At 61.8% G+C, this 113,902-nt stretch carries 98 protein-coding genes and 2 pseudogenes (2 of these 100 running past the window's edge); 60 read left to right on the top strand and 40 right to left on the bottom strand.

Annotated features, from left to right (window positions below; translation table 11 throughout):
* From ureG to ACZ5RT_RS06635, 12 genes and pseudogenes are all read right to left on the bottom strand, one after another.
* A protein-coding gene (ureG, locus tag ACZ5RT_RS06580) for an urease accessory protein UreG (RefSeq protein ID WP_422171048.1) crosses the window boundary here: on the bottom strand, nt 1-265 show its 5' portion. The gene continues 407 nt to the left of window position 1, outside the view; only the first 265 of its 672 coding nucleotides appear in the window; its start codon is at nt 263-265; its stop codon lies off the left edge, out of view.
* Nucleotides 262-953, bottom strand: a pseudogene (locus tag ACZ5RT_RS06585) (urease accessory protein UreF). The gene ureG and the pseudogene ACZ5RT_RS06585 overlap by 4 nt, the downstream one beginning before the upstream one ends.
* A complete protein-coding gene (gene ureE, locus ACZ5RT_RS06590; protein ID WP_464453939.1) occupies nt 943-1,632 on the bottom strand; it encodes an urease accessory protein UreE in 690 nt (229 codons plus the stop codon). The pseudogene ACZ5RT_RS06585 and the gene ureE overlap by 11 nt, the downstream one beginning before the upstream one ends.
* Before the next feature lie 190 nt (nt 1,633-1,822).
* A pseudogene (locus ACZ5RT_RS06595) lies at nt 1,823-2,029 on the bottom strand (urease accessory protein UreD); the annotation flags it as partial.
* Between the two features lie 54 nt (nt 2,030-2,083).
* Nucleotides 2,084-2,851: an ABC transporter permease gene (locus ACZ5RT_RS06600; RefSeq protein WP_464453940.1), complete on the bottom strand. Its 768-nt coding sequence runs from the start codon at nt 2,849-2,851 to the stop codon at nt 2,084-2,086.
* Nucleotides 2,852-2,865: 14 nt separating this feature from the next.
* Complete coding sequence (locus tag ACZ5RT_RS06605) at nt 2,866-3,684, bottom strand: ABC transporter ATP-binding protein (RefSeq protein ID WP_422171030.1); 819 nt, start codon at nt 3,682-3,684, stop codon at nt 2,866-2,868.
* Nucleotides 3,685-3,839: 155 nt separating this feature from the next.
* Nucleotides 3,840-4,874 (bottom strand): ABC transporter substrate-binding protein, encoded by a 1,035-nt coding sequence (locus ACZ5RT_RS06610; RefSeq protein ID WP_464453941.1) that lies wholly within the window; start codon nt 4,872-4,874, stop codon nt 3,840-3,842.
* A gap of 249 nt (nt 4,875-5,123) precedes the next feature.
* A complete protein-coding gene (locus ACZ5RT_RS06615; RefSeq protein ID WP_464453942.1) occupies nt 5,124-7,424 on the bottom strand; it encodes an NADP-dependent malic enzyme in 2,301 nt (766 codons plus the stop codon).
* A 263-nt stretch (nt 7,425-7,687) separates the two neighbouring features.
* A complete protein-coding gene (locus ACZ5RT_RS06620) occupies nt 7,688-9,169 on the bottom strand; it encodes a nucleobase:cation symporter-2 family protein (RefSeq protein ID WP_422171027.1) in 1,482 nt (493 codons plus the stop codon).
* Nucleotides 9,170-9,490: 321 nt separating this feature from the next.
* Nucleotides 9,491-10,945 (bottom strand): ATP-binding protein, encoded by a 1,455-nt coding sequence (locus ACZ5RT_RS06625; RefSeq protein ID WP_464453943.1) that lies wholly within the window; start codon nt 10,943-10,945, stop codon nt 9,491-9,493.
* 135 nt (nt 10,946-11,080) lie between these two features.
* Nucleotides 11,081-11,923 carry a phytanoyl-CoA dioxygenase family protein gene (locus ACZ5RT_RS06630; RefSeq protein ID WP_464453944.1) on the bottom strand — a complete coding sequence of 281 codons (843 nt, stop codon included), beginning with the start codon at nt 11,921-11,923 and terminating at the stop codon, nt 11,081-11,083.
* Complete coding sequence (locus ACZ5RT_RS06635; protein WP_464453945.1) at nt 11,920-12,165, bottom strand: hypothetical protein; 246 nt, start codon at nt 12,163-12,165, stop codon at nt 11,920-11,922. Before ACZ5RT_RS06635 ends, ACZ5RT_RS06630 begins: the two co-directional genes overlap by 4 nt.
* Before the next feature lie 130 nt (nt 12,166-12,295).
* Here ACZ5RT_RS06635 and ACZ5RT_RS06640 point away from each other — a divergent pair, with 130 nt between their 5' ends.
* Genes ACZ5RT_RS06640 through ACZ5RT_RS06660 form a run of 5 tightly spaced genes read left to right on the top strand, consistent with a single transcriptional unit; the run spans nt 12,296 to nt 21,232 of the window.
* Nucleotides 12,296-14,812 (top strand): type I restriction-modification system subunit M, encoded by a 2,517-nt coding sequence (locus ACZ5RT_RS06640; RefSeq protein WP_464453946.1) that lies wholly within the window; start codon nt 12,296-12,298, stop codon nt 14,810-14,812.
* Nucleotides 14,805-16,094, top strand: coding sequence for a restriction endonuclease subunit S (locus ACZ5RT_RS06645; RefSeq protein ID WP_464453947.1), 1,290 nt, complete (start codon nt 14,805-14,807; stop codon nt 16,092-16,094). The genes ACZ5RT_RS06640 and ACZ5RT_RS06645 overlap by 8 nt, the downstream gene beginning before the upstream one ends.
* The gene (locus ACZ5RT_RS06650; RefSeq protein WP_464453948.1) at nt 16,091-17,158 is read left to right on the top strand and encodes a PDDEXK nuclease domain-containing protein; all 1,068 of its coding nucleotides are present in this window, start codon (nt 16,091-16,093) and stop codon (nt 17,156-17,158) included. Before ACZ5RT_RS06645 ends, ACZ5RT_RS06650 begins: the two co-directional genes overlap by 4 nt.
* Entirely contained in the window at nt 17,158-20,475 is a 3,318-nt protein-coding gene (locus ACZ5RT_RS06655) for a type I restriction endonuclease subunit R (protein WP_464453949.1), read from the top strand. Before ACZ5RT_RS06650 ends, ACZ5RT_RS06655 begins: the two co-directional genes overlap by 1 nt.
* 16 nt (nt 20,476-20,491) lie before the next feature.
* The gene (locus ACZ5RT_RS06660) at nt 20,492-21,232 is read left to right on the top strand and encodes a M48 family metallopeptidase (RefSeq protein WP_464453950.1); all 741 of its coding nucleotides are present in this window, start codon (nt 20,492-20,494) and stop codon (nt 21,230-21,232) included.
* Nucleotides 21,233-21,417: 185 nt separating this feature from the next.
* Here ACZ5RT_RS06660 and ACZ5RT_RS06665 read toward each other — a convergent pair whose 3' ends face one another.
* From ACZ5RT_RS06665 to ACZ5RT_RS06680, 4 genes are all read right to left on the bottom strand, one after another.
* On the bottom strand, nt 21,418-22,683 hold the full coding sequence (locus ACZ5RT_RS06665; protein ID WP_464453951.1) for a M20 family metallopeptidase: 1,266 nt from the start codon (nt 22,681-22,683) through the stop codon (nt 21,418-21,420).
* On the bottom strand, nt 22,680-24,455 hold the full coding sequence (uraD, locus tag ACZ5RT_RS06670; RefSeq protein WP_464453952.1) for a 2-oxo-4-hydroxy-4-carboxy-5-ureidoimidazoline decarboxylase: 1,776 nt from the start codon (nt 24,453-24,455) through the stop codon (nt 22,680-22,682). The genes ACZ5RT_RS06665 and uraD overlap by 4 nt, the downstream gene beginning before the upstream one ends.
* A gap of 122 nt (nt 24,456-24,577) precedes the next feature.
* Entirely contained in the window at nt 24,578-25,528 is a 951-nt protein-coding gene (gene puuE, locus ACZ5RT_RS06675) for an allantoinase PuuE (protein ID WP_464453953.1), read from the bottom strand.
* Nucleotides 25,529-25,543: 15 nt separating this feature from the next.
* Entirely contained in the window at nt 25,544-26,209 is a 666-nt protein-coding gene (locus ACZ5RT_RS06680) for a GntR family transcriptional regulator (protein WP_108428333.1), read from the bottom strand.
* A 170-nt stretch (nt 26,210-26,379) separates the two neighbouring features.
* Here ACZ5RT_RS06680 and uraH point away from each other — a divergent pair, with 170 nt between their 5' ends.
* The 8 genes from uraH (at nt 26,380) to ACZ5RT_RS06720 (ending at nt 34,397) form a co-directional block, all read left to right on the top strand.
* The gene (uraH, locus tag ACZ5RT_RS06685) at nt 26,380-26,733 is read left to right on the top strand and encodes a hydroxyisourate hydrolase (protein ID WP_108428332.1); all 354 of its coding nucleotides are present in this window, start codon (nt 26,380-26,382) and stop codon (nt 26,731-26,733) included.
* Between the two features lie 132 nt (nt 26,734-26,865).
* Nucleotides 26,866-27,105, top strand: coding sequence for a DUF4160 domain-containing protein (locus ACZ5RT_RS06690; protein WP_464453954.1), 240 nt, complete (start codon nt 26,866-26,868; stop codon nt 27,103-27,105).
* Entirely contained in the window at nt 27,077-27,328 is a 252-nt protein-coding gene (locus ACZ5RT_RS06695; RefSeq protein WP_464453955.1) for a DUF2442 domain-containing protein, read from the top strand. The genes ACZ5RT_RS06690 and ACZ5RT_RS06695 overlap by 29 nt, the downstream gene beginning before the upstream one ends.
* A gap of 285 nt (nt 27,329-27,613) precedes the next feature.
* Nucleotides 27,614-29,086, top strand: coding sequence for a xanthine dehydrogenase small subunit (gene xdhA / locus ACZ5RT_RS06700; protein ID WP_464453956.1), 1,473 nt, complete (start codon nt 27,614-27,616; stop codon nt 29,084-29,086).
* On the top strand, nt 29,087-31,447 hold the full coding sequence (xdhB, locus tag ACZ5RT_RS06705) for a xanthine dehydrogenase molybdopterin binding subunit (RefSeq protein WP_464453957.1): 2,361 nt from the start codon (nt 29,087-29,089) through the stop codon (nt 31,445-31,447).
* A gap of 75 nt (nt 31,448-31,522) precedes the next feature.
* Nucleotides 31,523-31,708 carry a hypothetical protein gene (locus ACZ5RT_RS06710; RefSeq protein ID WP_291925145.1) on the top strand — a complete coding sequence of 62 codons (186 nt, stop codon included), beginning with the start codon at nt 31,523-31,525 and terminating at the stop codon, nt 31,706-31,708.
* 71 nt (nt 31,709-31,779) lie between these two features.
* Nucleotides 31,780-33,051 (top strand): MFS transporter, encoded by a 1,272-nt coding sequence (locus ACZ5RT_RS06715; RefSeq protein ID WP_464453958.1) that lies wholly within the window; start codon nt 31,780-31,782, stop codon nt 33,049-33,051.
* 119 nt (nt 33,052-33,170) lie between these two features.
* Entirely contained in the window at nt 33,171-34,397 is a 1,227-nt protein-coding gene (locus ACZ5RT_RS06720) for an MFS transporter (RefSeq protein ID WP_464453959.1), read from the top strand.
* Nucleotides 34,398-34,418: 21 nt separating this feature from the next.
* On the opposite strand, the gene ACZ5RT_RS06725 is transcribed toward ACZ5RT_RS06720, so the two are convergent.
* Nucleotides 34,419-34,937, bottom strand: a complete 519-nt coding sequence (locus tag ACZ5RT_RS06725) for a hypothetical protein (RefSeq protein WP_464453960.1) — start codon at nt 34,935-34,937, stop codon at nt 34,419-34,421.
* 107 nt (nt 34,938-35,044) lie between these two features.
* On the opposite strand from ACZ5RT_RS06725, the gene xdhC reads away from it, so the two are divergent.
* The 5 genes from xdhC to ACZ5RT_RS06750 all read left to right on the top strand — a co-directional run bounded on the left by xdhC (nt 35,045) and on the right by ACZ5RT_RS06750 (nt 40,414).
* Nucleotides 35,045-35,842: a xanthine dehydrogenase accessory protein XdhC gene (gene xdhC / locus ACZ5RT_RS06730; protein WP_291928341.1), complete on the top strand. Its 798-nt coding sequence runs from the start codon at nt 35,045-35,047 to the stop codon at nt 35,840-35,842.
* Nucleotides 35,843-36,043: 201 nt separating this feature from the next.
* Nucleotides 36,044-37,255 (top strand): urate hydroxylase PuuD, encoded by a 1,212-nt coding sequence (locus tag ACZ5RT_RS06735; protein WP_464453961.1) that lies wholly within the window; start codon nt 36,044-36,046, stop codon nt 37,253-37,255.
* 137 nt (nt 37,256-37,392) lie between these two features.
* Complete coding sequence (locus tag ACZ5RT_RS06740; RefSeq protein ID WP_108428324.1) at nt 37,393-38,376, top strand: tripartite tricarboxylate transporter substrate binding protein; 984 nt, start codon at nt 37,393-37,395, stop codon at nt 38,374-38,376.
* A gap of 8 nt (nt 38,377-38,384) precedes the next feature.
* On the top strand, nt 38,385-38,858 hold the full coding sequence (locus tag ACZ5RT_RS06745; RefSeq protein WP_291928349.1) for a tripartite tricarboxylate transporter TctB family protein: 474 nt from the start codon (nt 38,385-38,387) through the stop codon (nt 38,856-38,858).
* Nucleotides 38,859-38,920: 62 nt separating this feature from the next.
* Nucleotides 38,921-40,414 carry a tripartite tricarboxylate transporter permease gene (locus ACZ5RT_RS06750; protein WP_291928352.1) on the top strand — a complete coding sequence of 498 codons (1,494 nt, stop codon included), beginning with the start codon at nt 38,921-38,923 and terminating at the stop codon, nt 40,412-40,414.
* A gap of 61 nt (nt 40,415-40,475) precedes the next feature.
* Here ACZ5RT_RS06750 and ACZ5RT_RS06755 read toward each other — a convergent pair whose 3' ends face one another.
* The 5 genes from ACZ5RT_RS06755 to ACZ5RT_RS06775 form a co-directional block, all read right to left on the bottom strand.
* On the bottom strand, nt 40,476-41,522 hold the full coding sequence (locus ACZ5RT_RS06755; RefSeq protein ID WP_291928356.1) for an Ldh family oxidoreductase: 1,047 nt from the start codon (nt 41,520-41,522) through the stop codon (nt 40,476-40,478).
* A 67-nt stretch (nt 41,523-41,589) separates the two neighbouring features.
* Nucleotides 41,590-42,318 carry an LrgB family protein gene (locus ACZ5RT_RS06760; protein WP_291928358.1) on the bottom strand — a complete coding sequence of 243 codons (729 nt, stop codon included), beginning with the start codon at nt 42,316-42,318 and terminating at the stop codon, nt 41,590-41,592.
* A complete protein-coding gene (locus ACZ5RT_RS06765) occupies nt 42,315-42,662 on the bottom strand; it encodes a CidA/LrgA family protein (protein ID WP_291928361.1) in 348 nt (115 codons plus the stop codon). The genes ACZ5RT_RS06760 and ACZ5RT_RS06765 overlap by 4 nt, the downstream gene beginning before the upstream one ends.
* Before the next feature lie 57 nt (nt 42,663-42,719).
* Nucleotides 42,720-44,492 carry an aldehyde dehydrogenase family protein gene (locus ACZ5RT_RS06770; RefSeq protein WP_464453962.1) on the bottom strand — a complete coding sequence of 591 codons (1,773 nt, stop codon included), beginning with the start codon at nt 44,490-44,492 and terminating at the stop codon, nt 42,720-42,722.
* A 10-nt stretch (nt 44,493-44,502) separates the two neighbouring features.
* Nucleotides 44,503-46,104: a GMC family oxidoreductase gene (locus tag ACZ5RT_RS06775; RefSeq protein WP_464453963.1), complete on the bottom strand. Its 1,602-nt coding sequence runs from the start codon at nt 46,102-46,104 to the stop codon at nt 44,503-44,505.
* Between the two features lie 162 nt (nt 46,105-46,266).
* Here ACZ5RT_RS06775 and ACZ5RT_RS06780 point away from each other — a divergent pair, with 162 nt between their 5' ends.
* Nucleotides 46,267-47,214, top strand: a complete 948-nt coding sequence (locus ACZ5RT_RS06780; RefSeq protein WP_464453964.1) for a helix-turn-helix transcriptional regulator — start codon at nt 46,267-46,269, stop codon at nt 47,212-47,214.
* Between the two features lie 6 nt (nt 47,215-47,220).
* Here the strand turns inward: ACZ5RT_RS06780 and ACZ5RT_RS06785 are convergent, their stop codons facing one another.
* Together ACZ5RT_RS06785 and ACZ5RT_RS06790 are read right to left on the bottom strand one after the other, a co-directional pair.
* Nucleotides 47,221-47,535 (bottom strand): CcdB family protein, encoded by a 315-nt coding sequence (locus tag ACZ5RT_RS06785; RefSeq protein WP_464453965.1) that lies wholly within the window; start codon nt 47,533-47,535, stop codon nt 47,221-47,223.
* Between the two features lie 6 nt (nt 47,536-47,541).
* A complete protein-coding gene (locus ACZ5RT_RS06790; RefSeq protein WP_464453966.1) occupies nt 47,542-47,811 on the bottom strand; it encodes a prevent-host-death protein in 270 nt (89 codons plus the stop codon).
* A 202-nt stretch (nt 47,812-48,013) separates the two neighbouring features.
* On the opposite strand from ACZ5RT_RS06790, the gene ACZ5RT_RS06795 reads away from it, so the two are divergent.
* Together ACZ5RT_RS06795 and ACZ5RT_RS06800 are read left to right on the top strand one after the other, a co-directional pair.
* On the top strand, nt 48,014-48,853 hold the full coding sequence (locus ACZ5RT_RS06795) for an oxidoreductase (RefSeq protein ID WP_464453967.1): 840 nt from the start codon (nt 48,014-48,016) through the stop codon (nt 48,851-48,853).
* A 37-nt stretch (nt 48,854-48,890) separates the two neighbouring features.
* Nucleotides 48,891-49,901: an AraC family transcriptional regulator gene (locus ACZ5RT_RS06800; RefSeq protein WP_464453968.1), complete on the top strand. Its 1,011-nt coding sequence runs from the start codon at nt 48,891-48,893 to the stop codon at nt 49,899-49,901.
* A gap of 147 nt (nt 49,902-50,048) precedes the next feature.
* On the opposite strand, the gene ACZ5RT_RS06805 is transcribed toward ACZ5RT_RS06800, so the two are convergent.
* Entirely contained in the window at nt 50,049-51,452 is a 1,404-nt protein-coding gene (locus ACZ5RT_RS06805; protein WP_464453969.1) for an 8-oxoguanine deaminase, read from the bottom strand.
* 37 nt (nt 51,453-51,489) lie between these two features.
* Between ACZ5RT_RS06805 and ACZ5RT_RS06810 the strand changes: the two genes are divergently transcribed.
* From ACZ5RT_RS06810 to ACZ5RT_RS06825, 4 genes are all read left to right on the top strand, one after another.
* Nucleotides 51,490-52,821 (top strand): glycerate kinase type-2 family protein, encoded by a 1,332-nt coding sequence (locus ACZ5RT_RS06810; protein WP_464453970.1) that lies wholly within the window; start codon nt 51,490-51,492, stop codon nt 52,819-52,821.
* Between the two features lie 138 nt (nt 52,822-52,959).
* Nucleotides 52,960-53,595 (top strand): Crp/Fnr family transcriptional regulator, encoded by a 636-nt coding sequence (locus ACZ5RT_RS06815; RefSeq protein WP_464453971.1) that lies wholly within the window; start codon nt 52,960-52,962, stop codon nt 53,593-53,595.
* Nucleotides 53,588-53,911: a thioredoxin family protein gene (locus tag ACZ5RT_RS06820; RefSeq protein WP_422170983.1), complete on the top strand. Its 324-nt coding sequence runs from the start codon at nt 53,588-53,590 to the stop codon at nt 53,909-53,911. Before ACZ5RT_RS06815 ends, ACZ5RT_RS06820 begins: the two co-directional genes overlap by 8 nt.
* A gap of 67 nt (nt 53,912-53,978) precedes the next feature.
* Nucleotides 53,979-55,061 carry a PA0069 family radical SAM protein gene (locus ACZ5RT_RS06825; protein ID WP_464453972.1) on the top strand — a complete coding sequence of 361 codons (1,083 nt, stop codon included), beginning with the start codon at nt 53,979-53,981 and terminating at the stop codon, nt 55,059-55,061.
* Nucleotides 55,062-55,137: 76 nt separating this feature from the next.
* On the opposite strand, the gene ACZ5RT_RS06830 is transcribed toward ACZ5RT_RS06825, so the two are convergent.
* From ACZ5RT_RS06830 to xdhA (ACZ5RT_RS06845), 4 genes are all read right to left on the bottom strand, one after another.
* A complete protein-coding gene (locus ACZ5RT_RS06830; protein ID WP_464453973.1) occupies nt 55,138-55,371 on the bottom strand; it encodes an oxidoreductase-like domain-containing protein in 234 nt (77 codons plus the stop codon).
* 99 nt (nt 55,372-55,470) lie between these two features.
* Entirely contained in the window at nt 55,471-56,802 is a 1,332-nt protein-coding gene (guaD, locus tag ACZ5RT_RS06835) for a guanine deaminase (protein WP_464453974.1), read from the bottom strand.
* Nucleotides 56,799-59,099: a xanthine dehydrogenase molybdopterin binding subunit gene (gene xdhB / locus ACZ5RT_RS06840; protein WP_464453975.1), complete on the bottom strand. Its 2,301-nt coding sequence runs from the start codon at nt 59,097-59,099 to the stop codon at nt 56,799-56,801. The genes guaD and xdhB (ACZ5RT_RS06840) overlap by 4 nt, the downstream gene beginning before the upstream one ends.
* A complete protein-coding gene (xdhA, locus tag ACZ5RT_RS06845) occupies nt 59,096-60,505 on the bottom strand; it encodes a xanthine dehydrogenase small subunit (RefSeq protein ID WP_464453976.1) in 1,410 nt (469 codons plus the stop codon). The genes xdhB (ACZ5RT_RS06840) and xdhA (ACZ5RT_RS06845) overlap by 4 nt, the downstream gene beginning before the upstream one ends.
* A 172-nt stretch (nt 60,506-60,677) precedes the next feature.
* On the opposite strand from xdhA (ACZ5RT_RS06845), the gene ACZ5RT_RS06850 reads away from it, so the two are divergent.
* Genes ACZ5RT_RS06850 through ACZ5RT_RS06870 form a run of 5 tightly spaced genes read left to right on the top strand, consistent with a single transcriptional unit; the run spans nt 60,678 to nt 66,360 of the window.
* Nucleotides 60,678-61,640, top strand: coding sequence for a LysR family transcriptional regulator (locus ACZ5RT_RS06850; protein ID WP_464453977.1), 963 nt, complete (start codon nt 60,678-60,680; stop codon nt 61,638-61,640).
* Nucleotides 61,637-63,196, top strand: coding sequence for an ABC transporter ATP-binding protein (locus ACZ5RT_RS06855; protein WP_464453978.1), 1,560 nt, complete (start codon nt 61,637-61,639; stop codon nt 63,194-63,196). The genes ACZ5RT_RS06850 and ACZ5RT_RS06855 overlap by 4 nt, the downstream gene beginning before the upstream one ends.
* On the top strand, nt 63,183-64,256 hold the full coding sequence (locus ACZ5RT_RS06860) for an ABC transporter permease (RefSeq protein WP_464453979.1): 1,074 nt from the start codon (nt 63,183-63,185) through the stop codon (nt 64,254-64,256). The genes ACZ5RT_RS06855 and ACZ5RT_RS06860 overlap by 14 nt, the downstream gene beginning before the upstream one ends.
* Nucleotides 64,256-65,176 carry an ABC transporter permease gene (locus ACZ5RT_RS06865; RefSeq protein ID WP_422171874.1) on the top strand — a complete coding sequence of 307 codons (921 nt, stop codon included), beginning with the start codon at nt 64,256-64,258 and terminating at the stop codon, nt 65,174-65,176. The genes ACZ5RT_RS06860 and ACZ5RT_RS06865 overlap by 1 nt, the downstream gene beginning before the upstream one ends.
* 50 nt (nt 65,177-65,226) lie before the next feature.
* A complete protein-coding gene (locus tag ACZ5RT_RS06870) occupies nt 65,227-66,360 on the top strand; it encodes a BMP family ABC transporter substrate-binding protein (RefSeq protein WP_464453980.1) in 1,134 nt (377 codons plus the stop codon).
* Between the two features lie 94 nt (nt 66,361-66,454).
* Here ACZ5RT_RS06870 and ACZ5RT_RS06875 read toward each other — a convergent pair whose 3' ends face one another.
* Entirely contained in the window at nt 66,455-66,841 is a 387-nt protein-coding gene (locus ACZ5RT_RS06875; protein WP_464453981.1) for a RidA family protein, read from the bottom strand.
* Between the two features lie 152 nt (nt 66,842-66,993).
* Here ACZ5RT_RS06875 and ACZ5RT_RS06880 point away from each other — a divergent pair, with 152 nt between their 5' ends.
* The 19 genes from ACZ5RT_RS06880 (at nt 66,994) to ACZ5RT_RS06970 (ending at nt 88,430) form a co-directional block, all read left to right on the top strand.
* Complete coding sequence (locus ACZ5RT_RS06880) at nt 66,994-68,529, top strand: ABC transporter substrate-binding protein (RefSeq protein ID WP_291925170.1); 1,536 nt, start codon at nt 66,994-66,996, stop codon at nt 68,527-68,529.
* Nucleotides 68,530-68,546: 17 nt separating this feature from the next.
* Nucleotides 68,547-69,515 carry an ABC transporter permease gene (locus tag ACZ5RT_RS06885; protein ID WP_291925168.1) on the top strand — a complete coding sequence of 323 codons (969 nt, stop codon included), beginning with the start codon at nt 68,547-68,549 and terminating at the stop codon, nt 69,513-69,515.
* On the top strand, nt 69,508-70,350 hold the full coding sequence (locus tag ACZ5RT_RS06890; protein WP_464453982.1) for an ABC transporter permease: 843 nt from the start codon (nt 69,508-69,510) through the stop codon (nt 70,348-70,350). Before ACZ5RT_RS06885 ends, ACZ5RT_RS06890 begins: the two co-directional genes overlap by 8 nt.
* Nucleotides 70,347-71,375 (top strand): ABC transporter ATP-binding protein, encoded by a 1,029-nt coding sequence (locus ACZ5RT_RS06895; RefSeq protein WP_464453983.1) that lies wholly within the window; start codon nt 70,347-70,349, stop codon nt 71,373-71,375. The genes ACZ5RT_RS06890 and ACZ5RT_RS06895 overlap by 4 nt, the downstream gene beginning before the upstream one ends.
* Complete coding sequence (locus ACZ5RT_RS06900) at nt 71,372-72,319, top strand: ABC transporter ATP-binding protein (RefSeq protein WP_291925162.1); 948 nt, start codon at nt 71,372-71,374, stop codon at nt 72,317-72,319. The genes ACZ5RT_RS06895 and ACZ5RT_RS06900 overlap by 4 nt, the downstream gene beginning before the upstream one ends.
* A gap of 3 nt (nt 72,320-72,322) precedes the next feature.
* A complete protein-coding gene (locus ACZ5RT_RS06905; protein WP_291925160.1) occupies nt 72,323-73,588 on the top strand; it encodes an amino acid deaminase in 1,266 nt (421 codons plus the stop codon).
* A 12-nt stretch (nt 73,589-73,600) separates the two neighbouring features.
* The gene (locus ACZ5RT_RS06910; RefSeq protein ID WP_291925158.1) at nt 73,601-74,515 is read left to right on the top strand and encodes a MurR/RpiR family transcriptional regulator; all 915 of its coding nucleotides are present in this window, start codon (nt 73,601-73,603) and stop codon (nt 74,513-74,515) included.
* Complete coding sequence (locus ACZ5RT_RS06915) at nt 74,512-75,939, top strand: N-acyl-D-amino-acid deacylase family protein (protein ID WP_291925156.1); 1,428 nt, start codon at nt 74,512-74,514, stop codon at nt 75,937-75,939. Before ACZ5RT_RS06910 ends, ACZ5RT_RS06915 begins: the two co-directional genes overlap by 4 nt.
* 48 nt (nt 75,940-75,987) lie before the next feature.
* Nucleotides 75,988-77,229, top strand: coding sequence for a benzoate/H(+) symporter BenE family transporter (locus ACZ5RT_RS06920; protein WP_291925154.1), 1,242 nt, complete (start codon nt 75,988-75,990; stop codon nt 77,227-77,229).
* A 97-nt stretch (nt 77,230-77,326) separates the two neighbouring features.
* On the top strand, nt 77,327-78,610 hold the full coding sequence (locus ACZ5RT_RS06925) for a malonyl-CoA decarboxylase (protein ID WP_464453984.1): 1,284 nt from the start codon (nt 77,327-77,329) through the stop codon (nt 78,608-78,610).
* Nucleotides 78,611-78,612: 2 nt separating this feature from the next.
* Nucleotides 78,613-78,846 carry a hypothetical protein gene (locus tag ACZ5RT_RS06930; RefSeq protein ID WP_464453985.1) on the top strand — a complete coding sequence of 78 codons (234 nt, stop codon included), beginning with the start codon at nt 78,613-78,615 and terminating at the stop codon, nt 78,844-78,846.
* 2 nt (nt 78,847-78,848) lie between these two features.
* Nucleotides 78,849-79,898 (top strand): adenosine deaminase, encoded by a 1,050-nt coding sequence (locus ACZ5RT_RS06935; RefSeq protein ID WP_464453986.1) that lies wholly within the window; start codon nt 78,849-78,851, stop codon nt 79,896-79,898.
* Nucleotides 79,899-79,923: 25 nt separating this feature from the next.
* Nucleotides 79,924-81,342 (top strand): Fic family protein, encoded by a 1,419-nt coding sequence (locus tag ACZ5RT_RS06940; protein ID WP_464453987.1) that lies wholly within the window; start codon nt 79,924-79,926, stop codon nt 81,340-81,342.
* A gap of 203 nt (nt 81,343-81,545) precedes the next feature.
* Nucleotides 81,546-81,839, top strand: coding sequence for a YciI family protein (locus tag ACZ5RT_RS06945; RefSeq protein WP_464453988.1), 294 nt, complete (start codon nt 81,546-81,548; stop codon nt 81,837-81,839).
* Between the two features lie 159 nt (nt 81,840-81,998).
* The gene (locus tag ACZ5RT_RS06950) at nt 81,999-83,084 is read left to right on the top strand and encodes a BMP family ABC transporter substrate-binding protein (protein WP_464453989.1); all 1,086 of its coding nucleotides are present in this window, start codon (nt 81,999-82,001) and stop codon (nt 83,082-83,084) included.
* A gap of 66 nt (nt 83,085-83,150) precedes the next feature.
* Nucleotides 83,151-83,720: a dCTP deaminase gene (gene dcd / locus ACZ5RT_RS06955; RefSeq protein WP_090138747.1), complete on the top strand. Its 570-nt coding sequence runs from the start codon at nt 83,151-83,153 to the stop codon at nt 83,718-83,720.
* Nucleotides 83,721-83,788: 68 nt separating this feature from the next.
* Complete coding sequence (locus tag ACZ5RT_RS06960; protein WP_108428299.1) at nt 83,789-85,240, top strand: DEAD/DEAH box helicase; 1,452 nt, start codon at nt 83,789-83,791, stop codon at nt 85,238-85,240.
* 68 nt (nt 85,241-85,308) lie between these two features.
* Nucleotides 85,309-87,528: a TonB-dependent receptor plug domain-containing protein gene (locus ACZ5RT_RS06965; protein ID WP_464453990.1), complete on the top strand. Its 2,220-nt coding sequence runs from the start codon at nt 85,309-85,311 to the stop codon at nt 87,526-87,528.
* A 26-nt stretch (nt 87,529-87,554) separates the two neighbouring features.
* Nucleotides 87,555-88,430: an alpha/beta hydrolase gene (locus ACZ5RT_RS06970; RefSeq protein WP_464453991.1), complete on the top strand. Its 876-nt coding sequence runs from the start codon at nt 87,555-87,557 to the stop codon at nt 88,428-88,430.
* Between the two features lie 75 nt (nt 88,431-88,505).
* Here ACZ5RT_RS06970 and ACZ5RT_RS06975 read toward each other — a convergent pair whose 3' ends face one another.
* Entirely contained in the window at nt 88,506-89,711 is a 1,206-nt protein-coding gene (locus tag ACZ5RT_RS06975; RefSeq protein ID WP_464453992.1) for a M20 aminoacylase family protein, read from the bottom strand.
* A gap of 27 nt (nt 89,712-89,738) precedes the next feature.
* Nucleotides 89,739-90,731: a Bug family tripartite tricarboxylate transporter substrate binding protein gene (locus tag ACZ5RT_RS06980; RefSeq protein WP_464453993.1), complete on the bottom strand. Its 993-nt coding sequence runs from the start codon at nt 90,729-90,731 to the stop codon at nt 89,739-89,741.
* Between the two features lie 114 nt (nt 90,732-90,845).
* Here ACZ5RT_RS06980 and ACZ5RT_RS06985 point away from each other — a divergent pair, with 114 nt between their 5' ends.
* Nucleotides 90,846-91,751 (top strand): LysR family transcriptional regulator, encoded by a 906-nt coding sequence (locus tag ACZ5RT_RS06985; RefSeq protein WP_416560566.1) that lies wholly within the window; start codon nt 90,846-90,848, stop codon nt 91,749-91,751.
* Between the two features lie 18 nt (nt 91,752-91,769).
* Nucleotides 91,770-92,501, top strand: a complete 732-nt coding sequence (locus tag ACZ5RT_RS06990; RefSeq protein WP_464453994.1) for a sulfite exporter TauE/SafE family protein — start codon at nt 91,770-91,772, stop codon at nt 92,499-92,501.
* A gap of 251 nt (nt 92,502-92,752) precedes the next feature.
* Here the strand turns inward: ACZ5RT_RS06990 and ACZ5RT_RS06995 are convergent, their stop codons facing one another.
* The gene (locus ACZ5RT_RS06995; protein WP_108428291.1) at nt 92,753-93,730 is read right to left on the bottom strand and encodes a GMP reductase; all 978 of its coding nucleotides are present in this window, start codon (nt 93,728-93,730) and stop codon (nt 92,753-92,755) included.
* Between the two features lie 213 nt (nt 93,731-93,943).
* Between ACZ5RT_RS06995 and ACZ5RT_RS07000 the strand changes: the two genes are divergently transcribed.
* Both ACZ5RT_RS07000 and ACZ5RT_RS07005 read left to right on the top strand, forming a co-directional pair.
* Nucleotides 93,944-96,349: a UvrD-helicase domain-containing protein gene (locus tag ACZ5RT_RS07000; RefSeq protein WP_464453995.1), complete on the top strand. Its 2,406-nt coding sequence runs from the start codon at nt 93,944-93,946 to the stop codon at nt 96,347-96,349.
* Between the two features lie 26 nt (nt 96,350-96,375).
* On the top strand, nt 96,376-96,852 hold the full coding sequence (locus tag ACZ5RT_RS07005; protein ID WP_108428289.1) for an FKBP-type peptidyl-prolyl cis-trans isomerase: 477 nt from the start codon (nt 96,376-96,378) through the stop codon (nt 96,850-96,852).
* Nucleotides 96,853-96,884: 32 nt separating this feature from the next.
* Here the strand turns inward: ACZ5RT_RS07005 and ACZ5RT_RS07010 are convergent, their stop codons facing one another.
* Entirely contained in the window at nt 96,885-97,661 is a 777-nt protein-coding gene (locus ACZ5RT_RS07010; RefSeq protein ID WP_464453996.1) for a BPSS1780 family membrane protein, read from the bottom strand.
* A gap of 4 nt (nt 97,662-97,665) precedes the next feature.
* Complete coding sequence (locus ACZ5RT_RS07015) at nt 97,666-98,628, bottom strand: homoserine kinase (RefSeq protein ID WP_291929767.1); 963 nt, start codon at nt 98,626-98,628, stop codon at nt 97,666-97,668.
* Nucleotides 98,629-98,961: 333 nt separating this feature from the next.
* Here ACZ5RT_RS07015 and polA point away from each other — a divergent pair, with 333 nt between their 5' ends.
* Nucleotides 98,962-101,808 carry a DNA polymerase I gene (polA, locus tag ACZ5RT_RS07020; RefSeq protein WP_464453997.1) on the top strand — a complete coding sequence of 949 codons (2,847 nt, stop codon included), beginning with the start codon at nt 98,962-98,964 and terminating at the stop codon, nt 101,806-101,808.
* Nucleotides 101,809-102,154: 346 nt separating this feature from the next.
* On the opposite strand, the gene ACZ5RT_RS07025 is transcribed toward polA, so the two are convergent.
* Nucleotides 102,155-102,802: a glutathione S-transferase N-terminal domain-containing protein gene (locus tag ACZ5RT_RS07025; protein WP_464453998.1), complete on the bottom strand. Its 648-nt coding sequence runs from the start codon at nt 102,800-102,802 to the stop codon at nt 102,155-102,157.
* A gap of 89 nt (nt 102,803-102,891) precedes the next feature.
* On the opposite strand from ACZ5RT_RS07025, the gene ACZ5RT_RS07030 reads away from it, so the two are divergent.
* Nucleotides 102,892-103,788, top strand: a complete 897-nt coding sequence (locus ACZ5RT_RS07030; protein WP_464453999.1) for a dienelactone hydrolase family protein — start codon at nt 102,892-102,894, stop codon at nt 103,786-103,788.
* Between the two features lie 96 nt (nt 103,789-103,884).
* On the top strand, nt 103,885-104,730 hold the full coding sequence (locus ACZ5RT_RS07035; RefSeq protein ID WP_291929774.1) for a ZIP family metal transporter: 846 nt from the start codon (nt 103,885-103,887) through the stop codon (nt 104,728-104,730).
* A gap of 12 nt (nt 104,731-104,742) precedes the next feature.
* Here ACZ5RT_RS07035 and ACZ5RT_RS07040 read toward each other — a convergent pair whose 3' ends face one another.
* From ACZ5RT_RS07040 to ACZ5RT_RS07050, 3 genes are read right to left on the bottom strand one after another with little or no spacing between them, the layout of a single operon-like run.
* Nucleotides 104,743-105,603: a sulfurtransferase gene (locus ACZ5RT_RS07040; RefSeq protein ID WP_464454000.1), complete on the bottom strand. Its 861-nt coding sequence runs from the start codon at nt 105,601-105,603 to the stop codon at nt 104,743-104,745.
* A 15-nt stretch (nt 105,604-105,618) separates the two neighbouring features.
* Entirely contained in the window at nt 105,619-106,506 is an 888-nt protein-coding gene (locus ACZ5RT_RS07045; protein WP_291929778.1) for a DMT family transporter, read from the bottom strand.
* An 11-nt stretch (nt 106,507-106,517) separates the two neighbouring features.
* The gene (locus tag ACZ5RT_RS07050; protein ID WP_464454001.1) at nt 106,518-107,645 is read right to left on the bottom strand and encodes an aromatic ring-hydroxylating oxygenase subunit alpha; all 1,128 of its coding nucleotides are present in this window, start codon (nt 107,643-107,645) and stop codon (nt 106,518-106,520) included.
* 257 nt (nt 107,646-107,902) lie between these two features.
* On the opposite strand from ACZ5RT_RS07050, the gene ACZ5RT_RS07055 reads away from it, so the two are divergent.
* The 4 genes from ACZ5RT_RS07055 (at nt 107,903) to ACZ5RT_RS07070 (ending at nt 112,174) form a co-directional block, all read left to right on the top strand.
* Entirely contained in the window at nt 107,903-108,157 is a 255-nt protein-coding gene (locus ACZ5RT_RS07055) for an exodeoxyribonuclease VII small subunit (RefSeq protein WP_422172039.1), read from the top strand.
* A complete protein-coding gene (locus ACZ5RT_RS07060; protein WP_464454002.1) occupies nt 108,154-109,056 on the top strand; it encodes a polyprenyl synthetase family protein in 903 nt (300 codons plus the stop codon). Before ACZ5RT_RS07055 ends, ACZ5RT_RS07060 begins: the two co-directional genes overlap by 4 nt.
* Before the next feature lies 1 nt (nt 109,057).
* On the top strand, nt 109,058-110,908 hold the full coding sequence (gene dxs / locus ACZ5RT_RS07065) for a 1-deoxy-D-xylulose-5-phosphate synthase (RefSeq protein WP_464454003.1): 1,851 nt from the start codon (nt 109,058-109,060) through the stop codon (nt 110,906-110,908).
* 186 nt (nt 110,909-111,094) lie between these two features.
* Entirely contained in the window at nt 111,095-112,174 is a 1,080-nt protein-coding gene (locus ACZ5RT_RS07070) for a TRAP transporter substrate-binding protein (protein WP_464454004.1), read from the top strand.
* Nucleotides 112,175-112,353: 179 nt separating this feature from the next.
* On the opposite strand, the gene ACZ5RT_RS07075 is transcribed toward ACZ5RT_RS07070, so the two are convergent.
* Nucleotides 112,354-113,902, bottom strand: partial view of a TRAP transporter large permease gene (locus ACZ5RT_RS07075; protein ID WP_464454005.1) — the 3' portion only. The gene runs 251 nt beyond the window's last position; the window shows 1,549 of its 1,800 coding nt (coding positions 252-1,800); its start codon lies beyond the right edge, outside the window; it ends in the stop codon at nt 112,354-112,356.

Here is a 113,902-nt window from a genome sequence, read left to right on the forward strand (position 1 = left end):
TGTGCGGGCAGCCGCCGGTTTCCACGCCCATGATGCGCTCGGCTGGCAGGGCGCCGCTGACGGTGAGCAGGCGCTGGTCTTCCTTGGTGTAGATGTCGTTGGTGATGGCGATCAGGTCCCAGCGCTCGCGCATGTTTTTGCACAGCATCTCGAGCAGTGTGGTTTTGCCGGAGCCGACCGGCCCGCCAATGCCCACGCGCAAGGGCGGCAGTTTTTTGGTGCGCTTGGGGATGTGGTGGAGTGCAGAAGAGGATGTGCTGTTCATGATCGGAAGATGCGTGAATATTGGGTTTCGTGGCGGGCGGACAGGATGGCCAGCATGGGGTTGAAGGCCTGGCGGTCCTCGTCGCTCAGGTGCATGGCGGTTTGCACAGCCAAGGGGATTTCCCGGGCCAGGCGCGCCAGCATGCGTTGGCCTGCGCTTTGGCCCAGCGGCACGGCCTTGAGGGCGGCTTGGGTCATGTTTTCGGCCCAGCCAAAAGCACAGGCTTGCAAAGCTTGGTCTGGTGGAGCCTGCGCCAGTGACAAAGCCAGCGCCATGGCCAGCGGGTAGGTGGGTGGCAGTTGGGCGCAGCAGCTCAGTTGTGCTTCGCTGGCTTGCTGCAGGTTGCGCAGCCAGTCGAGCAATGATCTGCCCATCTGTTCGGTTTGCAGGCGCATCTCGGCGGTTTCGCGGGTGGCCATGACCCAGTTGTTCAAGGTTTGCAGGCGGGCCGTGTCGTGCTGCTGCCAAGCGGGGATGGCTTGTGCCAGCACCGCCATGTCGCCACGCGACTGCGTCAGGTGCAGCTGGTCCACCACCCAGTCGGTGGCGCTGAGTTCGTCGTGCACCAGGCCTTGCTCGATGGGGCGGCTTCGAGGCCCTCCGATTACGAGAAGCCGCCGATCGGCAACGCAGGTGATGCGAGCCAGATCAGTTGCAGCAGGCCCGAAGGTGCGGTGTCAGTGCCCATGGGTGCAGTCGGGGCCGTGCACATGCGGTTCAGCAGGGGCCGCACGGAGGGGGATGGCGATGCGTTGGCCTGCCGGCGGCTTGGCTGCAGGCGCTGCGTGTTCGTGTTGACAATCGGGCCCATGCACATGGGGCTCGGCTTGGGCTGTGTGCGCATGACCCGCATGGCCATGATCGTGGCTGTGCCCATGCCCATGCCCATGTGAGGACGCGCCATGGTCACCATACGCACCGCTCTCGGGCTCAAAGGCTTCGGACACGGCCACCACCGTCATGTGCATGGCGCGCAGCATGTCGGCCAGCACATGGTCGGGCTCGATCTTCAGGTGGTCGGGTTGCAACTCGATGGGCACATGCCGGTTGCCCAAGTGGTAGGCGGCACGGGTCAGGTCAAAGGGCGAGCCATGCTCGGTGCAGGCGGTGATGCGCAGCACGGCTTGTGGTGCTGCTAACACGCGCACGAGGGAGCCGTCTTCGGCCACCAGCACATCGCCGCCGCGCACCACGGTGCCACGCGGCAAGAACACACCCAGTTGGCGGCCTGCGCTGTCGGTCGCGTCAAAGCGGCTTTTCTGGCGGGTGTCCCAGTCGAGGGTGATGGTGCTGGCGCGTTGGATCAGCACACGGGCCAGGCCACGGCCTTGGGGCATGAGTTTGGAGCAATGGATGAGCGAGGTCATGGGTTTGGGTTGTGTAGGAGCCCACCCCTGTGGGCGATGGTTTGAAGGGCGTGTGCCACGGCCATCACCCACGGGGCGGGCTCCTGCGAGGAGGGTTGCCAAAACAAAAAGTAGCGTTGGGTCATGGGCAGACTGGTGGCCGGTTCGCACACCAATAACAGCCCGTCAGCCCGCACCGCATAGGTCTGGGGGCGCCAGAGCCCACGGTGACACGCATGTCCAGCGTGTCGCCGCCCACCAGGCCGCCGGGTGGGTGCACCAGCACGTTGTGGCAGACCGCATCGCTTTCGGGGTAGAGGCTTTGCAGGATGCGCAGTGGCCCGTTGTGCAGGTAGCGGGCCGCGCTGCGCCCGGATTCTTGTGTGTAGTCCAAATCCAGGCGGGCCAGCCAAGTCATGTGTTTAGACCTCTGGGTGTGGCCCACGGCATCAAGTTGCGCACAGTCTGTGCTTCATTCGCCTTGCGAGCCGCGGTGTGCCCAAGCGGTGGTGTGTTTTTCGATGGCGCTGAACAGTTCGTACATGATCATGGCCATCGCACCCAGCACGACCAGACCGGAAAACGCCAGACCCATTTGCATGGCCGAACCGGCCGAGATCAGCAGGTAGCCGATGCCCTCGTTAGAGGCCGTCATCTCCGACACGGTGGTGCCCACAAAGGCCAGTGTGATCGCGACTTTGAGCGAGCCATAAAAGTAAGGCATGGAGCGGGGCAGGCCGACCTTGACCAGCACGTCCCAGCGCTTGGCGCCCAGCACGCGCAGCACGTCTTCCAGCTCGGGCTCCAGCGTGGCCAGGCCGGTGGCGATGTTGACCATGATGGGGAAGAAGCTGATGAGGAAGGCCGTGAGGATGGCGGGGCCGATGCCGATGCCAAACCACACCACCAGGATCGGCACAAAGGCCGCTTTGGGCAGGGCGTTGAAGGCGGTCATGAGCGGGTACACGGCGGCATAGGCCAGGCGCGAGCTGCCGATGATGAAGCCCAGCAGCACGCCCACCACAATCGCAATGCCAAAGCCCACCATGGTCACCCAGAAGGTGCGCCAGGCGTGACCGGCGATCACGTCCTTGAATTCGATGGTTTGCTGCGCGATGCGCGAGGGGCTGGGGAAGACGAATTCCGACACGTTGAAGGCGCGGCACAGCCCCTCCCAGATCAGGATGCTCAGCACCAGCAGGGCCCAGGGTGCCCAGCGTTCGAGGGTTTTGTTGTTCATGAATGGGCTCCCGTTCATTGGTTGATCGCTGCACCGGTCTTGCGCATGGCACCGATGTGGCCGCGCAACTCGTGCACGATGTTGGTGAATTCGGGGGTGTAGGTGATCTCCAGGTCACGCGGGCGCGGCAGGTCGATCTCGCGCTTGACCACAAAGCGGCCGGGGCTCTTGCTCATCACGTACACCGTGTCGGCCAAAAACACCGATTCGCGCAGGTCGTGCGTGACCAAAATCACGTTGAACTTTTGCTCGGTCCACAGGTCGCGCAAGATGCACCAGAGTTCTTCACGCGTGAAGGCGTCCAGCGCGCCGAAGGGCTCATCCAGCAAGAGCATTTTGGGTTCATGGATCAGGGCGCGGCAGATGCTGGCGCGTTGCTGCATGCCGCCCGACAGTTGCCAGGGGAATTTGTCTTCGTAACCGCCCAGGCCCACCGTGTTCAGCAGCTTGCGGGCGCGTTCCACGTATTCGGCTTTTTTTTGTTTGAAGTTGGAGCGGTAGGGCTCCACGATTTCCAGCGGCAGCAGAACGTTGTCGAGCGTGGTGCGCCACGGCAAGAGCGAAGAGGCCTGAAACGCCATGCCACTGATCTTGAGCGGGCCGGTCACAGGCTGGCCATCGACCAGGATGCGGCCTTTGCTGGGCATCTTCAGGCCCGTGGTCAGCTTCATGAAGGTGGATTTGCCGCAGCCCGAAGGGCCCACGATGGCGATGAATTCGCCTTGCCTGACTTGCAGGTTGATGTCTTCCACCGCGAAGTGGTTTTGCGCCAGCAACTCGTCGTTGTAGGCCAGCCAGACATTCTGGAAATCAACGAATGCGTCTTGGGACATGGTGTGACTTTGAAATGGTGTTCGAGCGTGTATACACGTGCGGCTTGGCAAAAGCCCACTGACGCGTTGCACACCCCAGTGGGCTCACAGCGCCGAGTGAGTAACGCTCAGCGCCGAAAGCTTCCGGCCGCGCAGGGCCGCCGGAAGCTGTGGCCTTACTTCTTGGGCTTGGGCAGGATGTCCAGCTCTTTGGCCGAGGGCAAGAACGAGCCGTTCCAGATGTCTTCGGCCTTGACGCGGGTCTTGGTGTTGAAGGCGTCCGACACTTGCGAAGCCATCAGCGTCATGCGGGGGCCGTTGATCTGGCCAAAGCCTTCGGCGCGGGCCGAGGGGCTGTTGATCACGGTGTCGATGGCCAGCTGCAGGCGGCGGGTTTCGAGTGCCACGTTGATGATGCCGTCGCGGGCCTTGACCGATTCAATGGCTTTGGCCGGGTCAGCGATGACTTCTTTGGCGCCCTTGGTGAAAGCGCTCAGGAAGGCTTTCACGGCGGCGGGGTTTTCCTTCAGGATCTTGGGCGAGGCGATGATGGCGTTGCCATACAGCTTGACGCCAAAGTCGGGGTACTGCATGACCACCACGTCTTCGGCCTTCACGCCGCGCGCTTCGATGTTGAGCAGCGAGGTGAAGGTGAAGCCGGTGATGGCATCCACGTCACCGCGCACCAGCATGGTCTCGCGCAGAGGTGGGTCCATGGCGGTCCATGTCACGTTGCCGATGCTGTTGGCTTTCTGGAAGATGGGGAAAGCGCGGCGGCCTGCGTCAAACACGGGCGCGCCCATTTTTTTGCCAGCGAGGTCGGCAGGGGTCTTGATGCCCGACTTCTTCAGCGCCATGACCGAGGCGGGCGTGTTGTTGTAGACCATCATGATGGCCACCGGCTTGTTGGGCGCATCGGGGTTGTTGGCGTGAAACTCCATCAGGGCGGCCAGGTCGGCAAAGCCCAGGTCGTAAGTGCCCGAAGCCACGCGGGTGACCGCGCCACCCGAGCCGTTGCCCGAGTCCACAGTCACGTCGAGTTTGGCGTCCTTGAAATAGCCCTTGGCCGCAGGCAGCAAGAAGAAAGCCGAAGGGCCCTCAAAGCGCCAGTCGAGTTGGAACTTGATGGGGGTGCTTTGGGCTTGTGCCAAACCAAAAGAGGCAGCAGCGGCCAATGCGGCCGTGGCCTTGAGTAAGAAACGCTTGTTCATGGGTGGGCTCCAGGGTCAATAAACGGTGAATCTTGTCTAGCAAAATCGGTGCCATTATCGACCAAGGTGCTGACGGGCCGTGTCAGGTCCATCCCCTAGAAATCCCCACTTTGGGTGCCAGTCCGACCGGCTGAATGCACCAAAATGAGGCCTTTTGTTGGGGCTGAAGCCATTTGCGCACAAAGCCACCCCAGTGGGGTGGCCCAGCGGCGCGGCAAGCTGTGCTTTTGAAAGGCTTGGGCAGAGGCGTCAGCGGTGCGCTTGCGCCACCGCCAAGGCGGTCATGTTGAGCACGCGCCGCACAGTGGCCGCAGGCGTCAGGATGTGCGCCGTGGCAGCCGTGCCCATCAGGATCGGGCCCACCGTGACGCCGCCGCTGGTGGTGGTCTTCATCACGTTGTAGAGGATGTTGGCCGCGTCCAGGTTGGGGCAGACCAGCAGGTTGGCCGAGCCGGTGAGGCTGCTGTCTTCCAGGTAGGCGCTGCGGATCTCGGGCTGCAAAGCCGCATCGCCGTGCAGCTCGCCGTCGCACTCGATGTCGGGGTGCTGCGCCACGAACAGGTCACGCGCCAGGCGCATCTTGCGGGCGGAGGCCCGCTTGGACGAGCCGTAGCTCGAATGCGAGAGGAAAGCCACCTTGGGCACGATGCCAAAGCGCTGAATCTCCTTGACCGCCATGGCCGCGATCTCGGCCAGTTGCTCGGCGCTGGGGTCTTCATTGACATAGGTGTCGGTGACGAACAGCGGACCCTGGTTGGTCATGAGCGCGTTCACGGCGGCGTAGTTGCCCACGCCCGCCCGCTTGCCCAGAATGGAGTCGATGCGCTCCAGATGCGTCATGTAGGTGCCGGCCAGGCCGCAAATCATGGCGTCGGCATCGCCCAGCGAGACCATCAGCGAGCCGATGATGGTGTTGGAGCGGCGCACCGCTGCCTTGGCCACGGCAGGTGTGGCGCCGTTGCGCTTCATCAGCTGGTGGTAGTGCTCCCAGTACTGGCGGAAACGTGGATCGTCTTCGGGGTTCACGTTGTCCACGTCCACGCCCAGGCGCATGCGCAGACCGGCTTTTTCGATGCGGGCGGCGATCACACCGGGGCGGCCGATCAGGATCGGGTGGGCCAGCTTGTCGTCGATGGCCATCTGGGCGGCGCGCAGGGCGCGTTCGTCTTCACCGTCGGCATAGGCCACGCGCTTGGCGCCTTGGGGCACGGCCTTGGCGGCGTTGAAGATGGGGCGCATCAGGATGCCGGTTTGCGTTACAAAGCTTTGCAGTTGCTGGCGGTAGGCGTCCATGTCGGTGATCGGGCGCGTGGCCACACCCGAGTCAAAGGCGGCCTGGGCCACGGCGGGGGCGATGCGCAGGATCAGGCGCGAGTCAAAGGGCGTGGGGATCAGGTAGTCGCGGCCAAAAGACAGCTCTTTGCCTGCGTAGGCGCTGGCCACTTCTTCGCTGATGTCGGCCTTGGCCAGGTCGGCGATCTGGCGCACGCAGGCGAGCTTCATGGCCTCGGTGATCTTGGTCGCGCCGCAGTCCAGGGCCCCCCGGAAGATGTAGGGGAAGCACAGCACGTTGTTGACCTGGTTGGGGTAGTCCGAGCGGCCGGTGGCGATGATGCAGTCCGGGCGGGCGGCCTTGGCCAGCTCGGGGCGGATTTCGGGTTCGGGGTTGGCCAGGGCCAGGATCACCGGGTCACGGGCCATGGTCTTGAGCATGTCCACCGTCATCACGCCGGGGGCCGAGCAGCCCAGGAACACGTCGGCCCCGTTGACCGCATCGGCCAGGCTGCGGGCCTCGGTCTTTTGCGCGTAGCGGGCTTTGGACTCGTCGTAACCACCAGGGCGGCCTTCGTAGATCACCCCTTTGGAGTCGCACACGTAAATGTTCTCGGTCTTCACGCCCAGGCCCACCATCACGTCCAGACACGCGATGGCGGCTGCGCCCGCGCCCGAGACGGCCAGCTTGATGCTGCCGATGTCCTTGCCCACCAGCTCCAGGCCGTTGAGCATGGCGGCCGAGGCGATGATGGCCGTGCCGTGCTGGTCGTCGTGGAAGACCGGGATGTTCATGCGCTCGCGCAGCTTCTTCTCGATGTAGAAGCACTCGGGCGCCTTGATGTCTTCGAGGTTGATGCCGCCCAGTGTGGGCTCCATGGCGGCGATGATCTCCACCAGCTTGTCCGGGTCGCGCTCGGCCAGCTCGATGTCGAACACGTCAATGCCCGCGAACTTCTTGAACAGGCAACCCTTGCCCTCCATCACGGGCTTGGCCGCCAGCGGGCCGATGTCGCCCAGGCCCAGCACAGCGGTGCCGTTGGTGATCACCGCCACCAGGTTGCCGCGAGAGGTGAACTCGGCCGCCTTGGACGGGTCGGCTTCGATGTCCAGGCAGGGATAAGCCACGCCAGGCGAATAGGCCAGCGACAGGTCGCGCTGGTTGGACAGGGGTTTGGTCGGGTTGACCGAGACCTTGCCGCGTGTGGGAAAGCGGTGGTAGTCGCGCGCAGCGTCGCGCAAGGCTTCTTCGGCGGGGGAGAGTTGTTTTTGGCTCATTGTTCTTGTCTCGGTAGATCAAATGAAAAGAGGGTTGTCGTGAAAGCGTAACCTATTTGAGCGCGGTTTCAGGCTGTGGATTACCTGCATAAAAAGCAAAAAGCCAAGCACCGGGCTTGGCTTTTGCGAGACAAATGTCTGTCATGCCCGGCATGACCGGGTATCCATCTGCACCGAAGGCATGGACCCCCGATCAAGTCGGGGGTGACAATTGCGCGTCATACCCGGCATGACCGGGTATCCATGTCTTCAGGCGATCGTCTTCAATGCGAGTCGGCGTGTTTGGCCGCTTCGATGGCCTCGCTGCTGTCGCCCTTGGAGCCGTTGAAGTACAGGTTCAACAACACAGCGCTGATGGAGGCCAGCAAGATGCCCGACTCGATCAGCGGGTGGATGCTGTGCGGCATCCACTGCAGGTAGCGTGGCGCGATCAGCGGGATCATGCCAAAGCCGATCGAAATCGCCACGATGAACAGGTTGTTGCGGTTGCCCTTGTAGTCCACGGTGGACAGAATCCGGATGCCGGTGGCCGCCACCATGCCGAACATCACCAGGCCCGCACCGCCGAGCACAAAGGTGGGCAGCGACTCGACCAAGGCCGCCATCTTGGGCAACAGCCCCAGCACGATCAGGATCACGCCGCCTGCGACGCAGACAAAGCGGCTCTTCACGCCCGTCACGCCCACCAGACCCACGTTTTGCGAGAAGCTGGTGTAGGGGAAGGTGTTGAAAATGCCGCCGATCAGCGTGCCCAGACCGTCGGTGCGCAGACCAGCCGTCAGCATTTTCTGATCGACTTTTTTGCCGGTCAGATCGCCCAAGGCGAGGAACATGCCGGTCGACTCGATCATCACCACGATCATCACCAGGGTCATGGTCAGGATCAGGATGGGGTCAAAAATGGGCGTCGCAATTTCAAAGGGCAGCACCAGGTCAAACCAGCCTGCTTTGCCCACTTTGTCGAAGCTCATGAGGCCAGCAGCCGTGGCCACCACGCCGCCGACCACGATGCCCAGCAGCACCGAAATATTGGCCAAAAAGCCACGGGCGTACTTGGCAATCAGCAAGATGGACACCAACACAATGGCGGCGATGCCGATGTGCGAGAGCTGCGCGTACTTGGGGTTGGGCACCGAGCCCACGATGTTCATGCCCGCTGGCACCGGGGGCACCGCGCCCGTGCTGGCCGCTTGTTTGGCGGCTTCCAGCCAGGCCAGGTGTTCCGGGTTGGGGATGCTTGGGGCTGTCGGGCCGAAGGGGTTGCCAAAAATCCAGTTGATGCCCACGCGCATCAAGCTGATGCCGATGACCGCAATGATGGTGCCGGTGACGACAGGCGGGAAGAACCGCAGCATGCGGCTCACAATCGGCGCAATCAAAATGGAGATCACCCCCGCGCCAATGATGGCGCCGAAGATCAGCCCGGCGCCTTGAACGCCCGGGTTGTTGTTGGCCATGGCAACCATGGGGGCCACAGAAGCAAAGGTCACGCCCATCATCACGGGCAGCTTGATGCCAAACCACTGCGTGGCACCCAGCGACTGAATCAGGGTAACCAGGCCGCAGCAAAACAGGTCGGCCGAGATCAGCATCGCCACTTGCTCGGGGCTCAGCTTGAGGGCGCGGCCCACGATCAGGGGCACCGCCACCGCGCCGGCATACATCACCAGCACATGTTGCAGGCCCAATGCGGCGAGCTTGCCATTGGGCAATTTCTCGTCCACGGGGTGGATGGTTGAACTCATGGAGAGGTCTCCTGGAAAGTAAACAGAGGGGAAATCCGCAAAGAAACTAGATGTGTGCTTCTTTGTGTTCTAAACTGTATACAAAATAAGAGGCGGTGTGATGCGTGAAAACCCTGTCTTTGTTCAGGTCCCGTCCCGTGCCCCCGATCCTCTTTTCGGGGAAAGTCGCCGAAAAGATTTCAGCCAGGGGGCCTCAAACCGCCATCAAAGGAAACAGCGCATGGTCCATCGGCACCCCGGCGGGCAGTTCCTGGTCCAGCCCGGGGAAGGGCGGCGAGGTCACCCAAGGCCGTGGGGCGTGGTGCAGCTGTGCATTCAGGGTCAAACGACAACGGACCGCGAATTCAATCTGTGAACCAGATTGACCCCGACCGTGTACGCATAAACGCTGGACGGGCAGAACTCGAAGTTCATGCCTTTGTAGGACACCAAGGGATCCGAGACCGTTCTACTGGTCACCAGCATAGGGCTGCTGATGTTGGGGTGCTTTTGCGCAAACTCCACACAGTTGTCCAGTTCGCCACGCGATTGATAAGGGCGGTCGCTCCATTTGACTTCCACCGCCCAATTGGGTTTCAGGTCGCTACCTGCCATGTGGACGATGTCCACTTCGCCGCTGTTCCAGCGGGCATAAAACAGCTCGGCTTGTTGGTTGTGTTGCCACTGGCTGTAAATGGCGGTTTCCGTCAGCGCCCCCATGGCAGGTGATTCGGCAGTGATGGAGCCAAACAAGGCAGCCCGCATGGACGGGTTGTTCAGATAGACCTTGAAGGCCGATGCACGTTTGAAGCGCTTGGCGTTCTGATCGATGCGCTCGACCCGTCGAATCAGAAAAGCGGCTTCGAGGTACTCCATGTAGCGGTTGATCGTGTTTTTGGCCACGCCCGATGTTTTGGACAGGTCATTGAGACTGACTTCGTTGCCGCTGTTGTAGGCCAGGGTGGTGAAGAGTCGGTTCAATTCCTGAATGTCGCTGATGCCGTAGAGGCTGGGCAGGTCGCGCAGCAGGACTTTGTCAATGATGTCGCTCTTGATGTATTGACTCGGGTCTGTTCGCACAGTCGGTGAAAACACCGCTTCAGGGTAGCCGCCGTAATTCAGGTAATTGACAAACTCAGCATTGAGTTCATCGATGTTTTTGGCTTTGAAGTTGATTCTTCCTTGTGTGAGTTCGTCTTCCTCAATTTTTTCTATAAGCTTTGTGTCCTGCCCAATGAAGTGCAGGTATTCGGCAAAAGTGAGGGGGGGAAGGACGTAGTCAGTGAAGCGGCCAGCACCGGATTCCTGGCTCTTGAGCCGCAGGGCCGCAGCAGCCGAACCGGTAGCGATGAAACGGTAGCTGGGGTATGAGTCCACCAGCGATTTGAGGTGAATTTCCCAGCTTGGCAGGTACTGCACTTCGTCAAAGTACACATACAGTTCAGCGTCACGGCCATGGTCAAATTTTTCCTGGAAATGACTCAGCAGTTTTTCCAGTGGCAGTCCGGTGTAAATGGGGGTTTCGAGTGAAACGTAAAAAATGTTTTGGGCGTTGACACCCGCATCCAGCAATGTCTTGATGCTTTGGTAAACCATGACGGTTTTTCCCACCCGTCGAGGCCCCATGAGTACCACAGCGCGGCGCAAGCTGGTGTCGGTCAGGATGTCTTGAAAAGATGCAAAGTAGCCACGGCGCGGCTGATCCTCAAAAGGGATTTTTCTTTTGGAATTCGTTTCCCACCAAGGGTTGTCAAACACCAAGCGGGCAACGATGTCTTCTTTGGCAATTTCAAGCATATTTAATTAAGATCAATTGATTGAGCTTAACTGGATCATACTTGAAATTAAGATCAGACGGCTGATCTTAATTTTCTCTCCCGTGATGACCTTTGAAGCTGTGTTCCTCAACGGGCCATTTCACAAAGACAAGCCTCAAACCGCCATCAACGGAAACAACGCATGGTCCATCGGCACCCCGGCGGGCAGTTCCTGGTCCAGCCCAGGGAAGGGCGGCGAGGTCACCCAAGGCCGTGGGGCGTGGGTCATGTCGTCGCCCAAAAAGCGCACCGAGTACACGCGCCTGCGCTGGGTGCCGTCCACCCCTGCTGAGGCATGCAGGCTGAGCATGTGAAAACACACCAGATCGCCCGGCTGCAGCGCCCAGCCGAGGATCGGGAAGTCTTCGCGGTGGTTGTCGATGTCGGGCAACTCGGCCAGCGAGCCTTCGGGGAACCACTTGGCCTGGTTGGTCATGAAGGTGCGCGGCATGAGCCAGGGGCCACGGTGTGAGCCCGCGATGAACTCCAGCGTGGAAGCGCGGGGCACCGGGTCCACCGGAATCCAGAAACTGATGTTTTGCAGGCCGTCCACGTTGTAATACGGCTGATCTTGGTGCCAGGGCGTGCGCTGGCGCGTTCCGGGCTCCTTGACCAGCAGGTGGTCGTGGTACAGGCGCACCGTCTGGCTTTGCATCAGGCGCTGGGCCAGTGATGCCAGGGGCGTGTCGAAGATGAAGCGTTTGAACTGGGGGATGTCCTGCCAGTTGCAAAAGTCTTCAAAAAAGCGCCCCGGGTCGTCCGGCCGACTGGCCACCATGCCGCGTGGGCTGGGCTGGGCCAGGTTGGCCTCAATGCCGTCCCGCAGCAGGGCCACTTCTTCGGGCGTGAACAAATTGCGGATGCACACCGCGCCATCGCGCTGGTAGTCGGCCACGTCTTGCTCGGTGGTGCAGGCCTGCACGCGCTGGCGCTGAGTGGTGAGGGTTTGTGTAGTCATGTCGTTCGAGGCTTCTGCTGGGTATTTATCAAAAATATCACTGCCGCGTTGGGGTCAGCCAAGCTGGCCAGGCTGATGTTGAACGCCCGTGCCATGTACATCTGGGCTTGCTGCAAACCAGACGGAATCAAGGCAATCTCATCGTCCCACCAGCTGGGCAGAGATTTGCGGGCAACAGGCGTGGAAATCCCCACCTCGTTAAGCCGAGCAAACAAGTTTTGTATGGGGTTGACGGTAGCCACGATGTGCTCCTTGCGATCGAAAATGCCTTCTTGCTACAGAGAGCAACAGCCCTCGATTCTAAGGAAATCCTCATTACACTCAGGTACTAAATCAGTCAATCTGTTGGCCTTCCACACCCTCAAATCACGTATGCCCATTACCCTGCCTCAGCTGGAACGCCACCTCTTCAAAGCCGCCGACATCCTGCGCGGCAAGATGGATGCCTCGGAGTTCAAGGAATACATCTTTGGCATGCTGTTCCTCAAGCGCTGCTCTGATGTGTTCGAGCAGCGCCGCGCTGAAGTGATCCAGCTCGAAATCGATGCAGGCAAGACCACCGCCGAAGCGGAGGCCTCGGCCGAGAACAAGCGTTGGTACAAAAAAGACGGCTACTTCTGGGTGCCCAAAGAGTCGCGCTACAGCTACCTGGTCGACAACTCCCGTCAGGCCAACGTCGGCAATCTGCTGAGCAAGGCACTGGCAGGCATTGAAAGTGACAACGTCAGCCTGTACGACGTGCTGGAGCACATCGACTTCACCCGCAAGATCGGCCAGAGCAAGATCCCCGACATCAAGCTGCAGCAGCTCATCACCCATTTCAGCCTGCACCGCCTGCGCAATGAGGACTTTGAGTTCCCTGACCTGCTCGGTGCCGCCTACGAATACCTGATTGGCGAGTTTGCCGACTCGGCGGGCAAAAAAGGCGGCGAGTTCTACACCCCGCGCTCGGTGGTGCGCATGATGGTGCGGCTCATCAAGCCTGAGCTCAAACACGACATTTACGACCCTTGTTGTGGGTCTGGCGGCATGCTGATCGCCGCCAAGGAATACATCGACGAACACGGTGAAGACGGGCGCAAGGCCAACCTGTTTGGCCAAGAGTTCAACGGCACGGTGTGGTCGATTGCCAAGATGAACATGCTGCTGCACGGCATCAGCACCGCCAACCTGCAAAACGAAGACACCCTGGCCGAGCCACAGCACGTTGAAGGTGGCGAGCTGATGCACTTTGACCGCATCCTCACCAATCCGCCGTTCTCGATCCAATGGGGCAATACCGAGAAGGATGCCGACGGCAATGCCGCCTGGAAACCTAAATTTGAAGCCGAGCGCTTCCCTTATGGCCAGGTGCCGCTGGGTGCCAAAAAAGCCGACCTGATGTTCCTGCAGCACATGCTGGCCGTCACCCGCGACGGTGGCATGGTGGCCACCGTGTTGCCCCATGGTGTGCTGTTTCGGGGTGGTGAAGAAAAAACCATCCGCGCTGGCATCATTGAAGACGATCTGCTCGAAGCCGTCATCGGCGTGGCACCCAATTTGTTTTATGGGACGGGCATCCCGGCCTGCATTTTGGTGCTGCGCCAGCGGGTGCAAAACGGTGCAAACCGTGTCAGCGGCAAGCCTGCCGAACGCCAAGGCAAAGTACTCTTCATCAACGCAGACCGCGAGTTCTTTGAAGGCCGCGCGCAAAACCACCTGCTGCCCGAGCACATCGAGAAAATCGTCACCACCTTCGACGAGTTTCGTGCCATCGATGGCTTCTCGGCCATCGTCGACAACGCCACGCTCAAAGACAACGCCTACAACCTCAACATCCGCCGCTATGCCGACAACGCGCCACCGCCCGAGCCGCACGATGTGCGTGCCCATCTGGTGGGTGGCATCCCCAAAGCTGAGGTGGCCGATAAAGCCAGTTTGTTCAGCGCCCACGGCCTGAACCCGATGGACCTGCTGGTGGAAAGGGATGCCAAGTATTGGGACTTTGCACCCGCCCTCGACAAGCGGCAGGCCCTCAAACCTGCCATTGAAAACAATGCCGGACTGCTGGCCAAGGAAGCCGCCATTCGCGATGCGTTTGAGAAATGGTGGCGCGACCACAGTGCGCGCATTTCCGCACTTTCTGGCCAGATGCAAGATGGACAAGACAGCGCCGCCAGCCTGGTGGCCCTGCGCAGCGACCTGTTGGCCAGCTTTAGCCAAAGCCTCGAAGCCATTGGCCTGCTCGACCCCTTTCAGGTGCGCGGCATCGTGGCCGGGTTTTGGTACCAAACCAAATACGAATTCCTCACCCTGCAGGCACGCGGGGCCAAGGGCGTGGCCGATGCCTGGCGCACCAGCATCGTCACCGCGCTGGAAGACAAAGCCAGCAAAGAAAGCCCGCTGGAGCACAAGCTGGTGAAGTTCTTGATGAGCGACTTCGTTGAGGCCATCACCGAGTTGGAAGCCAAGAAAGCGGAGCTGGACAGCAAGATCAAAGCGGCCAGCCCGAAAGAGGCCGAGGCTGAAGAAGGTGAGGTCGCTGAGGCTGCAGAAGACGAGGCGGACGAAGAGAACGCCGTGGACGATACTCAGCTTAAAGCTTGGAAAAAAGACCTCGCTGCCGTCAAGAAGCAACTCAAAGCCAAGCACGACAGCTTCAAGCAACACATTGGCACCGCAGTGGAAGGCCTCACGCCCGAAGCCGCTGCCGAATTGCTGCTGACCATCTTGCACAAGGACATGCAAACCATCGTGGAGCGTTACATGGCTGCGCAGCGCAAGCAGATCGTGGCCGCGTTTGAGAATTGGTGGGACAAGTACCGCGTGACGCTGACCGAGATCGAGGGCAAGCGGGATGAGGCAACCAAGGCGCTGCAGGGATTTTTGAAGGGGTTGCGGTATGTCTGAAGCCCAACAGAGATGGCCTTCGGATTGGTCTGTTCGATCACTCGAAAAAATAGCATCACTGATTACAAGCGGAGGCACACCGACCTCAGGTAATCCGCGTTTTTACCTTGAGTACGGTGGACTACCGTTTGCCAAGACAGAGGACTTAACGCGTGCTAAATCTAGATTTATCGAAGAATGTGAACTTGGAATATCTGAAGTAGCCTTGAAAGAGAGTGCGGCAAAAAAGTATCCAGCTGGAACCGTGCTCATTTCGATGTACGGAACGATTGGATTGACCAAGATCGCTGGAATCGAGATGGCGGCAAATCAAGCACTATGCGCTTTGATTCCACCCTTGGCCTGCGATTCTGGATATTTGTATCACCATCTCGAGTACACCCGACCGGGATGGTTAAAGTATTCGGGGCAAACAACGCAGGCCAACATAAACGGCGCAACCGTTCGTGCACATGAGGTGCCGCTTCCCGACCCAAGTGAGCAGCGCAAGATCTCGCAAGTCCTCGACACCCTCGACACCGCCATCCACGAAACCGAGGCGATCATCGCCAAGCTCAAGGCCGTCAAGCAGGGCCTGCTTCACGACCTGCTGACACGCGGCATCGACGCCAACGGCGAACTTCGCCCGCCGCAGTCTGAGGCACCACATCTCTACAAACAGTCGCCGCTGGGGTGGATTCCGAATGAGTGGGACTTCGCTCCACTGGTGTCGAAAATCGACTTTCCGGAGGGACAAGTCGATCCAAGGCGGGCCCCCTACCGCGACTGGGTTCTGATTGCTCCCGATCACATTGAGTCGGGGACCGGCCGTTTGATTTCAACGGCGACAGCATCTGAGCAGCAAGCCATTTCCGGCAAGTACGTCTTTCAATCTGGTGATGTGATCTACAGCAAGATTCGTCCCTATTTGAGGAAGGCGGTATTGGCCAGCAATAGTGGCTTGTGTAGTGCCGATATGTATCCGTTACGACCAAAGGCAGGGATCGATTCGCGGTATCTAATCGCAGTGATTCTTGGCGATCAGTACTCACGGTTTGCTGAGTCTGTTTCCATGCGGAGCGGATTCCCAAAAATAAATCGCAACGAAATGGCTGAATTCTCAATAGGTTGGCCATCTCCGGAGGAGCAGTCCTGGATTGCTCAGATTTTGAGCGATGCTGATATCAATCAGATGACTGAGGAGGATGAGATAGAGAAGTTAAGAATTCTCAAAGCTGGCCTGATGGACGACCTCCTCACTGGCCGCGTCCGCGTCAAACCTTTGCTGGAGGCCACCCCATGACCGACCGCCCCACCTCGCTCATGCCCGCGCCCGAGGGCTACACCGACTGGCTGGCCGAGCTGAAAACCCGTATCCACAGCGCCCAGCAGCGCGCCGCGCTGGCCGTCAACCGGGAACTGGTGCTGCTGTACTGGCACATTGGGCGCGATATTCTTGACCGGCAAAGCCGCGAGGGTTGGGGAGCGAAAGTGGTTGACCGGCTCTCCCGAGATCTGCGCGAAGCTTTTCCCCAAATGAAAGGGTTTTCATCGCGCAACCTGAAGTACATGCGCTACTTTGCCGAGCACTGTCCGTCCCAGCGATTTGGGCAGCAGCCTGCTGCCCAATTGCCTTGGTTCCACATCGTGACCTTGCTGACCCAGTTGCAAACCCCAGAAGAGCGCGAGTGGTATGCCGCACAAGCCATACAGCGGGGGTGGTCGCGCACGACGCTGGAAGTGCAGATCAAGAACCGCTTGTTGGCCCGCCAGGGCCAAGCCGTCACGAATTTTGGCGAACGGCTGCCATCACCGCACTCCGATTTGGCCCAAGACACCTTAAAAGACCCCTACTTGTTCGATTTTCTGGGCTTGGGTGACGAAGCCCATGAGCGCGAGATCGAGAGCGGCCTGATCCGGCACATCACGCACTTCTTGCTGGAGCTGGGCACTGGCTTTGCGTTTGTGGGCCGACAGCACCGCCTGGAAGTGGCGGGCGATGAGTTTTTTATTGATCTGCTGTTCTATCACACGCGTCTCAAGTGCTATGTCGTGGTGGAACTCAAAGCGGTGGCCTTCAAGCCGGAGCATGCGGGTCAGTTGAATTTTTACTTGACAGCGGTCGATCGCCAGATCAAGGGGCCTGACGATAACCCCACCATTGGCCTTTTGCTGTGCAAAACACAGAATCGAATGATTGCGGAATACGCCTTGTCTGGGATTGAGAAGCCCATCGGCGTGGCTGAGTATGAGTTGCTGCGCCAGCTTCCAGATAATTTGGCGAGCAAGCTGCCCACCATTGAAGAACTTGAGCAAGAACTGATCAATTTGCCTGATGAAACGAATCAGCAGGACGGGAGCGCTTGATGGGCTGGGAACTCGAAGACGTCGAAAAGCCTTTCGTTGCCCAGTTGCAGGCGCTGGGTTGGGCGCACATCGAAGGCAGCCTTGACGACCCAGCCGTGACTGGCCGCACCGGCTTTGCCGAGGTGATTCAAGGGGGGCTGCTGCGCGAACAATTGCGCGCGCTGAACCTGGGGCCAGACGGATTGCCCTGGCTAGACGAGGCGCGGCTGGATGAAGCCGTGACTGCCATCACCCGGCTGGGCACGCACAAGCTGATGGAGGCCAACGAAAAGGCCACTGCTTTGTTGATCCGTGGCTTGACGGTGGAGGGCCTGCCCGGCTGGGACGGTGGGCGCGGCCAAACCATCCGCTACATCGACTGGGACACCCCCGCCAACAACCGCTTCACGGTGATCAACCAGTACCGCGTGGATTGCCCGCCTGGTTTTAACAGTGGCAAGCAGTTCATCGTGCCCGACTTGGTGCTGTTGGTGAACGGCATTCCGCTGGTGGTGGTGGAGTGCAAGAGCCCGTCGGTGCCCGAGCCATTGGCCGAGGCGGTGGACCAACTGCGCCGCTACAGCAACCAGCGCAAAGCCGCGATGGAGGTGGATGACAACGAGGGCAACGAGCCCCTGTTTGCCACCAACCAGCTGTTGGTGGCCAGCAGTTTTGACGAGGCACGCGTGGGCTGCGTGGGTGCGGCCTTTGAGCATTACGCCCAGTGGAAGACGGTGATCGGCCCAGATGGTGCAGGCAGCGAGATGGCGGTGGCGCAAGCGATGGGCAAGGCGGCCTTGTCGGAGCAAGAGCGTTTGATTGCCGGGATGCTGGCACCCGCGCATTTGTTGGATGTGGTGCAGAACTTCATGTTGTTCATGCAGACCGGCGGTCAGACCATCAAGACGGTTTGCCGCTACCAGCAGTACCGGGCGGTGAACCGGGCCATTGCGCGGCTGAAGACCGGCCAGACCCGTCGGCAACACGGTGAGCACGATCAGCGCGGCGGCATCATTTGGCACACACAGGGCTCGGGCAAGAGCCTGACCATGGTGTTCTTGGTGCGCAAGATGCGCGCAGATGCGCAGTTGCGTCATTTCAAAATCATTGTGGTCACCGACCGCAAAGACTTGCAGGGCCAGTTGTCCGTGACCGCCACGCTGACAGGCGAAGTGGTGGATGTGGCCGAAAGCGCAGCGGGTGTGAAGGCGCTGGCACGGCGCAAAGGGCCGGGACTGGTGTTTGCTACGATCCAAAAATACCGCGACCCCGACAGTGCGGGGGATGCGCCACTGACGGCGGATGATTTGCCAAAAGTGGAAGAGCCCAAGGCCACCTACAAGGTCAGCGAAAAGTTCGAAGTGCTGAACGAGGACGACAGCATCCTGGTGCTGGTGGACGAGGCGCACCGCACCCAGGCAGGCGACCTGCATGCCAACTTGTTGGCGGGCTTGCCCAATTGCGCGCGCATGGGCTTTACCGGCACGCCCATCATCATGGGCGACAAGAAGCGCACCCATGAAATCTTTGGCGAGTTCATTGACCGTTACACCATCAAAGAGGCCGAAGCCGACGGCGCGACGGTGCCCGTGCTCTATGAAGGCCGCACGGCCAACGGCGCCATCAAGGACGGTGCGAGCCTGGATGAACTGTTTGAAGACCTGTTCCGTCAGCATTCGCAGGAAGAGCTGGAGGCGATCAAGAAGAAGTACGCCACCAAAGGCCACATCTTTGATGCCCCGGCGCTGATCGCCGACAAGGCCCGCGACATTCTTCGCCACTACGTGACCAACATCCTGCCCAACGGCTACAAGGCGCAGGTGGTGGCCTACAGCCGCTTGGCAGCGATCCGTTATTTCGAGGCCTTGCGCGCGGCTCGCGGTGAGTTGCTGGCCGAGGCTCAGGCGCTTTCACCCCAAGACAAGGCGCTGGATGACGAGGCGCTGTGTCAGCGCCCGGTGGGTGTGCAGGCGGTGGTACAGGCCTGGCGCTACCGCGACACCCTGGCGCGCATTGAGTTCGCCCCCATCATTTCGGGCAGCAACAACGATGACCCCGCCTGGAAAACGTGGACCGATGGCGCAGCGCAGGAGCAGCTGATCAAACGCTTCAAAAAGCCGCTCTTCCATGCCAAACCAGAGAAGACCGACCCATTGGCTTTCTTGGTCGTGAAGTCGATGCTGCTGACGGGTTTTGATGCACCGATTGAGGGTGTGATGTACCTGGACCGCCCGATTCGCGAGGCGGAGTTGCTGCAAGCGATTGCCCGCGTCAACCGCACAGGTTTTGGCAAACGCTGCGGCATCGTGGTGGACTACTTTGGTGTGGCGCAGCACTTGAAAGAGGCGCTGGCAGCTTACGCCGACGAGGATGTGGAAGGTGCGCTGGCCAGTTTGAAGGATGAAGTGCCTGTGCTGCGCGACCGGCATCTGCGCGTGGTGGACTTGTTCCGTCAGCGGGGCATCGAATCGCTGGAAGACACCGAGGCCTGTGTTGAAGCCTTGGGCAGCGAGAAGCTGCGTGCCGAGTTTGCCGTCAAGCTCAAAGCATTTTTGGGTTCGCTGGACACGGTGCTTCCACGGCCTGAGGGGCTGCCTTACACCAAGGACGCCAAGAAGCTGGCTTACCTCTACGCCCGCGCCCGCAACCGCTACAAGGACACCCCGGTACTGGGCAAAGATGTGGGCGCCAAGGTGCGCAAGCTGATCGACGATCATGTGATCTCACTGGGCATCGACCCCAAGATTCCGCCGATTCAGCTGACCGATGCCCATTTCGACACGCATGTGGCCCGAACCGCGAACGACCGCGCCAAGGCTTCAGAGATGGAGCACGCCATCCGTTCACACATCCGCAAGCACACCGATGAAGACCCCGTGCTGTACCGCAAGCTGTCGGAGCACTTGAACGACATTCTTAAAACGCTGGGTGAAAAGTGGAACGAGGTGATCGCGCAGCTGCAAAAGATCATCGACGAACTGCGCACAGGCCAGGCTGGCAGCGCCGATGCGCCGAGCGACTTGCCAGAGCATTGCGCGCCGTTTTTGCGCACCGTGTTGGATGTGGTGTGTGATGGGCGGTCGCCAAGCCCAACCGAGTTGTTGCGGCTGAAGGATGTGACCGTGGAGCTGGTGGACTTGTTGGCGCAAGAACTGAATAGCAACCGCGATATTTGGAGTCCACACAAACGCGCTGCTCAGGAAGACCTGAACACACAACTGTTTGAACACCTGATGCGCTTGCGGCCACCCTTGGTGGATACCGACAAGGCGGGTGTGCTGGCGGACAAGTTGATGGAGCAAGGACGCGCCAATCACGACAAGCTGGTGCAGGTGTGATGCTCTGTTGTCAACCATGAACACCTCCCACCAGCCCGCAGATTGCACGCCTATCTCACCGGAGACATCCATCGAGTTGGATGATCTTCAATTTGAGATACGTCGCAGCGCCAAGCGCCGAACGATGGAAATCACCGTCGAGAGAACGGGAGAGCTGATCCTGAGCGCGCCACCTCAAGTGGGCATCGACAAGCTGCGTGAGTTTGTGACTGAAAAGCGGTTTTGGGTCTACACCAAGCTGGCACAGAAGGATCGCCTTCAACGCCAAGTGCCGCGAAAAGAGTTTGTTGCTGGCGAGGGCTTCTTGTTTTTGGGGCGAACCCATCGACTGAAATTGGTTGAAGCCCAAGAAACACCGCTTAAGCTGATGAATGGCCGCTTCACGCTGAACCACGATGCGCAAGCTGGTGCGCGAGAGCACTTTATCCGCTGGTACAGCGAAAGGGCGCGGATCTGGCTGTCCGGCCGCGTAGCCGACTACCAGTCACGGATGGAGGTGGAACCTGCTGGCGTGAAAGTTCAGGACCTCGGTTACCGCTGGGGTTCATGTGGCAAGGGTGACTGGCTGTATTTCCATTGGAAAACGATTTTGCTGCCAGCGCGAATTGCCGAATATGTGGTGGTTCATGAGATCGCGCATTTGCATGAACCACACCACACACCTGCCTTTTGGCAGAGAGTCGAGCGAGCCATGCCGGATTATTTGCAACGCAAGGACTGGCTGGCTGAGCATGGGATTGATGTTGAGGGAGTATAAAAATGGCTGACCATTTCTTGATGCTTTCCTGCGCAACTCAAAGTTGAGTCGAGAAGCCCTCAGGAATGCGCCTTTGGAGGGGCCGTTCTGGTTGAAAGAAAGGCCGCTTTTATGGTCCGAGACTTCTGACATTTCCGGCTTTTTCCTCAGGTGCGGTCACAACCACAGAAGTGGTTGTGGCCCGTTCAAGCCAGCAAATCCAGCAGCGTCCGTGCAATCACCTTGGTCGCACGGCGCAGGTCTTCCAGCTGCACATGCTCGTCGGCACGTTTGGCGTTGGACTCGCGCACGGTGCGGGGGCCTGCGCCGTAGATCACGCCGGGGATGCCGCGCTCCACATACAGGCGCACGTCGGTGTAGAGCGGCGTGCCCAGTGCGGGGATGGCTTCGCCGAAGACCTGTTCGCCGTGTTTCTGGATGGCGCTCACAAGCGGTTGGTTGCCGGGCAGGGGCTTCATGGCGTTGGCCAGCAGCATGCGGCGCACGTCCACTTGCAGCGTGTTGCCGCCGCGTGGGGGCTTGAAGCTGGCAGCGGCGTCGGCAATGGTCTGGCGGATGCTGGCTTCGACTTCTGCCGGGTTCTCTTCGGGGATCATGCGGCGGTCGAGCTTGAAGCTGACTTTGCCGGGCACCACGTTGGTGTTGGTGCCGCCTTCGATCAGGCCCACATTCAAATAGGGGTGGCTGATGCCTTCCACCTTGGACGTGACCTTCAGGTATTGCGTGTTGAGCGCGTGCAGGGCGTTCAGGATGTGCACTGCGCCTTGCAGCGCGTCGGTGCCGCTGTCGGGGATGGCGGCGTGGGCCATCTCGCCGTGCACCGTCACTTCCATTTGCAAGCAGCCGTTGTGCGCGGTGACGACCTGGTAGCTGAAGCCTGCGGCGATCATCAAATCGGGCTTTGTGAGGCCCTTGGCCAGCAGCCAGCCGGGACCCATTTCGCCGCCAAATTCTTCGTCATAGGTGAAGTGCAGTTCCACACCGCCTTTGAGCGGGGCCTTGAGTGATTCGAGCGCCCGCGTGGCAAAGGTGAAGGTGGAAAAGTCGCACTTGCTCACGGCGGTGGCACGGCCGTACATCGCGCCGTTGTGGATTTCGCCGCCGTAGGGCGGGTGGGTCCAGCCTTCGCCGGGGGGCACCACGTCGCCGTGGGCGTTCAGGGCAATGGTTTTGCCTTCGCCGTATTTGCGGCGCACGATCAGGTTGGTGATGGACTCCAGGCCGTAGGCTTTGACTTCGGAGGCAGGCACGGGGTGTTTTTCGGCCTCAAAGCCCATGGGCGCCAGCAGTTCGGCGGTGCGCTCGGCGTGGGGGGCGTTGTTGCCCGGTGGCGTGTCGGTGGGCACCTGCACCAGCGCCTGCAGGAACTTGACCTGCTCGTCAAAGTGCGCGTCGATCCAGGCGTCGAGTTGTTGGTATTGTTGTTCGTGGTTGACGTGGGGTGCGCTCATGACAATTCCTGAGAGAGTTGGTTCAAAACATGGGTGAAGGCGTCGACGCACAGCTGCATGTCGTCGCTGGTGGTGGATTCGAGCGGGTTGTGGCTGATGCCCCCGTTTTCGCCGCGCACAAACAGCATGGCCTGCGGCATGACCTCGTGCAGCTTCATCGCGTCGTGCCCTGCGCCGCTGGGCAACTTGAACAGCGGCACGCCCAGGGCGCTCACAGCGCGTTCCCAACGCGCTTGCCACTCGGGGGCGCTGGGCGCGGCGGCGGCGCTCATGGTCATTTCGGCTTTGACGCGAACACCCCGGCGCTCGGCAATTTGGTCGAGTTGCGCCATCACATCATTTACCAGCGCGTCGCGCTGTGCATCGGTGGGCGCACGCATGTCCAGGCTGAACAGGCAGCGCCCGGGCACCACGTTGATCGAGCCATTGGGCACTTGCAGTTGGCCAATCGTGGCTACGCTGTCGCCGTCTTTCGCGGCGCGTTGCTCCATGTACAGCGCCAGTTCGGCCACGGCGCAGGCCGCGTCGCGTCGGCGGTCCATGGGGGTGGTGCCTGCGTGGCTGGCCGTGCCCATGACTTCGCACAGGTAGCGTACGCTGCCGTTGATGGAAGTGACCACGCCCAGCGGGATGTTCACTTCGTTGAGTACCGGGCCTTGCTCGATGTGCACTTCGATAAAGCCCAAATACTGCGCCGGATCGCGCTGGATGTTGGGGATGTCGTCGATGTTCAAGCCCGCGAGCTTCATGGCGGCGCGCATGGTGATGCCGTCAGCGTCCTGTTGGTCCAACCAGGCGGGGTTGAACTGGCCAATGAGTGCGCCAGAGCCCAAGAAGGTGGCTTTGTAGCGCTGGCCTTCTTCTTCGGCAAAGGCCACGACCTCGATGCCGAAGGGCAGGCGCTTACCGTGTTGGTGCAGCTGCTGCACGCAGGCCATGGGCACAAAGATGCCCAAGCGCCCGTCGTACTTGCCGCCGTTGCGCACGGTGTCGTAGTGCGAGCCCGTGAGCAGGTATTGGCCACCTGCTGTGGCCGGGTGGTAGCGGCCCACCACGTTGCCCACGGCGTCGGTGTAGACCTCGTCAAAACCGCAGTCGCGCATGTTTTGTGTGATGCGCTGGGCGCAGGCGCGGTGCGCGTCGGTGAGGTAAGTCACCGTGAGCTGGCCCGCTTCTGCAAAGCCGGGGTCGGAGTGCTGCGCGAGTTGTTCTTGCCAGTCCCAGACCTGGTGGCCGAGTGTGGGCTCCACGCCAAACTTGTCGTTCAGCCGGATCTCGACGATGCGGTGGATGTTGCGCAGGCACTCTGCCAACTCAAAGTCGGGGTGGCCGTGCAGGCGGCGCTCAAACGCGTCGATGATCTGCTGCTTGTTCAAGCCCAGGCCACGCGGGCCGCGCACCGCCAGGATGAAGGGCCAGCCGAACTTGGCGTTGTAGTCGGCGTTGAGCTTCTGGATCTTGGCGAACTCTTCGGGTGTGCAGTCGGTCAGGCCCGCCTTGGTTTGTTCGTTGGTGGACTCTGCGGTGAGCGTTTTGCTGACCATGGCCTTGCCCGCCAGCTCGGGGTGGGCGCGGATCAGGCCCAGTTGCGCGTCGCGCCCGGCGTGCGCCAGCACTTCGCACATGGCGTGTTTGAGGTGCGCCAGCGAGGTGAAGGGGCGCTGCGCCAGCGCCTGCTCGGCGATCCAGGGCGAGTGCTCGTACAGGCCGTCGAGCATCTGCGCCGCGTCTTCGCGGCTGGCGCTGTTGAGTTGTTCAAGTGTCAAGGGCATGGGGTCTTTCCGTGCTTGTCTTCGGTGATGAATTGTTTTTTGTAGGAGCCAGCCTGCTGGCGATTCAGCCCTTGTTGGTCCACAAGCCATCGCTTGCAGGCAAGCTCCTACAGGGGATGTGTTTACCCGGCATACGGGTGCGTCGCCTTCCAGTGCCGCGCAATGTCGATGCGCCGTGCCACCCACACCTTGTCGTGCGACTGGATGTGGTCCAAAAAGCGTTGTAGCGCGGTGATGCGGCCCGGGCGACCGAGCAGGCGGCAGTGCATGCCGATGCTCATCATCTTGGGCGCGTTGTCGCCATTCGGGTCACCTTCGGCATACAGCGCGTCAAAGGTGTCCTTCATGTACTGAAAGAACGGGTCGGCATGCGAATAGCCCTGGGGCAGTGCAAAGCGCATGTCGTTGCAGTCCAGGGTGTAGGGCACGATGAGTTGCGGCGCATCGGTACCGTCAGATTTGCGCACCTTCATCCAGAAGGGCAGGTCGTCGCCGTAGTAGTCGCTGTCGTACTCAAAGCCGCCAAAGTCCGCCACCAGACGGCGTGTGTTGGGACTGTCGCGCCCGGTGTACCAGCCCAGGGGCCGCTCGCCCGTGAGCTTTTGCAAAATGTCCATCGCTTCGGCCATGTGGGCGCGCTCGGTGGCTTCGTCGATGTTTTGGTAATGGATCCACTTGAGGCCGTGGCAGGCGATGTCGTAACCCAGTTCCTTGAATGCGGCGGTCACGTCATCGTGCTTTTGCAGCGCCGTGGCCACGCCGAACACGGTGAGTGGCAGCTTGCGTTTTTCAAACTCACGCAGGATGCGCCACACGCCCGCACGCGAGCCGTATTCGTAGATGCCCTCCATGCTGATGTGACGCTCGGGGAAGGATGCCGGGTTGAACATCTCGGAGAGGAATTGCTCGGAGCCCGCATCGCCGTGCAGCACCGAGTTTTCGCCGCCTTCTTCGTAGTTCAAGACAAACTGCACCGCCACGCGGGCGCCACCGGGCCACTTTGCGTGCGGCGCATGACGGCCGTAGCCCTTCAAGTCGCGGGGGTAGGGGAGGGTGGAGTCGTAGGTGCTCATGGTCGTGTTCAAGCTTCAGGCCAGGGCCAGAGAAATGTCGTGGGTGGGCACTTTGCGGTCAAAGGTCAGGCTGGCTTCGACATGCAGCAGGTGTTCGTGCATCAGGCGCACAGCCAGGTCCGAGTCTTGTGCTTCGAGCGCGGCCACGATGGCCACATGCTCGTCGGTGGAGTGCTCGGCCTCGTTGCGCGACTGGTACATCAGCGTGATCAGGGCGCAGCGCGAGATCAGGTCGCCCAGCACCTGCGCCAGCACATCGTTGTTCATGAGTTCGGCCATGCGCACATGAAAGTCGCCCAGCAATTCGGTGCGGCCTGTGATGTCGCCCTGCGTCACGGCTTCGCGCTCTTGCTTGATGTGCTCTTTGAGCGCTGCGATTTGGTCAGGCGTGACCTGCTGCACAAAAGCGCGGGTCATTTCGGCTTCGAGCATGCGGCGCACGGCAAAGACCTGTTGCGCTTCTTCGACCGAGGGGGCGGCCACAAAAGCGCCGCGTGCAGGCTCCAGGCGGATCAGGCGGTTTTGCGACAGCTGAAACAGCGCCTGGCGCACCAGTGTGCGCGACACACCAAAGTGGTCGGCCAGCTTTTGTTCGGCCAATTTGGAGCCGGGCAACAGCCGATGCTCCACGATGGCGCGGGTCAGCGATTCGACGATGTGGTGCGTGGTGGAGGTTTCCATGTCTCGTGGTCCCTTTGGGGTGTTTGCCCAGGTGTTTTTATGTCTTGGTGGCAAATGATAGCCACCAAAATCAAAATTGTATACACTTCGGTCGACCGGATTGGGAGGGGTTTTTCAAAGCCTTGCCTCAACCCCCTTTTTGAACACCATTCAAGACAAGCGAGCACACCATGGGATTGAGCACACACGTTCTGGACACCATGCACGGCTGCCCCGCTGCGGGCATGCAGGTGTCCCTGTACACCACACAAGGCGATCAGGCCACCTTGGTCAAAAGCTTCACCCTCAACCACGACGGCCGCAACCCCGACGGCATGCTCTACGACCATGCCAGCCTGCGCAAAGGCACTTACCGCCTGGTCTTTAATGTGAGTGACTACTTCAAGGCCAAGGGCGTAGAACTGCCCGAGCCCAACTTCCTGAACAAAGTCAGCCTCGACTTTGGCGTGGCCCACGAAGACCAGCACTACCATGTGCCGCTGCTGGCCAGCCCGTGGAGCTACTCGACTTATCGCGGGTCTTGAGGTTCGTGAGGGGCAGGTCAGACCCCAATTAAGCCCTCCGCCTGCTTCTTCACCAGTTACGCCATGTTTGATCTGTGGTCATGTTTGACTGGAATTCAACTTTTATTCGGTAAGTTCCGTTAGAGTTCTCTGATGGCACCGACTGTTGTTCGCGATGGCGCATTTCGTTTGTTCTTCTTTTCCAGAGAAGAGCCTCGTATTCATGTGCATGTTGCGCACCCGGACGGGGAAGCAAAATTTTGGCTGACCCCTGTAGTTACCCTTTCAACGTCCACCGGATTGTCAACAAAACAGCTCAAGGAAGCCCAGTCGGTGGTTGAGTCACACCTGAAGGAAATTCAAGATGCATGGATCTACCACTTCGGCGGCTGAAGTCACCAATGTGTCCAAACATGGCTTTTGGCTGCTGTTGGGCGATGAAGAATTGCTGCTGCCTTTTGATCAATTTCCCTGGTTCAAGCAGGCCACCGTTGAGCAGTTGACGACCGTGGAATGGCCAACACCGGACCACTTGTATTGGCCGCAGCTGGATGTTGATTTGTCTGTGAGCTCCATTCGCAGACCGCAAGATTTTCCGCTGATTTCTCAGCAGTAGCTTGCGCAATTCCATCGAATTGGGAGCCGTGTCAGCCAATTGCCCATGCACGCCAACTGATGCTCATGCTGCGGCGGTCCGCTGTACAAAGTGGCCCGCTGCTCTGGTTAGTGATTGATAAAAGACTACCCAGCCATCTGGCCGGCGTTTTGACGCCTTTCGAATTAATGTAAGCTGAGCCAATTGGGGTCAGATCCCGATTAATCCGTCGAAAAGCCGCCCAGCGAAGGCCCCGGTTCCTTAAAATCGGGGCCTTACCGTTTATTTACCCCCACCCCCCGCACCATGACCCAAGTCACCAACACCGTGCGCTTTGTGCTCGACGGCCGCATCGTCGAAGCCCAAGGCGAGCGCCGCACCACCACTGTTCTGGACTATTTGCGCGAGCAACTGCACCGAACCGGAACCAAGGAGGGCTGCGCCGAAGGCGATTGCGGCGCTTGTGTGGTGATGGTGGGTGAGCTCAACGCCGCAGGCACGGGCGTGGACTATGTGGCCACCAACGCCTGCATCCAGCTGTTGCCCTCGCTGGACGGCAAATCGGTCAAAACCGTCGAGAGCCTGAAAAAAGCCGACGGCACCCTGCACCCGGTGCAGGAAGAAATGATCAAGTGCCATGGCTCGCAGTGCGGCTTTTGCACGCCTGGCATCGTGATGAGCCTGGTTAACTTGGTGCAGGTGCTGCCCACGCCCAACCGCCAGCAGATCACCAATTCGCTGAGCGGCAACCTGTGCCGTTGCACCGGCTACAAGCCGATCATCGATTCGGCCACCAAGGCCTGCGCCAAGCCCGAGGCGCTCAAGATTGACGACAGCGCCGATGTGCCGCTGCTCAAGGAAATCCAACGCGCCAGCGTGCCCACCCTCAGCCTGGACGGCGACATCATCGTTCAGCCGGTGGTGCGCACCCGCAAAGGCAATGAATTTGTCTCACCCGCCACCCTCGCCGAAGTGGCCGACTATTTGGTCAAGAACCCCAGCACCACGCTGCTGGCGGGCAGCACCGAAATCGGTCTGCAAGTCAACAAGCAGTTCAGCCGACCCGAACACATCATGTACTTGGGCAATGTCAAAGAGCTGCGCCAAGTGACCGAAACCGCCAGCGCCTGGCGCATTGGCGCGGCCGTGTCGCTGTCTCAGGTGGAAACGCTGGTGGCCCAGGCTTACCCCGACTTCACCGAAGTGCTGCGCCGCTTTGGCTCGCCGCCCATCCGGTCGACTGCCACGCTGGCGGGCAACATCGCCAACGGCTCGCCGATTGGCGACACCATGCCTTGCCTGATGGCGTTGGGTGCCAGCTTGGTGCTGCGCCGGGGCGACAAAACCCGCCAGGTGCTGCTGGAGAACTTCTACACCGGCATGAAGAAAAACGTGATGGAGCCCGGTGAGTTCATCGAAGCCATCGAGTTATCCAAGCCCGTGGCTGGCCAGGTGTTCCGCGCCCACAAGGTCAGCAAGCGTTTTGAGCAAGACATTTCGGCCACCTGCGCGGCCATCAGCTACATGCTGCAAGGCGGCAAGTTGAGCGGCGTGAAGCTGGCCTACAACGGCCTGGCCCCATCGCCTTGCCGTGCGCCCAAGCTCGAAGCCGTGCTGGAAGGCCGTGCGCCTGGTGACGTGAAAGCGGCCGATCTGGACGCCGCGATCGCCGCCAGCTTCACCGCCCGCGACGGCCTGCGCGCCACTTGGGCCTACCGCGCCCTGGTCGCCCGCAACCTGGTGCTCGAATTCATCGAAGAACAGAAAGAGGTGGCTTGAATGAACGCTCCTACCCCCATCAAGAACCTGTTGCCCGCATCGGGCGTTCAGCAGGGCACGGACGTCGTTCACGAGTCTGCGCACCTGCACGTCACGGGCTCGGCCACTTACATCGACGACATCCCTGAGCACGCGGGCACTTTGTATGCCGCGCTCATCTTGTCGCCCGTGGCCCATGGCGAGTTGATTGGCGACGGCATTGACCGCGCAGCGATCCTCCAGGAGCACGGCGTGGTGGCGGTCTACACCGCCAAAGACATTCCCGGCGAAAACAACTGCGGCCCCATCGTGCACGACGATCCTTTCCTCGCCGCTGGCAAGGTCGAGTTCGTCGGCCAGGCCGTGGCTGTGGTGGTGGCGCGTGAAATGCTCTACGCCCGCGAGGCCGCCAAAAAAGCCAAGGTGCTGGTGAAAGAACTCACGCCCATCCTGACCATCGAAGAGGCGATGGAAGCGGGCAGCTTCATCATGCCGCCCAAGGGCATCACACGCGGTGACGCCGCGGCCGCCATTGCCAAGGCGCCGCACAAAATCAAGGGCACAACGCGCACCGGCCAGCAAGAACAGTTTTATCTGGAAGGCCAGATCACCTACGCGGTGCCCAAGGAAGACGGGCAGCTGACGCTGTACGTGTCGACCCAGCACCCCGACGGCAACCAGCGCGAAGCCGCGCACGCCCTGAACCTGCACACCAACGATGTGGAGGTGATTTGCCGCCGCATGGGTGGCGGCTTTGGTGGCAAAGAGGGCAACGCCAGCATCTTCAGCCAGAGCGCCGCCTTGGCCGCGCACAAGCTGGGCAAGCCCGTCAAGCTGCGCGTCAACCGCGACGACGACATGACCATCACCGGCAAGCGCCACGATTTCCGCATCGACTACGAAGTGGGCTTTGACGACAACGGCCGCGTGCTGGGGGCCGACATCACGCTCATGTCGCGCTGCGGTTACAGCACCGACTATTCCGGCCCCGTCAATGACCGCGCTTGCCTGCACATCGACAACACCTACCACCTGCCCGCGCTGAAGCTCGTCAGCCACCGCTGCAAGACCAACACCCAAAGCGCCACCGCGTTCCGGGGCTTTGGCGGCCCACAAGGCATGTTCGGCATCGAGACGGTGATGGACGAAATTGCGATGACCTTGGGCAAAGACCCCCTGGAAGTGCGCAAGCTCAACCTCTACAAAGACCCCGCCATCAGCGGCACGCCCGACACCATGACCACCCAATACAACCAGCTCATCGAAGACTGGGTGGGTGATAAGGTGATCGACCAGGTCGAGCGTGAATCCAACTACGCAGAGCGCCGCGCCGCAGTGCAGGCCTTCAACGCCAAGAGCAAAACCCGCAAGCGCGGTTTGGCCTTGGTGCCACTCAAGTTCGGCATCAGCTTCACCGCCACGCACTTGAACCAAGGCGGCGCATTGCTGGTGGTGTACATGGACGGCTCGGTCAGCTGCAACCACGGCGGCACCGAAATGGGCCAGGGCCTGAACACCAAAATGGCGCAAGTGTGCGCCGATGGTTTGGGCATCAGCGTGGACCATGTGCGCATCACCGCCACCGACTCGCAAAAAGTGCCCAACGCCTCGGCCACCTCGGCGTCGAGCGGTGCCGACATCAACGGCGCGGCCATCATGAACGCCACTGCGCAAATGCGTGAGCGTTTGAAGCCTGTGGCCGCCCGCATGCTGGGCTGCGCAGCCGATGAAGTCAGCTTCGCGAACAACCAGCTGCACGGTGGCGGCAAGTCGGTCAACTGGTCGGACGTGACCAAGCAAGCGTGGCTGGACCGCGTGGGCCTGAGCGTCACCGGCTTTTACATGACGCCTGAAATCAAATACGACTTCACCACCCTGAACGGCCGTGCTTTCTATTACTACTGCTACGGCGCTGCCGTGAGCGAAGTGGAGATCGACACCCGCACGGGCGAGTGGTGGCTCAAGGCCGTGGACATCGTGCACGACGTGGGCCGCAGCATCAACCCGGCCCTGGACAAAGGCCAGATCGAAGGCGCGTATGTGCAAGGCATGGGCTGGCTCACCATGGAAGAGTGCATCTGGGACAAGAAAGGCAAGCTGCTCACGCACGGCCCCAGCACTTACAAGATTCCAGTGGCGGGCGACATTCCTGAGCACTTCAAGGTGTCCTTGTTCGACAACGCCAACATCAAACCCACACCGTTCAACAGCAAGGCCACGGGCGAGCCGCCGTTGATGCTGGGCCTGTCGGCCTTCTTCGCCTTGCGCGATGCGGTGGCTGCCAGCGCCAACCACAAGGTGGTGGTGCACATGGATGCACCGGCTACGCCTGAGCGCATCCTGATGGCCTGCGAAAAAGCCAAGGCCACTGCAGGGCTGTGAGGGCCTGAACAGGATGCCTGAAGCGTTTTCAGGCATCCTGTCACTTCGATCCCAATAGCCCACAGGAGCAGGCCCATGTCAGACGATCCACGGTGCTGCGGCACTGGCACTTGCATCATCAATGCCGAAGGCCTGTGCTGGTGCGGCCAGCGCTGGGATGGCGAGAAGATGTGCTTCATGCCCGAGCCTGCAACGGCTGCCTCTGGCAGCCCGCAGGCGCAGACCTCCTCGCAGCAGCTGCCTGAAAAAGGTCAAGCCTGAGTGGACAGCGGCGTGACGCGTCCATGTCCAGATCGCATGCTGCAGATGAAGTGCCAAGGCCTGCCCCACCCGTGACATCGACTGCCGCCTCGTCATCCCCGCCCGCCATGCACTGGCGCGACCCCTTCCGGGTCCGAAGCTTCCGTTTCCAGTGGCCTGCCGACCTGGCCACCTCCTGGGCTTTCGAGATGGAGTCCATCGTGCTGGGCTGGTTCATCCTGGTCGAGTCGGGCTCGGTCATGATGCTGGTGGTGTTTGGCTCCCTGCAGTACCTGGGCTCTTTGGTCTCGCCCCTGTTTGGCGTGGTGGGCGACCGGCTGGGTTACCGCCGCATGCTGGTTCTGTCGCGTGCCCTCTATGCGGCGCTGGCCGCCACCTTCATGCTGCTGGCCTGGGGGCAGGCCCTCACGCCCATGACGGTGCTGCTGATGGCCGCTTTGGCCGGGCTGGTGCGGCCGTCGGACATGATGATGCGCAACGCGCTGATCGCGCAGACCTTGCCACCCCGGCATTTGCTGGGGGCGCTGGGCATCTCCCGCATCACCTCGGATTCGGCCCGCATCGCGGGTGCACTGGCGGGCGCAGGGGTGGTGGCCTGGCTGGGCATGACCTGGGCTTACGCCCTGATCACCGCGCTCTACACCCTCAGTTTTGTGCTGTCGCGCGGCGTGTCCGATGGGCCTGCGCCAACAGCCGCCAAAGATGCCCCGCGTGTGTCGCCTGTGCGCGATTTGCAACTGGCTTTTGACTATGTGTGGACGCGCCCGGTGCTGATGGCGGCCATGGCGCTGGCGTTCCTGGTCAACCTGCTGGCCTTTCCTTTCTCTTTGGGCTTGTTGCCCTATGTGGCCAAAAACATTTACCTGACCGACCAGACGGGGCTGGGCTGGCTGGGTGCGAGCTTTGCCTTCGGAGGTCTGGTGGGTTCGGTGGTGCTGAGTTCGCACCGCTTTGCGTTTCGCGCTGCGCAAACCATGGTGCTGGCGGGAGCGGTGTGGTTTGCAGCGGATGTGCTGTTGGCCTTCAGCACCCATCTGGGGGTGGGCATGGCCTTGCTGTGGGTGGCGGGCCTGGCACAAAGCTTGTGCATGACACCGCTGGCGGCCGTGATGCTGCGCGTGACCGAGCCCGCCTACCGGGGCCGGGTGATGGGCATGCGCATGCTGGCCATTTGGGGCTTGCCCTTGGGATTGCTGCTGTCGGGCCCGCTGATCGACCGCTGGGGCTATGCCGCCACGGCAGGCTTGTATTCGGCGCTGGGCCTGCTGCTGACGGGGGCCATGGCGGTGTACTGGCGGGCACACATCTGGGATGCCAAAGCCCCTGCCAATGCGTCTTTGTGAATCGAGGGACATCTGCAGCCATGTGACCAAGGCGACAGCGTGCCAAAGCGCTTGGGTGCACAGTGCGGGTGTATGTTGGCCCGGTTGACCGCATCCCGGCCCGAAAGCTGGAACCGACCATGACGACCTTGACCTCTTCTGCCGCCCCTGTGCCCGAACAAGCCGCCGACCACCCCCGCATGGTGCGGGGCCTGCTCAACATCGCGCACGCACTGGACCATTTGTTCTTGTTGATCTTTGCGGCAGCGGTCAGCACCATTGCCCTCGACATGGGCCTGGCCCAATGGCAGGACCTGATGCCCTATGGCGCGGGTGCGTTTTTCATGTTCGGTCTGGGTTCTTTGCCCGCCGGGCGCTTGGGCGATTTGTGGGGTCGGCGCAGCATGATGCTCATTTTCTTTTTTGGCATCGGTGCGGCCTCCATCCTCACGGCCTTCACGCAAACGCCCTGGCAGCTGGCGGCCAGCCTCACGCTGATCGGCGTGTTCGCATCGATTTACCACCCGGTGGGCATTCCCATGCTGCTCGAGCGCGCGTCCAACCCGGGCGCAACCATTGGCTTCAATGGCCTCGCCGGTAATTTGGGCGTGGCCGTGGCCGCCTTGCTCACGGGTTTTCTGATCCAGTGGCAAGGCTGGCGTGCGGCCTTTGTGGTGCCCGGCGTGGTGGCCCTGGTGTGCGGATGGCTGTTTGCCCGCAGCTGCCCGCAAGAGCTGTCGTCGCCCGCCAAGCGCAAGGGCGGTGCCAAGGTCAGCCTGCCTGCACCGATGTTGGCGCGTGCGCTGGTGGTCATGACGGCCGCGGCCATCACCAGCAGCGTGTTGTTCAACTTCACGACCAACGGTAACGGCCCCTTGCTGGCCGAGCGCTTTGCGGGCGTGATGGAAGACCCGGCCGCCTTGGGCCTGCTGCTGGCCGTGGTCTATGCCGTGGCATCAGTCGCCCAGGTGGTGGTGGGGCACCTCATCAACCGCTTTCCGCTGAAACGCTTTTTCATGTTCATGGTGATGGCGCAGATCCCCATGCTGGTGCTGGCCTCGCAGGCGCAGGGCTGGTGGCTGTTTGCCGCCCTGATCGGGGTGATGGTGTTCATCTTCGGGGCCATCCCGTTCACCGATTTCATGATCGCCCGCTATGTGGACGACCGCCTGCGCTCGCGTGTGTCGGGCATGCGCCTGGGCGTGTCGTTCGCGGTCAGTTCCCTGTCGGTCTGGGCCTTGGGGCCGGTGGTCAAGGCCATGGGCTTTGGCCACTCGCTTTTGTTGCTGGCTGGTTTTTCAGTGACCACCACGCTGATTCTGACCTTGCTGCCCGGTGCGTCGCACGAGCAGACGTCGGAGGTTTGAAGCGCTCAGCCGATCACGGCGTCAGTCCTGCCCCTCGGTCAGCGTGTCGAGCTGGAACTTGCCGCTCTTGTGCCACAGCCACACATCGGTGTAGGTGACCTGGCTCATGTGCTTGGGCACAGGGTAGGGGGCAGACGCTTTGACCATGCGTTCGATTTCGGCCATGACATGGGGCACATGCTTGGGCGCACGCATCCAATTGACCGCCTTCACCGAGCCTTTGTGGTCGATGTCCACATTCAGCACGCCCACGGCTTCGAGCAGTGGCGGCATGCGGCCTTTGTAGATGCGGTGCGCGTGCATGCCATAGAGGTGGCCTGCAGCATCTTTTCGGTACTCTTTGCTGTTGCGGGCCAGCGATGTGGGGCCTGTGGGGGCAGGGACTGGCTCAGGCGCTTTCGCTGCCGGGGGCGGCAGGGGTGGAGGCGTCACGGCCGGAGGCGGTGTGCTGCAGCCGCTCAACAAACCCAAGACCGCTGTACCCAAGCCCAACAAGGCGGTGGTGACTTTGTGGTGAGTGGGAATCCAGCGTGTGGTCATGGTGAGCCCTTGTCCTTGGCATACTCTGTGGTGGCCGTGATTGTGGCATTGAGTCGGCTTGGTGGGCAAGCCAACAGCGACCCTTTTCTTTGAATGGACCCCAAAGCGTGAACTGGATTGAGAAAGCCCTGAAGCGGTTGAACACCGACAAGGCCGTGGTGGTGCGTGTGCAAGCCGTGCAGGGCTCTGTGCCGCGTGGACCCGGCACCAGCATGTTGGTCTTTGCGCAAGGCGAGGAGGGCACGATCGGTGGCGGGCACCTGGAGTTCCAGGCGTTGGCGCACGCACGGCGTTTGTTGACGGGGCAAACAGAACAAACTGCCTTGCGCCAGGTCTTGGGCCCCAGTTTGGGGCAGTGCTGCGGCGGTGCCGTGGACTTGGTTTTTGAGCGGGTGGGACGCGACGATGTGGCGCGTTTGCGCACGCAATTGGTGCCACCGCGCACCCCGCTGGCGCTGTTTGGCGGCGGGCATGTGGGCAAAGCGCTCGTCAAGACCTTGGCCCCTTTGCCTTTTGCCGTGCGTTGGATCGACAGCCGCGACGAAATTTTTCCGCCCGATGTGCCCGATGAAGTGGCATGCGAGCATTCCAACCCGGTGCAGGCTGCCGTGGCCGATTTGGTCCCGGGCAGTCGGGTGTTGATCATGAGCTTCAGCCACGCCGAAGACCTGGACATCGTGGTGGCCTGCCTGAAGCGCCTGCGCGCGAGAGGTGATCTGCCATTTGTGGGCTTGATTGGCAGCCAAACCAAATGGGCCACCTTCCGCCACCGCCTGGAAGACCGTGGCTTCACGGACGAGGAAATTTCGCGCATCACTTGCCCGATTGGGGTGCCGGGCATCACGGGCAAAGAACCCGAAGTCATTGCCGTGGCCGTGGCGGCACAGCTCTTGCAGCTGGGTTGAGGATTCGGCATCCAGGCTGACGCATGCGTGTGGTGCTGGTTTTCCCTAGGCACTGAAAGGTGCAGCGCGCTGGATTCGGATCTTTAAACTGTATACACTTCGGTGCACTGGTCGCAGCGGCGCAGGTTTCTCCGGGAACATGTTCGCGACCGAATACCCGCTCACAGGGCCCGCGGTGGTGAGGGGGTTGGAGATTCCTTCATGGAAACGTATCTGCTGGAATGGGCCAATTTGTTGTTGCGATGGGTGCATGTCATCACCGCCATCGCCTGGATTGGCTCCTCGTTCTACTTTGTCTTTCTGGACAACAACCTGCAAAAACCCAACTCGCCCGATCTGCTCGAAAAAGGCGTGGGCGGTGCCATGTGGGCGGTGCACGGTGGCGGTTTTTACAACCCGCAAAAGTACATGGTGGCTCCGAAAAAGATCCACACCAAGCTGCACTGGTTTTATTGGGAAAGCTACTCCACCTGGCTCAGCGGCTTTGCGCTCTTCACGGTGCTGTACCTGTACAACGCAGGCACTTTCCTGATCGACAAATCGCTGATGGACTGGACCCCTGTGATGGCCGGATCGGCCGCGGTGGGCATGCTGGTGGCCTTTTGGATTGTTTACGACATCGTGTGCCGTGTCTTCGGTTTCCGCAAAAACGGTGAACTGATCGTGGCGGGCTTGATGATTGTGGTGGTCGGCTTTTCATCGTGGCTGGCCAATGAGTTATTCGCAGGCCGCGCCGCCTTCTTGTTGGTGGGCGCCATGATCGCCACCGCCATGAGCGCCAACGTGTTTTTCTGGATCATCCCCGGCCAGCGCAAAGTGGTGGCCGCCATGACCAGCGGTGAAGCCTACGACGCCAACGCCTTGGCCATTCACGGCAAGCGCGGCAAGCAGCGCAGCGTGCACAACACGTACTTCACTTTGCCCGTCATCTTTGCGATGCTGAGCAACCATTACAGCTTTTTGTACACGCACGAACACCGTTGGGTGCTGCTGTTTGTGATGATGTTTGCGGGTGCCTTGATCCGTCAGTTCTTTGTGCAGCGCCATGCCTTCCACCTGGGCCGCGCAGGCAACCCCTGGCCTTTTGCGGCCGTTGGCGTGGTGCTGATTGCGGGTGTGATCGTGGCCTTGAAACCTGCAGCGCCCAAAGTGTCGGCTGCTCCTGCTGCGCCTGTGGCGTTTGCACAGGTGCAAAGCCTGGTGAGCCAGCACTGCCTGACCTGCCATGGTGCGCAAGTGCAAATGAAAAACGTGCGCCTGGACAGCCCCGAGTTGATCAAACAGCATGCGCAAAACATGTACCAGCAAGTGGTGGTGACCAAACAAATGCCCATGGGCAATGCCACGGGATTGACCGAAGAAGACCGCGCATTGTTGGGCCGCTGGTTTCAGGCGGGGGCCCGTTTGGATTGAAGACAGACGGCTGGCGAGGCAGTCGCCAGAGTTACTGGGGCTATGGTTGACCCTATTGGTATGACGTTCGAATGGGTATAAATTTTGATGCAGCAGGCCCCTTCGGGCCCGGCTGTTTAAATCAAAAGGAGACACCCATGTTCAATCGCTCGCGTCGTACTCTGGTGGCCAGCGCTGTTGCTGGCCTGGCTTGTTTGGCAGCTGCCCTGCCTGCTGCAGCACAAAACTACCCCACACGCCCCATCACCATGATCGTGCCTTGGGGCGCAGGCGGTGGCACCGACGCCGTCGCACGCATCGTGGCCAGCTTGCTCGAAAAAGACCTGGGCCAACCGGTCACCGTGGTCAACCGCACGGGTGGCAGCGGGGTGGTGGGCCATGCGGCCATTGCCTCGGCACCCCCTGATGGCTACACCATCGGTCTGGCCACGGTCGAGATTGGCATGATGCATTGGCAAGGCCTGACCCAGTTGACAGGTGCCTCCTACACCCCCATCGGTCTGGTCAATGCCGACCCGGCAGGCATTCAGGTGCGTGCGGACGCGCCTTATAAAAACGTGAACGATTTGCTGGCCGCCATCAAGGCCAACCCCGGCAAGTTCAAGGCATCGGGCACGGGTCAGGGCGGCATCTGGCACCTGGCGATTGCCGGCTTGTTGCTGGACCAGAAAATCGATCCTGCGGCGCTGCCCTGGGTGCCCAGCAACGGTGCCGCGCCTGGTCTGCAGGACATGGTGGCCGGGGGGGTGGAAGTCGCGCCTGTCTCCTTGCCTGAGGCGCGTTCGCTGATCGATGCGGGCAAGGTCAAGAGCCTGGCCATCATGGACGCCAAGCCTTCGACGCTGTACCCCAATGTGCCTACGCTCAAATCGGTCACCGGCAGCAACTGGACCATGGCGGCCTGGCGCGGTGTGCTGGCGCCCAAAGGTTTGCCCGCACCCATCCAGACCAAGCTCGCTGAGGCGGTTCGCAAAGCTGTGGCCAGCAAGGAGTACAACGACTTCATGAGCAGCCGTGGCTTGGGCGTGATCTACGGTGGACCGGATGAGATGGCCAAATTCATGGCCAAGTCGGACGCCGAAATGGGCGTCACCATGAAGGCTGTGGGTCTGGTCAAGTAAGCCAGCCCATGAAAATCAACGACGCTTTTTGGGGCGTCCTGCTCATGGCCTTGGGCGCTGCGGTGCTCTTGGCTGTGCGTGGCTACCCCAACATCCCAGGTCAGCCAGTTGGGCCTGCTTTGTTTCCGGGTTTGATTGCGCTGGGCCTGTGTGCTGGAGGCGCTTTGCTGGTTTGGCAAGGCTGGCGAGACCGAGCCCATGGTCCTTGGCTGGCTTGGGAAGATTGGGTTCGCTCGCCCAAGCATGCCCGGGCTTTGGCCGTCTTGTTGGGCTCGGTCGTGTTCTACATCTTGGTGTCGGATGCGCTGGGCTTCTTGATCACAGCAGTGCTGATGTTGATGGCGCTTTTCAGATCATTGCAAGTCGCATGGGGTCGCTCGGCCTTTTGGGCGGTGGTGGCCACTTTGGTGGTTCACTTTGCCTTTTACAAATTGCTCCGTGTGCCCTTGCCTTGGGGCATTTTGACGCCCATGGCCTGGTAAGACCTCGGGTCCACTTTCCGCTTTTACCCAAATGACTTTGAAAGTCTGAGGAGACTCATCCCATGTGGACCGCCGTTGGCCAAGCTTTTTCGATGGTGTTCGAACCGTACACCTTGATGGTGATGGTGTTTGCCTCTTTGTATGGTTTGTTTGTGGGGTCGGTGCCGGGTTTGACAGCCACCATGGCCACCGCTTTGCTGGTGCCGGTGACCTTCTTCATGCCACCGATCCCTGCCGTCGCGGCCATGGTGACGGCGACCGCCATGGCCATTTTTTCAGGCGATATTCCGGGTTGTCTGTTGCGCATTCCCGGCACGCCCGCATCGGCCGCCTACACCGACGAAGCCTATGCCATGACGCGCAAGGGGCAAGCTGAAAAAGCCTTGGGTGCGGGCCTGGTGTTTTCTGCCGTAGGGGGATTGTTTGGCACAGTGGTGCTGATCGTCGCTGCGCCTGCCTTGGCCGACTTCGCGCTGAACTTCAGCTCCTTCGAATACTTTTGGCTGGTGCTGCTGGGCCTGACTTGTGCGGTCTTTATCTCCACAGGTTCTCCGATCAAGGGGCTGATGATGTTGTGCCTGGGCTTGCTGGTGGCTTGCGTGGGCTTGGGCAATCCGGCGGGGTTTCCGCGTTTTACCTTTGGCAACACCGAAATGTCGGGCGGCATTGGCATGATCGCCATGATGATCGGCATGTTCGCCATCTCTGAAATCATCCGCTACGTGGTGGACACGAGCCCCCCGGCCGAGTTGGTGGTGGAGGAAGTCTCTGGTGTGCTCAAAGGACAATGGGCATTGGCGAAAAAATACCCCAAACAAATCATGAGGGGCAGTGTTTTGGGCACGGCCGTGGGTGCCTTGCCCGGCGCTGGGGCTGATATCGCGGCCTGGATGTCTTATGCCGTGAGCAAGAAGTTTTCCAAAGAGCCTGAAAAATTTGGTACGGGCCACGTGGAAGGCATTGTGGAGTCCGGTTCGGCCAACAACAGTGCGCTGGCGGGCGCATGGATTCCGGCTTTGGTGTTTGGCATTCCGGGCGACTCGATCACGGCCATCGTGATCGGCGTGCTCTACATGAAGAACATGAACCCCGGCCCCACCTTGTTCACCACCAACCCGCAAAACATTTATGCGGTGTTTTTGCTGTTCATTGTGGCCAACCTCATCATGATTCCGCTGGGTATTTTGTGCATCAAGGTGGCCAAGCGCATTCTGCGTGTACCCCGCGAGATCCTCATGCCCATGATTTTGCTGTTTTGTGTGGTGGGCACTTTTGCCATCAACAATTCCGTGTTCCAGGTGGGTGTGATGTTGGTAGCCGGCATTCTGGCTTATGTGTTGGAGGCCAATAAATTCCCGGTGGCGCCTGCTATTTTGGGCGTGGTGCTGGGCGGCATGCTGGAGGAAAACTTCATCACCTCGATGATCAAGTCCAACGGTGATCTGATGGCTTTTGTCAGTCGTCCGATTGCGCTGGCCTTGGCCATACTGACCGCCTTGGTGTGGTTTGCGCCCCTGCTTTTGCGGGTTTTGCGCAAACCTGCCGTGCCTGCTTGACGTCCATCTTTCGGGCATGCGCCAGACGCCTCAACCCGGCCTTTGTGCCGGGTTGGTTTTTTCAAAGAGGTGAAGGCGCCGCCACTTGGAGTTTCTCGGCCCAGGGCAAGAGCATGGGCATGATGTTGGGGTACAGCGCTACGCCTTCACGAGCGCTGCCCGCCTTGAGCTTCAGACCACGTTCACCCGGCGTACGCACCCAGCGGTCGGCCTGCGCAGGCCGCGACGCATGGCATTGCCGGGCCACTTCGTCCATTTGGGTGTTGAAGGCGCTGGCCCCTGCAAATGCACGCGGATCGATGATCTGCAAGAACACCGTGGCACCCCAGCCCTCGGGCGCATCGGCGCGGCCGTGTCCGGCCAAGCCACCCGTCAACGCCTCCACCATCCAGCTCAGGCCATAACCCTTGTGGCCTGAATCCATGCCGCCCAGCGGCAAGATCGTGCCTTTGGGTTCCTTGAACAGCACGGCCGGGTCGCGGCTGGGCTGGCCGTGGCCGTCCATCACCCATTCGGCAGGCAACAAGCCGCCTTCCTTGTGCAAGCGGTTGGTCATGCCGTTGGTGGTGGATGAGGTGGACACATCGATCAGCACCGGCAGGCCCGAAGTAGGAATGCCCACCGACATCGGGTTGGGCGTGAACACCGGGTCCAGCCCACCAAAGGGCGCGATGCTGGCGGCGTTGGGGTCCGAGCAGTGCAGCAGCATCATGAAACCCTGATCGGTCACGCGCTGATGGTAAGCGGCCAGGCAGGCAATGTGGTGGCTGCGCCGGATGACCACCGTGCAGGTGCCTTGTCTGCGCGCGCGTTGGGTGGCCAGGCCAATGGCTTGCAGCACCAGCCAGGGGCCTGGCAAGCGCTGACCATCCCAGGTCACAGCGGCCGGGTGGTCCGACACCACCAGAGGCTGACCGTCCTTGCGCATCTTGCCTGTTTCCAGCTCTGCCAGATAAGGCGCCAGCAAGGCCAGACCGTGGGTGGTGTGGCCGAGCAAGTCGCCCTCTAGGAGCACATCGGCCACGGCTTGCGCCTTGTCGGGCGGCAAGCCCGCGGCTTGCAAAAGTTGATCGGCAAAGGCCAGGAGGTCGGGGGCAGCGTAGTTCATGGGCTTCATCATAAAAAGAAGCCTGCCAGGCCCTGTCACGCGGTGGACTCGCCCGGACGTTTGGTCTTTAAAACCACCAAGCCACCGCGTAAGGGATCAGCATGGCCCCCGCGATGCCATGCAAGCCCATGCCCAGGCTGGCATAAGCCCCGGCTTCCGCGTTCACGCTGAAAGCGCGCGAGGTGCCAATGCCGTGCGCGGCCACGCCCAGGGCAAAGCCGCGTTGCCACCAGGCCGTGACGCGCAAGGCGTCCAGCACATAGCGGCCCAGCACCGCGCCCAAGATGCCGGTGCTCACCGCAAAGATGGCGGTCAGGGTAGGTGAGGCCTGCACGCGTTCGGCAATGCCCATGGCAATCGGCGCGGTGACCGATTTGGCGACCAGGCCGCGCACCAGCGCCTCGTCCACGCCCAGCCACCGCGCCATGCCCACGGCCGTCAGCACCGAGGTGATGCCACCCGCCAGCAGCGAGAGCAGCAACACCCCCATGCGCCCTTTGAGCGAGGCAAAGCCTTTGTAGATGGGGATGGCCAGCGACACCGTGGCCGTGCCCAGCAAGAAGTGCACAAACTGCGCGCCTTCAAAGTATTGGGCATAGGGCATGTCGATCACGCTGATGCCGATGCACACCACCACCACCGCAATCAGCACCGGGTTGGCGAGCGGGTTGCGCTGGCTGCGTTCGTACACGGTCAGGCCCAACAGGTAAGCGCTGAGCGTGAGCACCAAGGCCAGCAGCGGACTGCCGGAGAGGTAAACCCAGATTTCGGAGATGGGTGGCAGGGTGTTGTTCATGGGGCGCTGTCCTTTTGGGCGAACAGTTTGAGCACCAAGGCCACCACCGCCACCGTGGCCACCACGCTCAGCACCAGCGCCGCCGTGATGGCCCATGCGTTGGCCTGCAACAGGGGCAGGTAAAGCACCACACCCACCGATGCGGGAATGAACAACAGCCCCAGGTGCTGCAAGATGCCGCTGCCCACCAGGTCCATGGACGCGGGCACATGACCGCGCAAGGCCAAAAACGCCAACAGCAGCACCAGGCCCAGCACGGGCCCGGGGATGAAGGGCAGGGCGAATTTCGACAGCAGCTCGCCGAGCGCCTGGAAGAGGAAGAGTTGAACGAGGCCTTGGATCATGGCCTCAGTTTAGACAACTCGGCGGGGGGATCATCAGCCCCTTGGTCAGTTCTGTTGTTACCCCAGCAAGGCATTCCAGAAAATGCGCGGCATCTTCAGCAAGCTGGGGCGGTGCTGAAAGGCCACCAGCAGCCGGCCCAAAATCGCGCCTTTGCGGTTGGTGATGAACCAGGGTGGGCGCGGCAGCAGGGTGAACGACAAACTCAGCAGGTTGCGTGGGAAGGGGCGAAACGGGGCTTCGACCACGGCGCGCTCGGTCTTGTCGAACAGCATCGTGTTGTGCACCACGCCGATGCCGCTTTGCACGTCGTCCAGCGTGTGGCCCGGAAACGCACCCCAGGGCGACTGCGCCGACAAAAAGCCCAAGCCTGTCCAGGCGTTGATGGCGATGGTGCCGTAGCGCAAGTCGGCCAGAATTTCCTCAAAGCGCTGTCGGCCTATCTGGGCGATGGTTTGCGGGTGGATCACGATGTTCGCACCCAAGGTGCCATAGAGCTGGCTGTTGGCCATCTCGATCGCCGCGATCAAATAGGCCTCGGCTTTTTGCCCGCCGATTTCGACCACGTTGAGTGCCGGGGCAAACACTTCGGTGCTGCGTGCTTTGGCGTTGCCCAGGTCCAGCGTGGACATGACCAGGTCTTGCGCGCCGGGGCGCTTGACGGTTTTGAAGGTCGGATTGTTGGTGCAGAAATCGGCCAGGCGCTCGGGTGCGCCGGGGTAGTACAGGCCGCGCGGCAGGGCGTTGCCGATCACGTTTTCCAGCGCCTGCACAAAGGCGGATTTCTGGTCCCAGTCTTTGGGCAAGACCAGCACCTGGCAGGCCACGCAATTGAAGCCCGAGTTGTGCAGCTTTTGTGTGGCCACTTGCTCCGCCTGAAAGCGGATGTCGGCCGCTGACCAGGGGCCGGGCACCACGATGGTGGGGCACACCGCGCCCAGCTCCGAGGTGATCTGGCGGGTGTTGATGGGCGTGTTGGCGGCTTTGTTGGCCGCGCCTTGTTCGCCGGTTCCCCACACGATGGCGTCGTGCGACGCGCCCGCACCCGTGATGTGCAGCGTCTCCACCAACGGGTGATTGCACAGGTATTGCCCCACATCGATGCCGCCGCGCACGATGCGCACAAAGCCCCGTTCGATCAGCGGCTTGAGCGCGGCATCCAGAAACTCGATCAGGTAATCGTTGACCGGGTTCATTTTGAGCATGGCCACTTCGTTTTCGGCAAACAGCTTGTGGAACACATCCAGTGGCGCGATGGCCGCGATGTTGCCCGCGCCCAGCACCAGTGAGACTTTGCCAGTCTTGTGCTGCGGGCTGGCGCTGTCGTAAATGGCGGCCGTGTGCTGGGCCAGGTTGGCGCGGTTCACGCCCGGCTGCATCCACACGTCCAGCGTCACACCGCTGAGCAGCAAATGGTCCCACAGCGAATGTGGCAGCACGCGTGCGGCCAGTTGCCCATTGGGCAGCTCGCGCAGGGGCAGGCCGCTCAGGTGCTGCTTGCCCTGCACCTGGGACAGCGTGGCCATCATCTGGTTGCAATACGCCATGACGGTGTAGGGCCCCGACAGCCACTCCTCACCTTCGAGCGGCGAGCCGATCGGAATGCCTTTGTGGCGCGAAGCCGTCTCGGCCCAAGCCTGCGCCACGGGCAGCAGGGCGTCCTTGATTTCGTTCAGGATGGCGATGCGCTCGGCCACCGAGGTCTGCACCCAGCGGCTGCGGTGCTCGGCCAGGGTCTGCAGGTCGTGGTCCAGACTGGATTGGCACTCGGCCAGGGTGGGCAGTGGGGGCATGGGGTTCTTGGTGTGGGAGCGCATGGTGTGGGAGCGCATGGTGTGGACTTCAGGCCTGGCGGATCATGTCAGCGGCTTTTTCGCCAATCATGATGGTGGGTGCGTTGGTGTTGCCACTGCACACCGTGGGCATGATGGAGGCATCGACCACGCGCAGGCCTTGCAGGCCGTGCACGCGCAGCTGGGCATCGACCACGGCCATCGGGTCGCTGGATGGGCCCATCTTGCAGGTGCCCACCGGGTGGTATTGCGTGTCGGCGCGGCGGCGGATGTCGGCCGCGATGGCGGCTTTGTCGTGCTTGTCCACCGGGTAGAGCATCTTGCCGCGAACGGCGTCAAAGGGCTTGGACTCGATGATGGTTTGCTGCACCTGAACGCCTTTGACCAGCAGGTCCAGGTCGCGCTCGTCGCCCAGAAAGTTCGGGTCGATCAGCGGCGCGGTGCGCACATCGGGGCCGGCCAATTTGACGCTGCCCCGGCTGTGCGGGCGGATCACGTCGACGTGGCAGGAAAAGCCGTGGCCCAGGTGCATCTTGCGGCTGTGGTCGTCCACGATGCCGACCACAAACACCAGCTGCAGGTCGGGCGTTGCCACCTCGGGTGAGGACCGGAAAAACGCGCCCGATTCGGCAAAGGTGCTGGTGACCAGGCCCGTTCGCTTTTTCTTCCACTCGCCAATGGCTTGGGTGATCTTGACTGTGCCCGTGGCCGACACCCCAAAGGTCTCGGAGCTGCTGGGCGCACGCCAGGTCTGCACATGGTCGATGTGGTCCTGCAGGTTCTGGCCCACGCCTTCGAGCGCATGCACCACCGGGATGCCATGGCGCTGCAGCTCGGCCGCTGGCCCCACGCCCGAGACCATGAGCAGCTGGGGCGAGCCAAAGGCCCCCGCCGAGACGATGACCTCTTTGTTCGCACGCAGCTCGTGCGTCTGGCCGCCCTGCAGAACGCGCACGCCCACGGCACGTTGGCCTTCAAACAGAATCTTGCTGGTGATGGTGTTGGTCTTGACGGTGAGGTTGGGGCGCGACAGGTGGGGCGTGATGTAGGCCTTGGCCGCACTGTGGCGCTCGCCGTTTTTGTGGAAGACCTGGTACATGAAGGCACCGAATTGCTCGGCGCCGTTGTAGTCGGGGTTGTAGGGGATGCCGTTCATGGCGCAGGCTTGCAGGAACATCTGGTTGAGCGCGCTGGGGCTGCGCAGCTCGGCCACGTTTTGCGGGCCGCCCGTGCCGTGGTACTCGCTGTCGGTGTGGGTCTCGTTGTGCTCGGCTTTCTTGAAATAGGGCAGCACGTCCTGGTAAGACCAGCCGCTGTTGCCCAGCGACGCCCAGTGGTCGTAGTCGTGTTGGCTGCCACGCACATAGAGCATGGCGTTGATCGAGCTGGAGCCGCCCAGCACCTTGCCCCGGGGCTGGTAGCCCTGGCGGCCGTTCAGGCCTTTTTGCGGCACGGTCTTGTAGGCCCAGTTGTTGAACGGGATGGGCAGCATGGTCACCACACCCGCCGGGGCGTGGATGAACACGCTTTTGTCCGGGCCGCCCACTTCGATCAGGCACACGCTCACGTTGGGGTCTTCGCTCAGGCGCGAGGCCACCACGCAACCGGCCGAACCGCCACCCACCACGATGTAATCAAATGCTTGGCTCATGTTGTCTCCTTCGTTGTTGTGTTGAATGGGGCCAGTCTAAAAACCGCCGGGGCGGGTGACTATCCAGATTTCTGCAAAGGGGCCTCAGACTCACTAGGGATAACCCTGCGAATTGACAGAGCGCACCCCAAAGGGTTCAATTTCGGGCCAGCACTCATACCCATGCACCCATCCACAGCCACTTCTGCGACCTCGGTCACCCGACTCGATGCCTTCGATCCGCAGGCGCTGGTGCTGGCTTTGCAAGAGGGTTTTCTGGAGCATGTGCAGCTCGAAAAGGGCCGCTTTGGCGGGCAGATCGTGCACAGCGTCAGCCCCCAGTGCCGCACCGATTGGGGTCAGTACAACCTGGCCCTGCTGGCGCAGGGAGACCTCTCGCCCGAGTGGGTGTCGGTCGGCATCTTTTTGCACGGCCAAGGCGTGTGGCGCGTGCAGGGCCAGGCGCTGCGCAACGGCGATCTGGTGGTTTATGCGCCTGGCCGCGACATGTGCATCAGCCTGCCGCCGCAGGCGCAGTGGGTGGGCGTGCAAATGCCGCCGCACAAACTTCAAGCTCTGGGTCTGCACATGGCCCCGGGCGTGAGCGCCTTGCACCTGCCCGGGAAACTGCCACTGCAGGCGCAGCAGCAACTGGTGGAGTTGTCGAGCGTGTTGGGCCCCAACCGCCAGCACGACCTGGACGCAGCCTTGGTGGACCAGGCGCACGAGCAGCTGCAGCACATCCTGTGGAGCGAGTTGGCGCGGCGCTGGCGACAGCCCAGCAGCAGCGCTGCGCTGAGCCTGCAAACCCGCGAGCGCTTGTTGCAGTCGGTCGACCAATGGGCCCAGGACAACAGCACCACACCGCTGCGCATCGACTCGCTGTGCGAGGCGCTGGAGGTGCCCATCTGGCAACTCGAGCGGGCCTTCTTGCAAACCTACGGCATGGCCCCGCAGCGCCTGATCACCCTGCGCCGCCTGGCCAAGGCCCGGCGGGCGCTGCAACTGCAAACCGGCAGCGTGACCGAAGTCGCCATGGGCCACGGCTTCTGGCACCTGGGGCGCTTTGCAGGGCTGTACAAAAACTACTACGGCGAAAGCCCGTCGGAGACGGTGCGGGCGATGGGGTGAGGGGTGTTAAATACCTGAAACCACAACATCCATGGCTGCGACCAGTAAGCTCGCTTGGGGTGCCAAATTGCCAACCAGCTGGCGCAAGCTGCGAGTGGGCAAGGGCGCCGCGTAGTGGGCTAGCGCTCGAAGTGGTTGGCCATTGATCATGACCATCGGGCAGAGCTTGTCCGGCGACTTTTCGGAAAATTCAATGGAAGCCAAAGGGATGCTCATGCGTGTGGCCAAGGCATCGAGCAAGTCGCTTTGAACAACAACCACAAAAGGGATGCCTTGTGCAGCGCTTTCACTGGGGTTCACATAAACGTCAAACTGAGCCATAGCGCTTTACCAGGGGCGCAGGTCTGAACCCGGGATGCCTTGCTTTTCGACCCAGGTGTTTTGCGCCGCAATCCAGTCACCAAATTCGCTTTCAAATTTTTTTTTCCGTGCAGCCAGACTGGTGTTGTGCTGGTTGGCTTGCAAAGCACGAAAGTGATCGGCAGACAGGATGACGGTATCGATCTGGCCCGCCTTTTCCACGAAAACGGGCTCGCGTTTGGCGAGGGCGCAAATGCTTCCAAAACGGTTTTTTGCTTCTGTGGCGGTGATTTGCATGACATGGTTCCTCGTGAATGGCTATTTTAGCTAAAGCATAGCAAGGACGGGCGTAACGCCCATTCAAATCTTTTGCCCGCGGGACTTGGGTATGGCCAACTGGCATCTTCTGCATGCGCATTGGCGCGATCCGATGGCGACATTTCGCGCCCCAGCGGTGACCATCTCTCCATTCGAATCACATTCAACGAACGGAGTTTTCATGGCATCCACATCCCCCGCAAAACAAGTGGCGCTCGTCACGGGCGCATCGTCCGGCATGGGCAAAGAAACGGCCAAGCGGCTGCTGCAAGAGGGGCTGGTGGTTTATGTCGCGGCCCGGCGTGTGGCGCAAATGGAAGACCTGCGGGCCCTGGGCGCGATACCGCTGCAGATGGACATTTCGGTGGACGCCGAAATCGTTGCTGCCGTGAACACCATCACCCAAGGCCATGGCGGCATCGACGTGTTGGTGAACAACGCGGGCTTTGGCATGTACGGCGCGATGGAAGATTCGACCTTGGCCGATGCCCGCTACCAGTTTGAAGTCAATTTGTTTGGCATGGCGCGGCTCACGCAATTGGCGCTGCCGCACATGCGCCGCCAAGGGGCGGGCAAGGTCATCAACATCTCGTCCATGGGCGGCAAGATCTACACGCCCTTGGGCTCGTGGTACCACGCCACCAAGCACGCGGTGGAAGGCTGGAGCGATTGCTTGCGCATCGAGCTGGCGCCGTTTGGCATCCAGGTGGTGATCATCGAGCCCGGTGTGATTGCCACCGAGTGGGGCGGCGTGATGCTCGAGCCCATGTTGGCGCGTTCGGGCCAAGGCCCTTACCGCGCCATGGCGCAGGGCATGGCCAATGCGATGCGTGGCACCTATGCCAAAGCGGGCGCCGCCTCACCGCCGTCGGTGGTGGCGGATGCCATACTGCAGGCTGTGCGCTCGCGCCGACCTCAAACCCGCTACGTCATCGGCAAAATGGCCAAACCCCTGATGTTCATCCGCAAGTATTTCGGGGACCGCCTGTTTGACATGGCCATCATGAGCCAAGCCAAATAGTCCTTGCCCTCTCCGCCTTGCCAGAAAGACCCACACCGTGAAACAGGCCACACGCTTTGCCGTGCAGATGAGCTGGAAATTGCTCATCCTCGACATGGGTTACGCCCCTGCGGATGTGCTGAGCCTGGCGCGGTTGCCGGGCGATCTGTTTGCGCGCCCGGGTGCGAGTTTGTCGCCCGCGCAGTACTTTGACCTGTGGCGAGGACTGGAGCAAGCCGCAGGCCATGACGAACTCGCCCTGAAGCTCGCGCAGGCCATGTCGGTGGAAGCCTTTGACCCGGCCCTGTTCGCCTGCCTGTGCAGCCCCGACCTGAACACCGCACTGCAGCGGTTGGCGCATTACAAACGCTTGATCGGCCCTTTGCACATGGCGGTCGACATCCGCGCAGACCGCACACAGGTCTCACTCCGCTGCTACGGGAGCACCGCACCGATTCCCCGCAGCCTGGGTGTGTCGGAGCTGGTGTTCTTCACGCAACTGGCCCGGCTGGCCACGCGTGAGCGGATCGAGCCCTTGGCTGCCTCTGTACCGGATTTGCCAGCGAACTTGGCCGCCTACAAGGCCTATCTGGGCTGCACTTTAGGTGCCTCTGAACAGATTCAGATTGCGTTTTCGGCACATGATGCGCAACGCCCTTTTTTGACGGAGAACATGGCCATGTGGGCGGCGTTTGAGTCGGCCCTCAACAGCCGACTCTGCGATCTGGATTCGCAAGCGAGTATGCGCGAGCGCGTCAGGGCGGTGCTGCTGGAGACGCTGCCCGCAGGCATCACCAGCATCGACGCGGTGGCCCAGCGCCTGGCCATCAGCAAACGCTCCTTGCAGCGGCAACTGGCCGACGAGTCGGTGGGTTTTCAGGAACTACTGAGCGAGGTGCGGCATGAACTGGCGCGGCATTACCTGAGCCGCACCGACATTTCAGCCGGAGAAATTTCGTGGCTGCTGGGTTTTCAGGAAAGCAACTCTTTCATCCGGGCCTTCAGAAGCTGGACCGGCACCACGCCTGCGGCTTACCGGCAGCAGCGTGCGGGCATCGCCATCTATTGATACGACCCTGCGAAGTCTTCAAGGGTCAAAAATTTTTGTAGGTCGGCGGCTTTAGCCCCGACATGCAGACTGTGCCGAAGCCTGCAATGTCGGGGCTAAAGCCACCGACCTACGGCAGATACGACTTCGGTGTGCAGAAGCAATCGCTCAGTTCGCCCCCAGCGCCAACTGCATCGCCAGCTGGTTGTGCCGTTCGATCAGCGGCCCCATGTCCACGGTGGTGATCTGGCCCTGGCGCACCACCACGCGGCCATTGACGATGGTGTAGTCGGCGTTGTCGCTGGCGCACAGCAAGAGCGCCCCCACCGGGTCGTGCACAGCACCGCCCGCCATGCTCAGTGTGTCGGTGCGGAACATGGCGATGTCGGCGCAATAGCCTTCTTTGATTTGGCCCAGTTCGTGGGCGCGGCCCAGCACTTCGGCGCCGCCGCGTGTGGCCAGGCGCAGGGCGTCGCGGGGTGTCATGTTGGCTGGGCCGTGGTCACAACCGAACGGCTCTAAGGCCTTGCCCACACGCGCCAGCAGCATCGCCTGGCGGGCTTCATTCAGCAAATGCGCCGCATCGTTGCTGGCGCTGCCGTCCACGCCCAGGCCCATCGGCACGCCTGCGTCGAGCATTTTGCGAAGCGGCAAGATGCCGCTGGCCAAGCGCATGTTGCTGCAGGGGCAGTGGGCAATGCCGGTGCGCGTGCGTGCAAACAAATACGTGCCTTCGTCGTCGAGTTTGACGCCGTGGGCATGCCACACATCGTGGCCCACCCAGTCCAGGTCTTGCGCGTATTGCGCGGGGGTGCAGTTGAACTTCTCGCGGGTGTAGGCGATGTCGTGGTCGTTTTCGGCCAGGTGGGTGTGCAGGCGCACGCCGTGGGCGCGGGCGAGCTTTGCCGATTCGCGCATCAGGTCCTGGCTCACGCTGAAGGGCGAGCAGGGGGCCACGGCCACATGCGTCATCGACCCGTAGCTGGCGTCATGCCAAGTCTCGATCAGGCGCTGGGTTTCTTTGAGGATGGCGGGTTCCTGCTCGACCACGCGGTCGGGTGGCAAGCCGCCTTGGCTCTCGCCCACGCTCATGCTGCCGCGTGTGGCCGTGAAGCGCATGCCGATGGTGTGCGCGGCTTCGATGCTGTCGTCCAGCCGCACGCCGTTGGGGTAAATGTAGAGGTGGTCAGAGCTGGTGGTGCAGCCGCTCAGGAGCAGCTCGGCCATGGCCACCTGGCCTGAGACACGCACCATCTCGGGCGTGAGGCCCACCCAGATCGGGTACAGGCCTTGGAGCCAACTGAACAGCTCGGCGTTTTGCACTTGGGGTATCGCCCGCGTGAGCGATTGGTACATGTGGTGGTGCGTGTTGATCAGGCCTGGCACCACCACATGGCGGCGCGCGTCGATCACTTCGTCCACTTGTGTGAGCAGTTCATCGGTGTTTTCGTCAGCCGCAATGATGCGTTCGATGCGGCCGTCGCGGATCAGGAGCGAGGCACCGGGTAATTCGGTCTTGGCATCGTCCATGGTGGCGATGCAGCGTGCGCGGTGGATGAGCAAGGTGGTCATGTGAAGAACTGTACCTGCCTTGGGGCACAATTTGTCCATGCAAGACGTCCAGCCCCACATTCCTGCCTCGACCCAAGACCCCCAAGCCTTCCTGAAAGCGCTGTACGACGTGGCCGTGCAACGCGCCTTGCCACTGCACAACACTGCGGCCCATTTGCCTGCACCCCCCAAGGGCCGCACCCTGGTGCTGGGTGCAGGCAAGGCCGGGGGGGCGATGGCGCAAGCGGTCGAGGCGCTGTGGCCTCACGACGCCCCGCTGTCGGGTCTGGTGGTCACGCGCTACGGGCACACGCCGCCACGGCCTGCGGGGTTGCCCGAGCGCATCGAGGTGGTCGAGGCTTCGCACCCTGTGCCTGACGCTGCGGGCCTGCAAGCGGCCGAGCGCATTTTGGCCTTGACGAAAGACCTGACGGCTGACGACCTGGTGCTGTGCCTGATCTCGGGCGGCGGCTCGTCGCTGCTGACCTTGCCTGCCGACGGCATCGATCTGCAGCTCAAGCAGGACATCAACCGCCAGTTGCTGGCGAGTGGCGCCAATATTGCCGAGATGAATTGCCTGCGCAAGCACCTCTCGCGCATCAAGGGCGGGCGCCTCGCGGCCGCTTGTGCGCCTGCGCGGGTGGTCACGCTCACCATCAGCGATGTGCCGGGTGATGATCCGTCCATCATCGCCAGTGGCCCGACCGTGCCCGATGCCACCAGCTGTGCCGATGCGCTGGCCATCCTCAAGCGCTATGCCATCACGGTGCCCGACTCGGTGCTGCAGGCTTTGCAGTCGGGCGCATGGGAAACGCCCAAGCCCGGATCGCCCGTGTTTGCGGGGCACAGCGTGCACATGATCGCCACGCCCCAGCAGTCGCTGGAGGCGGCTGCAGCGGCTGCCCATGCGCAGGGGCTGAATGCCTACATCCTGAGTGACGAGATCGAAGGCGAGTCGCGCGAGGTGGGCAAGGTGCATGCGGCACTGGCCCGTGCGACGGCCAAAGGCCTCGGGCCATTCACCAAGCCGTGTGTGATCCTGAGCGGTGGTGAGACCACGGTGACCATCAAACCGCAGCCTACCGGCACGCCCAAAGGTCGCGGCGGCCGAGCAGGCGAGTTTTGCATGGGTCTGGCGCAGGGTTTGCAAGGGCAGCCCGGTGTGTGGGCTTTGGCGGCCGATACCGATGGCATCGACGGCATCGAGGACAACGCCGGGGCGCAAGTGAGCCCCGATACCTTGGCCCGTGCTGCGGCGCTGGGGCACAAAGTGGATGAGCACCTGCAGCGCAACGACGCCTATGGGTTTTTTGCGCCCCTGGGCGATCTGGTCATCACCGGGCCGACACACACCAATGTGAATGATTTCCGGGCTATTTTGGTGGTGTGATCTGCATGGTTTGTCGCGCGATGCGCTGAAAACGCCGACGATCTGCCATGCCCGCGTATGCGGGTAGCCATTTGTCGGGGGTGTTGTTGATTTGTGTCAAAAACGCAGGCCCGAGGCTCTGGCACATTCCACTTCACCATGTTGGATTCTTCTTTTCCCTCTTTGTCCGAGCCCACAGCCACCTTGGCGGCTGGCACGGTGTTGCTGCACCGCGGCGATGTGGTGGACCGCATCGTGCATGTCATGCAAGGGCGTGTGGTGTTGGGCGTCATGGGCGCCATGGGTCACGGGGACATGGCTCACCAGCTGGGCGTGGTGGAGGGTCCGTTTTGGCTTGAAGCGGCTTCTGGTTTGATGGACCTGCCGCATGTGGTCGACGCGGTGGCCGAGACCGAAGTGCAGGTGCAGTATGTGCGCGTGCCCGATTTCGTGGCCCAGGTTCGGACGCTGCCCGAGGCTTCCCAAACCCTGCTCATGGACATGGCGCGATCGCAGCGCCAGCAAACCGAATTGGCCGTGAGCCGTCTGGCCAAGGACGCCGATGCGCGCTGCGCCGAATGGTTGCTGCGCCATGCCGAACCCGTCGATCTGAGTGGCAGCCTGGCCGTGAAACTCACCGAGCGCAAACGCACCATCGCCGCACAACTGGGCATTGCGCCGGAGACTTTTTCCCGGGTGTTGCGTCACCTGCGCGATCGTCAGCTCATCAGTGGTGGCGGGCGTGTGTTGGGCCTGCCCAATCCGCAGGCCTTGCGTGAGTTAGCGGGTGTCTGACCACAGGCCTTACCTCAGCCCAATCGAAGCGCCCAGCCGCGCCGATGTGGACGCGCTGCGCGGCCTGACCTTGCTCGAATTTGGCACCGATTGGTGCGGCCACTGCCGCGCTGCACAGCCTGTGGTGGCTCAGGCGCTGGCACAGCAGCCGCCATGGCAACACCTCAAAATCGAAGACGGTCCGGGGCGTGCGCTGGGCCGCAGTTACCGAGTCAAGCACTGGCCGACTTTCCTCGTTTTGCGTGACGGCCAAGAGGTAGCACGCCTGGTGCGTCCCACGACCGTGCAAGAGGTGTTGGCTGCTCTATCTGCCTGAAGCTTGGCCAGCCTGGCGACAGGGCAGTCGCTGATTGGGATGCAAAATACTGTATAAATGAACAGTTATGCAGAAACCACCCGTCGCCATCCCGATCAGCCAGATCAAAGGCCGAGGCAGCGCCACGCGCCTGGCGCACCGCTTCGAGCGCGATGCCCGCGAGCCGTTTGACGACGGCTGGGCGGTCGACCCCGAAGAAGCCACACGCATCGCCACCACCTGGACCTGGGAAGACGCCAAAAGCGCCATCAGCCGCAACACCTCGCCCGATATCGGCTTTGACCGCTCGCTCAACCCTTATCGCGGCTGCGAGCACGGTTGCAGCTACTGCTATGCCCGCCCCTCGCACAGCTATCTGGGCTTGTCGCCCGGGCTGGATTTCGAGACCCGTTTGATCGCCAAGCGGGGCTTGGCCGACCGGCTGGTGCAAGAACTGGCCAGCCCGCGATACACCCCCGGCATGATGACCTTGGGCACCGTGACCGACGCCTACCAACCCCTGGACCGCGAATTGCGCCTGACCCGCGAGGTGCTGCAGGTTTTGCACGACTGTCACCACCCCATGGCCGTGGTGACCAAGGGCAGCGGCATCGAGCGCGACATCGACCTGCTCGCACCCATGGCGTCGCGCGGGCAGGCGGGTGTGTATGTGAGTGTGACCACGCTCGACGCTGAGCTGGCGCGACGCATGGAGCCGCGCGCCGCCGCCCCTTGGCGGCGTTTGCGCACCATCCGCACACTGGCCGATGCGGGCATCCCGGTGGGGGTGAGTGTGTCGCCGCAAATTCCGTTCATCAACGACGACATGGAGCAGGTGCTCGAAGCGGCACGCGACGCCGGGGCTACCAGCGCTTTTTATGTGGTGCTGCGCCTGCCGTGGGAGCTGGCACCGCTGTTTCGGCAATGGCTGGACCTGCATTACCCCGACCGCGCCGCCCGCGTGATGGCCCGCATGCACGACCTGCGCGGTGGCAAGGACTACGACGCCAGTTTTGCCACACGCCGCAGCGGCCAGGGCATCTGGGCCGACCTGATCGCCCAGCGCTTTGACAAGGCCTGCAGGCGCCTGGGCTTGAACCGCCAGCGGCACGACTGGAATGTGGACGGCTTCAGGCCGCCGTCCGCGGTGGGGCAGATGGGCTTGTTTTAACGTGCCGTGCCCAGCGGGTTCTTGGCGTTTGTGAATGCGCGCAAGCTGTACAGGGTAGGTTCACATTGGCGCGGATTCAATGGAGCAAGGCGCCTGCGTCTTCGTACCAGAACATCAGCGCGGCGTCATAGCTTTCCCACACGCAGCCATTGCAGCCGCGCCCGCAGCATGAAGTGGGCTCCGGCGGGGGCTCCCGAAAGTTGTGGCCTGCAGCCTGCAGCCGCGCCTGAAATTGCGCAATGCCCCGGCGCACGGACTCGCGCTGGGCCTGGTTGGGATCGATGATGGGGTGTTCGTTGTCGGCGCTCATGCCTTATTGTCGGTGAGCTCTGCTTTGGTTTTTGTAGGTTGGTGGCTTCAGCCCCGACACAGTGGACCACTTGCATGTGTCGGGGCTGAAGCCGCCGACCTACCGATCGATGGTGACGGTTTGGCCCTGCACCACCGTGTGCGCAACCAGCCGTTCATCGCCCAGCACGATCATGGCGAACAGCCATTCGGCCAAGGTTTCGGTTTGCGCTGTGCGCCGCGCCAGCAGCGGCGTGGTTTGGGGGTTGAGCACCACAAAGTCGGCTTCGCAGCCGGGCAGCAGGTTGCCAATCTTGCCGTTCAGATCGAGCGCAGCGGCGGCGCCCGCCGTGTGTTGCCACCACAGGTGTTCGGGTGCCAAGCTGATGCCGGGGCGACCGACGTTTTGCCGGGCCACGGTGTAGGCTGCGTGCATGGTGTGAAAGGGGCTGAAGCTGGTGCCGCCACCCACATCGCTGGCCAGGCCATAGCGCAAGCCCGCAGCGTCCGAGGCGGTGTAGTCAAAAAAGCCGCTGCCCAGAAACAGGTTGCTGGTGGGGCTGACGGCGGCGGTTGCGCCCACTTCGGCCATGCGGCGGCGGTCGGCCGCGTCCAGGTAAATGCAATGCGCGTAGACCGAGCGTTGGCGCAGCAGGCCGGCGCGGTCGTAGACATCGAGGTAGCTGCGCGCCTCGGGGAACAGTTCGCTCACCCAGCGGATTTCGTCGACGTTTTCGGCCACGTGCGACTGGATCCACACATCGGGGAACTGCTGTGCGATTTCGCCCGCGCCATGCAGTTGCTCAGGGCTGCTGGTGGGCGCAAAGCGCGGCGTGATGGCGTAGCCCAGGCGGTCCACGCAATGCCAGCGGTGGATCAGGTCTTCGGTTTGGCGCAGGCTCAAGGCGGTGTCGGTGTCGCGCAGGCCGTCGGGGCTGTGACGGTCTTGCAGCACCTTGCCGGTGATCATGCGCAGGCGGCGCTTTTGCGCCTCGGCCATGAACACATTGACCGACTCGGGGGGCGCGGTGGCAAAGCACAGCGCCGTGGTCACGCCGTGGCGCATCAGCTCGTCCAGAAAGAATCCGGTCACTTCGTGCGCGTAGGCAGGGTCTGAAAACTGTTTTTCGTGCGGAAAGGTGTAGTGCTCCAGCCAGGGCAACAGACCCTCGGCGGGCGAGCCGATCACATCGGTTTGTGGGTAGTGGATGTGCAGGTCCACAAAGCCCGGCGCGATGCACAGGCCAGGCCAGTGCTTCACGAGCAGGTCGGGGTAATGCGGGGCGAGATCGCGGTAGGGGCCGATGGCCTGGATGCGCACGATGCCGTCGGACTCGCGTGCGGTGACCAGGAGGCCGTCGGTTTCGTGCTGGGCCTTGGGATTTTGCGGGTCGGGAAACCACAGCAGGCCAGCGCGCCAGCCTTGCAGATGGGAAACAGCAGAAAGCGTCATGGGGCAAGGATAGCGTTCAGCACGCGCTCGGGCGTGGCGGGGGTGTCCAAGTGGATGGGCGTGTTGCCCGGGCGGGTGGCGGCGATGGCGTCGCGCAGGGCTTCGAACACGCTGATGGCCAGCATGAAAGGCGGCTCGCCCACGGCTTTGCTGCCGCCTACGTTGTCTTCGCGGTTGGCTTCGTGCCAGAGCTCAATGTTCAGCTGCGCGGGCATGTCGGCGGCGGTGGGGATTTTGTAGGTACTCGCGCCCTTGGTGAGCAACTCGCCTTTGGCGTTCCAGACCAGCTCTTCGGTGGTGAGCCAGCCCAGGCCTTGCGCAAAGCCGCCTTCGATCTGGCCGATGTCGATCTCGGGGTGCAGCGAATGGCCCACGTCGTGCAGGATGTCGGTGCGCAGCACGCGGTATTCGCCCGTCAGCGTGTCGATGGCCACTTCGCTGCAGGCCGCGCCGTAAGCGAAGTAATAAAACGGCCGGCCGGTCAGGGTGGTGCGGTCGTAGTGGATTTTGGGTGTCGCGTAAAAGCCGTCGCTCCACAGCTGCACCCGCTGACCGTAGGCGTATTGCACGGCCTCGGTGAAGCTGCGCTGGCGCAGGGGTGTGATGACCTGGCCGCCTTCAAAACGCACGGCATCGGCGCTGCACCCATCGGCCTTGGCGATGCAGGCGGCGATGTTCTGCCGCACCTGCAGCGCAGCGTTTTCGGCGGCGCGGCCATTGAGGTCGGTGCCGCTGGAGGCCGCCGTGGCGCTGGCGTTGGCCACCTGGTCGGTGTCGCTGGCGCTGGCTTGCACCTGGGCGGCGGGCAAGCCCAGCACGCGGGCCACCAGGCCACACACCTTGGTGTGCAGGCCCTGGCCCATTTCGGTGCCGCCGTGGTTCACGCGCACGCTGCCGTCGGTGTAGACCGAAACCACCGCACCGGCTTGGTTGAATTGTGTGGCGGTGAAGCTGATGCCGAACTTGACCGGCGTGAGCGCCAGGCCTTTTTTGATCACGCTGTGTTGGGCGTTCCAGTCTGTGATGGCTTGGCGGCGTGCACGGTAGTCGCAGCGCTCGGCCAGCTGCGTCATCAGCGGGTGCAGGATGTTGTCTTCGACCTTCATGCCGTAAGGCGTGGTGTCGCGCTTGTTCTCACCATCCGCCACACCGTACAGGTTGGCCAGTCGCACATCGAGCGCGTCCACGCCGAGGTGGCGGGCAAAGTCACCCATGACGGTTTCGATCAGCAGCACGCCCTGCGGCCCGCCAAAACCGCGGAACGCGGTGTGGCTTTGGGTGTGGGTTTTGCAGCGGTGCGAGGTGATGTGCAGGTCGCTCAAAAAGTAAGCGTTGTCGGTGTGGAAGATCGCGCGGTCGGCCACCGGGCCACTCAGGTCGGCGCTGTGGCCGCAATGCGCCAACTGCACCGAATCCAAACCCAGCACGCGGCCCCTCGCATCAAAGCCCACTTGCCAGTCGTGGCTGAAGGGGTGGCGTTTGCCGGTGATCAGGATGTCGTCGCCCCGGTCCAGCCGCAGTTTCACGGGCCGACCGAACTTGTGCGCGGCGAGCGCCGCCCACACGGCCAAATGCCCGGCCTGCGTTTCTTTGCCGCCGAAGCCGCCACCCATGCGCCGGCACACCACCCGCACCTGCGACAGTGGGATGTGCAGCGCGTGCGCCACCCAGTGCTGCACCTCGCCCGGGTGCTGCGTGCCGCTGTGGATCAGCCAGTGGCCGTTGTCTTGCGGAATCGCGTACGCGATCTGGCTTTCCAGATAGAAGTGTTCTTGCCCGCCGATCTCCAGCGAGCCTTGCAGGCGGTGCGGTGCGTGTGCCAAGGCCTGCGCTGCATCGCCGCGCTGCACCGTGACTTTGGGCAGCACAAAGCTGCCCGCTTGCAGGGCCTCGCGGGCGTGCAGAAGGGGCGTGCCGTTCTTCGTTTGCAATCGCATCAGGCGTCCGGCCTGCCGCGCCTGGGTGTGGCTGTGGCCCACCACCAAGCCCATGACCTGGCCCACGTGCATGAGCTGCGGCCCGGCAAAAATGGGCTCGTCGTGCACAAAGGTGGCCAGCAGTGGGTCACCCGGAATGTCTGGCGCGGTGACTGTGCCCACCACGCCGGGTGCGGCCATCACCGCCTCCAGGTCCATGGCGATCAACTGGCCGTTGGCCAAGGGACTCATCAGCGGCGCAGCGTGCAGCGTGCCTTCGACCAGTGGCAGGTCGTCGATGTAGCTGGCGCGGCCTTGGACCTGTGCGGTGGCGCTTTCGTGGAAGCGGTGGGTGCTGGCGGTTGGGGCATTCGTGTTCATGCGAGGTCCTCCAAACGAACCGTGGCTTGCCCGGTGCTCTCCAACCAGGCGCGGCGCAGCAGTTGACCCAAGAGGGTTCGGCGGTAATCGGCGCTGGCGCGCAAATCGCTGAGCGGTGAAAACTCTTGCGCGATGGCTTGTTGTGCCGTTGCCAAAGTGGCTTCGTTCCACGGTTGGCCGAGGAGCGTGGCCTCGGTCTTCACGGCGCGTGCGGGCGTGGCGGCCACACCGCCCGCGCCGATGCGTGCTGCGGTGATGTGCCCACCCTCCACCTGCAGTTGCACCGCCAAGCACACGGCCGAGATGTCGTCTTCTTGTCGTTTGGACACCTTGTAAGCACCCAGCCATTCGCCGGGGGCGGGGCGAGGCACCACTACCCAGGCCAGCACCTCGTCCGGGGCCAGCAGGCTTTGGCGGTAGCCGGTGTAGAACCGGTCCAGCGGCACATGGCGGTGCACGGCTTTTCCCTTGCGCCACGCCATCAACACCACCTGCGCGCCCAGCGCGATCAAGAGCGGCATGCTGTCGCCAATCGGCGAGCCATTGGCCACGTTGCCGCCCAGCGTGCCCGACTGGCGCACCGGCCAGCCCGCGAAGCGCTCGCCAAAGGGCGCGATCACCGGCCGGTCGGCGGCCAGCGCCTCAAACGCGTCTTGCAAATTCACGGCCGCGCCAATGGCGATGTGCTGCGGGTAATGCTCCACCCGACGCAGCTCGGCCACGCGGGTGAGGTCGATGATCTGCGGCAGGCGGCGCAGGCTCTGCGTGATCCACAGCCCGGCATCGGTGGCCCCGGCGATCAGTTGCGCTTGGGGGCGCTGGGCACGGGCTTGCAGCAAGGCGGGCAGGGTGGTGGGGCGCAGGTAATTGCCATCGGTCTTTTCGGTGGCCGCCAGCTTGTGCAGCGCTGCCACAATGGGTGTCTCATCCATAGCCTGCGCGGCATCAGCTTGAAGACTGCACGCCGCCTGCACGATGGGCCGGTAGCCGGTGCAGCGGCACAGGTTGCCCGACAAGGCTTCGTGTGCTCGGTGGCTGTCCACGGCCTGGCCTTGGGCCACGGTTCGCTGGTAGAGCGCAAACAGGCTCATCACAAAACCGGGTGTGCAAAATCCGCATTGCGAGCCGTGGCACTCGACCATGGCTTGCTGCACCGGGTGCAGCGTGCCGTCGCTCTGCGCCAGATCGGCGGCGGTCCACAGGGCTTGGCCGTCGATGGCGTGCGCCGGCTTGATGCAGCTGTTGACGGCGCGGTACTGCAAACGCCCATCCACCGCTTCTGCCACGACCACCGTGCAGGCCCCGCAGTCGCCGGCGGCGCAGCCCTCTTTGGTGGCCGTGAGGCGCAGGTCCTCGCGCAGCAGGTCCAGCAGGGTGCGGTCTGGTGGTACATTGCCCGGATTCATCACTTGACCGCGATGCCAGAACCGCAAGGGGCTCGATGGCAGCGGCGCCGATTTAAGAGGGGAGACAAGCGTTTTTGACATGGCCCATGTGTCCTTGAGGATCGGATGATCCTAGGGCAAACCCGATGTTTACCCATGGGTAAATCGCCATAACGCTTATCTGAAAATGGATATGAAGCAGCCGCATCTTTTCGACAAGATCGACCTTCAACTCATTCGCACCCTTCACACCTTGCTCATCGAACGCAGTGTCTCCAAAACCGCCATGCGCCTGGGCCAGCAACAGCCGGCCGTGTCGGTGGCGCTCAAACGCCTGCGCGAGCTGACGGGTGACCCGATTTTGGTGCGCTCGGGCACCGGCATGGTGCCCACCGACGTGGGCCTGCAGATGTTGGGGCCGGTCACGCAGATTTTGCAATCGGCCGAAAGCCTGTTCTCTCCAGCCCGGTTGTTTGACCCGGCTGAGGCCCGCGAGACTTTTCGCATCGCAGCCAGCGACACGCTGGCCCCTTTGTTCCTGCCGTCCGTCATGGCCCGCGTCAAGTCGCTGGCGCCGGGCTGCCGGGTTGAGGTGCATGCCCTGTCGGCCCAGGCCCAATACGCGCATGACCTGGGTCAGGGCCTGATCGACGTGGTGATTGGCAACTGGGCGCAGCCCAGTGAAGAGCTGCACCGCGCCCAGCTGTTTGAAGACGAGGTGGTTTGCCTGGTCAGCAGCAAGCACCCGGCGGTGCGCCGTGGCTGGACGCCAGACGATTGGCTCGCTTGTGAGCACATTGCGCCCACCCCGGCCTATCCCGGCTGGCGAGGCGTGATCGATGAACACCTGGACCGCCTGAACCTGTCGCGCCACATCGCCGCACGTTGTGCCCACTTCGGTTTGATGCCGCGCATGGTGGCATCGAGTTTGCTTGTGCTGACCACGGGCCGCCAGTATTGCCAGCGGTTTTTACAAGGCCCTGAATCGCAAAGCGGTTTGGTCCTGCTGCCTTGCCCCGTGCTGTTTCCCAAGATGGTGTACTACCAGCTTTGGCATGAACGCAGCCACAGCTCGGCCGCCGCCAAGTGGCTGCGGGAGCAGGTGAAAATCAGTGCATCCCAATTGCCCCATCCTCAGGATTCTCATTTGACATGACCACACCCCTTCTGTCTTTGCAAGGCATCACCAAGCGCTACCCGGGCGTGGTGGCCAACCAGGACGTGTCGCTGACCGTGATGCCCGGCCAGGCCCATGCCGTGCTGGGCGAAAACGGCGCAGGCAAGTCCACGCTGATGAAAATCATTTATGGCTCGGTCAAGCCCGACGAGGGCCAGGTGGTGTTCAACGGCCAGCCCGTGCAAATCCGCAACCCGCAGGAAGCGCGCAAGCTGGGCATCAGCATGGTGTTCCAGCACTTCAGTCTGTTTGACACACTCACGGTGGCCGAAAACGTCTGGCTGGGGCTGGACAAGTCGCTCAGCCTGGCCGAGGTGACCGAGCGCATCGTGGCCAAGGCCAGCGAATACGGCCTGGACCTGGAGCCCGAGCGCCCGGTGCACACCCTGAGCGTGGGCGAGATGCAGCGGGTGGAGATCATCCGGGCGCTACTGACCGAGCCCAAGCTCTTGATTTTGGATGAGCCCACTTCGGTGCTGACGCCGCAGGCGGTGGAGAAGTTGTTTGTGGTGCTGCACAAATTGGTCAGTCAGGGCGTCAGTATTTTGTACATCTCGCACAAGTTGCACGAAATCCGGGCGCTGTGCAGTGCCTGCACCGTGCTGCGCGGCGGCAAGCTCACGGGCGTGTGCGACCCGCGTGAAGAGTCCAACGCTTCGCTGAGCCGCTTGATGATTGGCGCGGAGCCCCCGGCTTTGCAGCATGTGGCGCGCTCACCGGGCGAGGTGGTGTTGTCGGTCAAGGGCCTGAGCCTCACACGGCAAGACCCGTTTGGCGTGGACCTGGACGGCATCAGCCTGCAGGTGCGTGCGGGCGAGGTGGTGGGCCTGGCCGGGGTGTCGGGCAATGGCCAAAGAGAGCTGATGTGGGCTTTGTCGGGTGAAGACACCCGGGCGGGCGTGCAGTGTGGCGCGGCCAGCGTGAGTTTGGCCGGTCAGCCGGTCGCGGCTTTGGGGCCGGTGCCGCGCAGGCAGATGGGTCTGCATTTTGTGCCCGAAGAGCGCTTGGGCCGGGGCGCTGTGCCTTCGCTCAGCCTGTCGCAAAACCTGTTGCTCACACGCAGCGAAGCGCTGGGCGCGGGCGGCTGGGTACGCATGGGGGCATTGGCCGACCAAGCGCTCAGCATCATCGACCGCTTCAAAGTCAAGGCCTCCGGGCCGGATGCGGCAGCGCAGTCGCTGTCGGGCGGCAATTTGCAAAAGTTCATTGTGGGGCGCGAAATCAGCGCAGCCCCGAAGCTGCTGATCGTGTCGCAACCCACCTGGGGCGTGGACGTGGGCGCGGCGGCGCAAATTCGCGCCGAGATTTTGGCGCTGCGCGACGCGGGTTGCGCGGTGCTGGTGGTGAGTGAGGAGCTGGACGAATTGTTCGAGTTGTCTGACCGATTGCATGTGATCGCCAAGGGGCGCTTGTCGCCATCTGTGGCGCGGACCGAGGCCACGGTAGAGCGCATTGGCGAGTGGATGAGCGGCTTGTGGCCCGATGCCACCCCGACTGCAGCCGCCCAACAAGGAGCCCAACATGCTGCGGCTTGAACCCCGTCCCCAGGCTTCGCGCCTGTGGACTTATGCCTCGCCCCTGCTGGCGCTGGTGCTCACGGTGCTGCTGGGTGTGGCGCTGTTCATGGCGCTGGGCAAAGACCCGGTGCGCGGATTGCAAATGTTTTTCTGGGAGCCCATCAAAACCGGCTACGCCCTGGGTGAGTTGATGGTCAAGGCCACGCCGCTTCTGGTGATCGCCTTGGGCTTGTCGGTGTGTTTCCGCTCCAACGTCTGGAACATCGGGGCCGAGGGGCAGTTTGTCATCGGCGCTGTGTGTGCGGCGGGCGTGGCGCTGCTGGCGGACAAGGACACGGGCCGCTGGATCGTGCTGGCGGTGCTCTTGGCGGGTGTGCTGGGCGGCATGCTGTGGGCGGGCATCACGGCGCTGCTGCGAGACCGCTTCAACGCCAGCGAAATCCTGGTCAGCCTGATGCTGGTGTACGTGGCCGACATGGTGCTGAGTTATCTGGTTTATGGCCCCTGGAAAGACCCAGCCGGTTTCAATTTCCCGCAGTCCAAAACTTTCGAGGCGGTCACGCAGATCCCGCGTTTGATGACGGGCTCGCGTGTGAGCGTGGGCTTGCTCTTGGCACTGGTGGGCGCAGGCTTGCTGTGGGTGTTTTTGTTCCGCACCCGGGCGGGCTTTGCCCAGCAAGTGGGCGGTCTGGCCCCCGATGCGGCGCGCTACGCAGGCTTTTCTTCGCGCAAGGCGCTGTGGGTGGCACTCATGGTCTCGGGCGGTGCGGCGGGACTGGCGGGCGCTTTGGAGGTGGCCGGGCCGATTGGCCAGCTGACGCCTTATGTGCCTGCAGGCTACGGCTTTGCCGCGATCATCGTGGCCTTTGTCGGGCGCTTGCACCCGGCGGGCATGGTGTTGTCGGCGGTGCTGATGAGCATGTTCTACATTGGCGGCGAACTCGCGCAATCGCGCCTGGGCCTGCCCAAGTCGATCACGGGCGTGTTCCAGGGTTTGCTGCTGTTTTGTTTGTTGGCGTGTGACACGCTGGTGGCCTACCGTTTGCGCTGGGTGGCGGTCAAGAAAGGAGGCGTGTGATGGAGTCGTATGCATTGCTGATCGCCGCGACCCTGAACGCGGGGACGGTGCTGGCCATTGCCGCTTTGGGTTTGCTGATCAACGAAAAAGCCGGCGTGGTGAACCTGGGGGCCGAGGGCATGATGCTGTGCGCGGCCATCGCGGGCTTTGCCGCCGTGGTGCACACCGGCAACGATTGGCTGGGCTTTGCGGCGGGCATGGGCGCGGGCGCGGTGCTGGCGGCCATTTTTGGGGTGCTGGTGATTTGGCTGAACACCAACCAGTACGCCACGGGGCTGGCGCTGAGTCTGTTTGGCGTGGGTTTTTCGGCTTTTGTGGGCATTGGCTATGTGAAAGAAAAGTTGCCCGAGCGGCCACAGTTCGAGATTCCCGGCCTGGCCGATATCCCCTTGCTGGGCCCCGCCTTGTTCAAACAGCATCCGCTGGTGTACCTGGCCATGCTGCTGGTGCTGGCCCTGATCTGGTTTTTGTACCGCAGCCGCACCGGTTTGGTGCTGCGCGCCGTGGGTGAATCGCCCGCATCGGCGCACGCATTGGGCTACCCGGTGCGCCGCATCCGCCTGGCGGCGGTGGTGGCCGGGGGCGCTTTGTGCGGTCTGGCTGGGGCTTACATCTCGGTGATCTATACCCCGCTGTGGGTCGAGGGCATGGTGGCGGGCAAGGGCTGGATTGCGCTGGCGCTGACCACCTTTGCCACCTGGCGTCCGGCACGGGTCTTGCTGGGTGCCTACTTGTTCGGTGGTGTGACCATGCTGCAGTTCCATTTGCAGGGCGTGGGCGTGCAAGTGCCCAGCCAGTTGCTCACGGCGCTGCCCTACATCGCCACCATCGTCGTGTTGGCCCTGATTTCGCGCAACCCGACCTGGATCCGCGTGAACATGCCCGCTTCGCTGGGCAAGCCGTTTTATCCCGGTTCATAATGAGTTTTTTTCCAACCCCTGTAACCCTGTTCAACAAAAAAGGAACTGACATGACAGACATCTCCAAGCGCACCATCGTGAAGATGGTGGCCCTGACCGCTGTGGCCGCCGCCGCACTGGTCGGCTGTGGCAAGAAGGAAGAGGCCCCCAAGGCCGAGGCGCCCGCTGCGGCCAAGGCCGAGCCCCTGAAGATCGCGTTTGCCTATGTCGGCCCGGTGGGCGACGGCGGTTGGACCTTTGCGCACGACAACGGCCGCAAGGAAATCGAAAAAGCCTTCGGCGACAAAGTCGTCACCAGCTTTGTGGAAAAAGTGCCGGAAAGCGCTGACGCCGAACGCGTGATCCGCGACATGGCTGCCCAAGGCAACAAGCTGATTTTTGGCACCACCTTCGGTTACATGGAGCCCATGCTCAAGGTGGCCGCTGACCACAAGGACATCAAGTTCGAGCACGCCACCGGCTACAAGACCGCCGAGAACATGCGCACCTACGACAGCCGCACCTACGAAGGCGCTTACATGGCGGGTGTGATCGCGGGCAAGATGACCAAGACCAACACCCTGGGTGTGGTCGCCTCCATCCCAATCCCCGAGGTGGTGCGCAACATCAACAGCTTCACCCTGGGTGCCCAGTCGGTCAACCCCAAGATCAAGACCAAGGTGGTCTGGGTGAATGAGTGGTTCAACCCACCGAAAGAAACCGAAGCCGCCACCTCGCTGATCAACGGCGGCGCGGACGTGCTGATGCAAAACACCGACTCGTCGGCTGTGCTGCAGACCGCCGAAAAAATGGGCAAGCGCGCCTTCGGCTGGGATTCCGACATGACCGCCTACGGCCCCAAGGCCCACCTGGGTTCGGCCGTGATCAACTGGGGCCCTTACTACGTCAAGGCCGTGGGTGAAGCCCTGGAAGGCAAGTGGAGCACTGGCCAAAGCTGGTGGGGCGTGAAAGAAGGCGCGATCGACATGGTCGGGGTGGCCGCGGATGTGCCTGAAGACACCAAGAAAAAGATCGATGAGATCAAGGCCGGTCTGAAAGACGGCAGCTTCGCCATCTGGAAAGGCCCGATCGTGGACCAGGCTGGCAAGGAAGTGCTGGCCAAAGACGCGGTGGCCGACGACAAGTTCCTGGGTGGCGTGATGTTCTACGTCAAGGGCGTGGAAGGCAAGATTCCGGGTAAGTGATTCGTCCGGTAAGAAGTGACCACTGCGCGCAGTGGTCGCCAAAAAAAGGCTGCAGGGGCAATGTCCCTGCAGCCTTTTTCACGTCCGGGCTTGTTCAGCGTGGTTTGTAGGCTGTGACGTCGATTTCGACTTTGGCATCGATCATCAACCGTGACTCCACCGTGGAGCGGGCAGGCCGGTGTTCGCCAAAGCACTCCATGTACACCCGGTTGAAACTGCCGAAATCGCGTGCATCCGCAAGCCACACGCTGACCTTGCAAACATCGTTCAGGGTGCAGCCTGCCAAGGCCAGTGCTTGCTGGATGCGGACAAAGACCTGGCGTGTCTGGGCCTCAATGCCACCGGACACCACTTCGCCTTGGTCGTTGGTGGGCACCTGACCTGACACAAAAACGAAATCGCCAGCGCGTGTGGCGGGGGAAAGGGGGCGGGCCAGGCGATCTGAGGCGATGGGGGAGGTCCCCAGCATTTCGACGGTCATATGTTGTCTCCGTATCGTGTTTTGGAAAAAAGAAAAGCCATTATTCAACATTTATTTACAGGAAAACCCTGTTTCATCCGCGACCCAAATTCATTTAGAGTCAAAAATGTAAAAAATTTACATTTTCTTCCCCACACTTCTAGGAGACCTCCATGCTGCGTTTGCCTCGTCGACACCTGCTGACTCTGCTCTTGGCTGCACTGCCTTTTGCCTCTTTTGCTGCACCGCCCAAAGGGGGGGCGGCCAACCTGGCCATGATCGGTGAACCGCAAAGCTTGGACCCGATGGCTTCGACGGCGGACCTGGTCGGCACGATCATGCAGCACGTGTACGAAACGCTCTACACCTTTGACAGCAAATGGCAAGCCACCCCCATGTTGGCCGACGGCATGCCCAAGGTCTCGGCAGACGGCTTGACCTATGCCATCAACATCCGCAAAGGGGTCAAGCTTCACAGCGGTCGTGACCTGGATGCTCAGGATGTGGTGGCCTCCCTCAAGCGCTGGATGGAGATGGCGCCGCGTGGCAAATCGGTGGCCAAAGACACCGTGAGTCTGGAAGCCAAAGGCAGCCACGCCATCGAGTGGAAATTCAGCGCACCCAGCGCCTCTTTGCTGGCTCAGCTGGCCTTGCCTTCTGGCATGGCGGTGATCATGGCCAAAGAGAGCATTGCCACGCCTCTGGTTTCGTTTGTGGGCACGGGTCCCTACAAATTCAAGGAGCGTCGTCCGGACCAGTATGTGATCCTGTCTCGCTTTGATGGCTACAGCGCCCGCAGCGAAGCGCCCAATGGCTATGCGGGCAAGCGTGAAGCCCTGTTGGACGAGCTGCGTTTTACCCCCGTACCCAATGCCAACACGCGCGTGGAAGGCGCTTTGGCCGGGCAGTTCCACTTTGCCGATCAACTGCCGACCGAGGCCTTGGCGCGTGTTGAAAAAGCAGGCCCCTCGGTGGTTCCGATCGTCACACCTTCGTTTGGCTTTCCTTACATGGTTTTCAACACCAAGGAAGGCGTGCTGGCCAACCAGGGCATTCGCCAAGCGATCCAGATCGCCATCGGTGAAGGTGAAATGCTGACGGCTGCCTATGGCGACAAGCGGTTCTTTACAGTGGAGGGCAACCACTTTCCACAGGGCACGCCGTTTTATTCGACCGCAGGCACTGACCAGTACAACAAGCAGGATGCCAAGCGCGCCAAGGACATGGCCGAGAAAGCCGGTTACAAGGGCGAGACCATCCGCTTGCTGACCAGCCGCCAATACGAGTTTCACCACACCATGGTGCAGGTCATGGCCGAGCAATTGCGGGCCGCAGGCTTCAAGCCCGAGATGCAAGTGGTGGACTGGGCCACTTTGGTGCAGCGCCGTGGTGACTCGAAGGTGTGGGACATCTACATGACCCACTCGGGCCAGTTCCCCGAGCCCATGCTCTCGCCACCGCAGTTGGGCGAGGGCGCACCAGGCTGGTGGAGTTCTCCGGCCAAGGCCAAGGCCCTGGGCGACTTCAACCGCCAGACGGACCCGGCCAAGCGTGCCCAGCTGTGGAGTGCCGTGCAGCAAGTGGTTTACACCGAAGTGCCTTACATCAACGTGGGCAAGTTCAGCAGTTTGTCGGCACGTTCCAGCAAACTCGAAGGCTACACCCCTTCGACCTGGCCATTCTTCTGGAACACGGGCCTGGCCAAATAAACCGCAGGAACTGATCGATGTCTCGCATGTCCTGGGCCGGCCTGGGGCGCACTTTGCTGGGCCGCTTGGGCGGCATGCTGGCGGTGCTGTCCCTGGTGTCTGTGTTGGTGTTCTTGCTCACGCGGCTGGCCGCTGGCGACCCGATCGCGGTGTTGCTGGGCGACCAGGCTTCGCTGGAGGACATTGCGCAGGCACGCCAGCGCTACGGGCTCGATCAACCACTGGTCAGCCAATTCATGCTGTGGCTGGCTGAGGTGCTCCAGGGCAACCTGGGGCAATCGATCTTTTTGCAAATGCCGGTCACGCAAGTGCTGTGGGAGCGTGTCGAGCCCACGGCGTGGCTGGCCTTCCTTTCGGTGAGCCTGGCCATGCTGATCGGCGTGCCTTGCGGCATTGTGTCGGCCGTGTGGCGTGGGCGCTGGATTGACCAATGCGTGAGCACGCTGGCCATGCTGGGGGCGAGCATGCCCAGTTTCTGGATGGGCTTGATGGTCATCCAGTTGCTGGCGGTGGGCGCAGGCTGGTTTCCGGTTTCAGGGTATGGCGACCCGGGGGCGGGTTGGGCCACGCGCATCCACCATTTGATGCTGCCTGCCTTGGTGCTGGGCACACTCAATTCGGCCTTGATCATCCGGTTCACCCGCGCATCCATGCTGGACATCCTGAGCGAAGACTACATCCGCACGGCGCGTTCCAAAGGCTTGTCTGAAAGCGTGGTGGTGCTCAAGCACGCTTTGCTCAACGCCCTGGTGCCCATCCTGACGGTGCTGGGGCTGACGCTGGCCTTGATGATCGGTGGGGCTGTGGTGACCGAGACGGTGTTCAACCTGCCGGGCCTGGGCAATCTGGTGGTGCGTGCGGTGTTGCGCCGTGATTACCCGGTGATTCAGGGGGCCTTGCTGGCGATTGCCGGGGTGTACGTCATCATCAACTTTGTGATCGATGTCATGTATGTTTTTGTCGACCCGAGGGTGCGTCATGGCTGAGTGGCGTCGCACCTTGTCGCTGTTGTTTGCCCGCCGGGTGGTGCTGCTGGCCGTGCTGCTGCTGGGCTTGATGCTGTTCATGGCGGTGACCGGGCAGTGGCTTTTGCCGCATGAGCCCATGGCCATGAAAGTCAGCATGCGCCTGAAGGCCCCCAGCTGGACCTACTGGAGCGGCACCGACGAATTGGGCCGTGACATCACCAGCCGGATTTTTTACGGGGCGCGTTATTCACTGGCCATTGGTGCAGGCACCGCCTGTTTGTCGGTGGTGCTGGGCACCTTGCTGGGCTTGCTGGCGGGTTTTTTCAAGCATCTCGACGCCGTGCTGATGCGCTGTGTGGATGCCATGATGGCTTTTCCGGACATCTTGCTGGGCATTGCGCTGGTGTCGATTTTGGGGGCCAGCCCGGTCAATGTGGTGCTGGCGCTGACCTTGGTGTACACGCCGCGTGTGGCCCGGGTGGTGCGCGCTTGCACCTTGGTGATTCGCGAGCTGCCCTATGTCGAGGCGGCCCGTGCCGTGGGCGTGAGCACCCCCAGGCTGCTGCGCGTGCACATCCTGCCCAACCTGATGTCGCCGATCCTGGTGCAGCTCAGTTTCATCTTTGCCTATGCTTTGCTGGCCGAGGCGGGCTTGTCCTTTTTGGGCGTCGGGGTGGGGGCAGAAATCCCCACCTGGGGCACCATGGTGGCGGCCAGCACCCAGCATGCCGACCGGGCCGTCTGGACACTTTTTTACCCCGGCATGGCGATTGTGTTGACCGCTTTGTCCTTGCAGTTGCTGGGCGATGGCGTGCGTGATTTGCTCGATCCCCGTTTGAAAGGCACGCCATGAACGCCCCCGAAGCCGCATCTGCTGTGCCGCGCTTGCAGGTGCGCGATTTGACCACCACCCTGGTGCAGCGCGAGGGTGCGGTGCCTCTGGTGCGCGGGGTGAGTTTTGATTTGCATGCTGGACAAACGCTGGCGCTGGTGGGCGAGTCGGGCAGCGGCAAATCGCTCACGGCGCTCAGCCTCATGCGTTTGCTGGCGCGCAATGCCCGCTGGCAATGTGGCGGGCAAGCCTTGTTCACCGATGCTGCGGGGCAAACACGCGATGTGCTGCAGCTGAGCGAGGCCGAGATGCGCCAATGGCGCGGGCACCAGATGGCCATGATTTTTCAGGAGCCCATGACTTGCCTGAACCCGGTGCTGACGGTGGGTGAACAAATTGCCGAGTCGGTTCGCCTGCATTGGGGGCTGGACAAGCGCGCTGCGCGCCTGCGCGCTTTGCAGGCGCTGGAGCAGGTGGAGATTCCTGCTGCGCGCCAGCGGCTGGACGAGTACCCGCACCAGTTGTCTGGCGGCATGCGCCAGCGCGTGATGATCGCCATGGCCATGGTTTGCGAGCCACAGGTCTTGATTGCCGACGAACCGACGACGGCACTCGATGTGACCATCCAGGCGCAAATTCTGTCCCTCATGTCGCGTTTGCAGCGTGACACCGGCATGAGCATGCTGTTCATCACCCACAACCTGGGCGTGGTGGCGCACCACGCCGAACGTGTGGCGGTGATGTATGCCGGTCAGGTGGTCGAGCAGGCGGATGTGCATGCCTTGTTTGCGCAGCCTGCTCACCCCTACACACAAGGCCTGTTGGCGTGTCTGCCTGGTCGCGCCAGACAGCGGTCATTGCAGGAGGGGCGTCGCATGGCCTTGCGGGACATTCCGGGCCAAGCCCCGGCCATGGACCGCCTGGGCGCAGGTTGCAGTTTTGCCGAGCGCTGTGCATCGAGGCTGCCCCTGTGCAGTTTGCAAGCCCCCGTTTGGCAAGGCGATGCGGCCCATGCCCACGCGTGCCATCTGGAGCAGCGGTCATGAAGCCCATGCTGAAGATTGAGGACTTGTCGGTCGAGTTTGGCCGTGGGGCGCAGCGGGTGCGTGCAGTGCGCGGGGTGAGTTTCGACATTGCCCACGGCGAAACCCTGGGTCTGGTGGGCGAATCCGGCTCGGGCAAAAGCACCCTGGGCCGTGCGGTGTTGCAACTGATTGCGGTCACTCAAGGGTCTGTGCAGCTGGAAGGGCGTGAGCTTGTGGGCCTGAGCGCCTCGCAAATGCGCCCTTTGCGGCGTGAAGTCCAAATGGTGTTCCAGGACCCCAGTCTGAACCCCCGTCAACGTGCTGGCGACATGCTCGACGAAGTGCTCAGCACGCACGCCCTGCATGGGGGTGCCGCGCGTGCCCCGCGCATTGCGCAGTTGCTTCAGCTGGTGGGGCTCATGCCGGAGCACGCCAGCCGTTTTGCGCACGAATTTTCAGGCGGGCAAAAGCAGCGCCTGGGCATCGCCAGGGCCTTGGCGGCGGAGCCCCGCTTCATCGTGGCCGACGAGCCGCTGTCGGCGCTGGACATGTCGATTCAGGCGCAAATTGTCAACTTGCTGATCAAGCTGCGCGATCAGCTGGGCTTGACGCTGCTGTTCATCTCGCACGACCTGGATGTGGTGCAGTACCTGTGCGACCGTGTGGTGGTGCTGTACCTGGGGCGTGTGATGGAGATCGCGCCCACGTCAGATCTTTTTGCATCGCCCGCGCACCCGTACACGCGCGCCTTGCTGTCGGCCGCGCCCATTCCCGATCCCGCGCAAGCGGCACCCCGGGTAGCGTTGCAGGGCGATCCACCCAGCCCTTTGAATCCACCGTCCGGTTGTGTGTTTCGCACCCGTTGCCCCCATGCTGTGACCGCCTGTGCCGACACCGTGCCCGAACTCACCCCCACCACAGCAGGCCGCCTGGTGGCCTGCTGGCGACATGAAGAATTGAACTGAGTCATGCAACTGAACCCCGCCTTCAAAGGCTATCCACCGCACCTTGACCCCATCGATCTGAAAGATGCCGGGCGGCAGGGTTGGCAATTGCTTCGGGGCGATTTGCCATTTCCGCTGGCCGTGCTCAAGGACTCTGCGCTGCAGCACAACCTGGACTGGATGCAGGATTTTTGCCGCACGCGTGGGTTGGACATCGCACCGCATGGCAAGACCACCATGTCGCCCGAGCTGTATGCCCGCCAGCTGGCGGCTGGCGCATGGGGCATCAGTTTTGCCACGGTTTTTCAGGCTGCCTTGGGTGCGCGCCATGGTGTGCGCCGCATCATCATCGCCAACCAGGTCCTGCAGGCGGTGGATCTGGACAGCCTGTCGGCTTTGCTGCAAGCGCATGCAGGTTTGCAGGTTTATTTTTTGGTCGATTCGCTGGCCCAATTGCGTTTGATCGAAGCGTGGCGTGTTCAGCGTCAGTCCAGCACGGTGTTCACCGTGCTCGTGGAGCTGGGCCTTGAGGGCAAGCGAACAGGTTGCCGTGGCCACCAGGAAGCGCTCGCACTGGCGCAGGCCATCCGCCGCAGCCCAGCCGTGCAACTGGCGGGCATCGAGTGCTATGAAGGCGCTTTGGCCACTTGCCACCACGAGCATGACCGCGCCAGCGTGGCCGCCTTGATGGCGCGTGTACAGAAAATGGCGACGGCCTGTGAAGCCGATGATTGCTTTGAAACCGACGAGGTGCTGATCACGGCGGGTGGCTCGGCCATCTTCGACCTGGTGGCGGAACATTTGACCCCCCACTTGAGCCGACCTGTGCGGGGCATTTTGCGCTCGGGCTGTTACCTCACGCATGACCATGTGCAATACCGTCAGCATTTGAAGTGTGTTGCAGAGCGTCTGAATTTGCGCGAGACCTTGCGCCCCGCCATTGAGCTGGTCAGCGTGGTCCAGTCCTGCCCCGAGCCGGGGCTGGCCATTTTGTCGATGGGCAAGCGCGATGTGTCGTACGACCTGGACATGCCAGTGCCCGAATGGCGGGCTCAGGTGGGGGATGTCCAAACCCGCGCTGTGCCTGCCCATTGGGCCGTGACGGCGTTGAATGATCAGCATGCCTATTTGCACTTTGATGCGCAGGCGCCCGAAGACCAGCATCCGGTGGTGGGGCAATTGGTGGGTTGCGGCATTTCGCACCCTTGCACCACTTTTGACAAATGGCGCTGGATGCCGGTGGTGGACGATGCTTACCGCGTGGTGGACGCGGTGTCGGTGAATTTTTGAAGACGGTTTGCCATGACTGAGCACCACCCCTCTTTGCTGCAGCGATTGCAGACGGCCGCACCGGGCTTGCCCCGCGCTCAGCAGCAAGTGATTGCGGCCTTGCTTCAGGATCCGGAGGGTGCTTTGTCATTGAGTGTGGACGCCCTGGCCCGACAGGCCCAAGTGTCGATGCCCACCATCATGCGTACCGCGCGTCAACTGGGTTTTGAGGGGGTGCGTGAATTCAAGCTGGCTTTGGCGCAGGATCTGGCGCGCCATGCACCTGTGCACAGCTCGGTCACGATGCACGACAGCACCACCGACATCGTGCAAAAAATCCTCAGTGGGGCGGCTGCGTCCATCACCGCCTTGCAGCAGCAGCTCGACCCTCTGGTCCTGGAAAAAGCCGCAAGCTTGTTGGCGGGGGCCGAGCGCATCGACTGCTATTCGGTGGGGGCCACCTCCGCTTTCATGGCCAGTGACTTGCAAGGCCGCTTGTTTCGACTGGGGCGGCATGCGCATGCGGTGCACGACGCGCACCAGCAACTCATCTCGGCTGCCACCTTGGGCTCTTCGGGTGTTGCTGTCGCGATCTCGCATGTGGGGCGCATGCCGTTCATGCTCGAAGCGGTGGGGTTTGCCCGATCGCAAGGCGCCAAAGTCATCGCCATCACGCAGCCCGATACGGCGTTGGCCCAGATGGCCGATGTGGTGATCGGGGTCAGCGTTCCGCCCGATGCCGTGATGCGCGTGGGCACCGAGGCATACATCGCCCATTTGCTGGTCATCGAGTTGCTGATGGTGCTCGTCCTGCAAGCCTTGGGGCCAGATGCTGCCAGACACTTGGCGCAGTTCAAGTCGGTCCTGCAGGCCCATGGGCAGGATGTGGACCAACACCCTACCGTGGACTGGGCCTGGTCCAGTGTTGAGAAAGATGCCCAAGCATGAAGACATTTTTGTTGCGCAACACGCAATTGGTCGATGGCACAGGTGCACCTGCACGGATCGCCGATGTCTGGGTGCGCGGTGACCGCATTGCCGCCATCGGCGAAAACCTGGGTGTTGCTGCCGACGAGGTGCTTGACGCGGGTGGCTTGACCCTCGCGCCGGGCTTCATTGACGTGCACACCCACGACGATGCCATCGTCCTGCGCGACCCGGGCATGCTGCCCAAATTGTCGCAAGGGGTGACCACGGTCATCACGGGCAACTGCGGCTTGTCGCTGGTGCCATTGGTCAGTGATGCACCGGGGTCGCCGCTGGATTTGCTACACACCTCGGAGTTCCGCTTTGCACATCTGAACGATTACGCCCAAGCCATTGCGGACAACCCGCCTGCGGTCAATGTCGGGGCATTGATCGGGCACACGACCTTGCGCGCCAAGGTCATGCAAGACCTCACTCGGGCGGCAACACCCGACGAAACTCGTGACATGGCCGCTTTGCTGGACGAGGCTTTGGCCCACGGAGCTTTGGGCCTGTCTTCAGGGCTTTTTTACCAGCAGGCCTTTGCCGCTGACATGGCAGAAATGCAAGCCTTAACGCGTGTGGTCGGCCGCCATGGCGGCGTGTATGTGACGCACATCCGCAGCGAGATGGACGACATCCTGAATGCCATGCAGGAAGCGGCCGACACAGCGCAATCGGGCGCAGCCACCTGGATCATGTCGCACCACAAATGTGCCGGGCCACGCAACTGGGGGCGAACCATCGAAACACTGGCTTTGCTCGAACGGCTGAGCCAACGCCAAAGTGTGGGCACCGATGTGTATCCCTACAGCGCAGGCTCTACTTTGCTGCGTGAGGACCTGGTGGATGGGGTCATTGACATCCTGATCACCCGCAGCGACACGCATCCTGAAATGGTTGGCCGTTATCTGGCGGACATTGCCCAAGAGTGGGGCACAGACCAGTTGCAGGCTTGCAGGCGGTTGATGCCCGGTGGGGCCTGCTATTTCCAGATGCGCGAAGACGATGTACGCCGTGTGTTGGCACACCCCATGAGCATGATCGGGTCCGACGGCCTGCCACACGACGAACGCCCTCACCCTCGCCTGTGGGGGGCTTTTGCACGCGTTTTGGGACATTACTGCAGGGATGAACAACTCTTCAGCTTGCCCGAGGCGATCCACAAGATGACAGGCTTGTCTGCCCAACGGTTTGGCCTGCACGATCGGGGTGTGCTGCGTGAGGGGGCGTTTGCAGATCTGGTTTTGCTGGACCCTGCCCGCATTCAGGACAGAGCCACTTACGAAAACCCCCGGCAAATGTGCGAGGGCATCGAGCGGGTCATGGTCAACGGCCATTGGGCTTTTGCACGGGGCCAGGTTCAAGGTACCGGGGCAGGAGCAGGGCGGTTTTTACGACGCTGAACTTCGAACGGGTGCCGCTTTTTGATACCCTGGAGTGACCTTTCGCTCATGAAAGCATCTGCTTTGTCCAAACACCTCGAATCCCCCGCCGCAGCGCCCAGGACCTGGCCGCAAATGCTTTCGGACTTTGGCAGCACCTACGCTGCCAACGCGCTGATCGGTTTCATCTTTGCCGCCACCGGGCCTGTGGCCATCATTTTGTCGGTAGGCACGCGCGGCGGCTTGTCGCCCGAAGAGCTGGCGTCCTGGGTGTTTGGTGTGTTTTTCGTCAACGGCCTGGTCACCTTGTGGATGACCTGGCGCTACACCACGCCGCTGGCGTTTGGCTGGACAATTCCGGGCACCGTGCTGGTGGGGCCGGCCTTGCAGCACCTGAGTTTTGCCGAGGTGTTGGGCGCTTTTTATGTGACCAGTGCGCTGATTTTGTTGCTCGGCCTGAGCGGCTGGGTCAAGCGCGTCATGGCGGCGCTGCCCATGCCCATCGTCATGGGCATGGTGGCCGGGGTGTTTTTGCGGTTTGGTCTGGACATCGTGCGGGCGCTGCACAGCGATGTCGCGATTGCGGCCCCCATGGTGGCCGTGTTTCTGTTGCTGTCGGCCCGGGCCGACTGGGGCAAGCGCTTGCCGCCGGTCATTGGCGCTTTGCTGGTCGGGGCTTTGGCGGTGGCGGTGTCGGGCCGCCTGGATGGCTCGGCCGTGGGGCAATTGACCTTGGCGCAGCCCGTCATCCAGGCGCCGGTCTGGTCCTTGGCAGCGATGCTGGAGCTGGTGGTACCCCTGGCCATCACGGTGCTGGTGGTGCAAAACGGGCAGGGGGTGGCCGTGCTCAAAAACGCCGGGCACGAGCCGCCCGTCAACATGATTGCGGTGGCGTGCGGCTTGGGCGCGGCTGTGAGCGCGTTGTTTGGCGCGGTCAGCACCTGCCTCACGGGGCCAACCAATGGCTTGCTCACCTCGTCCGGCGAGAAATCGCGTCACTACACCGGGGCGCTGATGGTGGGCGTGCTGGCGATCTTGTTCGGCTTGATGGCACCGACTTTCACAGGCCTCATGCTGGCTGCGCCCAAGGAGTTCATCATGGTGCTGGGCGGCTTGGCCATGCTGCGCGTGTTGCAGGGGGCCTTTGTGGCCTCGTTTGGTGCGGGAAAATTTTCACTCGGGGCATTGGTCAGTCTGTTGGTCACAGTGGCTGACATGGGGTTGTTCAACATCGGCGCGGCTTTTTGGGGCCTGGTCGCCGGGTTTGCGGTCTCGTGGTGGATGGAGCGCGGCGATTTCCAGAAAACTTGATGTGTGTGCGGGTGTCGTTGGGCTTGTGCGTGTAAGCTGGCGCTGAAGGCGTGTGCAAGCTCGCCGATGTCCTCCAACGCGTCTCAAAGGGCCTCACATGCTGGAACGTTTCATTCAAAACAAGAAACTTGATGCGGCCAAGCTGAGCGCCAAAAAATTGCTCAGCGCCCGGGGTGAGGCCAATGCGCAAAGCATGGCTGTCAAGCTGATCGACCATTACGAGCATTTGGACAAGCGCAGCCAGATCGACTTTTTTCATTTCTTGTCCAGCCAGTTCAACCCCGACCCGTCCCTGGTGGTGGATGCGGCCCACCGCTACAACACCGAGCGTAACGAAGCCAGCTTGATCCATTTGTTTCAAACGGTGGAGCCACCCCGGCAAGAATTGCTGCGCCGGGTGAACCGCGCACCTGCTGGCACGAGCACGATTTTGAAAATGCGCCAGACGCTGCTGTCCTACCTCAAGGACCATCCGGCTTTTCGCGCCACCGACGCGGACATGCACCATTTGCTCAGCTCCTGGTTCAACCCGGGTTTTTTGGAGCTGCACCAGATCACCTGGAACTCACCTGCGCAATTGCTCGAAAAAATCATCGCGCACGAATCGGTGCACGCCATTGACGGCTGGGACGACTTGCGTCGCCGCTTGCAGCCGGACCGCCGTTGCTTTGCATTTTTTCACCCCCAGTTGCCCGGCGAGCCGCTGATTTTTGTCGAGGTGGCCTTGGTGCCGGGCATCGCCAAAGACGTGGCAGGCCTCATCAACAAACAAGCCCCAGTGGGTGACGCCAAAAGCTTCAAGGCGGCGATTTTTTACTCCATCAGCAATTGCCAGCCGGGCCTCAAAGGGGTGTCGCTGGGCAATTTCCTGATCAAGCGGGTGGCGCAAAAACTGATCGAGGAAATGCCTTCGCTCAAGACCTTTTGCACCTTGTCCCCCATCCCGGGCTTCACCCAGTGGCTGGACGCGGGTGCGTCTCTGCCCGAAGAGCGCCTGAGCCCCACGCACCTGCGCAAGTGGCAAGAAGCCCAAAAAAGCCTGGCGATTGGCAACTTGAGTTGGGCAGAGCGCCTCAAGTCAGGTTGGCACCCCGAGCGCAGTGAGGAGGCCGAGCGGGCCACCCTGATGCGCCTGTGCGCCCTGTACCTGATGCACCAAACCCCTGAGGCGCGGGGCGACGCGGTGGGCAAATTTCACCTGAGCAACGGGGCGACGCTGCACCAGATCAACTGGGCGGCCGATCTGTCCAAAAAAGGGCTGCAACAGTCGGGCGGCATCATGGTCAATTACCTGTACGAGCTGGACAAAGTGGAAGAGCAGCACGAGGCTTTCAGCCACAAGACCGTGTGCTTTTCACGCGGCGTCGAGAAGTTGGTGTAGCCATGCGCGACAGTCTTTTGAAACCCCTGAGTGATGGCGTTTTCGCCCTGTATGACCCATCGGGCCTGCATGTGGGTCACTTCAAATGGGTGAATGGCCAATGGAAGTTCAAGGCCGTGGGCTATGGCCCTGCAGGCCAAGTGATGCCGGGCCATGGGCCTTTGACCGACCGGCACAACACCTGTTTCGCGCAATTGGATGAAGCCACCATCCGCGCCCGATTTTTTGAGGAGTGACCATGTTCAAAGTCCACGCCATACCGCCCACCCGCTTACCCGAGTTGCTGCGCGTCATGCCCAAGGCCGAGCTGCACATCCACATCGAAGGCTCGCTGGAGCCCGAGTTGATTTTTGCCTTGGCCCAGCGCAATGGCGTGTCGCTGCCTTATGCCGATGTGGCCGCCTTGCGCAGCGCCTACGCCTTCACCAACCTGCAAAGTTTTCTGGACCTGTATTACGCCGGGGCCAGCGTGCTGCTGCACGAGCAGGATTTTTACGACATGGCCTGGGCGTATTTCGAGAAGGCTGCAGCCGACCATGTGGTGCGGGCCGAGCTGTTTTTTGACCCGCAAACCCACACGGCGCGGGGTGTGGCCATGGGCGCGGTCATCGAAGGCCTGAGCCGCGCCTGCCGCGATGCGCAAACCCGGCTGAACATCAGCGCCGATCTGATCCTGTGCTTCTTGCGCCACCTGTCCGAAGAAGAGGCCTTGGCCACCCTGGAAGAAGCCATGCCCTGGCGTGAGCACTTCATCGGCGTGGGGCTCGATTCCAGCGAGTTGGGCCATCCTCCTGAAAAGTTTTCCCGCGTCTTTGCCCGCGCCCGGGAGCAGGGCTTGCACTGCGTGGCCCACGCGGGAGAAGAAGGCCCGCCCGCTTACATCTGGGGCGCACTCGACGTGCTCCAGGTCGAGCGCATCGACCACGGCGTGCAGGCCATCCACGACGCGGCGTTGATGAAGCGCCTGGCCGACGACCACATGCCCCTCACGGTCTGCCCGCTGTCCAACCTCAAGCTGTGTGTGTTCAAAAACCTGGCCGACCACAACCTGGGCCAGATGTTGGATGCGGGCCTGTGTGTGACGATCAACTCGGATGACCCGGCCTACTTTGGCGGTTACCTGAACGACAACTACCTGCAGACCTTTGCCGCCCTGCACCTGAACGCCCAGCAAGCCTACAAACTTGCCGCCAACAGCATTGAAGCGAGCTTTGCGCCCGAGACCGACAAGCACCGCTGGATGCATGAATTGAAAGTCTGTTTTCAGGGGTTTGCGGAGCAGGACTGAGGGGTTTGCCTGTCAAAATGCTGTGATGCTCAAGCAAGAATCCCAGCACACCGAATGGAAAGAAACCTGGCGCGATGACTACCTGCGCTGGGTGTGCGGCTTTGCCAATGCGCAAGGTGGGTGTTTGCTGCTGGGGGTGAATGACAAGGGCCAAGTGGTGGGCTTGCCCGATGCGGCCAAGCTGCTGGAAGACTTGCCCAACAAAGTACGCGACCTGCTGGGCATTGTGGTGGATGTGAACCTGCACACCGAAGGCGAGTTGCACTACATCGAGGTGTTGGTGCAGGCCTATCCCAACCCGATCAGTTACCGGGGTCATTACTACATGCGCAGCGGCAGCACGCTGCAAGAACTCAAGGGCGCGACGCTGGACCGCTTTTTGTTGGGGCGCCATGGCCGCACTTGGGACGGCGTACCGCTGCCCCAGTTCAGTCTGGCCGATGTGTCGGCACCGGCCATGGCGCGGTTTCGCCAGCTGGCCCAGCGCAGCGGTCGACTGGATGCAGAGACACTGGCCGAGAGCGATGCCAACTTGCTCGACAAACTGCGACTGAAAGAGGGGGCGTATTACCAACGCGCCACAGCCTTGTTGTTTGCCGCAGACCCCCAGCGTTTTGTGACGGGTGCCTTTGTGAAGGTGGGTTATTTCGAGTCAGAGACCGAGTTGCTGTACCACGACGAGGTCGAAGGCGATTTGTTCCACCAAGTCAAGAACACGCTGGACCTGTTGCTGACCAAATACCTGAAGGCGGTCATTTCATACGATGGCATTGTGCGGGTGGAGACTTTTCCTGTCCCGCGTGCGGCGCTTCGTGAGGCACTGCTGAATGCGCTGGTGCACCGCGACTATGCGGTCACCGCGCCGGTGCAGATTCGTGTGTACGAAAACCGCTTGCGCATCTGGAACCCTGCGGTTTTGCCCGAAGGCTGGACCCTGGATACGTTGCTGGGGGCACATTCATCCAGCCCGTACAACCCGGCCATTGCGAATGCTTTTTTCAGGGCGGGCGAGATCGAGGCTTGGGGCCGTGGGGTGGAGCGCATCTTTGCGGCCTGCGCTGCGGCGGGCACGCCCACGCCAGTGCTGCGTTACCAACCGTTCGACATGTGGCTGGAATTCCCATTTGACCCAGCGTATTTGAAGGTGCTCAAGGCGGGGCAAGGCCAGAGCGAACAAGTCGAAGCACAAGTCACCCCCGAAGTCACCCCCGAAGTCACCCCCGAAGTGGAGCGCATGTTGAGGCGGGTCAATGGCGAGATGAGCCGCGTTGAGTTGATGAGCGAGTTGGGCTTGAAAGACGAAAAACACTTCCGTGTCCACTATCAGCAAAAGGCTTTGGCCTTGGGCGTTCTGGAGATGACGGTGCCCGATAAGCCCCAAAGTCGTCTTCAAAAATACAGACTGACGCCAGCGGGTCGACGCTGGCTTGCCAGACAGGCTTAAAACATACCAATGGGGCGTGATGCGATTGGCATTTGTTTCAGATATTCATGGCAGTTTGACTGCTTTAGATGGCGTGATTGCCGACATGGGGCTCCGAAAAATTCAGTGGTTGGTGTTTTGGCTGAGAAGCGTGAATGACCGAATTGGGCTCATGCCTTGAGAACTGGGGGTGTGCCCAGGGTTTGAATTGCGGAGGATTGAACATGTTGTTTGTCGTTTTGTTCACTGATCGGACCGACCAAGCCGCTTTGCGTGCGAAGTATTTGCAAGCCCATATTGACTGGGTGGCTGCACATCAGGCGCAAGTGCGTGTGGCCGGCAGTTTGCGCGAACAGCTTGGGCAGGTGCCCAAAGGTGGCTTATGGATCGTTGAGTCCGAGTCCAAAGAAAGCGTCCATCAATTGATTCAGACCGACCCCTTCTGGAACTGCGGGCTGCGCCAGAGCGTGGAGGTTTTGTATTGGAGCAAAGCACTGGACCAGCAAGTGTTGGTGTGAGGCTTTTTAAGTACATTGACCTGCTTACATTAATAGCCGTGGGCTTTTGATGAATCGTGTGGACGGTATGGACTGATACCCCATGTAAAATCCAACCCCGAAGCCCGCTGCCCCGGCGGGCTTTGCTTTTTCATCCCCGGGGCCATGTAGAGGACTACCATGTATAAAAACCTCGCTGCCGCGCTCGTGGCCGCCTGCTTTTTTCTTCCCGCCGCTCAGGCACAAACTCCCACCCAATCCAACGAGCCCATCAAGGCCGGTTTTGTCTATGTCTCGCCCATCACCGAGGCGGGCTGGACGCGTCAGCACGACGAGGGTCGCAAGGCCGTTGAGCGGGCTTTGGGCGATCAGGTCAAGACCACCTTTGTGGCCGATGTCGCCGAGGGTGCGGATGCCGAGCGCGTGATCCGCGACCTGGCCCAGCAGGGGCATCAGATCATCTTCACCCCCAGCTTTGGTTACATGGAGCCCACGCTCAAGGTGGCCAAAGAGTTTCCGAATGTGAAGTTCGAGTCCGTGACCGGCTTCAAGACCGCGCCCAATGTGGCGGCTTCGAATGCCCGCTATTACGAGGGCCGCTATCTGGCGGGCATCGCGGCCGGGCGCATGAGCCAGTCGAATGTGGCCGGTTATGTGGCGGGCTTCCCGATTCCCGAAGTGCTGCAAGGCATCAACGCCTTCACGCTCGGCATGCGCTCGGTCAACCCCAAAGCCACTGTGAAAGTGGTCTGGCTGAACGCCTGGTTTGACCCGCCGAAAGAGCGCGAAGCGGCCATGGCCTTGTTCAACCAGGACGTGGACGTGATTGCCTTCCACACCGGCTCCACGGCGGTGATGGCGGCTGCGCAAGAGCGCGGCAAGATGGCCGTGGCCTACCACTCCGACATGCGCAAGATCGGCCCCGATGCCCAGATCATCGCGGTCACCCACCAATGGGGTGATTACTACACGGCCCGCGTCAAGGCGGCTTTGGCCGGTCAGTGGAAGTCGGGCAGTGTGTGGGGCGGTGTGAAGGAGGGCATGATCCGCGTGGGCGACTTTGGCCCCAAGGTGCCCAAGCCTGTGCAGGACGAAATTCTGGCCAAACAAAAAGCCGTGGGCGCAGGCAAGCTGCAAGCTTTTGCCGGTCCGATCTCTGACAACGAGGGCAAGTTGGTGTTGCCCGCAGGACAGATTCTGAGCGATGCCCAAATTTTGAACATGAACTACCTGGTGCAGGGGGTCGTGGGGCGGATCACCCGGTGAGCCGCCAGCCCGGACCGGGTGTCCGGGCGAGACCCTAAAATAGCGCGATCGATACAAAGGCACACCATGAGCATCAAGAGCGACAAATGGATCCGCCGGATGGCTGAGCAGCACGGCATGATTGAGCCGTTTGAGCCGGGACAGATCCGTCAAAACGCCGCAGGTCAGAAAATTGTGAGCTACGGCACCAGCAGCTATGGCTATGACATCCGCTGTGCCCCTGAATTCAAGGTGTTCACCAACATCTACAGCACGGTGGTGGACCCGAAGAATTTCGACGACCGCAGCTTCGTGGACATCGAAGGCGATGTCTGCATCATTCCGCCCAACAGCTTTGCGCTGGCCCGCACGGTGGAGTACTTCCGTATTCCCCGTAATGTGCTGACCATTTGCCTGGGCAAAAGCACCTATGCCCGCTGCGGCATCATCGTCAACGTGACCCCTTTCGAGCCAGAGTGGGAAGGTTATGTGACCCTGGAGTTCAGCAACACCACGCCGCTGCCCGCCAAAATCTACGCGGGCGAAGGCTGTGCGCAGGTGCTGTTCCTCGAAAGCGATGAGGTCTGCGAGACCAGTTACAAAGACCGCGGCGGCAAATACCAAGGCCAAGTGGGCGTGACTTTGCCCAAGACCTGAGGCCTGAAACCCGAGGGCCAAAACCGGATTTCGGGGTCGTCAGCCCAAAATGAGACAATAGCGGGTTAATGACCGACTCTTTTTCCAATTTATCGCTGGCGCCCACGCTGGCACGAGCCGTAGCCGAAATGGGCTACGAATCCATGACCCCTATCCAGGCCCAAGCCATTCCGGTGGTGTTGACAGGCCAGGACGTCATGGGTGCAGCCCAAACGGGCACGGGCAAGACGGCCGCGTTTTCGCTGCCTTTGCTGCAGCGATTGCTCAAGCACGAAAACCCCTCCACCTCGCCTGCCCGTCACCCGGTGCGCGCCCTGGTGTTGCTGCCTACCCGTGAGCTGGCCGACCAGGTGGCCCAGCAGATCAAGATGTACGCCAAATACACCCAGCTTCGCAGCGCGGTGGTGTTTGGCGGCATGGACATGAAGCCCCAGACGCTGGAGCTGAAAAAAGGCGTTGAGGTGCTGGTCGCCACGCCAGGTCGCTTGCTCGACCACATCGAAGCCAAAAACGCGGTGCTCAACCAGGTCGAATATGTGGTGCTGGACGAAGCCGACCGCATGCTGGACATTGGCTTTTTGCCCGACCTGCAACGCATCCTGAGCTACCTGCCCAAGCAGCGCACCACATTGCTGTTTTCCGCCACGTTCTCGCCCGAGATCAAGCGGCTGGCTGGCAGCTATTTGCAAAACCCGATCACCATCGAGGTGGCGCGTCCCAACGAAACCGCTTCCACCGTCGAGCAGCGTTTTTACGCCGCGCAAGACGATGACAAGCGCCGCGTGATCCGCAAGGTGCTGACCGACCGGGGCATCAAGCAGGCCTTCATCTTTGTCAACAGCAAGCTCGGTTGCGGCCGTTTGGCCCGATCACTCGAGCGCGAGGGCTTGCGCACAGCCGCTTTGCACGGCGACAAGAGCCAGGACGAGCGCCTCAAGGCACTGGAAGCCTTCAAACAAGGTGAAGTCGATTTGCTGGTGTGCACCGACGTGGCCGCGCGTGGTCTGGACATCAAGGATGTGCCGGCCGTCTTCAACTTTGACGTGCCCTTCAACGCAGAAGACTATGTGCACCGCATTGGCCGCACAGGCCGTGCTGGCGCCTCCGGTCTGGCGGTGACTTTGGTGAGCCCCTCCGACACGCGTTTGGTGGGCGACATTGAAAAGCTGATCAAGAAAAAGCTGGAGGTTGAAACCCTGCAGCTGGACACCCGCCCCACGGGTCCCGCGCCTGAAAAATGGGGTGAAAGGTCCGAGGATCGCCCCCGTTCGCGTGCTTACGAAGGCCGTCGCCGAGAGCACGATCCCCGTGATGCCCTGGATGCGCCGCATGAGCGCCGTGGCGGTTTCCGGCCCGCGCCGATCAACCGCGATCCGTTTTTTGAAAAACCTTACGAGGCTCCGGCCGCTGACGTTGCACCCAGCTGGGAGCCCAGCGGCCCCAAAGTGGTTCGATCCGCCATCTCGGCCAACATCAAACCCAAGCGCAAGGTGGCCGCCTTGTTCAAGTCGGGTGATTGATCGGGTTTGAAGCCCGGTCTTTGCAGAGGCGTCGAACAGCGGTCATTTGACACTGTCAAAATCGGCCCATGCGCGATACCTGCTCCAACCCTCCGTTTTCTCTGGTTTCCAATGCCTTGATCTGGTCCCGTGGGTTTTTGCCACGGACCTGCCTGGGTCCGGCGATTGTGTTTCTGGCGATGTCCAGCACCGCCTTGGCGCAAAGCGATTCAGCCACGCCCGCAGCCACCGACCTCGGGCAGGTCGAGATCCGCAGCAACCGCAACAACGACTCTGAGGTGCGCCGCGAGTCCACGGCCTCCAAGATCGTGATTGGCCGTGAAGAGATCGACAAGCAAGGCGATGCGATGCTGGGCGACGTCCTCAAGCGCTTGCCGGGCGTGACGGTGCAAGGCGCACCCGGCCGTGGCGGGGCCATCCGGATGCGCGGCTTGGGGGGTGGCTACACCCAGATCCTGCTGGACGGCGAGCGTGTCCCGCCAGGTTTTTCCATCGACTCACTCACTCCGGAGCAGGTCGAAAAAATCGAGATCATGCGTGCGCCCACAGCCGAAACCGGGGCGCGGGCCATCGCGGGCACCATCAACATCGTCCTGCGGGAGGGCCAAAAAGCCAATCCCGACGACCTCAAAATCACCCGCAGTCATGAGCACGGCGAGGGCTCGACCATGGTCAATTGGGTGCACAACCTCAAGACCGAGCCGATGACGGGCACCTTCACACTGTCGGGCATGGACACATACCGTCCTGGTGAGTCCATCACCGTGACTGACTCCACACAAAACACAGACAGCGTGCGCGAGAACGTCAGCCTGGGTCAACGCCAGGCAATCCATGCCAATGCCCGCTTGCAATGGAAAGGTGAGCAGGGCACAAGTTTGACGCTCACGCCTTTTTTGATAGCTTCCCGATGGGAAAGCCTGGCGAATACCCGTGTCACCGCGCTGGAGAGCCCTTTCGTTAGCGACAGCGTTCAGTCGCAAACACACAGCCGTTTTTCCATGGGCCGCCTCAATGGCCAGTGGGCCCAGCGTCTCTCGGCCGATGACCGATTGGAGTTGCGCTTTGGTTTGGGTGAGTCCCGCTACGACTACCGCATGGACCAGACGGGCGCGACCGGTGTGCTCGGTGGCAGCGGTCAGCCCTTGTTGCGCAACGGTTTTGAGACACAAAATTTTGTGGACACCAGCGGGAGCCTCAACGGCAAATGGACCCGCGCACTGGACAATGGCCATCAGATCGTCACTGGTTTGGAACTGGAGCAGGTGCGGCGTGATGAAAAAGGCAACGAAGCCAGTCAGGAGGATGGGGGCAACCTCAATGCCAAGACACGCCGCTGGGCCGCTTACACGCAAGACGAATTCAAGATCAACGCCAACTGGTCGGCTTATGCCGGCCTGCGTTATGAAACCCTGCTGACCGAAGGCACGGTCAACGATGTGCTCAAGCGCAATGAAAGCGCGGTCTGGACACCACTGCTGCACGCGGTCTGGAAACCCGATCCGAAAAAACGCGATCAGGTGCGCATGAGCCTGACCCGCAGCTACAAAACCCCCACGCTTTACAACTTGGTGGCGCGTTATGTGCCGTCGCTGGGGGAGAACACCTGGACCCAGCCGGATCGCACAGGCAATCCGGATTTGAAGCCAGAACTGGCAACGGGCATTGATGTGGCCTTTGAGCGCTACCTTCAGCAGGGCGGCGTGCTCAGTGCCAACGTGTTTCATCGCGATATCACCCAACTGATTCGCTACACCACCACGTACAACGCCACAACACAGCGCTATATCTCATCGCCTGCCAATGTGGGCGATGCTTATACCCAGGGTCTGGAGCTGGAGGCCAAGTTCCGACTTGACCAATGGATGGCGGATGCTTTGCCGGTGGACATCCGCAGCAACGCCAGCTTTTTCCGTTCCAAGGTGAAAGACGTGCCCGGTCCCGACAACCGCCTGGACCAGCAACCGAGCATGACGGCGAACCTGGGTGCGGATTACCGTTTGCGCAGTGTCCCGCTGACTTTGGGGGGCAATATCAACTGGAACCCCGACTACAGCACCCAGCGTACCGCACAGCAGTTGTCTTACCTAGGCATCAAGCGTGCGGTGGATGTTTATGGTTTGTGGCGGTTTTCATCTGCCACCGCCCTGCGACTCACGGTGAGCAATTTGCTGCCTCGCGATTACATGACGGCCACCACATTTGCCAATGGCAGTTTCCGAGAGACCGCCCGCACCACCGATCGCAACTGGCGCAACATCCAGCTGCGTCTGGAAATGAAAATCTAAATCTAAATCCAAAACAGGAGACACCCATGCCCATCAAAGACGCCGCCTGGCACGACTGCATGTACAACAACCGGGCGCTGGTGCCCGATTTTGCCGACCACTTTGCGCACTGGAAAAACGCTTCAGTCCAAGCACGTGAGACGCTCAAGCCCCTGCTGGACGTGCCTTATGGCGACGGCCCGAATGAGACGCTGGACATTTTCCCGGCGGCCCGCGCCAACGCACCTGTGGTGGTCTTCATCCACGGCGGGTACTGGCGCAGTCTGGACAAGTCCGACCACTCCTTTGTCGCCCCTGCGCTGCGTGACATGGGGGCCTGCGTGGTGGTGGTCAATTACGCTCTGTGCCCGGGCACGCCCGAGCAACCCGTCACGATTCCCGATATCGCCTTGCAAACGGCCCGTGCCACGGCCTGGGTCTGGCGGCACATTGCCGAGCATGGCGGTGACCGCAGCAACATCACCGCCATCGGACATTCGGCGGGTGGCCACCTGGCCGCCATGTTGCTCGCTTGCGACTGGAAAAAACTGGGGCGCGATTTGCCCGCAGGCTTGGTGCGCAAGAGCATGTCCATCTCGGGCTTGTTTGATCTGGAGCCTGTGCGCAAGACCCCATTTGTGCAAGCGGATCTGCGCATCACACCCGCCCATGTCCGCATGGCCAGCCCGGCCAAATGGCAACGTCCCCGTAAGGGCGTCTTGTTCACTGTGGTCGGGGGCGATGAGAGCCCCGAGTTTTTGCGACACAACCGCTTGATTCACCAAGCCTGGGGCCCCAAGACAGTCCCAGTGTGTGAAGACTTGCCGGGTTTGAACCACTTCAGCGTGGTGACGGATCTCACGCGTGTGGGTTCGCGCCTGAATGCACTGGCCCAAACTTTGATTCATCAGGCATCCGCCTGAGCCGACGGTTTTCATTCGGCCGCAGGGGCGGCCTCCCACAAGGACACATTCGGCGTCTGGCTAACGCTGCCTGCTTCAAGCCGGTAAAAACCGCTCCACCAGCAGCGACCAGAACGCCGAGCCGATGGCCACGTTTTTGTCGTTGAAGTCGTAGCCGGGGTTGTGCACCATGCACGCCCCGTGGCCATCACCTGTGCCGTCGCCGTTGCCGATCAGCAAATAGCTGCCCGGCACCTCTTCGAGCATGAAGGCAAAGTCTTCACTGCCGTTGAGTGCGCGGCCCTGGCGCACCACCTTGTCGGGGCCCACCAGTTCTTCGGCCACCGCGCGTGCAAAGTCGGTCTCTTGCAGGTGGTTGACCAGCACGGGATAGCCGCGCTGGTAGTCGATCTCGGCGGTGACGCCGTAGCTTTGCGCTTGCGCATGGACCAGCTCGGTGATGCGTTTTTCGAGCAGGATGCGCACATCGCGGTCGAGCGAGCGCACGCTGAGGCGCAGCGTGGCGGTTTGCGGGATCACGTTGTTGGCCACTCCGGCGTTGAAGGCACCCACGGTGATGATGGCCATCTGTTGCGGGTCGACATTGCGCGCCACGATGCTTTGCAAGCCCATGACGATGGCCGAGCCGGCCACCACCGGATCGGCGGCCACATGGGGCATGGCGCCGTGCCCGCCCTTGCCGTGCAAGGTGATGGTCACGTTGTCAGAAGACGCCATGGCCGAGCCGTCGCGCAAGACCAGATGGCCTTGTGGCTGCCCTGGCATGTTGTGCATCGCGAAGATGGCGTTGCAGGGGAACTGCTTGAACAGGCCGTCTTCCATCATCTTCTTGGCCCCGCCCAGGCCTTCTTCTGCCGGTTGGAAGATGAGGTTCACAGTGCCTGAAAAATGGCCTTTTTGCGCGATGTGCTTGGCCGCTGCCAGCAGCATGGCGGTGTGCCCGTCGTGGCCGCAGGCATGCATGATACCCACATTGCAGCTGGCATAGGGCAGACCGGTGGCTTCGTCGATGGGCAGCGCGTCCATGTCGGCACGGATGCCGATGCTCTTGCTGCCCGTGCCTTTTTTGATCTGCCCCACCAGGCCCGTGCCGCCGAGGCCGCGTGTGACCTGATAGCCCCAGGCGCTCAGTTGCTCGGCCACCAGGTCGCTGGTCCGGTACTCCTTGTAGCCCATCTCCGGGTGCTTGTGGATGTCGCGGCGCACCGCGATGAACTCATCCGCCTGCGCTTGCAGGGATTGGAGCTTGTCGTGCAAAAAAGCGTCACTGGGTGCATTCATGGGCTGACCTCTTGCGGTGTGAAAGGTTTATTGAGGTTGCAGGTTAATCGATTTGGCAATGGCTCGGAACTGGGCGGTGCCGTCGCTGTAGACCTTGCTCAGCTCGGACAAAGGCAATGGCTTGGCGACCAGCAGGCTGTTCGCGTCCAGACCTGTGCGCACGCCTGCGTCGTTGAGGGTTTCCGTCAGCGCTTTGTGCAGAGACTGAACGACGGCTTCTGGTGTGTCTTTCTTCACGAAATAGCCGGTCCAGATGTTGAAGTCAAAGTTCTTGAGCTGTTTGCTTTCGGTGATGGCTTGGTACTGCTTGACACCCTCCAGCCGTTCTTTGTTCAGCATGGCCAGGATCTTGATCTTGCCGCTGTCAGCGAGTTGCTGATAGCTCTTGCCATAGACCGTGATGAAGATGTCCACCTGGCCACCGATCAGGTCCTGGTTGGCTGGTGCACCGCCTTTGTAGGGCACATGTGTCATGGGGATGCCCGTGACTTTGGACAATTGTTCGCCCAAGAGGTGATAGAACGAACCAGGGCCTACGCTGGCATAGGTCAGTGGTTTGCCTGCGGCGGCTTCCTTACGGGCGTAGGTGAGCAGTTCGTCCACTGTGTTGGCGGGCAGGTTGGGGCGTGCATAAATGGCCATTTGCGCTGCACCGATCATCTGTACCAAGCGGAAGTCTTCGCTCTTGAACTTGACTGCCGCGTTGGCCAGTGGCGACAGGATCAACTCATTGGGTGAGCCCTGGAACAGGTAGTAGCCGTCCGATGGGGCATTGAGCACCTTTTGTGCGGCAATCGCACCGCTCACGCCGCCCAGGTTTTCTACGATCACGGGCTGGTTCAAATGTTTGGCCAACGGAACGTTGACCAAGCGCGCTAGCACGTCCGACACGCCGCCTGCAGGGTAGGGCACCATCAGGCTCACAGGTTTGTTGGGGAAAGTCTGGGCTTGGGCGCCCAGCACAGTCAAGCCAGCCAGTGAAGCCAGCAGCAGGCGGCGAAAAGATGAAGTCTTGTGCATGTTTTGTCTCCGTTGGGTTATGGATATGAAAAATAACGCAGGATGGATACTAGAAACACAGTATTTATTTGTCAAATGACTTATATTTCTGGTTTGCATTCTCAAAATGAATACATGAACCTCAAGCACCTTGCGCATTGGCTGGCCCTGGCCGAGACCGGTTCTTTCAGCCGTGCGGCCGAGAAGCTGCACATCACCCAATCGGCATTGAGTCGCAGCATCCAGGTGCTGGAAGACGACTTGGGTGGTCCCTTGGTCGACAGGGTGGGCAAAAAGAATGAACTGACGCCGTTGGGCCGATCGGTGCTGGAGCGGGCGCGGCGCATCGTGCACGAAGCACATGAGCTCAAACAGGGCGCTGCGCTGTTGCAGCAAGGCGGCATGGGCAGCTTGCGGGTGGGGCTGGGTTCGGGGCCGGGGGCCATGTTGATGACGCCTTGGTTGAAATACATGGCCGAGCACCACCCGAGCGTGCAGGTGGCCGTGTCCCGTGGTTCCACCGAATTGCAGCTCATGCAACTGCGCGAGCGGCAACTGGATGCCTTGGTCGTGGACGTGCGGCGGGTGGCGACCGCACCCGATCTGAACATGGCGCACATCGTTGAACTGCGGGCCGGCTTTGTGTGTCGCCGGGGGCATCCGATCCTGGCTCAATTCCCTGACCAAGTGCCTTTTGACGCCTTGTTGGCGTATCCGATGGCGTCTACCCCTTTGTCGCAAGAGGTGGCCCGCATCATGGTGGACCATTACGGTCCACGCGCCAATCCGGCCCACATGACCACCTTGCAGTGCGAGGAAATTCCCAGCTTGATCGATGTGGTGCAGCAGACCGATGCCATTTATCTGGGGATTTTGGGGGCCGCGCGGCAGGGACTGGCCAGCGGTTCGCTGGTGGAGCTGGCCATGGACCCGCCTTTCCGCGCAGGGGCACTTCTGGCGCTGATCACCTTGGCGGGCCGCACCGAATTGCCCATCATGTCGGTCTTCAGGGAGTTTGTGACCCGTCAGCTCACCGATTGAGAACAACAAGGATTTCACATGCAAGAGTGGTTGCTGCCCATCGCGGTGGTTTTGGGTGGGTATACCGTGCTGGGCCTGACCGGCTTTGGCTCGGCCTTGGTGGTGGTGCCTTTGCTGGCCTGGAACTGGCCCTTGCCCGAGGTGGTGGCCTTGACCCTGCTGATGGATGTGCCCGCATCGGCGTTTCACAGTGGCCTCAACTGGCGACGGGTGCAGTGGCGTGAGCTGCGCCGCTTGTTGCCGGGCATGGTGGTGGGCACGCTGGTCGGCTTGTGGCTCATGCAGCACATGAGTGCCCGGTGGCCCCTGCTGTTGCTGGGCTTGTATGTGGCGGCTGCCGGGTTGAATGCTTTGCGACCCCGCACAATTGCTCAAGCGACGGTGGCCATGGGGTGGGCATACCCGGTGGGCACAGCGATCGGGCTGGTGGAGATGCTGTTTGGCACAGCAGGGCCTTTGGTGGTGGCCTGGCTCAACCGGCGCTTGAGTGACGTGCAGCAGATGCGGGCCAGCACACCCATGATCATCACGGCCGCAGCCGCCACGGTGCTGCTCGGCATGGCTTGGGAGGGGCGTTTGTCGAGTGGGCTGCTCTGGCAACGTTGGACCGTGCTGATGGGGGTGGCCCTGGTCGGTGTGTGGCTGGGTCACCGCGTGGCACACCGGGTGCCCGCAGCACGATTGCGACAAATCATCTGCGGTCTGCTGGTCATCAGCGGCCTGATGCTGGCGCTGGGGGCCTTGCGCTGAATGGGCTAAGCAATTTTGTTACCCCGAAATGATCGGGGGCCATGGCTTCGGCTGGCATGGATACCCGCGTGCGCGGGTATGACAAAGAGGTGTTGTCGTCCCGGACTTGATCGGGGTCCCATGGCTTTGGCTCTCATGGATACCCGTGTGCACGGGTATGACAAAGAGATTTTGTCGCCCCCGACTGGATCGGGGGCCCATGGCTTTGGCTGCGATGGATGCCCGCGCGTACGGACATGACCCAAGTCGACTTACATCAACAGGTGTTCACCCGCGTTGTCACCGCCCAGGATCACGTAGTTCACTTTGCGGATGTCCATCAGCTTGGTGCCACCGGCATAGCTGATCGAGCTTTGCACGTCCTGCTCCATCTCAATGAGCGTGTTGGCCAGCTTGCCCTTGATCGGCTCCAAGATGCGCTTGCCTTCCACGTGCTTGTACTCGCCCTTGTTGAAGTCGCTGGCCGAGCCGTAGTACTCCTTGAACAAGGCACCATCGACCTCGACGGTCTTGCCGGGGGACTCTTCGTGGCCAGCAAACAGCGAACCGATCATGACCATGCTCGCACCGAAGCGGATGCTCTTGGCGATGTCGCCGTGGCTGCGGATGCCGCCGTCGGCGATGATGGGCTTGGTCGCCACGCGGGCGCACCACTTGAGCGCTGACAACTGCCAGCCGCCCGTGCCAAAACCGGTTTTGAGCTTGGTGATGCAGACCTTGCCCGGGCCCACGCCCACTTTGGTCGCGTCCGCGCCCCAGTTTTCCAGGTCGATCACGGCTTCGGGCGTGGCCACGTTGCCGGCGATCACGAAGCTGGTGGGCAGTTTGCCTTTGATGTAGGCGATCATGTCGCGCACGCTGTCGGCGTGGCCGTGGGCGATGTCGATGGTGATGTACTCGGGCACCAGCTTGGCCGCAGCCAATTCGTCCACGGTGGCGCGGTCGGGGGCTTTCACGCCCAGCGAGATCGAGGCGTAAACGCCTTGGGCATGCATGTCCCGCACAAACTGGACGTTGTCCAGGTCAAAGCGGTGCATGACATAAAAGTAGTTGTTTTGCGCCATCCACAGGCAGATGTTTTCATCCACCACCGTCTTCATGTTGGCAGGCACCACCGGCAAGCGGAAGGTACGGCTGCCCAGCGTGACACTCGCGTCGCACTCGGAACGGCTTTCCACGCGGCACTTGCGTGGCAAAAGCAGGATGTTGTCGTAGTCAAAAATTTCCATGAGAAAACCAAGCTCCAAAAAAGGATTCGTTGAAAGAACGAGTGAGCGCTTGGCCTGGCCGGTTTTCTGGCCCTTGGAGGGAACCCGTTGCAGGTTCAGGGCAAAAAAAACCGGGCGCAAGAATCTTGGGCCCGGTGTCTGATTCTACCCGCATTGCCTGACGGCTTGTTTCGGACAAAGCGGCGAGCCACTTAGTTCCTACAATCTCCCCCTATGTTGTCAGACACCGCCTCGAATACTTCTTCCCCCTTGCTGGCCCAGCTCAACGACGAGCAGCACCGTGCGGTGGCTTTACCTGCCGAGCATGCGCTGATCTTGGCGGGTGCAGGTTCGGGCAAAACCCGGGTGCTGACCACGCGCATCGCTTGGTTGCTGCAGACCTCGCAGGTCTCGCCCGGCGGCATTTTGGCGGTGACCTTCACCAACAAAGCGGCCAAGGAGATGAAGCTGCGCCTGCAGGCCATGCTGCCGGTCAATGTGAATGCCATGTGGATCGGCACCTTCCACGGCCTGTGCAACCGGTTTTTGCGGGCGCATCACCAGCTGGCGGGTTTGCCGCAGACCTTTCAAATTTTGGACACGCAAGACCAACTCTCGGCCATCAAGCGCCTGTGCAAGCAGTTCAATGTGGACGAAGACCGCTTTCCCCCGAAGCAGGTTCAGTATTTCATCTCGGGCTGCAAAGAAGATGGTCAGCGCCCGGGTGATGTGCCCGTGCGCGACGACGAAACCCGCCGCAAGGTGGAGCTGTACCAGCTGTACGAAGAGCAGTGCCAGCGCGAAGGCGTGGTGGACTTTGGCGAGCTGATGCTGCGCTCGTATGAATTGCTGCGCGACAACGCGCATGTGCGCGAGCATTACCGCCGCCGTTTTCGGCATGTGCTGGTGGACGAGTTTCAGGACACCAACAAGTTGCAATACGCCTGGCTCAAGCTGCTGGTGGGCTTGCCGGGTGAGGGCAGCGAGGGTGCCATCCTGGCGGTGGGTGACGACGACCAAAGCATTTACGCCTTTCGCGGGGCACGTGTGGGCAATATGGCCGACTTTGTGCGCGAGTTCCAGGTGCAGCACCAGATCAAGCTGGAGCAGAACTACCGCAGTTTCAGCAACATCCTGGACTCGGCCAACCAGCTGATCAGCCACAACAAGACGCGCCTGGGCAAAACCCTGCGCACCGATCAGGGCGCGGGCGAACCGGTGCGGGTGGTCGAATCGCCGTCCGACTTTGCCGAGGCCCAGTGGCTGGTGGAGGAGCTGCGCCAGCTGGTCAAGCAAGACGGTTTTGAGCGCAAGGAAATCGCGCTGCTGTACCGCAGTAACGCGCAAAGCCGGGTGCTGGAGACCGCACTGTTCAACGCCGGGTTTCCGTACCGCGTTTATGGCGGTTTGCGCTTTTTTGAACGCGCCGAGATCAAGCACGCGTTGGCCTATTTGCGCCTGATGGAGAACCCCAACGACGACACCAGCTTTTTGCGGGTGGTCAACTTTCCGCCGCGTGGCATCGGGGCGCGTTCCATCGAGCAACTGCAAGACGCGGCCCGCGCCGCTGGCTGCTCGCTGCACGACGCAGTGAGCGCCACCACCGGCAAGGCCGGGGCCAATCTGGCGGCGTTTGTGGCCATGGTCGATGTGCTGCGCGAGCAGACGGAAGGCCTGACGCTGCGCGAGATCATTGACCTGGTGCTCGACAAGACCGGCCTGGTGAACCACTACCGCACCGAAAAAGAAGGTGCGGACCGTGTCGAGAACTTGGAAGAACTGGTCAACGCCGCCGAGAGCTTTGTCACGCAAGAGGGTTTTGGCCGCAGCGCGGTGGCTTTGCCGCAAGCCTTGTCGCAAAGCCCGGCCAGCCAAGGCTTGAGCGACTCAACAAACGCAGACCTGGGCACGGTTGACGAGTTCAGCGAAGACGGCGTGATCATGAGCCCCTTGGCCGCATTCCTCACCCATGCTTCGCTCGAAGCTGGTGACAACCAGGCGCAAGCGGGCGAAGACGCGGTGCAGCTCATGACGGTGCACGCCAGCAAGGGGCTGGAGTTCGATGCGGTGTTCATCACCGGCCTCGAAGAAGGCCTGTTCCCGCATGAAAACGCCATGAACGATTTTGACGGGCTGGAAGAAGAGCGCCGCCTGATGTATGTGGCCATTACCCGTGCCCGCAAGCGTTTGTATTTGAGCCATTCGCAAACCCGCATGCTGCACGGCCAGACCCGCTACAACCTGAAAAGCCGCTTTCTGGACGAGTTGCCTGAAGAGTGCCTCAAGTGGGTCACGCCCAAAAACGGCGGCTTCTCCAATCTGGGCAACTCAGGAGGCGGGGGTGCCAGCACATCGGGCGGCGGCTGGCCGCAAACCCCGGCCTTCAACCGCCATGCCCGTCCGGCCTGGGGCCAAAGCAGCCTGAGCACCGAAACCTACAAGAGCCCACCTGTGCCAGTCCAAAAAGCCGAACCCGAGCACGGCATCACCGCAGGCAAGAACGTGTTCCACACCAAATTTGGCGAGGGCAAGGTGCTGGCGGTGGAAGGCGTGGGCGCAGACGCCCGCGCCCAGGTCAATTTCCCGCGCCACGGCGTGAAATGGCTGGCGCTGAGCGTGGCCAAACTCACCGTGGTTTAAACCCGATGTCTCTTTTGAAAGACCCCATGAAAATCACCCAAGACACCGTCGTCACCATGCAGTACAAGGTGACCAACGCCCAAGGTCAGTTGCTGGACAAGGCGCAAGAGCCCACCTCGTATTTGCACGGCGGCTACGACAACACCTTCCCCAAAATCGAAGCCGCGCTGGAAGGGCAGGACGTGGGTTTCAGCACCACCTTGAAGCTGGCCCCGGCCGATGCCTTTGGCGAGCGCGACGAGAGCCTGGTGCAGACCATCCCCAAAAGCGAGTTTCCGCCCGGTGTCAAAGTGGGCGGTCAGCTGCGTGGGCGCACGGCCGATGGGCGCGAGCAGGTGTTCAATGTGCTCAAAATCAAGGGCGACAAGGTGATCCTGGACGGCAACCACCCTTGGGCCGGTCAGCACCTGACGCTGAGCCTGAAGGTGCTGGACGTGCGTGCAGCTTCAGCCGAAGAGGTGACGCACCGCCACGCGCACGGTGCGCACGGCCACCACCACTGAGGCGCAGTCAAGGGCCGAGGAAGCCGCGTTGGTCAAACCGGCTCTTCGGGGCTGGCGCTGAAGCAGTCCTGCACGGTGAACAGCATGGACGTGAAGAACATGGCCGCCACCATCAAGGCCATGGGCATGAGGACCGCCATCATCAGCTGGGGATCACCCAGCAAGCTGGCGATCAGCAAGGCCAAAATGCCTGAGCCGGTGAAAATGCCGATCCAGACCAGCAGGTAAACGGCAAATGCCTTCAAGTTGCGCCAGCACGCCACGAAGCTGAAAAACAGGCTTTTGGCCGCTGGCAGACCGTGCCAGTACACCAGCGCGGGGGCGTGCCAAAACATCATGGACACCGGGATGTAGAGCACCATCGACACCCACAAAGCGGCCTGAAATGATGGGCTGTTGACCACTTCGGGCGTCATGGGGCTGCCACCGAAATAGACCTTGGCAAAAGTGCCACCGTCGGCCAGCATCGACACCACCATCACGCCCAGAAACAACACGGCGTACCAGCCGCCCAGCTGGAACATGCTTTTGCGTTGGGGCCCAGCCTTGAGTGCGCTGAACAAGACGCTGGGCATGGGAAATTTGCCTTGCAGTGCGGTTTGCGTCGCGGCCATCATGCCCAGCGTCAGCGCTGGCAGCAGCACCAGCGCCAAGGCACCACCGATGAAAGGCACGATGGACACCAGCGACACGGTGGCCATGAACAGAAAAAACAAGCCGGACATGGCCAGGGGTTGCCGCCAGAACGTGCGCACGCCTTGGGTGGCCCAATGCAGGCCGGTGCGGGCAGGAACAATTTGCAGATTCATGGTGTCAGACGAGGGCAGAGGCCAAAACAGGGTGTTTTACCCGGGCACGCAGCACGCGCTCAAAATGCGTGGGGTCGTGGGGCTTGAGCATGGAGGCTTCCCGGGGCAGATGGTAGTCCCACAGGCGGGAAATCCAGAAACGCAAAGCCCCTGCGCGCAAAAGGGCAGGCAGCAAGTCGCGCTCGGCGGCACTCAAGGGGCGCACCTGGTTGTAGGCCTGCACCATGGCCCGGGCGCGTTCGGCTTGGTGTGCCCCGCTGGGCAAATCGATGCACCAGTCATTCAGGCACACGGCCAGGTCAAACAGCCAGGTGTCCACGCCTGCAAAGTAAAAATCAAAAAAGCCCGTGAGCTGTTCGCCGTCAAACATGACGTTGTCGCGGAACAGATCGGCATGCACCGGGCCACGGGGCAGGCCAGCGTAAGCGGCGCTGGCGGCCACATGGTTTTGGTAGGCCAGTTCGCTGCGCAGCAAGGCGGCCTGAGCTTCGTCCACGTAAGGCAGCACCACGGGCACGGTTTCGTTCCACCAGGGCAGGCCGCGCAGGTTGGGCTGGCTGCGGTTGTAGTCGCTTCCGGCCAGGTGCATGCGCGCCAGCATGTCGCCCACGGCAGCGCAGTGCACGGCCTGGGGCTGCAGCTGGCTTTTGCCTGCCAGTTTGTTGACCACGGCGGCCGGTTTGCCGCTCACCGTGTGCAGCACATCGCCATCGCGGTTGGCGGCCGGGTCAGGCACCGGGATGCCGCGCCCGGCCAGGTGTTTCATCAAAAACAGGTAAAACGGCAGCTGCTCGTGGGTCAGGCGCTCGAACAGGGTGAGCACGTACTCGCCTTGTTCGGTGGTGGCGAAGTAGTTGGTGTTTTCAATGCCGCCCTCGATGCCGCGCAATTCGGTCAAGGCCCCCAGGTTCAGGGCTTGCATCAGGTCGTTGGCCTGGGTTTCGGTGACTTCGGTGAATACCGCCATGGGAAGAGGGTCAAAAGCCAGAAGTGGTGCTGGCGTGGGTGGGAAAACATCGATTGTAGAGGGCGAAAACTCAATAATGACCCGCCAAGGGCTGGGTGCGCAGGGGCAATGCGGCAAAGCGAAGCGCCTCTGAGGCCCTGCGTACCCAGCCCTTTGCGGGTCTGCCTGTTGGTGGGGCGATGGTGTGTGGGGCCTGCGCCGAGGTTGGGGGATCGGGACCCGGGTTTGCGCCGGAGCTCAGAGGCGCTTCGCTTTGCCACATCGCCCCGGCGCAAACCCGGGTCCCGATCTGGTGGGAGACGAAAAAGCATTAACCCGGTACACAATCGGGGGATGAGCGACAACACCCCCGACACCCCCCCCAACACCGGCCAACCGACCCTCTTGCTGGTCGATGGCTCCAGCTATTTGTACCGCGCCTTCCACGCCATGCCCGACCTGCGGGCGGTGCCGGGTGACCCGAGCAGCCCTGCCACCGGGGCCATCCGCGGCATGATCAACATGATGGAGCGGCTGCGCAAGGATGTGCCGGCCACCTACGCGGCCTGCGTGTTCGACGCCAAAGGTCCAACCTTCCGCGACGAGTTGTACCCCGAGTACAAGGCCCACCGCAGCCCCATGCCTGACGACCTGCGCACGCAGATTGAACCCATCCACGAACTGGTGCGCCTGATGGGCTGGACCGTGCTGGACGTGCCCGGCGTGGAGGCCGACGACGTGATCGCCACGCTGGCCCACACCGCCGCCCAGCAGGGCATCGAGGTCACGGTGTCGAGCGGCGACAAGGACCTGAGCCAGCTGGTCAACGCACACATCACCATCATCGACACGATGAACGGCAAGGTGCGCGATGTGGCGGGCGTGACCGAAGAGTTTGGTGTGCCGCCGTCTCTGATGATCGACTACCAGACCCTGGTGGGCGACCCGGTAGACAACGTACCCGGTGTGCACAAGGTCGGCCCCAAGACAGCGGCCAAGTGGCTGCTCGAATACGGCTCGCTCGACAACTTGATGGCGCATGCCCACGAGATCAAGGGCGTGGCGGGCGAAAACCTGCGCCAGGCGGTGGACTGGCTGCCCAAGGGCCGGGCGCTGGTGACCATGAAAACCGACTGCGACCTGAACGGCTGGGTGCCCGGTTTGCCGTCGCTGGCCAGCCTGCACCTGCACGCGCCCGACAAAGACAAGCTGCTGAATTTTTATCAGACATACGGCTTCAAAGGGCTGGTGCAATCGCTGGGTGGGGCCATGCCTGCGCCTGTGGCGAAAAAAGCAGCCCAACCCAAAGACACGGGCATGGGCGATTTGTTCGGCGCGGCTCAAGAAGAACCCGCGGCATTGCCCGAATTGGACACAGCCGCCAGCGCGGTGCAAGGCGAACTCAAATACGACACGGTGCTCGACTGGGCCACGTTCGACCAATGGCTGGCCCGCATCGAACAAGCCCCGCTTACCGCCATCGATACCGAAACCACTTCTTTGGACGCCATGCGTGCCGAGATTGTGGGCATTTCGCTGAGCGTCACGCCCGGCGAGGCGGCCTACATCCCGCTGGCGCACAACGGCCCGGGTGCGCCCGAGCAGCTGCCGCTGGCCGATGTGCTGGCCAAGCTCAAGCCCTGGCTCGAAAACCCGGCCCGTCCCAAGCTGGGTCAGAACATCAAATACGACCGCCATGTGTTTGCCAACCACGGCATCGAGGTGCAGGGCTATGCCCACGACACCATGCTGGAAAGCTATGTGCTCGAAGTGCACAAGCCACACGGCCTTTCAAGCTTGGCCGAGCGTCATGTGGGCCGCCGGGGCGTGACCTACGAAGACCTGTGCGGCAAGGGTGCGCACCAGATTCCGTTTGCACAAGTCGATGTGGACAAAGCGGCGCATTACTCGTGCGAAGACTCGGACCAGTGCCTGGACGTGCACTTGGCGCTGTGGCCGCAGATCGAGGCGCATGCGGGCCTCAAGTTTGTCTACGACTTGGAGATTCAGACCAGCGAAGCGCTCTACCGCATCGAGCGCAACGGCGTGCTGATCGACGCGCCCACGCTGGCCGCGCAAAGCCAGGCGCTGGGCGAGCGCATTGTGGAGCTCGAAACCGAGGCCTACGAGATCGCCGGGCAGCCTTTCAACCTGGCCAGCCCCAAGCAGCTGGGCGAGATCTTTTTTGACAAGCTGGGCTTGCCCGTCATCAAGAAAACCGCCACGGGCGCACGCAGCACCGACGAAGAGGTGCTGGAAAAACTGGCCGAAGACTACCCGCTGCCCGCCCGCATCCTGGAGCACCGCAGCCTGTCCAAACTCAAGGGCACCTACACCGACAAACTGGCGCAACTGGCCTTGCCGCGCACGGGCCGGGTGCACACCAATTACGCGCAGGCGGTGGCCGTGACAGGCCGCCTGTCGAGCAACGAGCCCAATTTGCAAAACATCCCGGTGCGCACCGCCGAGGGCCGCAAGGTGCGCGAGGCCTTTGTGGCCCCCGCAGGCTGCGTGATCGCCAGCGCCGATTACAGCCAGATCGAGCTGCGCATCATGGCGCACCTGAGCGACGACGCGGCCTTGCTCAAGGCCTTCCACGAAGGCCTGGACGTGCACAAGGCCACGGCGGCCGAGGTGTTTGGCGCAACGCCCGACACGGTGAGCAGCGAGCAGCGCCGCTACGCCAAGACCATCAACTTCGGCCTGATCTACGGCATGAGCGCGTTTGGTCTGGCCAAGGCCTTGGGCATCGACAACACGGCGGCCAAGAACTACATCACGCGTTACTTCGAGCGCTTTGCGGGGGTCAAACGTTACATGGACGAGACCCGCGAACAGGCCAAAGCCAAGGGCTATGTAAAGACGGTGTTTGGTCGCCGCCTGATGCTGCCCGAGATCAACAGCCCCAACGGCCCGCGCCGCGCCGGGGCCGAGCGCGCCGCCATCAACGCGCCCATGCAGGGCACGGCCGCCGACCTGATCAAGCTGAGCATGGTTGCGGTGCAAAAAGCGCTGGACGAACAAGGCAAGGCCACCAAGGTCATCATGCAGGTGCACGACGAACTGGTCTTCGAGGTGCCCGAGTCAGAAGTCGAGTGGGTACGCACCGAGGTGCCGCGCATCATGGCGGGCGTGGCGAATTTGAAGGTGCCGCTTTTGGCTGAAGTTGGCTTTGGGCCGAACTGGGAGCAGGCGCACTGACCTGTCCCATTGCGCCACGCCCGGTTTGACTTGGTGTCCAGCTGTGTGAGGTGGCAATCTTTTAGACAGGCTCAGTGGTCAGGCCAGCATGGATGCCCGCGTTCGCGGGCATGACAACAACTTTGGGGTTCACCTTGCTGCGTCACACCCGGCTCGATCGGGTCTCCATCGCTGTGATGGCTGCAATCTTTTTTACAGGCTCAGTGGTCAGGCCAACATGGATACCCGCGTTCGCGGGCATGACAGCAGCATGTGGACCTGACCCACTGCAGCAGCATGTGGACCTACTTTACGGCGTCACACCCGGCTTGACCGGGTGTCCATCTCCAGGCGGTTTTTGCCTGTTTCATGAACCCTGTCCGTCTTGCCATGCCGCGTGTTTGTGCATGATGGCCTCAAACAGCGCAGAGGCTTCAAAAGCCGCCAGCCATGCGGCCAATGCGAGCCAGGACTGCTGTGCGAACCAGCCGGGGTCGGTGTGGGCGTATTGACGCACAAAGGGGGCGATGGCGGCATCGGCCAGGCCGAAACGATCGCCTGTCAGAAATGGCTGAGAACGGAGTCGTGCATCGAGCGTGTGCAGCCAAAGTGCGGCTGCATCGCGGTCGGCCACGCCGCTGGCCAGTCCTGATCGGTTCGGGTATTTGTAGCGGTCGAGCTGCTGTTTGAAGGGGCCGTCGTTGTGCGCGATCAGTGCCAAAGCTTCGGCCATGGCGGCTTCTGTGCCGGGCAGCCACCCCAACGGGTCGTGTTGATGCAGGGCCCACAGCACGATGTCCAGACTTTGCTCCAGCACCTGATCGCCTGCCGCAGCACGCAGCCACAAAACCGGGACTGTGCCTTTGGGCGACAAGGCCAGCATGTGGGCCGGTTTGTTTTTCAGCACCACCTCGCGGTGCTCGTACGCCAAGCCGCTGGCGTGAAGCGCCAGGCGTGCCCTCATGGCGTACGGGCAACGACGAAACGAATACAAAACGGGCAAAGTGTCGGACATGGCGGCAGTGTAAATCGCAGCCCCTGTGCAGGCCTGCAGCGCCTGTGCCAAGATGTGAGCCCTTTTACGGCAAGACACAGGAGACTCCCTTGAACCACAACCTGATTGAAGACACGCAAGCCCTGCTGGGTGGACGCATCGGTGCCTCGGGTGCCACACGCCGCGGCGCCTTGAAAGCCGCTTTGGGCGTGGGTTATGCCGCAGCAGCTTTGCCGATCATGGCGCAAACGGCCATCAAAACCCCCGCCACAGGCCTGATCTCGGGCGAGGTGACCATCGACGTGAACGGTTTCAAGATGCCCGCTTACCGCAGTGCGCCTGCGAGCAAGACCGGTTTGCCGGTGGTGCTGGTGATTTCCGAGATTTTCGGGGTGCACGAGTACATCGCCGACGTCACCCGGCGCCTGGCTCAGGCCGGTTATCTGGCGATCGCGCCCGAGCTGTTCGTCCGCCAGGGCGACGCCAAGGGCTACAGTGACATCCCCAAGCTGCAAGCCGAGGTGATTTCCAAGGTGCCGGATGCGCAAGTGATGGCTGACCTGGACGCCGCCGTGGCTTGGGCAGCCGCCAATGGGGGTGACACCGACAAATTGGCCATCACCGGCTTTTGCTGGGGCGGCCGCATCACCTGGCTGTACGCCGCACACCAGCCCAAGATCAAGGCGGGCGTGGCCTGGTATGGCCGGCTGGTGGGCAACGCCACCGCGCAAACACCTGCGCACCCCTTGGCCCTGGTGGGGCAGCTCAAGGCCCCGGTGTTGGGTTTGTACGGCGCGGCCGATACGGGCATCCCTCTTGACACGGTTGATAAGATGAAAGCCGAACTCGCACAAGGCCCCGCGGCAGCGAAAGCCAGCGAGTTTGTGGTTTATCCTGAGGCCCCGCACGCTTTCCATGCCGACTACCGCCCCAGCTACCGCAAGGCGGCGGCAGAAGACGGCTGGCAGCGTTTGCTGGCCTGGCTCAAACGCAACGGCGTGGCCTGATTGTTGGCGTGCAACAACCGCCCTTCAGGGCGAGGACTTTAAAAACCGCCCTTCGGGGCGGTTTGTTTTGGGATGCATGACGTCCCGGGAAACAAGATGACTTTATTGGCGATTCTGGTGGGGACTTTGGTGGCGGGCATTGGCAGCGTCTGGGTGGCGGCCTGGCTGAGTTTTGGCATCTTGAGCCGCTACACCCAGCACATGCTGAGCCTGGCGGCGGGGGCGTTGATGGCCACATCGTTCCTGCATTTGTTGCCGGAAGCCTTCGAGAGCGAGGCCGGGGCTCACGAGCTGTTTTTGACCTTGTTGGTGGGCTTGGTGTTTTTCTTTTTGCTCGACAAGGCCGAACTCTGGCACCACGGCCACGAGCATGGCCATGGCCACGACCACGGACATGGTCACCACGACCACGAGCATCACCACGATGCGCACCCAGCAGCCCATGCCCAGGCGCATGTTCACGGCAAGTCAACCCCTGGCGAGCCACCCCGGGGAGCCTGGGCGGTGCTCGCGGGGGACAGCGTGCATTGTTTTGGGGACGGCATCCTGATCGCTTCGGCCTTCATGGCGGACATGCGTTTGGGGGTGATCGCTGCGCTGGCCGTGCTGGCGCACGAAGTGCCCCACCACATGGGCGATCTGGCGGTGTTACGCCGGGGCAGCAGCAGTCGCCAGGCCGCGATCGTGAAGGTGTCCATGGCCGGTGCCATCACGGCCTTTGGCGGTGCCGTGGGCTATGTGTTGGTGGATGCCTTGCACGACTGGCTGCCGTTTTTCCTGGTGGTGGCCAGCAGCAGCTTTGTGTATGTGGCCCTGGCCGACCTGATTCCCCAATTGCAAAAACGCCTGTCCGCGCAAGAAACAGCCGCCCAGATCCTGTGGTTGGGCGTGGGCATTGGCATGGTGGTGCTGGTCAGCGCTGTGGCCGGGCACAACCACTGAAGCGCAGCTGTCTCAGCCTTGGGCGCAGGGCAGCCCGGGTGTGCGGCACCATTCGCTCCAGCTGCCCGCATACAGGGCAGTGGGGCCGAAACCGGCCAGCTCCATGGCGATCAGATTGGGCACGGCCGTGACGCCGCTGCCGCAGTGGTGCACCACGCTGCTGGCCGGGCGGCCTGCCAGCACTTGGCGCCATTCCGCCTTCAGCTGCTCGGGGCTTTTGAAGCGACCGTCTTCGGTGAAGTTCTCGGTGAAGGGTCGGTTCAAAGCGCCCGGAATGTGCCCCGCCACCGGGTCCAGTGGCTCCACCTCGCCCCGGTAGCGGGCCCCGGCGCGGGCATCGACCACGGTCTGGGTGGCCTGGCCCAGGGCGGCCGAGACCGCGTCGGTCAGCACCAGTTGGCGCAGCGGCGCTTTCAACTCAAAACGGGCAGGGGACGACACGGGTGTGGCTGGCCCTGAGGCCAAGGCGCCGCCCGCGTCCTTCCAGGCCTGCAGCCCGCCGTCGAGCACGGCCACGGCGTCGTGCCCCAGCCACTTGAGCATCCACCACAAGCGGCCGCAGTAGTGGCCTTTGTTGCGGTCGTACACCACGATCTGCATGCCGTTGTGAATGCCCAAACCACCCAGCCACTGCGCCACGATCTCGCGCTGCGGCAGGGGGTGACGCCCGCCGTTGACTGCTTGGCCCGGTTGGTGCGTGCTCAAGTCCTTGTCCAGGTGGGCGGGCAGGGCGCCTGCGATGCGTTCGCTGACAAAAAAACCATCGGCCAGCTCGGGTTTCATCAGGTCAAAGCTGCAGTCCAGCACGGCGCAGGGCGTGCCCTGGGCCTGCAGGGCTTGCAATTGGGCGGCGATGATGAGCAAGTTGTACATGGCAAAGGTCTCCGTTCAATGGTCTTCGGCCGGGGCGCGGGGCAGGGTGCGGTTGCGCAAGGCGGTGGCAGCGATGCCACTGGCGATGATCAAGGCCATGCCCGCCCAGCCGATCAGGGGAATCTGGTCGCCAAACAAAAACAGACCATACAACGCGGCAAACACAATGCCCGAGTATTGCAAATTGGCCACCACCAGCGTGGCGCCGCTGCTGTAGGCCTTGGTCATGCACAGCTGGCCCAGGGCGGCGAGCAAGCCAATGGGCAGCAACCACCAGGCCTGTGGCCAGACCCAGGCGCTGGGGCCGACGAAGAGCATGGCCACAGCGCCGGTGAGGGTGGTGCCGATGGAGAAATACAGCACGGTGCGGGCCTCGGGCTCGCCCATGCGGCCCAGCGCCGCCACTTGGATATAGGCCAGCGCTGCACCCAAGCCCGAAAGCAGACCGATCACGCCGGCAAACAGCTGGTTCTGCTCGATGGTGGGCCGCAAGATCATGACCACACCGGTAAAGCCTGCGATCACAGTGAGCACCACCGGACCTTGCCGTGTCATGTCTTGCACCCGGCCCATGACCAAGGTGCCGCCCACCAAGAAGGCGGCCACCCACACGCCGCTCATGTAGTTGAGCGTCATGGCGGTGGCCAGGGGCAAGTGGGCAATGGCATAAAACCAGGCGGTGAGCGAAGCCACGCCAATGACCGAGCGCCACACGTGCATGAGCGGGATGGGCGTGCGCAAGGGCACACGCTGGCTGCGGCAAATGGCGGCCATGAAAACAATGCCGATCACACCCCGGTAAAACACCAGCTCAAAGGTGTGGAAGTGCGCTGAGGCGAATTTGATGCAAACACTCATCGTCGCGAAAAACAGCGACGCCAGGATCATCCAGGAGGCTTGCATCCGTGAGCGCTTCAGAGGGTTTTCATTTGTTGTCGGTACCACTCGTGGAAGTGCTGCATGCCGTCTTCCATGGGGCTTTGGTAGGGCCCGACCTCGTTGTCGCCTCGCATCAGCAGGGCCTTGCGGCCCGCGTCCATGCGTTCGGCAATTTCGTCGTCTTCGATGCAGGTTTCCATGTAGGCGGCCTGCTGGGCTTCGACGAACTCGCGCTCAAAGGCCACGATTTCTTCGGGGTAGTAAAACTCCACCATGTTCAGCGTCTTGCTGGGGCTGATCGGGTGCAGGGTCGACACCGTGAGCACATGGGGGTACCACTCGACCATGATGTGCGGGTAATAGGTCAGCCAGATCGCACCGCGCTCGGGCAATTGACCGTTGCGGTACTTCAGCAGCACCTCGTGCCACTTTTTGTAAGTGTCCGAGCCGGGCTTGCCAAAGCCGCCCGACACGCCCACGGTTTGCACCGAATAGTGTTCCTTGAACTCCCAGCTCAGGTCGTCGCAGGTGACAAACTGGCCCAGACCCGGGTGGAAGGGGCCGACGTGGTAGTCCTCCAGATAGACCTCGATGAAGGTCTTCCAGTTGTAGTTGCATTCGTGCAGCTCGACCCGGTCCAGGGCGTAGCCTTCAAAATTCAGCAGCGCTCTGGGGCCCATGCCGGCCAGGTCGGCGGCGATGTCGCGACCGTTGTCCTCGAACAGCAGGCCGTTCCATTCCTGCAACTTGTAGTTGTTCAGGTTCAGGCAGGGGTCGTGCGCAAAGTGGGGTGCGCCCAGCAGCTCGCCGCTGGGCGAATAGGTCCAGCGGTGCAGCGGGCAGACGATGTTGCCGCCAGCGCTGCCCTTTTGCTGGGTCTGCAGGTTGCCCCGGCCGTTCAGCATGACGGCCTGGCGGTGGCGGCAGACGTTGGAGACGAGTTCGACCCCCCCTTGGGCATTGCGCACCAAGGCGCGGCCTTCAGCCTCGTGGGGCAGGGCGTAATAGTCGCCCGGGTGGGGCACCGCCAGCTGGTGGCCCACATAGCGTGGGCCTTGCCGGAAGAGCGTGTTCAATTCGCGCTGAAACAGCGCTTCATCGAAATAAGTGGAAACTGGTAGTTGGCTTGCGGCCTGCTGCAGTTGAAGACTTAAATCAGACATGGGTGACCTGACCTAGAGACTCCCCCTATGAAGGGGCAGGGACAAAGCGCTGAATTCAAGGAAAACTGCGCAAAAAAATGACAGGGAAACCCTGCCGATGAGCCGTGATTCTACCCCGGGGGGTGGGCCTTGCCGTGGGCTGTTTCACAAGCCGTTCAAAAATCAGGGCATCTCCGTCTTGCCGACTTGACGCTGCCCGGTGTCAGTCTTGCCAAGGCTTAAGGCCTAAAATCGGGTTTTTTTCCTCGGAACTCCCCATGCCCAAGGCCACCCCCTCCGACGCCGCTGACACCTCGGTAGCGCCCCTGCCCGCCACGTACGAAGCGGCTTTGTCGGAGTTGGAAGCGTTGGTGGGGCAGCTTGAATCGGGCCAAATGCCTTTGGACCAGCTTCTGACCGGCTACCAGCGTGGCGCGGCTTTGCTGGCGTTTTGCCGCGACAAGCTCAAGGCGGTGGAAGACCAGATCCAGGTGCTGGACGGCGGGCAACTCAAACCCTGGAGTGGCGCATGAGTCTGGACTTGAAAGCCTGGATGCAGCCGCATCTGGACCGTGTGGAACACGCTTTGTCGGCCGGTATCGCGGCCGAATCACCTGCGGCATTGGGCCAGGCCATGCGCTACGCGGTGCTGGACGGTGGCAAGCGCCTGCGCCCCTTGCTGGTGCTGGCCACGGCCGAGGCGGTGGGCGATGCGTCCAGCCACCCGGCGGCGCTGAATGCCGCCTGCGCCATTGAGTTGATCCATGCTTATTCGCTGGTGCACGACGACATGCCCTGCATGGACAACGACGTGCTGCGGCGCGGCAAACCCACGGTGCATGTGCAGTTTGGCGAGGCCCAGGCCTTGCTGGCGGGCGACGCCTTGCAGACGCTGGCCTTTGAATTTTTGACACCTCTGGATGGCAGCGTGCCTGCGGCGGTGCAGGCCGCCTGCGTGGGCTTGCTGGCCCGGGCTTCCGGTTACCAGGGCATGGCCGGGGGGCAGGCGATTGACCTGGCCAGCGTTGGCCAGCGCCTGACTGAAGACCAATTGCGCCAGATGCACCGCCTCAAAACCGGGGCGCTGCTGCTGTGCAGCGTGCAAATGGGCGCGGCCTGTGTGCCGGGCGTTTCTGCCCCTGTGCAAGCGGCGCTCCAGCGTTTTGGCGAGGCTCTGGGTCTGGCCTTTCAGGTGGTGGACGATGTGCTGGATGTGACGGCCGATTCGGCCACGCTGGGCAAAACTGCGGGCAAGGACGAAGCCGCCGACAAACCCACTTATGTGGCCCTGATGGGGCTGGAGGCGGCCAAGGCTTATGCCGATGCCCTGGCCCAGCAAGCCATGCAGGCGCTGGCCGACACCGGTTTGCCCGAGGCCCGTTTGGCCGCGCTGCGCGCGCTCACCGCCATGGTGGTAGAAAGAAACAACTGACATGACCGATTTGCTCAAGACCATCGACTCCCCGGCCGACCTGCGCCGCCTGCAGCGCACCGATTTGCCCCAATTGGCTGACGAGTTGCGTCACTGCGTGCTGGACAACGTCTCCAAAACCGGTGGGCATTTGAGCTCCAACTTGGGCACGGTGGAGTTGACAGTGGCTTTGCACTACGTCTTCAACACCCCGGAAGACCGCATCGTCTGGGATGTGGGTCACCAGACTTATCCGCACAAAATCCTCACAGGCAGGCGCGACCGCATGCCTACGCTGCGCCAATTTGGCGGCTTGTCGGGCTTTCCGCGCCGCGACGAGAGCGAATACGACACCTTCGGCACCGCGCATTCGTCCACCAGCATTTCGGCGGCTCTGGGCATGGCCGTGGCGGCCCGCCAAAAAGGCGAGTCGCGCCACTCCATCGCCGTGATCGGCGATGGCGCCATGACGGCCGGCATGGCTTTCGAGGCGCTGAACAACGCGGGCGTCGAAGAGTGCAAGCTGCTGGTGATCCTGAACGACAACGACATGTCGATCAGCCCGCCCGTGGGGGCGCTCAACCGCTACCTGGCCCAGCTCATGAGCGGGCGTTTTTACTCGGCGGCCAAGGCCGGGGCCAAGAATGTGCTGAAAAATGCACCGCCCTTGTTCGAGCTGGCCAAGCGGCTGGAAGAACACGCCAAGGGCATGGTGGTGCCCGCCACGCTGTTCGAGAAGTTCGGCTTCAACTACATCGGCCCGATCGACGGGCACGACCTGGAGTCGCTCATTCCGACGCTGGAGAACATCAAGCACCTGGACGGCCCGCAGTTTTTGCATGTGGTCACCAAAAAAGGCCAGGGCTACGACAAGGCCGAAGCCGACCCGGTGGCCTACCACGGCCCCGGCAAGTTCGACCCCAGCGTGGGCCTGGTGCCAGCGGCCACACCGGCCAAAACCACCTTCACCCAGGTGTTTGGCCAGTGGCTGTGTGACATGGCCGAAAAAGACATGCGCTTGGTGGGCATCACGCCCGCCATGCGCGAGGGCTCGGGCATGGTGGCTTTCCATCAGCGCTTTCCCAAGCGCTATTACGACGTGGGCATTGCCGAGCAGCATGCCGTGACCTTTGCTGCGGGCATGGCCTGCGAGGGCCTGAAACCCGTGGTGGCCATTTACTCCACCTTTTTGCAGCGCGGCTATGACCAATTGATCCACGATGTGGCCCTGCAAAACCTGCCGGTGGTGTTTGCGCTCGACCGCGCGGGCCTGGTGGGGGCCGACGGCGCGACCCACGCGGGGGCCTACGACATCGCCTACATCCGCTGCATCCCCAACATGAGCCTGGCCTGTCCGGCCGACGAGCGCGAGTGCCGCCAGCTGCTGAGCACCGCCTTTGCGCAGAACCACCCGGTGGCGGTGCGCTACCCGCGCGGCGCAGGCGTGGGCGCCGAGCCCGGGCGCGATCTGGACACCTTGCCCTTTGGCAAAGGCGAAGTGCGCCGCCAGGGCGAAAAAGTGGCCATTCTGGCCTTTGGCACCTTGCTGGCCCCGGCTTTGCAGGCCGCTGAAAAGCTGAACGCCAGCGTGGTCAACATGCGCTGGGTCAAACCGCTCGATGTCGACTTGCTGGCCCACATCGCCCAAAGCCACGAGCGCATCGTCACGGTGGAAGAGGGCTGCACCATGGGCGGTGCAGGCAGCGCTGTGGCCGAGGCCCTGCAGACTTTGCAGATCACCCGGCCTGTGTTGCACCTGGGCTTGCCAGACGAATTCATTGAGCACGGCGATCCGGCCAAACTGCTGGCCCTGCAGGGGCTGGATGCGGCGGGCATGGAGAAGTCCATTCGTCAGCGCTGGCCCGATCTGTGACCAGGTCCGGTCTGAATTTCTGGCGTTTCAGAGTCTGCCAGGGGCCTGGTGTGAAATTTTTTCAATTTTGAATCGAAGGGTAAACCCGGCCTGTTTGACCTTCTGCAGGTTTTTACAATATCGGATGACGCAATTGTCAGCGCCCGGCATGCCGGGCGTGTTTCTTATCTTTTAAGGAGTCCATTCATGGATCGTCGTTCCATTCTGAAAAATGCAGGCATTGCGGGAGTTTTGGCCGCAGGCGTTGCACCGGCTGTTCACGCCCAGGCCGCCATTCGCTGGCGCTTGGCTTCGAGCTTCCCCAAGTCTTTGGACACCTTGTTCGGTGGCTGCGAGATCTTTGCCAAGAAGGTCAAAGAGATGAGTGGTGGCAAATTCGAGATCACCACCCACCCCGCCGGTGAGTTGATGCCCGCCTTTGGCGTGCTGGACGGCGTGCAAAACGGCACCGTGGAATGCGCCCACACCGCGCCTTATTACTTCTTCGGCAAGGACGAAACCTTCGCCCTCGATTGCGCCATTCCCTTCGGCCTGAACAGCCGCCAGATGACCGCCTGGATGTACGAAGGCAATGGCATGAAGCTGCTGCGTGAGCACTACGCCAAGTTCAACGTGGTGAACTTCCCCATGGGCAACACCGGCACCCAGATGGGGGGCTGGTTCCGCAGAGAGATCAAGAAGGTTGAAGACCTCAAGGGCTTGAAGTTCCGCGTGGGAGGTTTCGCTGGCAAGGTGCTTGAGCGCATGGGTGTGGTGCCCCAGAACATTCCCGCTGGCGAGATTTACCAGTCGCTGGAAAAAGGCACGATCGACGCGGCCGAGTGGATCAGCCCGCACGACGACCTGAAATTGGGCCTGAACAAAGTGGCGCCCTTCTACTACTACCCCGGCTGGTGGGAAGGTGGCCCTCAGCTGTCCTTGTACGTCAACCAGAAGGCCTACGACGCATTGTCCGCTGAGAACAAGGCCATTGTCGATGCTGCCACGACCTACGCCCACACCATCATCCAGGCCCGTTACGACGCCAGCAACCCAGGCGCCCTGCGTCAGTTGGCAGCTCAGAAAACCAAGGTCCTGGCGTTCCCCAAGAACATGATGGACGTGGCTTTCAAGCACTCGGAAGCCTTGTACTCTGAACTGAGCGCCAAGAACCCGAACTGGAAGAAGGTTTACACCGACTACGCCAAGTTCCGCGCTGATTCCAACTGGTGGTTCCGTTTCGGCGAAGCCCGTTTCGACAACTTCATGCAGTCGCAAAAACTCTGAAGCCGATACCGGGCCAGCGCGCCCGGTTCGTCGACCCACCCGCTGCGCTTGCGCCCAGTGGGTTTTTTTATGGGCAGCACATCGGCATGGCTTCAGACGTGGCACAAGCCGCGCCGAATGACAGGCGAAAAAAAGCCCATCTGAAAACAGATGGGCTTGGATTGGGATGAATCAGGTGTTCAGCGCTTGGCGGCACCCGGCATGTCTTTCATCGGATCGTCTTCTGCGGCATCGTCCTTGGCCTCATCGGCTTGGAGGTCTGTGCCAGCCTTGTCGGCTTCTTCGCTGTCAGGGTCATCAAAGGCCGAGTCCGAGGCTTCGAGCGTCACGCTGTCCAGATCGACGGCCGTTGTGTTGGTCAGCGAGCCGGTCACCATCGACGGGAAGGCGATGATCGCCGCCACCATCAGCAACTGCAACGCGATGAACGCGATGGAGCCTTTGTAGATCTCGGTCGTCTTCACACTCGGAATGTTCTGGCCGGTGACGCGGTCGGTGTAGTCGTTGCGCGCGGCCACACTGCGCAGGTAGAACAGTGCAAAACCGAAGGGCGGGGTCAGGAACGATGTCTGCAGGTTCATGGCCACCATCACGCCGAACCAGATCAGGGCCTGGTCAGACGTCATGCCCGGCACCAACTCGGGCAGGATCTTGGCGGCCGCCGGGGCCAGCAGTGGCACCACGATGAAGGCGATTTCGAAGAAGTCGATGAACATGCCCAGCACGAAGATGAGCAGGTTCACCACGATCAAAAAGCCCAAGGCACCGCCGGGGATGTTTTCGAACAGGTGTTCGACCCAGATGTGCCCATCGGCCGCGTTGAAGGTGAAACTGAACACCGTGGAGCCAATCAGGATGAACAGCACAAAGGTGGACAGTTTGGCGGTGCTCTCCAGGGCCTGACGCGTCAGGTTCATATTCAGCTTGCCTTTGAGGCCAGCCAGCACCAGAGCACCCACTGCCCCCATGGCGCCACCTTCGGTGGGCGTCGCCACGCCCAGGAAGATGGTGCCCAGCACCAGGAAGATCAGGATCAGCGGCGGCATGAGCACAAAGGTGACCTGCTCGGCCAGGCGTGAAAGCAGGCCCAAGCCGGTGACGCGGTTGAACACCGACAGGCTCAGGGCCACCAAGGACGCGATGGTCATGGACAGGATGACCACCTCATCGCCAGGGGCTGGCATGGAGCGCTCGAGCCAGTCGCGCAGCAGCGCGTCGTGCACTTGGGCCCAGGCCACGCCCACCGCGGTGGCGACCACCAGCAAAGCCATCAGCGACTTGTGACCGGACTGGCCATTGCTTTCGCGGTAAATGCGTGCTTCAGCTGGCAAGGCAGGCACCATGGCTGGCTTGAAGATGGCCACGGCCACAATGAACAGGATGTACAAACCCACCAGCAACAAACCCGGCAACAAGGCACCGGCGTACATGTCGCCCACCGAGCGGCCCAGCTGGTCGGCCAGAACGATCAGCACCAGTGAGGGCGGAATGGCTTGCGCCAAAGTACCCGAAGCGGTGATCACGCCAGTGGCGATCACCCGGCTGTAGCCGTAGCGCAGCATGATGGGCAGCGAGATCAGGCCCATCGAAATGACGGCTGCAGCCACCACGCCCGTGGTGGCGGCCAGCAGGGCGCCCACCAAAATCACCGCGATGGCCAAGCCGCCGCGCACCGGACCAAACACCTGACCCACTGTTTCCAACAGGTCTTCGGCCATGCCCGAGCGT

The sequence above is a fragment of the Limnohabitans sp. TEGF003 genome (genome assembly GCF_055395455.1).

Excerpts from the sequence above, each read along its gene's own strand:
- ACZ5RT_RS06695 (WP_464453955.1), top strand. The coding sequence starts at position 27,077 with ATGCATGGATCTACCACTTCGGCGGCTGAAGTCACCAATGTGTCCAAA.
- ACZ5RT_RS06720 (WP_464453959.1), top strand. The coding sequence starts at position 33,171 with ATGACGACCTTGACCTCTTCTGCCGCCCCTGTGCCCGAACAAGCCGCC.
- ACZ5RT_RS06915 (WP_291925156.1), top strand. The coding sequence starts at position 74,512 with ATGAAGACATTTTTGTTGCGCAACACGCAATTGGTCGATGGCACAGGT.
- ACZ5RT_RS06980 (WP_464453993.1), bottom strand. The coding sequence starts at position 90,731 with ATGCACAAGACTTCATCTTTTCGCCGCCTGCTGCTGGCTTCACTGGCT.
- ACZ5RT_RS07035 (WP_291929774.1), top strand. The coding sequence starts at position 103,885 with ATGACTTTATTGGCGATTCTGGTGGGGACTTTGGTGGCGGGCATTGGC.
- ACZ5RT_RS06740 (WP_108428324.1), top strand. The coding sequence starts at position 37,393 with ATGTTCAATCGCTCGCGTCGTACTCTGGTGGCCAGCGCTGTTGCTGGC.
- ACZ5RT_RS06910 (WP_291925158.1), top strand. The coding sequence starts at position 73,601 with ATGACTGAGCACCACCCCTCTTTGCTGCAGCGATTGCAGACGGCCGCA.
- ACZ5RT_RS06805 (WP_464453969.1), bottom strand. The coding sequence starts at position 51,452 with ATGACCACCTTGCTCATCCACCGCGCACGCTGCATCGCCACCATGGAC.
- ACZ5RT_RS06760 (WP_291928358.1), bottom strand. The coding sequence starts at position 42,318 with ATGAACAACACCCTGCCACCCATCTCCGAAATCTGGGTTTACCTCTCC.
- ACZ5RT_RS06940 (WP_464453987.1), top strand. The coding sequence starts at position 79,924 with ATGCTCAAGCAAGAATCCCAGCACACCGAATGGAAAGAAACCTGGCGC.
- ACZ5RT_RS06815 (WP_464453971.1), top strand. The coding sequence starts at position 52,960 with ATGTTGGATTCTTCTTTTCCCTCTTTGTCCGAGCCCACAGCCACCTTG.
- dcd (WP_090138747.1), top strand. The coding sequence starts at position 83,151 with ATGAGCATCAAGAGCGACAAATGGATCCGCCGGATGGCTGAGCAGCAC.
- ACZ5RT_RS06680 (WP_108428333.1), bottom strand. The coding sequence starts at position 26,209 with ATGGAAACCTCCACCACGCACCACATCGTCGAATCGCTGACCCGCGCC.
- ACZ5RT_RS06850 (WP_464453977.1), top strand. The coding sequence starts at position 60,678 with ATGAAGCAGCCGCATCTTTTCGACAAGATCGACCTTCAACTCATTCGC.
- ACZ5RT_RS06750 (WP_291928352.1), top strand. The coding sequence starts at position 38,921 with ATGTGGACCGCCGTTGGCCAAGCTTTTTCGATGGTGTTCGAACCGTAC.
- ACZ5RT_RS06775 (WP_464453963.1), bottom strand. The coding sequence starts at position 46,104 with ATGAGCCAAGCATTTGATTACATCGTGGTGGGTGGCGGTTCGGCCGGT.
- ACZ5RT_RS07010 (WP_464453996.1), bottom strand. The coding sequence starts at position 97,661 with ATGAATCTGCAAATTGTTCCTGCCCGCACCGGCCTGCATTGGGCCACC.
- dxs (WP_464454003.1), top strand. The coding sequence starts at position 109,058 with ATGACCGATTTGCTCAAGACCATCGACTCCCCGGCCGACCTGCGCCGC.
- ACZ5RT_RS06600 (WP_464453940.1), bottom strand. The coding sequence starts at position 2,851 with ATGAACAACAAAACCCTCGAACGCTGGGCACCCTGGGCCCTGCTGGTG.
- ACZ5RT_RS06990 (WP_464453994.1), top strand. The coding sequence starts at position 91,770 with ATGCAAGAGTGGTTGCTGCCCATCGCGGTGGTTTTGGGTGGGTATACC.
- ACZ5RT_RS06650 (WP_464453948.1), top strand. The coding sequence starts at position 16,091 with ATGACCGACCGCCCCACCTCGCTCATGCCCGCGCCCGAGGGCTACACC.
- ACZ5RT_RS06880 (WP_291925170.1), top strand. The coding sequence starts at position 66,994 with ATGCTGCGTTTGCCTCGTCGACACCTGCTGACTCTGCTCTTGGCTGCA.
- ACZ5RT_RS06620 (WP_422171027.1), bottom strand. The coding sequence starts at position 9,169 with ATGAGTTCAACCATCCACCCCGTGGACGAGAAATTGCCCAATGGCAAG.
- uraH (WP_108428332.1), top strand. The coding sequence starts at position 26,380 with ATGGGATTGAGCACACACGTTCTGGACACCATGCACGGCTGCCCCGCT.
- ureE (WP_464453939.1), bottom strand. The coding sequence starts at position 1,632 with ATGACCTCGCTCATCCATTGCTCCAAACTCATGCCCCAAGGCCGTGGC.
- ACZ5RT_RS07060 (WP_464454002.1), top strand. The coding sequence starts at position 108,154 with ATGAGTCTGGACTTGAAAGCCTGGATGCAGCCGCATCTGGACCGTGTG.
- ACZ5RT_RS06755 (WP_291928356.1), bottom strand. The coding sequence starts at position 41,522 with ATGAACTACGCTGCCCCCGACCTCCTGGCCTTTGCCGATCAACTTTTG.
- ACZ5RT_RS06920 (WP_291925154.1), top strand. The coding sequence starts at position 75,988 with ATGAAAGCATCTGCTTTGTCCAAACACCTCGAATCCCCCGCCGCAGCG.
- ACZ5RT_RS06995 (WP_108428291.1), bottom strand. The coding sequence starts at position 93,730 with ATGGAAATTTTTGACTACGACAACATCCTGCTTTTGCCACGCAAGTGC.
- ACZ5RT_RS06770 (WP_464453962.1), bottom strand. The coding sequence starts at position 44,492 with ATGCGCTCCCACACCATGCGCTCCCACACCAAGAACCCCATGCCCCCA.
- ACZ5RT_RS06790 (WP_464453966.1), bottom strand. The coding sequence starts at position 47,811 with ATGCAAATCACCGCCACAGAAGCAAAAAACCGTTTTGGAAGCATTTGC.
- ACZ5RT_RS06970 (WP_464453991.1), top strand. The coding sequence starts at position 87,555 with ATGCCCATCAAAGACGCCGCCTGGCACGACTGCATGTACAACAACCGG.
- ACZ5RT_RS06710 (WP_291925145.1), top strand. The coding sequence starts at position 31,523 with ATGTCAGACGATCCACGGTGCTGCGGCACTGGCACTTGCATCATCAAT.
- ACZ5RT_RS06655 (WP_464453949.1), top strand. The coding sequence starts at position 17,158 with ATGGGCTGGGAACTCGAAGACGTCGAAAAGCCTTTCGTTGCCCAGTTG.
- ACZ5RT_RS06900 (WP_291925162.1), top strand. The coding sequence starts at position 71,372 with ATGAAGCCCATGCTGAAGATTGAGGACTTGTCGGTCGAGTTTGGCCGT.
- ACZ5RT_RS06890 (WP_464453982.1), top strand. The coding sequence starts at position 69,508 with ATGGCTGAGTGGCGTCGCACCTTGTCGCTGTTGTTTGCCCGCCGGGTG.
- puuE (WP_464453953.1), bottom strand. The coding sequence starts at position 25,528 with ATGAGCACCTACGACTCCACCCTCCCCTACCCCCGCGACTTGAAGGGC.
- ACZ5RT_RS06625 (WP_464453943.1), bottom strand. The coding sequence starts at position 10,945 with ATGCTTGAAATTGCCAAAGAAGACATCGTTGCCCGCTTGGTGTTTGAC.
- polA (WP_464453997.1), top strand. The coding sequence starts at position 98,962 with ATGAGCGACAACACCCCCGACACCCCCCCCAACACCGGCCAACCGACC.
- ACZ5RT_RS06945 (WP_464453988.1), top strand. The coding sequence starts at position 81,546 with ATGTTGTTTGTCGTTTTGTTCACTGATCGGACCGACCAAGCCGCTTTG.
- ACZ5RT_RS06905 (WP_291925160.1), top strand. The coding sequence starts at position 72,323 with ATGCAACTGAACCCCGCCTTCAAAGGCTATCCACCGCACCTTGACCCC.
- ACZ5RT_RS06975 (WP_464453992.1), bottom strand. The coding sequence starts at position 89,711 with ATGAATGCACCCAGTGACGCTTTTTTGCACGACAAGCTCCAATCCCTG.
- ACZ5RT_RS07040 (WP_464454000.1), bottom strand. The coding sequence starts at position 105,603 with ATGTACAACTTGCTCATCATCGCCGCCCAATTGCAAGCCCTGCAGGCC.
- ACZ5RT_RS06745 (WP_291928349.1), top strand. The coding sequence starts at position 38,385 with ATGAAAATCAACGACGCTTTTTGGGGCGTCCTGCTCATGGCCTTGGGC.
- ACZ5RT_RS06965 (WP_464453990.1), top strand. The coding sequence starts at position 85,309 with ATGCGCGATACCTGCTCCAACCCTCCGTTTTCTCTGGTTTCCAATGCC.
- xdhA (WP_464453976.1), bottom strand. The coding sequence starts at position 60,505 with ATGAATCCGGGCAATGTACCACCAGACCGCACCCTGCTGGACCTGCTG.
- ACZ5RT_RS06885 (WP_291925168.1), top strand. The coding sequence starts at position 68,547 with ATGTCTCGCATGTCCTGGGCCGGCCTGGGGCGCACTTTGCTGGGCCGC.
- guaD (WP_464453974.1), bottom strand. The coding sequence starts at position 56,802 with ATGACGCTTTCTGCTGTTTCCCATCTGCAAGGCTGGCGCGCTGGCCTG.
- ACZ5RT_RS06960 (WP_108428299.1), top strand. The coding sequence starts at position 83,789 with ATGACCGACTCTTTTTCCAATTTATCGCTGGCGCCCACGCTGGCACGA.
- ACZ5RT_RS06825 (WP_464453972.1), top strand. The coding sequence starts at position 53,979 with ATGCAGAAACCACCCGTCGCCATCCCGATCAGCCAGATCAAAGGCCGA.
- ACZ5RT_RS06870 (WP_464453980.1), top strand. The coding sequence starts at position 65,227 with ATGACAGACATCTCCAAGCGCACCATCGTGAAGATGGTGGCCCTGACC.
- ACZ5RT_RS06610 (WP_464453941.1), bottom strand. The coding sequence starts at position 4,874 with ATGAACAAGCGTTTCTTACTCAAGGCCACGGCCGCATTGGCCGCTGCT.
- ACZ5RT_RS06935 (WP_464453986.1), top strand. The coding sequence starts at position 78,849 with ATGTTCAAAGTCCACGCCATACCGCCCACCCGCTTACCCGAGTTGCTG.
- ACZ5RT_RS06985 (WP_416560566.1), top strand. The coding sequence starts at position 90,846 with ATGAACCTCAAGCACCTTGCGCATTGGCTGGCCCTGGCCGAGACCGGT.
- ACZ5RT_RS06855 (WP_464453978.1), top strand. The coding sequence starts at position 61,637 with ATGACCACACCCCTTCTGTCTTTGCAAGGCATCACCAAGCGCTACCCG.
- xdhA (WP_464453956.1), top strand. The coding sequence starts at position 27,614 with ATGACCCAAGTCACCAACACCGTGCGCTTTGTGCTCGACGGCCGCATC.
- ACZ5RT_RS07025 (WP_464453998.1), bottom strand. The coding sequence starts at position 102,802 with ATGTCCGACACTTTGCCCGTTTTGTATTCGTTTCGTCGTTGCCCGTAC.
- ACZ5RT_RS07005 (WP_108428289.1), top strand. The coding sequence starts at position 96,376 with ATGAAAATCACCCAAGACACCGTCGTCACCATGCAGTACAAGGTGACC.
- ACZ5RT_RS06780 (WP_464453964.1), top strand. The coding sequence starts at position 46,267 with ATGCACCCATCCACAGCCACTTCTGCGACCTCGGTCACCCGACTCGAT.
- ACZ5RT_RS06605 (WP_422171030.1), bottom strand. The coding sequence starts at position 3,684 with ATGTCCCAAGACGCATTCGTTGATTTCCAGAATGTCTGGCTGGCCTAC.
- ACZ5RT_RS06865 (WP_422171874.1), top strand. The coding sequence starts at position 64,256 with ATGGAGTCGTATGCATTGCTGATCGCCGCGACCCTGAACGCGGGGACG.
- ACZ5RT_RS06735 (WP_464453961.1), top strand. The coding sequence starts at position 36,044 with ATGGAAACGTATCTGCTGGAATGGGCCAATTTGTTGTTGCGATGGGTG.
- ACZ5RT_RS06950 (WP_464453989.1), top strand. The coding sequence starts at position 81,999 with ATGTATAAAAACCTCGCTGCCGCGCTCGTGGCCGCCTGCTTTTTTCTT.
- xdhB (WP_464453957.1), top strand. The coding sequence starts at position 29,087 with ATGAACGCTCCTACCCCCATCAAGAACCTGTTGCCCGCATCGGGCGTT.
- ACZ5RT_RS06795 (WP_464453967.1), top strand. The coding sequence starts at position 48,014 with ATGGCATCCACATCCCCCGCAAAACAAGTGGCGCTCGTCACGGGCGCA.
- ACZ5RT_RS06690 (WP_464453954.1), top strand. The coding sequence starts at position 26,866 with ATGGCACCGACTGTTGTTCGCGATGGCGCATTTCGTTTGTTCTTCTTT.
- ACZ5RT_RS06930 (WP_464453985.1), top strand. The coding sequence starts at position 78,613 with ATGCGCGACAGTCTTTTGAAACCCCTGAGTGATGGCGTTTTCGCCCTG.
- ACZ5RT_RS06765 (WP_291928361.1), bottom strand. The coding sequence starts at position 42,662 with ATGATCCAAGGCCTCGTTCAACTCTTCCTCTTCCAGGCGCTCGGCGAG.
- ACZ5RT_RS06660 (WP_464453950.1), top strand. The coding sequence starts at position 20,492 with ATGAACACCTCCCACCAGCCCGCAGATTGCACGCCTATCTCACCGGAG.
- ACZ5RT_RS06895 (WP_464453983.1), top strand. The coding sequence starts at position 70,347 with ATGAACGCCCCCGAAGCCGCATCTGCTGTGCCGCGCTTGCAGGTGCGC.
- ACZ5RT_RS07055 (WP_422172039.1), top strand. The coding sequence starts at position 107,903 with ATGCCCAAGGCCACCCCCTCCGACGCCGCTGACACCTCGGTAGCGCCC.
- ACZ5RT_RS06785 (WP_464453965.1), bottom strand. The coding sequence starts at position 47,535 with ATGGCTCAGTTTGACGTTTATGTGAACCCCAGTGAAAGCGCTGCACAA.
- ACZ5RT_RS07000 (WP_464453995.1), top strand. The coding sequence starts at position 93,944 with ATGTTGTCAGACACCGCCTCGAATACTTCTTCCCCCTTGCTGGCCCAG.
- xdhB (WP_464453975.1), bottom strand. The coding sequence starts at position 59,099 with ATGAACACGAATGCCCCAACCGCCAGCACCCACCGCTTCCACGAAAGC.
- ACZ5RT_RS06630 (WP_464453944.1), bottom strand. The coding sequence starts at position 11,923 with ATGACTACACAAACCCTCACCACTCAGCGCCAGCGCGTGCAGGCCTGC.
- ACZ5RT_RS06860 (WP_464453979.1), top strand. The coding sequence starts at position 63,183 with ATGCTGCGGCTTGAACCCCGTCCCCAGGCTTCGCGCCTGTGGACTTAT.
- ACZ5RT_RS07045 (WP_291929778.1), bottom strand. The coding sequence starts at position 106,506 with ATGCAAGCCTCCTGGATGATCCTGGCGTCGCTGTTTTTCGCGACGATG.
- ACZ5RT_RS06640 (WP_464453946.1), top strand. The coding sequence starts at position 12,296 with ATGCCCATTACCCTGCCTCAGCTGGAACGCCACCTCTTCAAAGCCGCC.
- ACZ5RT_RS06665 (WP_464453951.1), bottom strand. The coding sequence starts at position 22,683 with ATGAGCGCACCCCACGTCAACCACGAACAACAATACCAACAACTCGAC.
- ACZ5RT_RS07070 (WP_464454004.1), top strand. The coding sequence starts at position 111,095 with ATGGATCGTCGTTCCATTCTGAAAAATGCAGGCATTGCGGGAGTTTTG.
- ACZ5RT_RS06645 (WP_464453947.1), top strand. The coding sequence starts at position 14,805 with ATGTCTGAAGCCCAACAGAGATGGCCTTCGGATTGGTCTGTTCGATCA.
- ACZ5RT_RS06830 (WP_464453973.1), bottom strand. The coding sequence starts at position 55,371 with ATGAGCGCCGACAACGAACACCCCATCATCGATCCCAACCAGGCCCAG.
- ACZ5RT_RS06875 (WP_464453981.1), bottom strand. The coding sequence starts at position 66,841 with ATGACCGTCGAAATGCTGGGGACCTCCCCCATCGCCTCAGATCGCCTG.
- ACZ5RT_RS06925 (WP_464453984.1), top strand. The coding sequence starts at position 77,327 with ATGCTGGAACGTTTCATTCAAAACAAGAAACTTGATGCGGCCAAGCTG.
- uraD (WP_464453952.1), bottom strand. The coding sequence starts at position 24,455 with ATGCCCTTGACACTTGAACAACTCAACAGCGCCAGCCGCGAAGACGCG.
- ACZ5RT_RS07015 (WP_291929767.1), bottom strand. The coding sequence starts at position 98,628 with ATGGCGGTATTCACCGAAGTCACCGAAACCCAGGCCAACGACCTGATG.
- ACZ5RT_RS06810 (WP_464453970.1), top strand. The coding sequence starts at position 51,490 with ATGCAAGACGTCCAGCCCCACATTCCTGCCTCGACCCAAGACCCCCAA.
- ACZ5RT_RS06725 (WP_464453960.1), bottom strand. The coding sequence starts at position 34,937 with ATGACCACACGCTGGATTCCCACTCACCACAAAGTCACCACCGCCTTG.
- ACZ5RT_RS07050 (WP_464454001.1), bottom strand. The coding sequence starts at position 107,645 with ATGTCTGATTTAAGTCTTCAACTGCAGCAGGCCGCAAGCCAACTACCA.
- ACZ5RT_RS06615 (WP_464453942.1), bottom strand. The coding sequence starts at position 7,424 with ATGAGCCAAAAACAACTCTCCCCCGCCGAAGAAGCCTTGCGCGACGCT.